Below are 113,850 nucleotides of genomic sequence, written 5' to 3' on the forward strand. Positions count from 1 at the left end.
CATCCGACGGCGGATCCTGCGCGAGTTGCGCGATGGCATCGACCGCGGCCTGCTTCATCGCTTCATTGATCGCGGTGGCGCCGACATCGAGGGCGCCGCGGAAGATGAAGGGGAAGCAGAGGACGTTGTTGACCTGGTTCGGGAAGTCCGAGCGCCCGGTGCAGATCATCGCGTCGGGCCGCGCGGCGCGCGCCTCCTCCGGCATGATCTCGGGGTTCGGATTGGCCAGCGCCATCACCAGCGGCTTGTCGGCCATCTGCTTGACCATGTCCTGCTTCAGGACGCCGCCGGCCGAGAGGCCCAAGAAGATGTCGGCGCCGCCGATCACGTCGGCGAGCGTGCGCTTGTCGGTCTTCTGGGCATAGACCGCCTTCCAAGGGTCCATCAGCGTGTTGCGGCCCTCATGGACCACGCCATCGATGTCGCAGACCCAGATATTCTTGCGCTGCGCCCCCATCGAGACCAGGAGGTTGAGGCAGGCGATCGCGGCAGCCCCCGCCCCCGAGGTCACGATCTTGACCTCCGAGAGCTTCTTGCCGGCGAGCGAGAGCGCGTTCTTGATCGCGGCGCCGACGATGATGGCGGTGCCATGCTGGTCGTCGTGAAAGACCGGGATCTTCATGCGCTCCTTCAGGCGCGCCTCGATCTCGAAACATTCGGGACCGCGAATGTCCTCCAGGTTGATGCCGCCGAACGTCGGCTCCAGCGCCGCCACCGTCTCCACCACCCGGTCGATGGTGTCGGCATTGATCTCGATGTCGAAGACATCGATGCCGGCAAATTTCTTGAACAGCACCGCCTTGCCTTCCATGACCGGCTTCGAGGCGAGCGGACCGATATTGCCTAAGCCCAGCACGGCCGTGCCGTTCGAGACCACCGCGACCAGATTGGCGCGTGCGGTCAGCGAGGCCGCTTCCGCCGGATTGCTGGCGATCTCGGTGCAGGCGGCGGCGACGCCCGGCGAATAGGCCAGCGCCAGGTCGCGCTGGTTCGCGAGCGGCTTGGTAGCCTGGATCTCCAGCTTGCCCGGGCGAGGCAGCCGATGGTACGCCAGTGCTGCGGAATGGAGATCTTCAGAATAGGACGACATAACGGCTCCAGCGTTTCCGGCCCCGGACTATTGCTGTCATGAACTTGGTTCAGGAGGGCGTTTTCCGGCAAATGGAAACGCATGTGAAGCACGCGAAACAGCGTTCGTGCAACATCCGAAACCATGCCGATCGACAGGCGGGGACGGCAATTTCTCAAGGCTACAGAGACACATCCCTACCCGATCCATTCCGCCAAGACTATGACCATGCTTTTGCCTAGACCGTAAGCGGGGCATCGAATGAAACGGATTTTTGCTGGACTTCTCGCCGTGGTTGCAGTTGCAATCGCAGGCTTTTTCGGTTTCGGCTGGTACGTCCAGCACCGCGCGACGGCCGAGGTCGACGCCGTGTTCGACCAGATTCGCGCGAGCGGCGGGAGGGCCACGCACGGCAAGGTCGCCTTCGACATCTGGAGCCGGACGCTGACGGTTGCCGATGTCGCCACCGAATCGGCCTCGCCATCGCCTGCCAACCTCAGGATCGGAAATCTGACGGCGACCGGTGTCACCCAGAGTGATCCGGCCCACTTTTCGGCCGCGACCATCGACGTGAGGGACATCGCGGTCGACGCACAACTGCCGGCTCCGTCGGGCGCGCATCTGACCTACAAGGCGCCCCAGCTGGTGGTGAAAGACTATTCCGGTCCGACGCGGCTGCAGCGGCCGCCATCCACGGCATCGCTGGTGGAGGTCTCCCGCGCGCTGGTCGAGCAGTTCATGACCGTGAGCGCCGCCTCGATCGCCGTGCCGCAGGTCACCGCTACGATGGCACCGAACCCCGCCGCACCGGGCGGCGGCGAATTCACGTATTCGGGCTTTGTGGTCGACGACATCAAGGCCGGCAAGATCGCACGCTACAAGCTCGACGAAGTGGTGTTCACGATGGACCTGCCGCCCGCGGCAGCGGCGCCGGGCAACAGCAAGGCCGGCAAGATGCACGGCCGCGTCGTCGACATCGTCCACAGCGACATCGATACGAGCGCATTGGCGGCGATCCTCGATCCAGACAAAGCCAAGGACGACCATATTTATCGTCTGTATCGGCAGGCGACGGCCGGCGCCTACGAGATCACCTCCGACCTCGGCGTCCGCATGCGGATGGACGGGATCAGCATGGACGATGTCGGCGTGCGGCCCTCGAAGCTGCAATTGCCGGCGCTTCTGGCCGCGATCCCCCAGCCCGGAATGCAGCCGACGCCGGAGCAGTCGCGCGAGCTGCTCGACAAGGTCGCCTCGCTCTACGAGGGCCTTCAATTCGGCAATCTCGAGCTGCGCGGGCTCGCGCTCGAGACCCCGGAGGGGCCGTTCAAGCTCGCCGGCCTGCGCGTCAGCCTCGCCGACGGCAAGGGCGACCTCGCACTGGAAGGCTTCGACGGGCGCTCTCCGCAAGGACCGATCAAGCTCGGCCGCTTTGCGCTCAAGGCGTTCGATATCGCCGGCTTGATGCGGCTCAGCGCGCAATTTGCCGACAAGCCGGTGCAGCCGCAACCCGGCGCGGCTTTGGCCGCGCTGAAGCTCATCCAAGGCGTCGAGCTTAAGGCGCTCGAAGCCCCGTTCAAGAGCACGAACAAGCCGGTCAAGATCGACAACGTCGCGCTGAACTGGGGCCAGTTCGTCGGACCGATCCCGACCCAGGCGCACCTCACGACCAAGATGGCCGGCCCCGTCGATCCGTCCAATGCGGCCATGCTGCCGCTGCTCGCGGCCGGCATCGATACGCTGGCACTGGATGCCGATCTCGGCGTCGGCTGGACCGAGGCCTCCAGCAGCGTGGCCCTCTCGCCCGTCAAGATCGAGCTTGCCAACCTGCTCGGCGCCTCCGCGAGCCTCTCGCTCGCGCATGTGCCCCGCGCGCTCTTCACGCCCGACCCGCAAGCGGCGACTGCAGTGGCCGCGCAGATCGAGGCCGGCGGCCTGGAGCTTTCCTTGCGCGACCTCGGCGCGATCGACCTCCTGGTGGCGCAATATGCGCGCACGCACACGATGACACGCGAGGATGCGAAGAAGGCGCTGGTCGACAGCCTGCATGACAGCGGGCAGCAATTTGCGGCCGGCAATCCCGATGTGGCGGCTGCGATCGAGGCGGTCAGCCGCTTCATCGAAACGCCGCGGCAGACGCTGACGCTCAAGCTGACACCGCGCGCCAAGGTGCCGGCACTGCAGCTGGTGCAGCTGCTCAAGATCGATCCCTCGATGGCGCTGGCGCAGTTCAAGATCGAGGCTTCGACCGGGCTGTGAGAGCGCGGCGGCGAGCTTGCGTCGACGGCCAACAGTGAGGTGCGGCATGACCGCCGGGCTGAACAATGCGCTCGCAATGACGCGCATCGAGAAGGACGGATATTTCCCCACCGTCATTCCGGGGCGCCCGGAGGGCGAGCCCGGACTCCATACTCACGATGGTGGTTACGGATTCCGGGCCCGCGCCGCTTCGCGGCAGGTCCTGGAATGACATCGCGTGAACGGTCTATCAGACATGACCTCGTATTCCCGCGGCTCATCATGCCCGGGTTATGCTTGAAACTCATTGTCCCTCTGAAAACGAGAGGGCGCAGGGAATGCCGGGTGAAGGCCTCACCCGCGGCCCGCCTGCAGAAGAAAAAGCAGGCGGCAGTCACCACAGGTGCAGCCGAATACCCGGCATTCCCTGCGCGGTGTTTGACGGATTATACGTGATCTCCCCAGGGACCGGCTTTCTTGCCCCTGTTTGCGACAACGCGTAAACGCGTTGCGCAGACGCCAGCACCGGGGCGCCAGGACCACACGACTTCACCGTCCGCAAAGCACCGTTCGTCCGCGTCCAAACGAGCGCTGCCGGTGCTTCGCGGCCACCGCCTCCCCGCCTCGCGTGTCGTGACGATCGCGCGCAACGCCCCTCCGTGATGAGGCGGGATGTCGTCAGACAACCACAATTTCTGGAAAAACGAAACAAGGAAATTTTTCGCGACAGGACTGGACACGCCGAGTCGCGTTGGAATCGCACGCGAACTTCGTGTTTTGGCGCACGCGATCTGGGATGAGCTTTGTCGCCGGCGCGCTCGCGAACCGCCAATGGAGCGTCCGCCCGTTCCTGAAGAGCGGAAGCCGGCGCCTTCGATTGTTTGGTCGCCTTTGGGGCCAGATGCGGACCTCGTAATGCCGGCCAAAGCCTAAGTCCGCTGCTACTCAGTGGTGCGGCATCATTGCTGACACCAGTCTCTCGCCCTTCTCCAGAGTTATGCCTTCACGCTGATCAACCGCGAACGGATGGTCAGTTGGCTCGATCATGATCGTCGGCCGCAGATTGTTATTTCTGAGATGGACGTTCGTCTTGAGGCCTGCCGTTGGAGGGTATTGCGAGACGTTGTTGCAAAGCCACCCGAACATGGGCGGTTCGCCCGTGACGTCAGCAGACCAAAGGTCCAGAACGCGTTTGAAGTTGCTCTCCGATAACGAAGCCCATACTCCCCAGATGAACTTCTCGTCGAGGCCGACGATAGGAATTTCGACGCAGCCTCGGATGAAGAAATCCTTGTTGCCGATTACACAGAGGTTCTCATCGAGCTTGTTTCCTGCTGAGCCTCTATGATCTTCAGGAACGGCCCGCCAAGGATCTGGCTCGGGAACGGCGAAATTGAGTGGCAACCCGCTTTGCTGCCGTCCGCAGCACCTGCAGGTCCAAGCGTACTGGAGCATGGAGATTGCTTCCTCGCGTTTCGTGGGGCCGTCGCAGGCTGGCCATATTATCGAGCTGCATCGGCCGGACCTCGCCAGCTATAGCGTGAACTGGCGGCGCCAACAATTTGTGACTGACATGGTCTCCAACAAAGCCCGCTTTGGCCCGATTCCGTTGAAAAAGGCAGCAGTAGTGGGCGGTACAGAAGTCGACGCCGAAGCAGGCGAGCCGACTTCGCCGACGCTATGCGGGGTTCGGGATCAGCTTCGCCAGTTTACGAAGGTTCTGAGCGGTGGCAGCGAGGGTGAACTCGTCACGTGCGCCGTTCGGTCCTCTTAGTCGCAGCCGATCCAGCTTGAGAATGCGTTTGAGATGCGCGAACAGCATCTCGATCTTCTTGCGGAGCCGGCGTGAAGTGCGGCCTTCCCATGAGCTTGCGATCTCGCGCGCCATGTCGCGAGCGCCCTCGTAGATCGAGCGCGGCACTTTCCGGGCCGGGGTGTTGGGGCAGCACCTGCTTTTCAGAGAGCATGCTTGACAATCGTACTTGCTGGCGCGGTAGAGGATCGTCTTGTCATCGTTCACCGGCGTTCCTGTGGTGGTGAGGGTTTTGCCACCGGGGCAGCGATAGATGTCCCTGGTATGGTCGTAGGTGAAGGCCTCACGCGAGAAGGTCCCGTCGGTGCGGGCCGACTTGTCGAAGACGGTGACGTGCGGCTCGATCCCGTGCTCGTAGACCAACCACCCGAGCATCTCAGCGGAGCCATAGGCGCTGTCGCCGAGAAGCCGGCTTGGATAAAGATCGAACCTTTCGAGTGAACGCTCAATCATGCGCTTGGCGGCCAACACCTCCGCTTGGCGGATCGCCGTGGTCGCCTCGACATCGACGATGATCGCGTTCTCGACGTCGACCTGATAGTTCGTCGAGTAGGCGAAGAAGGCTTGGCCGCCGTGCGCTCCCGTCCACCGCGCCGCCGGGTCGGAGGGCGACACAAACTTGGGCGTGACCTCCGTCGCGGCACCGAACGTGGCATCATCAAGAACGGCAAGATACTCGTCGATCGCTCGACCCGCGGCCTCCGGTGGAAGCCCCTTATCGCCTTCGATTCCCTTCTGCCGATTGGCATCCGCCTTGATCAGGCTCGCGTCAACTGCGAACCCTTCGCCGCCGACCAGGCGCTCCCGGATGCAGCGGCGCAAGACGGTCTCGAACACGCGACGGAAGAGATCGCTCTCACGAAAGCGGCCGTGCCTGTTCTTCGAGAACGTCGAGTGATCGGGGACAACTCCATCCAGACCCAGCCGGCAAAACCAGCGATATGCCAGATTGAGGCGGACTTCATCACAGAGGCGCCGTTCCGATCGGATGCCGAAGCAATAGCCGATTAGCAGCATCCTGATCATCAACTCCGGATCGATCGAGGGCCGCCCGATGTTGCTGTAGAAGGGTGCCAACTCTCGTCGCAGGTCCTCGAGGTCGACGAACCTATCGATCGACCGCAGGAGGTGGTCGGCTGGGATGTGCCTTTCTAGCGAGAACTCATAGAACAACGCAGCCTGTTCGACTTGCCGATGCCCCATCATGACCTTCAGTCCTGCCAATTAGACAGACTGAATCACCGATATCTCTGCGTCGCAACTGCCGACTTTTTCAACGGAATCGGCCATAAACGGACGTCGTTCATCTGCCCGCTGTCGCCTCGGTCTTGAGCGAAGCTGAAGGGCAGTGCCCATGCCGGAGATCGAGAGATTCATGCGGTTTCGCATGGCTGATTTGTCCGTCAATTCGGCTCAAAAGTTGTATCCGGCAATGTGCACCTGCTATAATTGAGGGCAGTTGCGGGAGGCACAATGGCGATGACGCGGAGCGTTGCGAAGGGGATCACTGTTCTGGCTGTCTGGCTCGCGCTCGTCGCGTCAATGCCGGCTGCTCGGGCACAAATCGAAAACGTTCTGAGACCGCCGGACGGATTGACGGTCGACGACGCCATCGCGCGGGAACTGCAGGACCATCGCGCTGTGGTGATCGTCGGTGCAATCCTCGGCACGCCGAAGATCGGTGGCGGTGTCACGCGTTGTGGCTTTCCCGTCGTCACTCTCAGCCAGAGTCTCGACAAGGGCGCGCCGACGAAGACGATCAGGATCATCGTGGCCGATGGCGCAATCGCCTCGCTTCCTCCAGGCGAGCACTTCCTGCGGGGCATCAGTTGCGGCAATACGAGTGAAGGGTATGGTGGCCCACACGCCAAATTCCAGGTTCGCGCGGGCGAGATCGTCGACGTCGGCGCGCTTCGGCTCGATCACGAAGGGGGCGGGCTGTTTTCGAATGTCGGACAGACGCACCGGTCCGTGGAGGACATCAGCCCGGAGGTCGTTGCTTTTCTGAAGGCGCGCGCGCCCCGGGCCATGACTCACCTGGTCAGGCGTCCCATGACCCTGTTGGGTGCGCCCGAATCGGTGGTCCATACCACCATTCGGCGGTGCAGTATCTTCGGATGCTCTTGACCAGTCACTCCGAAGCCCGGGTGTCGCCGACCTGGCGTGGGTGAACCGTCAGGTCGGCTCAGGGTCAAAAGCGGCATATCGGTCCCCGACCGCTTACTTCCGGTCGAGGCCCGGAAGCCGACATCGCGGGCGCAGGCCGGAAGGTTCGGGACGGGCCAGAAGCTGACAAGATTACTTAGGCGACCATTCACTTTTAGGGTGTAAATCCCATCACTGACGTGAAGAGGCTGTGGGTCACTTTTGACGAAGCCAAGGAACGCGTTTATCACCGGATGTGTGTTCATCGCGTCCATCGGCGCTCTTCTAGCTGCGTTTAACGGGTGGGAAATTGTCAGGCACTTTCCTCTGGCCGATTTCGCAGAACCCTTTCGCGAAAGAGCGAACCGATACAATCAGCAAGCTGCGAACTTCGTCGTGTTCTCTTCGTTTGTTTTGGGAATGGCACTCCACATTGTGTTTCTTCTTCTCGGTATTTTCCTGATCGGATTTGCGGCCTTCACAGCGAAGAAGCATCTGATCAGGCCGTCGTCGCCACGCCAAGGATAGTCCAGCAGCGCTGTCGGATTCGGGTTAAAAGCGGCCTAACGGTCCCCCGACCGCTTACTTCCGGTCAAGGCCCGGAAGCCGACATCGCGGGCGCAGACCGGAAGGTCCGGGACGGGCCAGAAGGCGACATGGCTTCATCGAAACTACCATGATAAAACGTGGCGTGGTTTTTAGTGGAGACGCCAATGCACTCGGACGAACCAGACCTTAAGCTCGGTGGGTTCTCGCTTTGGGTGTTTGGTCGTCAATTTCCCGAGGCCACCGACTATTGGGACGGAAACTGGCTGAATGTTCGAGCGCGGGTCGAAGCACCCGGTGCGGGGGTCGAAGCAAAGGGAGCATTCGTCAACATCCCAGAGTTAGCAGGCTTCGTTGAACAACTAGAAGCACTTCATGCGACTTTGGTCGGCGAAGCCGGGCTACGTTGTTTGGAGCCTAACTTGGAGATTGCGATTCGGTCCGGCTCTCGCGGCCACATGGCAGTAAAAATCATGTTGACACCCGACCACATGACCCAGTCGCACGAGTTCAATTTTGACCTTGATCAGAGTCATCTGGGTCAACTTCTTGACGGATGCAGAAGTGTTTTGTCGCGCTGGCCAGTCCGATCGAAAGCTTCTGCTTAGGGTCAATCGCGACGGTCTTGCCCGATCTTTATGAAGTCCGGTCTACCCCTCAGAGCCGACATGTAGGCCGCAGGCGGATTGCGTCGCAAAGGGCCAATAGGCAACATCACAGATTTGGCCTGCTATGAAAGAGGTCGCTCAATGAGGCCCCTACTGGGAGTGTTCCATGCCGTCTTGGCTGATAAGACTCGCAATCGGATGCGGGGCGATGATTTTATCTTTTATCGCGATGGTGCTGTTAGCTACCCTGGCGGTGTATCTTGCGTACGGCACGCTTGGGACGGATTACGACAGCTCCCCTCCGTCCAGCTTTCTCGTTGTGCTCGCTTCACCGCTGTTTTTGCTCGCCAGCATTATTTTGGGAGTTGTCGTCGGATATCGAATGAGGCTGCCCCAACACGACTCGCAGCCGACGGTCAAAACAGGCTCTCCCTAAATTCAACTGAACATTTGCGGACCACCGTTTGCTTGTCGCCCCGTGCCGATCGCATGTCTGCAACGGGTCAAAGACGGCCTATCGCTCCCCCGACCGCTTACTTTCGGTCGGGGCCTAGAAGCCGACATCGCGGGCGCAGACCGGAAGGTCCGGGACGGGCCATAACCGGTCATCGGCGATGAGCCAGGGCGCGCAGGCAAACAGTAGGCTAGCCCTGCAGTCCCGGCAGTTTTCCGGCGCTTCACATGAGATCTATACAAACGAAATGAACCACCGTAGGTAGAGGCTTGGTCGGTGATGGGGGCTAAAAATGAAAGTGCGTGCAGCAGCGATCCGCTTGATGGTCATTTCGACTACCTTGTCCCTAATCCTGTTCATGGTCGAGTTCGCAATCGGGGCCGAACCACCCCATGACTGTGGCAAACCATCGGATATCCACGACGGATGGCGCATCAGTTCGCCGGAGCAACAGGGGTTTGACGCTGCGCTGCTTTGCGCGATGGGAAAAGGGGTGATTGATGGCAAGCTCTCAAACGTCGACTCGATTGTTGTCGTTCGCCATGGCGTGCTCGTTTACGAACGTTACTTTGACTACCCGAACCATCCACCCTTCGACGCAACCACCAAGCATACCGGCAATTCGATGGCCAAGAGCGTGGTATCGCTCCTGGTCGGAATTGCAATGGATCGCGGCCTGATTAGGGATTTGGATGCTCCGATTTTTTCATATTTCCCCGAATATGCCAATCTTCGTACGCAGGAAAAGGATCGCATCACGCTACGTAACCTTCTGACAATGTCGGCCGGACTAAACGCGTCCGTCTCGCATCCGATCGTGCGCGACGATCTCGATCCCTATCGGTACGCGCTCGAACTGAACCTCGCGCGAGCCCCCGGCACTTCATTCGACTATAACAGCTCGGAAACAGAACTCATCGGAGCCGTCCTGCAAAAGGTTTCTGGAAAGACCGTTGATATTCTGGCACGCGAGAATATTTTTATGCCTCTCGGCATCAATGACATCGACTGGTATGGGCACCTCGGTAACAGCGTCCCGACGTCCAGCACAGGGCTTAGCCTGCGTCCCCGCGACTGGGCGAAAATCGGCCAGCTCGTTCTGAACCGCGGAGCTTGGGAGGGGAAGCAGATCGTTCCTGCGTCCTGGATTGCTCAATCGACGGCGGAGCAAATCAAGGCGCAAAAACGTTTGTCATATGGTTTTCAGTGGTGGCGAGGTCGATCGCAGATCGAGGGCCGCGTCGTTGAGTGGACGGCCGCGATGGGCGTCAATTCGCAAAAGATTGTCATCATCCCCGAGCTTGACATGATCGTTGTCTTCAACGCTTCTCTTGAGTCCGTCCAGATGATCGCGCCCGAAATTGAACTACTCGATAAATACGTTTTGCCAGCGATTTTGGAGCATTGAGGAGACCGCGTCGTAGAGCACCGCGATGTCTCCTTCGGGTCAAAATGCGAAACACTCGACCTGAGCAATTCCGGTCCGCTGACCTTCCCGGAGCAGACCTAAACGCAAGGGCTCGCCACTTCACCTATGGGCCCAGGCTGTGTGGTTTTCACACAGCCTGGGCCAAGAGGCGACATCACTGCCTCGGCCTGATACAAAAGGCTGCCGTCTCCTAATTTCCCTCCGTGAGCGCCTAAGATGAAAAAGCACGCCTATGTGACGGTAGACCGCGCCGCAAACGCGGCCTACATCTATATCACTGGACCAATCCCCGAGGGCGGAGTTGCTGAGACAATCGAGGGTACACCTGGCATCAATCTCGACTTTGATCGGGAGGGACGCCTTTTGGGGATCGAGTTACTTTCCCTCAAATACCTTCATCCTAATTTAGTGTCGGACGCGTCGTAATTGACTAGCGCCGCGCGGCAGGCAGCCGAACGTATGTCCGTTACGGGTCAACATGCGAAACACTCGACCTGAGCAATTCCGGTCCGCTGACCATCCGAGAGCAGACCTCAAGGCAAGGGCACGCCACTTCGAAATGGGCCACAAGGCGACATTGCCCGCCGAACGATACGAAATCGGGTTCATACTTAGAGGCAGACGCCTAGCGGTGCATTCCAACCATACAACGCGCCAATCACCGGGCTCCCGCGAGTGCGACAAGCCAGCATGAGCAAAAGCTGGTCCTGCGAACCTCAACAGCATCTCCCCGACCCATCGTGAGGAAGGACGCGCTGATGCCTCGTCGCCCTACTCCGGCGGCAGCCGCGAGAAGCGGAAATTGCAGTGGCTGGCGCCGCCGGCCAAGGTCTGTGTCCGTGCCAGGTGGATGCCTCGCGTGGCATAGGCGTCGAAATCAAGCCCGCAAATGTTCGGCAGGATGTCCTTGTCTCCGTGCCGAGCCGCGAATTTGCAGAAGCCACAGGCCTTGTAATTGATGCCGAATTCAAAGTTGTCGCCCGGTCCCGGCTCGACGAAATCGTAGACGAAATCTTCCGGGAACTGCTCCTGATGACTTTCTGTCGTGCTTTTTGTTGCCTGCTCGCGCAGCAAGGCCTGGTTCTCGGACGACATGAATTGATCCCCCGCGGCGAAACGTTCCGCTTCGGGCATGGTAAGCAATTGCGCCTTGTAGGTCTCGCGCTCGATTTCGCCGATCATGGGCGGCGGCACGCCGTGGCGGCGGAGCACGCGGCTGATGGCCATGAATCCCATCAGACGCATGAAGAAATCGCTCATGCGATTTTCCGCGCCGCCGACATAGGGCATCTGGGTGAGCACGATGTCGAATTCGTCCATCACCTCCTGCCAGATCCCATCAAGATCGGACAGATTCGCGCGCTCGCGCAGCATCGCTTCGGCAAGCTCGAGGCGATGGCGCATGGCCGCCTCCATTGCACCGCGATGTGCCTCGTAAAAGGGATGGATGATGTCAGCCATTGGGACACGTCCCTACATTCGCGACACGAAGCTCGGCAGCACGACTTCGGTCAGGACCGCGTTGATCACGCCGCGCTGCTCGCGGTTCGCTCGGCCATAGTTGCCGCAGTGGATCACCACGACGACATCGCGGCCGGGAACGACGTGCAGGCGTTGGCCGCCCCAGCCGATGCCGGCGATGAAGCGCGGCGGATCCGATGGCGCGCCGTCCGGACGCACGCCGACGTACCAGTGATAGCCGTATTTGAAGTCGCCATCGATCGTGACCGTTGCTGTCGCGACGCGCTTGACCCACTCCGCTGGGACGATCTGGCGGCCGTTCCACGCGCCGCCGGCGAGCATCATCTGTCCAACCTTCAGAAGATCGGGTGGCAACAGCCGTAAGCCCGAGGCCGCGATCGGATCACCATGCTGGTCGCGATGCCACTCGAACGCGCCGAATTGCAAGGGATCGAACAGCACGCGCTTGCAATAGGCAGGCAGCTCGTCGCCGGTGCCCTTCGCGATCAACCGGCCAAGCAGCGCGGTGGCACCACCGCAATAAATCCATCTCGCACCGGGCTCACTGACGATAGGACGTTCGAGGATGAATCGGAATCGATCAGGCGCGTCGTCCATGGCGTTCTCACTGTTGGCCGGACTGCCATACGGAATCGAGATTTCGTCCCATTCGAATCCGAGCGTCATGCTGAGCACGTTGTGGATGGTCAGGCGATCGCGGCCGGGCTGGCTGGCGAGGTCGGAATATTCCGGAAACTGTTCGTAGAGCTTGGCTTCCGGCGGCGGAACCTTGCCTTCCGCAAGCGCGATCCCATAAGCGAGCCCGACAATGCTCTTGGATACCGAGCGCAGGTCGTGCAGCACGTTGGGTGCAAACGCGACCTCACCGAGCGGCCGGCCGCGGGCCTCGTCATTGCCTTTCTCATAATGCTCAACGAGAAGCTTGCCGCCCTGGCTCACCAGCAATGCGTGCAGGCCGAACACGCGGCCGGCCTGCTCGGCCTCGCTGAGACGTTGCGCGATGTCGGCGGAGACGGATTGCGCATGCGCCGAACGCGCTGCGATGAGGCCCGCACCGAGTCCGACCAGGACGTGACGACGATCGAGACTGATCACGACGAGTCCTCCCATGAACAATCCGCGCCGGTCGTACGCGGCAAGCTCCACCGTATCCGCTTTCGGTCCGATGGTCGCGACAAATTGACGGCACGATCTCAGGTCGAGCTGCTGTCGTTATTCCTTCACATCCCATTGATCGGGAGCTGCGTCGGAGTAATGCCACGGGGATGCGTCGCCCTGCCTTATTATCTTATCCGCGCTACGATCTGCCGAGACTACGAACCAATTCCGAGCTAATTTGCAGATTGGCAGGAACCGCACCGGGGCGAATGGTTTACAGCACCGACGGATTCGGGCACCGGACGATACAGCACCGGACGATACTCATGGCGATCGACCTCCAAAACACCCGCCGCGTCACCTGCTGCATCGTCGGCGGCGGTCCGGCCGGAATGATGGCTGGCTTGCTCCTGGCGCGCGCCGGCGTCTCGACGCTGGTGCTGGAGAAACATGCCGATTTCCTGCGCGATTTTCGCGGCGACACCGTGCACCCCTCGACCCTGGAAATCCTCGACGAGCTCGGCCTCTACGACGAATTCCGGCAACGGCCGCATACCGAGGTGACGCGGCTGCGTGGCCGCTTTGGCGATATCGAGGCGACGTTCGCCGATTTCACCCATCTGCCGACCCGCGCGAAGTTCGTCGCGTTGATGCCGCAATGGGACTTCCTCGACTTCCTCGCCGCGCACGCGCGCCGCTATCCGAGCTTCGAGCTTTTGATGCAGGCCGAGGCGATTGCGTTGCGCCGCACCGATGGCAAGGTGATCGGGGTCGAGGCAAAGACCGCGGCGGGACCGCTGCAGGTGACGAGCGACCTCGTGCTGGGCTGCGATGGCCGCCATTCCATGGTGCGGCAGCAGACGAACTTGCCGGTCGAGGATCTCGGCGCGCCGATGGATGTGCTGTGGTTTCGGCTGTCGCGCAAGCCGACCGACCCGAACGATCTGGTCGGCAGCTTCGGTGCCGGGCACATCCTGGTTGGCATCAACCGCGGCGACTATTGGCAATGCGGCTTCGTCATCGCCAAGGGCACGCTGGAACAGATCAAGCGGCTCGGGCTCGACAGCATCCGCGACGCCATCGCCAGGCTGACGCCGTTCCTGGCGGACCGTACGCATGAGATCACGAGCTTCGATGATTTCCGGCTGCTGACTGTGGGCGTCGACCGGTTGACCAGCTGGCATCGTCCGGGCGTGCTGTGCATCGGCGACTCCGCGCACACGATGTCGCCGGTCGGCGGCGTCGGCATCAATCTCGCGATCCAGGATGCGGTAGCGGCCGCGAACCTGCTGGCGCGGCCGTTAAAGGAGGGCAAGGTCAGCGAGGCCGACCTCGCGGCGGTGCAGGCGCGGCGGCTGCGCCCGACGCAGCTGGTGCAATGGCTGCAGGTGCAGATCCAGAAGCGCGTCATCTCCGGCGTGCTCGGCAGCGCGAAGCCGCCCGAGCCGCCCTTGCCGCTGCGACTGATCGCGCGTTTCCCGGCGCTCGCGCGCGTCCCGGCGCGTCTCATCGGCTTGGGCTATCGGAGGGAGCGGGTCGAGCTGTGAACGCACAGCAACACCGTCGGCTGATCTCCTGCGAGACAACCCGGTCGGACTTGCGCGATCGCGAGTGGCAGGTGCGCGAGGACGGCCTCGCGCACTCAGCGGTGTGACCTCACGCCAGGTCGAATTGCAGCGTGCCGAGCTTCTCGATGCGGCTCGTGATCCGGTCGCCGGCCTTGAGCCAGACCTGCTTCTCCTTGGGCATGCCGACGATGACACCTTCGGGCGTGCCGGTGAAGATGATGTCACCCGGCTCCAGCGCGAACAGCCGCGAGGTGTAGGAAATCACTTTCTGCGGGTTGAAGATGAACTTCGAGGTGTGAGACGACTGCCGCGGCCGCTCCTCGTCATTGACGTAGGTTTCGATCGTCAGATTGTTCGGATCGACCTGATCGGCCGAGACGAAATAAGGTCCGATCGGCGCAAAGCCGTCCAGGGTCTTGCCGACCATCCACTGCCCGCCGGTCTCGAGCTGCAGGTCGCGCGCCGAGAAATCGTGCCCGATGGCGTAGCCCGCGACATAGTCGAGCGCCTCGGCCTCGGAGACGTTGCGCGCGGTCTTGCCGATCACGACCAGAAGCTCGGTCTCGTAGTCGAACTTGTAGGACACCTCGCGCGGCGGCAGCTTGATCGTGGTGCGGTGCGCGGCCAGCGTGTTGTTGTACTTGTTGAACAGGATCGGCTGCTTCGGCAGCTTCTCGCCGGCCTCCTCGGCATGTGCCTTGTAGTTCAGCCCCACGCAGACGATCTTGGCCGGATCGGTGAACAGGCGGCCGAACTTGATCGAGGACTCGTCCTTGACGAATTCCTTGCGATCCCGGGCGGCGGCAATCAGCTGATCAAGCTGCGCACTGCCGGAGACGAGCAGCGCGTCCAGCGTGGCCGGGGCGGCCATGTTGAGCGCTTTTCCCGCCGCCGCAACATCGAGGATGCCGTTCGGCAGCTTGACGCCGAGCGTTTCGCTGCCATCGGCCTGGACCATGGACAGCAGCGTCAGCCCGCGCGGCATCTGCTGCGGAGCTGCGGCCGGCGCGGCGGCCGTCGCAGCACCCGTGGTCCCGAGCGTCGCGGCGCCGACACCGGCGGCGGCTGTCTTGATGAAATCACGTCGCGTCGTCATGTTTCCTCCTTCTCGATTATGGCTCCTGAGATCAGCTCCCGGGCCGTTTTGGCGGTGCCGGCGAGCATACAACTCCCCGATGGCGGCGCCAGCGCGCTGATTGCATTGGCGTCGACGCGTTTTGCGGGCTCGCTCGCAGCAACGCTGCTCAATCCACGTTATTCCGCACAGCGGTCTGCGGAACCGTCAATAAGTGGTGAGTAGATGACGCCGGAGAAACCGGCTAAGACGGGGCCCGTTATCGGACGATCGCACATAAGAACAACGACCCGATATGACGCTCTCGGCACGGATCGGCCTCATCATTGCGGCTGCGCTCATCGTCCTCGGCGCGGCGGCGGGAGCGCTGGCGTGGCGCCCCTCCATCGCGGCGATCGAGCCACCGAACCCACAATCGTTTGACCCCGAGCTTGTCAGGCGCGGCCGCCAACTGGTCGCGCTCGGCAATTGCACCGACTGCCACACCGTGCGCGGCGGCCAGGAATTCGCCGGCGGCCTGCCGGTCGTCACCCCGTTCGGGACGGTGTTTTCCACCAACATCACCCCCGATCCTGAGACCGGCATCGGCCGCTGGTCGGAGCAGGCCTTCCAACGCGCGATGAAGTCGGGCGTCGACCGCGCGGGCCAGCATCTCTATCCGACCTTTCCCTATGATCATTTCACCCATGTCACCGACGCCGACGATCGCGCGCTCTACGCCTATCTGATGACACGCCGGCCGGTGAATGCACCGACGCCTGCCAACCATCTCACCTTTCCCTATGATCAGCGGCCGCTGATTGCCGGTTGGAAGCTGTTGTTCCTGCAGCGCGATGAGGTCACACCCGATCCGGCCAAGAGCACGGTCTGGAACCGCGGCGCTTATCTGGTGCAGGGCCTGGCGCATTGCGGCGCGTGCCATACCCCGCGCAATGCACTCGGCGCCGAGCGCACCACGGCGAGCTTCGCCGGCGGCCAGGCCGAGAACTGGGTCGCCTACGCGCTCAATGCAGCATCGCCGGCCCCGGTGCCGTGGACGGAGGATGCGCTGTTCGACTACTTACGCAACGGCTGGCAGAAGGATCACGGCGTCGCTCGCGGGCCGATGGCGCAGGTTGTCAATAATCTGGCGCTCGTCGATGACGACGATGTCCGGGCCATCGCGGCCTACACTGCCGATATTTTCGGACCACCTGCAGCCGGGCGCATTCAGGGCGCCGAGGCGGTGCGCGCGGAAGCCGCAAAGCCGCAATCAGGACCACCGCAGACATCGGCCTCGACATCAGCGCCGAAGGCGAGCGGTCCTGACAGCAATGAGGGCGCCGCGATCTATGCGGCGGCCTGCGCGAGCTGTCATGAGACCGGCCGCGCCCTGCCCTATGCCGGCGTCGACCTGCATCTCTCCACCGGCATCAGCGCGCCCGATCCGCGCAATGTCGCCAACACCATTCTCTATGGCCTGCCGGCGCGCAACGGCGAGCGCAGCCCGATCATGCCCGGCTTCGCGGCCAGCATGACCGACGTGCAAGTGACCGCGCTGCTGAACTATCTCCGGGCCACATTCAGCAAGCAGCCGCCCTGGAGCAATATCGCGCAGACCGTCGCGGACGCGCGGCAGGCGCAGGCTGCGTTCCTGCAGACCGCGGCGGAGCCGCCGAACATCGCCATCCATACCGCGCCGCGAGGCCAGCCATGATGAGTTTGAAGATCAACGGCCAGGACCATCAGGTCGATGCCGAGCCCGACACGCCGCTGCTCTACGTGCTGCGCGACGACATCAAATTGAACGCCGCGAAGTATGGCTGCGGCCTGGGGCAATGCGGCGCCTGCACGGTGATCGTCGACGGCAATGCCGTGTTCTCCTGCGTCACGCCGATCCTGCTGTTGAAGGACAAAGAGATCACGACCTTGGAAGGTCTGGGCACGATCGAGAAGCCGGCGCCGATCCAGCGCGCCTTCATGGCCGAGCAGTCGGCGCAGTGCGGCTACTGCATTCCCGGCATGATGATGCGAGCCCAGGCGCTGCTGCAGCGCAATCCCAACCCCACGGACCAGCAGATCCGTGCCGAGCTTGCGCCGCATCTGTGCCGCTGCGGCACCCATATGCGCATCCTGCGCGCGGTCCATCGCGCCGCCGAGATGATGACCAGGGCCGACGCCGGCGATCAGGGAGGCACGCTATGACGGCCACCTTCACCATGGATCGCAGGCAGGTGCTGCTAGGCGGCGGCGCCCTCATCGTCGGCTTCTCGCTGCGCGGAGCAGCGGCCCAGGAGGCCGCGAGCCCGGCGAAGCGCCCGGGCAGTCTCGCGACGACGCCCTATCTCGACTCCTGGATCAGGATCGACGCCGACGGCCGCATCACCGTGTTCACCGGCAAGGCCGAGCTCGGCCAGGGCATCAAGACCGCTTTGCAGCAGATCGCTGCCGAAGAGCTCGACGTGCCGTTCGAGGCCATCGAGCTCGTCACGGCCGATACCAAGCGCACCGCGAACGAGGGCTATACCTCCGGCAGCCATTCGATGCAGGACAGCGGCACCGCCATTCGTCACGCCGCAGCTCAAGCGCGCGAACTGTTGATCGCGCAGGCCGCGCAACGCCTCAACCAGCCGGCTGACGGCCTGCGGGCCGAGAACGGCGCAGTGATCGCGCCTGACGGCACGCGCCTCGGCTATGGCGAGCTGATTGCCGCGGACATTCTGCACGTCGAGGCCCAGCCGAGCTCGAAACTGAAGGACCCCGCAAGCTTCAAGGTGATGGGACGCCCGATCCCGCGGGTCGATATCCCTGCCAAGGTCACCGGTGGCGCGGCCTATGTGCAGGACATGCGGCTGCCCGGCATGCTGCACGCGCGGATCGTGCGACCGCCGAGCTATGGCGCGACGCTGACGGACGTGGACAGCGCCGCTATCGAGAAGATGCCGGGCGTCGTGAAGGTGATCCGTAACGGCAACTTCCTTGCCGTCGTGGCCGAGAAGGAATTCCAGGCGATCAAGGCGATGCTCGCCCTTGCCGCCTCCGCCAAATGGCAGGAGCACCCGCAGCTGCCGGCCGAACGGGGCGTACGCGAGCTGCTGATCAATCTGCCGGCGCGGGACATGACGATCCTCGACGTCAGCGATCCGTCGGTCTCGGGCCAGCGCTCGATCGAGGCGACCTACACGCGGCCCTACCAGGCCCATGGTTCGATCGGCCCGTCATGCGCGGTCGCACAGTTGATGGACGGCGCGATGACGGTCTGGAGCCATACACAAGGCGTCTATCCGGACCGCCAGGCCATTGCCGAGATGCTGCAGCTCGCGCCCGACAGCGTGCGCGTGATCCATGTCGAAGGCTCCGGCTGTTACGGCCACAATGGCGCTGATGATGCGGCCGCCGATGCCGCGCTGATCGCGAGCCTCATTCCTGGACGGCCGATCCGGGTGCAGTGGATGCGCGAGCAGGAGCATGCATGGGAGCCGTTCGGCCCGGCGATGCTGACGCAAGCGAAGGCGTCGCTTGATGCCGACGGCCGGATCGCGGATTGGCACTTCGAGGTCTGGAGCAATACCCATTCGATGCGTCCCGGCGGCGCCGGCTGCCTGCTCGCCGCCCAGCACAAGGCGGAGCCAGTCGCAGAACCTGCGCCGAAGCCGCTTCCCCTGCCGGAGGGCGGCGGCGACCGCAACGCGATCCCGATCTATGCATTCCCCAACGCGAAAGTGGTGCATCACTTCATCAGCCAGATGCCGCTGCGGATCTCCGCGATGCGCTCGCTCGGCGCCTATCACAACGTGTTTTCGATCGAGAGCTTCATGGATGAGCTCGCCGCGCTCGCCGGGAAAGATCCCGTCGAATTCCGGCTGGCACATCTGAAAGATCAGCGCGCACGGGACGTGGTGCAGAAGGCGGCTGAAGCTTTCGGCTGGACCAAGGATCAAGAGCCACCTAATGGCCGCGGCTACGGCTTTGCCTTCGCCCGCTACAAGAATCTCGCCGCCTACTGCGCGATCGCCTCCGAGGTCGAAGTGATCAGCGACACCGGCCGCGCGCGCCTGGTCCGCGCGGTTGCAGCGGTCGATGCCGGCCAGATCGTCAATCCCAACGGCTTGATCAACCAGATCGAAGGCGCGATCGTGCAATCGTCGAGCTGGACGCTTTATGAGAGCGTCACCTTCGACGACACCAGGATCACCAGCATCGACTGGCAGACCTACCCGATCCTGCGCTTCAGTGCTGTCCCCGACAGCATCGACGTCCACCTGATCGATCGTCCGGGCCAGCCGTTCCTCGGAAGCGGCGAAACCGCCCAGGGTCCCGCCGCCGCCTCAATCGCAAATGCCGTCACCAGTGCGATCGGCAAGCGGCTGCGGGATCTCCCGTTGACACGTCAGCGCATCAGGGCAGCGATCGAGGCGTGACGCCTTTATTCGTCGGGGCGCAGCCGATCGGAACGGGTAGCGGCAGACGCCGTTGCCCTTGCATGACCAAACAACTGGCTCCCGCTCCCAGCCAAGGCCTGACACCGGCTTTGGAGCGCAACATCAAGGCCCTTGTCGACCGGCGGAAGCGTGAAGAACGGGAGGCGACGCGCCAGCAAAAGCTTGCCGACGCCATCACGCGCTTCACGGGGTCGATGACATTCGTCTACGTGCACCTGGTCGTATTAGGCGTTTGGATCGTGGCGAACCTGCATCTGATTCCGGGCGTGCCGGCCTGGGATGAGAGCTTCGTGGTGCTCGCCATGGTCGCCTCGGTGGAGGCGATCTTCCTGTCGACTTTCGTGCTGATCTCACAGAACCGCATGGCGGCCGAGGCGGACAAGCGGGCCGACCTCGATCTGCAGATCAGCCTTCTCACCGAGCACGAGCTCACGCAAGTCGTGACGCTCCTGAACCAGATGGCATCCCGACTCGGGATCGAGCCCGATGCGCAGCCGGCGCTGCGCGAAGCCTCGCGCGATATCGCCCCAGAGCGGGTGCTCGACAAGATCGAGGAAGCTCAAGGCTGATGCCGGCATCATCGCAAGATGACGATGCAGCCGCTCGAATTGGTCAGCCGCAATTCCAGACCAGGCCGATCGGCGTGCGCGTCCAGCACGGGCCGAAGCTGCCGCCATTGTAGTGGCCGCGGTAGAAGCCGGGACGGCCGAAATAGTGCCACTCGCCATTGTAGAGGTAATAGCGCGGCGTGGGATCTATGTACCAATGCCGGCGCTTCGGCCCCTCGCGCAGCGCGTCCTTGTCGGCATAGAGCGGAAGGCTGTTGTTCGGCGGCTGGTGGTAGCCGGGCAAAAAGCCATAGCCATGCCAGCGTTGCGGTTTCTTATGTGCCGAGGCGGCGAAGGCGATGGCCGGCAGCAGGACAACAAGAAGAGCACTGAAGACAGTGATGAGGCGCGACATGCGCGCATCATAGCGGGCCTGCGGCCCGAAATCGATTCAAATCGAAGCGCACCTCAGTCTGAGAAACGAACAGTCACCAAATTGCAGGACACCGTTGCGCTCGCGCACCTCACCAGTCCCACGCGTCCGCCCCGAAACAAACGGAAACGTGGCACAAACAGGTCGATGCTCAGTAAGCGTGCCGATGCCGGCGATGGTGCGAGCGCGCCGGCAGCGGCGCTTCCACAAAATATGGATTGATCACGCACATCGCCGCGCGGCCCGAGGCCGAAGCCCGGCACTGCGGCAGCGACGTGTAGCTGCAGTCGATCCATTCACCGCCGCCGTCGTCGGACCCGTCATAGACCTTCATGCACACGGGGACACGAGGATCATAGGTCTGCGCCTCGGCCGGAAGGACCGAGATTGCGAGCACGAGGATGCTCCAGGCCAGGACACGCATCAGAACCTCCACCGCAGCACTCGTGAGCAATCCTCGACCTGTATCAACGCCTGAAGACAGCGAGAACGCAGAATTCACGTCCTCAGTAGGCGCGGCGATGCCTGCGGCCGGCCCATTCGGGCGGCGGCGTTGGCGGAAACCAAGGATTGACTATGCACATCGCCGGACGGCCCGAGGCCGTGGCCTGACACTGCGGCAACGACGTGTAGCTACAGTCGATCCATTCGCCGCCGCCGAGCGGCCCGGCATAAAGTTTCATGCACACGGGAAAGCGAGGGTCATAGGTCTGGGCTTTGGCCGGAATGGACAGGATGGTGGCGCACACGAGGATGCTCCAAGCCAGAACGCGCATCGGTATCTCCGTGGTAGCGGTCGTCAAAAGACAAACCGGCAAGATCGACTCGGCACTTTGCTTTGGATCAAGAAAAGTCATGGCCCGCTCAGCGTCCTTGCGTGACGAACGCCGGGCGATCGTTGAGCTGTATCAACACACGGCGAGAGCCGGAAGACCAAATTAGTCAGGTCACAATCCAACCCGGATTCCCGCCATGATCGAACCGAAGCTTGCATTGATGTTGGCGCTGATAGGAACTCTCCTGCTGTCGCCGTATGTTCCGGAGCATCCCCTTCGGATTTTGGCGGCTCGACTGCCTCGCCGAATCGGCCGCAACCGAGCCATTACTCGACGTCCACGGCCTGACCGCCCCTGAACCCCATCGCCAGCACGTAGCGCTCGGAGGAATCCTGCCGGCTCGCTGCCGGCTTGACGTGGCGGACGCTGGCGAAATCGCGCTTCAGCTGCGCCAGCAGCTCTGCATCGGCGCCGCTCTGGAAAGTTTTGGCGACGAAAGCCCCGCCGGGCTTGAGCACCTCGCCAGCGAAATGCGCCGCGAGCTCGACCAGGCCGACGATGCGGAGCTGATCGGTCTTGCGATGGCCGGTGGTGTTCGCCGCCATGTCCGACATGACCACATCGGCGCGGCCGCCGAGCATCGCCATGAGCTTGTCCGGCGCATCACTGGCGTGGAAATCGAGCTGGGTGAAGGTGACACCCGGAATCTCACCCATCTCCAAGAGGTCGATCGCGATCACACGGCCGCGGCCCGCATCGGCGCCGACGCGCTTCGCCGCGATCTGGCTCCAGCCGCCGGGGGCGGCACCGAGATCGACCACCGTCATGCCCGGCTTCAAGACGTGATATTTGTCGTCGATCTCGAGCAGCTTGTATGCCGCGCGCGAGCGGTAGCCGTCACGCTTGGCCTGCGCGACATAGGGATCGTTGAGCTGGCGCTCCAGCCAGAGCTTTGAGGACAGCTTGCGCTTGCCTCCGGTCCTGACCTGCACATGCAGCCGGCCAGTGGTGTCTTTTGCCATTTGAGTCTCTGCGGTCGTAGCCAGAGTGCCGTCGTTCGATGGGATCGGTCGATCCTCAAGGTACAACAGCAATTGCAAGGTCCACCCTCCCTGGAGGAGGAGGGTCGATCGTGAGCGAAGCGAGCAATCGGGGTGGGGTGAAGCCACAGCAACTCTGCCCGTGGCTCACCCCACCCCGTCTCACATTTCGCTTCGCTCAATGTGAGCCGACCCTCCCCCTCAAGGGGAGGGTAAAGACGCTACGCGGTCCTGAGCGCGCCGTCCTCGCGCATCATCTCGACCAGCATCCCCTCGCGCAGGCCGCGGTCGGCGACCCGCAGCCGCGGCAGCGGGAACGCCTGGCGGATCGAGTCCAGGATCGCACAGCCAGCGAGCACGAGGTCGGCGCGCTCGACGCTGATGCAATTGTTGTCGGCGCGCTCCCGATAGCTCATGGACAAGAGCCGCGCGATGGTGGCCGAGATCTCGGCATCGTTGATCCAGATACCGTCCACCCGCCTGCGATCATAACGCATCAGGTTGAGGTGAATCCCTGCGAGTGTCGTGACGGTCCCCGACGTGCCGAGCAGATGCATGCCGGCGAGGTCGCCGCCATGCTCGGCGGCAAAGGGTCCGACATGCCCCGACACCGTCTCGACCATCGCGGCATAGATCTCGGGCGTGACGTCGCGGCCGCCGAACCGTTCGGCCAGCGTGACCACCCCGAGCGGGATCGACATCCAGGCCTTGATCTGGGGTTCCGCATGGCGGTCCGCCGGGTCGCGCTCGATCCGCACCAATTCGCTGGAGCCGCCGCCGATATCGAACAGGATCGCGCCGTGCCCATGGGGGTCGAGCAGCGGCGCGCAGCCTTTCACCGCCAGCGCGGCCTCGGTTTCGCGGTCGATCACCTCGAGCCGGATGCCGGTCTCGGCCGCCACCCGGTCCCGAAAACCCTGGGCATTCGAAGCCGCCCGGCAGGCTTCGGTCGCGATCAGGCGCAGGCGCCTGGCCTTTCGGAACTGGATCTTGTCCCGGCAGATGCTGAGCGCGGCAATGGCGCGTTCCATTGCCGCCTCACTGATGCAGCCGGTGGTCGAGATGCCCTCGCCCAGCCGGACGATGCGCGAGAACGAGTCCACCACGCGAAAACTTTCGCCCGAGGGACAGGCGATCAGGAGCCGACAGTTGTTGGTTCCGAGATCGAGAGCCGCGTAGACGCTGCTGCCATTGGCGGCACACGGCGTCCCAGGGTCCAGACCCGGTTGCAGTCCAGGCTCGATGTTCCCGCGCGGTGCAAGGCTCTCTCGCAGCCGCGTGTCATTGATCATCCAAATTGTCTTTCCGCCGGCGCAAGCCGCCAGCATGGAATTTCGCTTTCCTGAAACATTAGCAGTGCATAGCGCCTGTGCAACAGTCCCGACGCGCCCGGAGAGCCCTTCCTTGAGGCATGACGAACCATTCCTAATCGGGCGTTGTCGGGCGCGGAGGGGCAGACTATCTGGGAACAGCACGCGATTTTCGCGACCATCCAGCCTTTTGGGTTCAATTCCATGCAAGATTTCACCTCCCCGGCCGCCCTCGAAAACGCAATGGCGCTGCAGAAATTCGGGGTCGGCCAGCCGGTGCGCCGCAAAGAGGATGACACGCTGGTCCGGGGCCAGGGCAAATATACCGACGATGTCAACCTACCCGGCCAGGCCTATGCCTGGATCGTCCGCTCCAGCCATGCCCACGGCCTGATCAAGGCGATCGACACCGCGGCTGCCAGGGCCATGCCCGGCGTGCTCGGGGTCTGGACCGGCGCCGACCTCGCGGCCGCCAATTACGGGCCCTTCACCTGCGGCCTGCCGCTGAAAAACCGTGACGGCACCCCGATCCTGCAGACCAACCGTCTGGCCTTGCCGACCGACAAGGTCCGCTTCGTCGGCGATCCCGTGGCCTTCGTCGTCGCCGAGACCATGAACCAGGCCCGCGATGCCGCCGAAGCCGTCGAGGTCGACATCGAGCCCCTGCCCGCGGTCACCAATGCCGAAGAAGCGACCAAGCCCGGCGCGCCCCAGCTCTACGACCACATCCCGAACAACGTGGCGCTGGACTATCATTATGGCGACACCGCCAAGATCGATGAGGCCTTTGCCAAGGCCGCCCATGTGACCCGGCTCGACATTCTCAACACCCGCATCGCGGTCGTGCCGATGGAGCCACGGGTTGCGCTAGCCTCCTTCGACAAGGGAAACGAGCGCTACACGCTCCAGGTGCCGACGCAGGGCGTTTCCGGCAACAAGGCGATGCTGGCGAAGATCCTGAACGTCGCGCCGGAGAAGGTGCGCATCCTGACCGGCAATGTCGGCGGCTCGTTCGGCATGAAGAATGTCGGCTACCCCGAATATGTCTGCATCCTGCATGCGGCCAAGGAGCTGGGACGCCCGGTGAAATGGCGCGACGAGCGCTCCGGCAGCTTCCTGTCCGACAGCCACGGCCGCGACCAGATCATCCATGGCGAGCTTGCGCTCGATGCCGAGGGCCATTTCCTGGCGGTGCGGCTGTCCGGCTACGGCAATCTCGGCGCCTACATCATGGGCGTCGCGCCGAGCCCGCTTTCGCTCAACACCGGCAAGAACCTGGCCAGCGTCTATCGCACGCCGCTGCTGTCGGTCGACATCAAGACCGTGCTCACCAACATCACCTTGATGGGCGCCTATCGCGGCGCCGGCCGGCCCGAGGCGAACTATTTCATGGAGCGGCTGATCGACAGCGCCGCCGACGAGATGGGCATCGACCGGCTGACCATGCGCAAGCGCAATTTCATCAAGCCGAACCAGATGCCGTTCCCGGCGGCCTCGGGCGTGACGTATGATTCCGGCGATTTCGCCGCGGTGTTCCAGAAGGCGTTGGAGCTGTCCGACTTCGACAATTACAACAAGCGCAAGCGCGAGAGCCGCAGGAACGGCAAGCTCCGCGGCGTCGCCGTCGGCTCCTACCTCGAGGTCACCGCACCGCCGTCAGGAGAACTCGGCAAGATCACCTTCGATGCCGATGGCGGCGTGACGCTCACCACCGGCACGCTGGATTATGGCCAGGGCCATGCCACGCCGTTCGCCCAGGTGCTGTCGGCCCAGCTCGGCGTGCCCTTCGAGAAGGTCCGGCTGGAGCAGAGCGACAGCGACCTCGTCCGCTTCGGCAACGGCACCGGCGGCTCGCGCTCGATCACCGCGACCGGCCAGGCGATCGTCGAGGCCTCGCAGCTCGTGATCACCAAGGGCAAACAGGCGGCGGCGCATCTGCTCGAGGCGTCCGAGGCCGACATCGAATTCGGCGATGGCCGCTTCACCATCGCCGGCACCGACCGCGCGATCGACATCATGGAGCTCGCGCAGCGGATGCGCGAGGGCAAGATGCCCGAGGGCGTGCCGGCCTCGCTCGATGTCGACCACGCCACCAACAGCACGGAATCGGCATTCCCGAACGGCTGTCATGTCGCCGAGGTCGAGGTCGATCCGGACACCGGCGTGGTGCAGGTGGTCGCCTATACCGGCGTCAACGACTTCGGCACCGTCGTCAATCCGATGATCGTCGCCGGCCAGCTTCACGGCGGCGTCGCGCAAGGCATCGGACAGGCGCTGATGGAGCATGTGCGTTACGACGAGAGCGGCCAGCCGATCACGGGCTCGCTGATGGACTATGCCCTGCCCCGCGCCTCCGACGTCCCGAGCATGACGGTGGGCGATCACCCGGTGCCGGCCAAGACCAATCCGCTGGGCACCAAGGGCTGCGGCGAAGCCGGCTGCGCCGGCTCGCTTTCGACCGTGGTCAACGCGGTGATCGACGCGCTCTCGGAGTATGGCGTCAAGCACCTCGACATGCCCTTGACGGCGGAGAAGGTGTGGCGCGCGATCCAGGACGGCAAGGCGAACAAGGCGGCGTAAGCGCGCCGTGGGACTAGCGCGGTTCTCGAATGAGCCGCGATGGTTCCTCGTCCTCAACTGTCATCATCCGCCACCGGGTCTCGCCTTCGGCGAGCCCGATGACAGGCTCCAGCGGATGATCCAGTATTCCAGAGGCGACTGTGCTTCAGCCGAGAGGCCGCAGCGTACTGGATGCCCCGCCTGCGCGGGGCATGACGCCCCGTTGTACGGCGGCCGCGCGCCTGTTTCGGAGCAGTCCGTCTTGCAAGCTAAGCCACCGTCTGCTCGCGCGGCTGGTAGATCGCGACGTGATGGCAATGCGCGAGCGGCGTTGACCCGTTCGCGACCACCAGCGCATCGAGCTCGACGAAGCGGTGGCCCTTTTTCTCGTAGTTGGCGACCACCTTCGCGCGCGCCGTGAGCTCATCCCCTTCGGAAAAGGCCGAGAGCAGCTGCATGCGGCTCCCGACATGAATCCATGGCCCCAGGATCACGTTGTCGACCAGGAGGCGGTTCATCACCCGCTGCAGCATGCCGGGGTGGCCGAGACGATGGTCGGCATAGATCGGAGCACGTTCGCTGATCTCAGCAAGGTAGGCCGCAGCGATCGGTCCGGGCCAGGCGCGGGGCGCCGTGCCGAGACGGCTTCCGACCGCGAACGACTCCGCGCTGATGGGCTTGCGCTCGGCGACCGCTCCGACATCTTCGTAATCGGTGAGCGCAATCGGCGGCGCCGCTGACGGCAGCGACGCCGATCCCGTGGCACAGAGCTCGCCGCGGCTCTCGACCTCGAGCGTCAGCCCGTCCTCGGCTTCGCTGGCCCTGATCTCGACCATCTCGCCGTCATAGACCGGTTTGACGAACCGCGCCTCGATCAGGCCGCGCTCCAGGAATGGCCGGCCCCATCGCGCGACCGGCAGATGCACCATATAGGCCATCACCTCGACGCCCGGGACCAATCCGCCGGTGAAGCCGAACCGCCGCGCCACCGTATCGTCGTGCATCTTGTTCTCGGATTGCTTGGCCGTGTTAGTGGCCTCGACGCGATAGGTCCTGAGCCGGCTCGCCATCGGCATTTCCCCTGCTTGTCGTGATCTTGCCGGCGATGGTAGCGGCCGGACCTGCGGCGGCCAAGACAGGCTTTGAACACAAGCTTTGAAGACACGCTTTGAAGCCGCTGCTTTGGCTCGCAATTTCAGCGGCAATGGGGTAACCAGCCGAGGCCCGCAACAACGGCCCGTAACACCTGGAAGACAGCCGAATTGAACCCGACCCGCATCTATGTCGACGCCGACGCCTGCCCCGTGAAGGACGAGATCTATCGGGTCGCCGTCCGGCATGGCGTGCCGGTCAGCGTGGTCGCCGGCAACTTCATCCGGGTGCCACAGGATCCCCTGATCGCGCGGGTCGCTGCGGGTTCCGGGATGGATGCCGCCGACGATTGGATCGCGGAACGGGCGGGCCGAGGCGACATTGTCATCACCTGGGACATTCCGCTGGCGAGCCGCTGTGTGAAGGCCGGGGCCGAGGTGATCGCGCCGAACGGCAAGCCGTTCACCGAGGACTCGATCGGCATGGCGCTGGCGGTGCGCAATTTGATGACCGATTTGCGGTCATCGGGCGAAGTGACCGGCGGCCCGAAATCCTACACGCCGCGCGACCGGTCGGCGTTCTTGTCGGCGCTCGATCAGACCATCCGCCGGCTGCAGCGGCAGCGCGCAGAGATCGCGCAGCAGCAGAGTTAGCAGACCATGGCGCCACCGCTGATCCAACTCAAAGACATCAAGCTCACCTTCGGCGGCACGCCGTTGCTGTCGGGCGTCGAGCTCTCGGTCTCGCCCGGCGAGCGCGTCTGCCTGATCGGCCGCAACGGCTCCGGCAAGTCGACCCTGCTGAAGATCGCCGCCGGCCTGGTCGAAGCCGACAGCGGCACCCGTTTTGTCCAACCGGGCGCCACGGTGCGCTATCTGCCGCAGGAGCCGGATTTCTCCGGCCATGCCACCACGCTCGCTTATGTCGAGGCAGGTCTCGGCCCCGGTGACGATCCCTACCAGGCGCGCTATCTGGTCGAGCAGCTCGGCCTGACCGGCGAGGAAGATCCGGCGCATCTGTCCGGCGGCGAGGCGCGGCGCGCGGCGATCGCCCGCGTGCTGGCGCCCTCGCCCGATATTCTTCTGCTGGACGAGCCGACCAACCATCTCGACCTGCCGACCATCGAATGGCTCGAGAACGAACTCGACGGCCGCCGCTGCGCGCTGGTCCTGATCAGCCACGACCGCCGCTTCCTCACCAATTTGTCGCGCGCGACCGCCTGGCTCGACCGCGGCCAGATCAAGCAGATCGACCGCGGCTTCGCCGCCTTCGAGGCCTGGCGCGACGAGGTGCTGGCCGAGGAGGAGCGCGAGCAGCACAAGCTCGACCGCAAAATCGTCAACGAGGAGCACTGGCTGCGCTACGGCGTCTCCGGCCGGCGCAAGCGCAACGTCAAGCGGCTCGCCAACCTGCACGCGCTGCGTCAGCAGCGCCGCGACTATCGCGGCACCGCGGGTGCCGCCAATCTCGCGGCCGCCGAGGCCGACAAATCCGGCAAGCTGGTGATCGAGGCCAAGGGCGTCAGCAAGACCTATGGCGAGCGCAAGATCGTCGACAATTTCTCCATCCGCATTCAGCGCGGCGATCGCGTCGGCATCATCGGCCCGAACGGCGCCGGCAAGACCACGCTGGTAACGCTGCTGACCGGCGGCGACGAGCCGGACGGCGGCAGCGTGCGGCTTGGTGTGAACCTCGAAATGGCCACCCTCGACCAGCATCGCGAAAGCCTCGATCCGAAATCGACGCTTGCGGAGGCGCTGACCGGCGGCCGCGGCGATCATGTCATGGTCGGCGGCAAGCCGAAGCATGTGGTCGGCTACATGAAGGATTTTCTGTTTGCCGACGAGCAGCGGGGCACGCCGCTGGAGGTGCTCTCCGGCGGCGAGCGCGGCCGGCTGATGCTGGCCCGCGCGCTGGCCAAACCGTCCAACCTGCTGGTGCTGGACGAGCCGACCAACGATCTCGACCTCGAGACGCTCGACGTGCTCGAGGACATGCTGGGCGACTACGACGGCACGGTAATCCTGATCAGCCATGACCGTGATTTCCTCGATCGCGTCGTCACGTCCGTGATCGTGCCGGAGGGCAACGGCCGATGGATCGAATATGCCGGCGGCTATAGCGACATGCTGGCGCAGCGCGGCGCCGATCTGAAGCGCGAGGCGCGGAAGACGCCGGCGACGGACGAGAAGAAGGAAGCCAAGCCCGCTACTGCGGCTGCGCCATCCGGCGCGCCGAAGCGCAAGCTGTCCTTCAACGAGAAGCACGCGCTGGAAACGTTGCCGAAGACGATCGCAAAGCTGCAGGCCGAGATCGCAAAGCAGCAGCAGATTCTGGCCGATCCTGAGCTTTACGCCAAGGACCGCAAGAGATTCGAGACCGCCTCCGTCGCGGTCGCCACCGCGCAGGCCGAGCTCACCGCCGCCGAAGACCGCTGGCTCGAGCTGGAGATGCTGCGCGAGGAGATCGAACAGGCTTGAGGCGTCGATATGAAGCTGCCAAAGATGCCGCTGCCGTGGCCGAGCAATCGGTGCCCCTTCTCCCCTTGTGGGAGAGGGTAGCGAGATCGAACGAAGTGAGATCGCGCCGGGTGAGGGGTCTGTTTCCGCGGATGCAGACCCCTCACCCGCCTTCGATGCTTCGCATCTCAGGCACCCTCTCCCACAAGGGGAGAGGGCGCGCCGTCAGCGCGGATAGATCCGCGCACCACAACTAACGGTACAAACAGATCGTTTTGAGGGATGCCCATGACCACCCCGCTCGCCGCCAAGATCGCCCGTGAATACGGCACGCCCTGCGCCGTCATCGACATGGACAAAGTCGAGCGCAACATTGCGCGCGTGCAGGCGCTGTGCGAGGCGAGCGGCGTCGCCAATCGGCCGCACATCAAGACCCACAAGAGCCCTGTCCTCGCCAAGCTGCAGATTGCAGCCGGCGCCAAGGGCATCACCTGCCAGAAGATCGGCGAGGCCGAGATCATGGCGGACGCCGGCATCGACAACATCCTGATCAGCTACAACCTGATCGGTGAGGAGAAGATGGGCCGGCTCGCTGCGCTCCAGGCCAAGGCCGACATGACGGTCGCCGCCGACAATCCGACCGTGATCGCCGGCCTGCCGCAGGCCGCGAAGCAATCGGGCCGCAGGCTCTCGGTCGTGGTCGAATGCGATACGGGGCGCAAGCGCGCCGGTGTCGAGACGCCGGCAGAAGCCATTGCGCTGGCCAAGCAGATCTCCGCGTCCGAAGGCCTGCGCTTCGCCGGCTTCATGCTGTATCCGACCGAGACCGGCTGGGAGGACGCGCAGAAGTTCTACGACGCGGCGCTGGCCGGTGTGCGTACTGAAGGACTCGATGCATCGATCGTTTCGACCGGCGGTTCGCCGAACCTGAAGAATCTCGGCAAGCTGAACGGCGCCACCGAGCATCGTCCCGGGACCTACATCTACAACGACCGGATGCAGGTCGCCGCCGGCGTGGCCAGCTGGGACGATTGCGCGCTTCACGTCTATTCGACCGTGGTCAGCCGCGCCGCGCCCGAGCGCGGCATCCTCGATGCCGGCTCCAAGACGCTGACCACCGACACCGGCGGGCTCGACGGGCACGGCCTGATCCTGGAGCATCCGGAAGCCAAGATCGCCCGCTTCGCCGAGGAGCACGGCTTCCTCGACCTGTCCCGCAGCAACACCCGGCCCAATGTCGGCGACGTCGTGCGCATCGTGCCCAACCATGTCTGCGTCGTCGTCAACATGATGGACGAAGTCGTCATGGTCCGCGGCGAGGAGATCCTGGGCACCCTGCCGGTCGCGGCGCGGGGCAGGTTGCGTTAGCGAGACACCGGGCCGCGGATCAAGGCCTGCAACTCCCGATCAAGCGCATCGCGGAACACCTTGATCGGCCGCGCCAGACGTCCGGCCGGCGGCCGATGAACGATCCATGCACGGACCGCAGGATTGAAGTCGGTCGTCTTCACGACCTTGAGCTTGCTCCGAAGCGGGCTCTGCCGCAGCGCGATCGGCGTCACCAAGCCTACACCGAGGCCACGCGCCACCAGCGACAGACGCAACTCGGAATCGAGCGCCTCGACCGCAACATTGAACGGAAGATGCTCGGCGTCGAAATGGCGCTTCAGCGCATTCCGAAATCCGCAGCCGTCCTGATTGATGACCCAGGGCATGCGCGAAAGCTCGGCGAGGCCGACCGTCTTCGGCAGTTTCATGTCGCGCGCCACCACGAACACGACCGGCTGAGATCCGAGATCTTCGCCGGTCAGATCGGCGGGCGGGGTCACGCCATCAGGCAGGCAGATCGCCGCGGCATCAAGCTCATTGCGACCGACGCGGTCGAGTTGATGAGGCGACCATCCGGCCACGACGCGCACGGCGAGTTCGGGAAATTCCACCCGCAATGCATCGAGCGGGCCGGTCAAGCCGCTCTCTGAGAGATAGGGCGTGATCCCGAGCCTGAATTCGCCCCGCACCACGCCATCCTTGGCCACGCCCGATTTGAGGTCTTCCAGCATCCGCAACACGCGGCGGCCCTGCTCATACGCTTCGTAGCCCGCCGCGGTCGGCTTCAACGGCTTGGACAACCGGTCCAGCAACTGCGCCCCGAGCATCTGCTCCAGATTCTGGATGCGCCGGGTCACGCCGGGCTGGGTCAGGTTCAGCCGCGCCGAGGCCGCGACGATCGATCCGGTTTCCACGACGGCGACGAAGGCCAGGAGGTCGTGCGTGTTCATAACAATCCCGCATATTCTTTATCACCTTATTTGAATTGTAGCATATTGTGCCGATCCCTTAAAGGACCTCGCCGTCCATTCCGCGAGGTTCACATGACCATCTCCGAAACCAGCAAGCTGTCCGCCACGAGGCCTCTGTCGGCCCGCGCCATGATCTGGCTCGGCGCCGTCACCACCGGTGTCGTGGTCACCAACCTGTTTGCGCCGCAAATCCTGGTCGGACTGATCAGCCGTTCGCTGGTGATGAGCGAGGGGCAAGCAGGCATGATCAGCACATTGACGCTGCTCGGCTATGCGATCGGGCTGCTTCTGCTCGTGCCGCTGGTCGATCTCGTGGAGAACAAGCGTTTGATCATGCGTACGCTGGCCTGTGCCGTCGCCGCCGCGCTGATCACCGCGCTGGCGCCGACTGCGCTCGCGTTGCTGGTCGCAACCTTCATTCTCGGCGCCTCCTGTGCGGCGATCCAGATGATGGTACCGTTGGTCGCCGCCATGGTGCCAGCGGCCCAGCGTGGCCAGGCGATCGGTGATGTCATGAGCGGATTGATGATCGGCATCCTTGTGTCCCGACCATTGGCAAGCCTGATTGCCGAGGCCTGGAACTGGCGCGCCTACTACCTGGTTTCGGCCAGCGCGATGACGGTGCTCGCGGCGGCGCTCGCCCGCACCCTGCCCTCGCTGCGGCCGGCGACGAGCGCAAGCTACGCGTCGCTGCTGCGCTCCTATCCAAAGCTGTTGTGGGAAGAGCCGATCCTGCGCGTGCGGGCATGGACCGCCGCGCTCGCCATGGCCGCCTTCACCGGGTTTTGGTCGGCTGTGGCACTCCGTCTGCCGCAGCCGCCGTTCAACCTCGATGCCAACGGCATCGCATTGTTCGCGTTGGTCGGCGTGGCCGGTGCCTCGGCAACGCCCCTGGCCGGCCGATGGGGAGATCGCGGCTGGGCCCGACCGATGCTCTTCGCGACGCACGTTCTGATGGCAGGCTCACTTGCCCTCTGTGCCTGGGCCGCGCAGCTTCAATCTCACGCGAATGCCCTCCTGCTCCTCGCGCTCGGGACCATTCTGCTCGAAATCGGCATCACCACCGATCAGACATTGGGCCGGCGCGCGATCAATCTGCTGCGTCCCGAAGCCCGCGGGCGCCTCAACGCGCTGTTTGTCGCAATCTTCTTTGTCGGCGGCGCAGTCGGCGCAGCCGCAGCTTCCGCCGCCTGGTCGTACGGCGGCTGGACCAGCGTGTGTGCGGTCTCCGGCCTGTTCGGCATACTTGGGCTAGCCACCGACCTCGCGACAAGGACCGGAACGTCCTGACTCCGAACGCTTAAGGAGCGGGCGCGCGCAGCCACTTCAGCACGCCCTTCCCCGCCGCCACCCCTGTCGCAAATGACGCCTGCAGCAGATAGCCACCGGTCGGCGCTTCCCAGTCCAGCATCTCACCGCAGGCGAACACGCCGGGCAGACGCTTGATCATGTAGGCGGCATCGAGCTCATCGAGGGCGATGCCACCGGCCGTCGAGATGGCGCGCGCGAGACCGGCCGTGCCGGTGAGCTTGAGCGGCAAGCCGTTGATCAGCGCGGCGAGTTGCTCCGGCGGCAGGGATGACGGAGAAAGGCCGGCGGCCTTGCCCGCCTCCTGCAGCAAACCGATCGCGACCGGCGAGAGCTGCAGCGCCTTGCGCAGGAAATTGGAGAAAGACTGCTTGCCTCGCGGCGCCTTGAGCCGCGCAACTAACTCCTGCGTTCCGAGGTCAGGTCGAAGAGCGATCAGCAATGTCGCCGCTCCCGCCGACGCGATAGCCTCGCGCAGCTCCGCAGAGAGCGCGTAGATCGCGCCGCCCTCGATGCCTTCGCGGGTGATGATGGCTTCACCACGCACCGTCCGGCCGCTGAAGCTCAACGCGATGCTCTTCAGCGGCTGCCCCTCGAAGCGTTCGCGGAAGATGTCCGACCAGCCCGCGCTAAAGCCGCAATTGGCAGGCCGGAGCGGCGCGATGGCAACATCTCTGGCGGCAAGGATGGACGTCCACGCCCCATCCGAGCCGAGCCGCGGCCAGCTCGCGCCGCCGAGCGCCAGCACAATGGCATCGGCTGCGACCGCACGCGAACCGGTCGGTGTTTCGAATTGCAGTCGGCCCAGCTCGTCCCAGCCAGTCCAGCGGTGCCGCAGCTCAAACCGCACGCCCTGCGCATCGAGGTGCCGCAGCCAGGCGCGCAGCAGGGGCGACGCCTTGAAGCTTTCAGGGAACACCCGGCCCGAGGAGCCGACGAACGTCTTTTCGCCAAGCGTCTCGCACCATGCGCGCAGGCGCTCCGAGGGAAACGCGCGGATCGCTGCTTCGAGGAATGGCGCCGCCTCGCGATAGCGTGACAGGAACGTCGTCAGCTCTTCGCTATGGGTGAGATTGAGCCCGCCGCGCCCAGCCATCAGGAATTTACGCGCCGGCGACGGCATCGCGTCATACACGGTGACGGCGGCACCACCTTCGGCGAGCACCTCGGCCGCCATCAGCCCGGCGGGGCCGGCGCCGATGATGGCGATGTGGTTTGGCATTGAGGACATCGCGCGAATTTAAGCCGCGCCGGTCGCGAAACAACAGGTCGTCATGCCCGGGCTTGACCCGGGCATCCACGCACCACCAAGCGTGCGGTGCCAAAGACGTGGATGGCCGGGTCAAGCCCGGCCATGACGAAGGAGTTCATGCCGGACACCGAGAACTACAACTTGATCCCCGCCCTTGCGGCAGCCTGGGCGACATATTTCTGTGTCTGCTCGAACGCGCCCTGCAGCGCCTTGGCGGTCGACATGTCGCTGATCTCGGCAAAATGCGCCGCGATCGCATCCGGCGTCCATTCCGACGGCGGCAGATTGATGCCTTCGGTTTCGAGGATCCTGATCACCGCGAACGAGCCGGCGCCTGCACCCATAATGGTCTTGGTCGGCGCGTCCTCGCTCAACAGATATTCCACCGCCGGCGTGATCGCCTCCGGCTTCATCAGCTGCAGCGCCTGCGGCGGCAGCAGCTCCTCGGTCATGCGGGTCGCGGCCGTCGGCGAGATCGTGTTGACGCGGATGTTGTTCTTGCGGCCCTCGTCCGCCAGCACGTTCATCAGGCCGACGATGCCGGCCTTGGCCGCACCGTAATTGGCCTGGCCGAAATTGCCGTAGAGGCCGGAGGATGAGGTCGTCACGACGATGCGGCCGTAATTGCGGTCACGCATGCCGGCCCACACCGCCTTGCAGCAGTGGAAGGTGCCGACCAGATGCACGTCGAGCACTTTGGCGAAATCGGCCAGCTCCATCTTGCCGAACGACTTGTCGCGCAGGATGCCGGCATTGGCGCACAGCAGATCGACGCTCCCCCACTCCTTCCTGGCGCGTTCGACCATCGCAGTGACCTGTTCGAAATTGGAGACGTCGGCGCCGTCGGCCATCGCGGTGCCGCCGGCCTTGCGGATCTCCTCGACGACCGTCTCAGCGGGCGTGAGCGAACCGCCGGAGCCATCGCGGGCACCGCCGAAATCATTGACCACGACCTTGGCGCCGCGGCTGGCAAGCCCCAGCGCATGCGCGCGGCCCAGGCCATTGCCCGCGCCGGTGACGATGGCGACACGTCCGTCAAATCTGATTGCCATAATGCATTTTCCTGTCGTTGTTAGCTCGTCAGGCCCGGACTTGCTCCGGGCATCCATCAATCAATTGGATCTTTGATGAGTGATGGATCGCCGGGTCAAGGCCGGCAATGACGAGGAGTTAGCTCAGGTAGATCAGCCCGATCCAGTCGGCGACCAAAGCGGGCTTGTCCTCGCCCTCGATCTCGACCGTGACATTGGTGCGCGACTGCAATTCCCTTGGCTTGCGCAGCGTTGCTTCGGCGAGCACGAAGCGCCCGCGCACGCGCTTGCCGGACTTCACCGGCGAGATGAAGCGCAGCTTGTCGAAGCCATAGTTGACGCCCATGGCAGTGCCCTCGATTGCGGGCATCACTTCATAGGACATGACGCTGAGCAGCGACATCGTCAGAAACCCGTGCGCGATGGTGGTACCGAACGGCGTCGCTTTTGCCTTCTCAGGATCGACATGGATGAACTGATGATCCTCGATCACGTCGGCATAAGTATCAATGCGTTTTTGATCGAGCACATGCCACGACGACACTCCGATCTCCTGCCCGACAAGGCCTTGATATGACTCGAGCGAAATCGGCGGCTTCTTCCAGATTTGATTCATTCGTCTCTGCTTCCTGTCACTCATGCCCCGCGGGCCGCGCCTTCAGCTCGGGGAAATCCTCTTCGCGGAATTCCATGCCGCGCAGATGATCGGTGCGATTGTCGTCGTGCTCGAGCTGGCGCAGCTGGACGCGACGAATTTTTCCTGAGATCGTCTTCGGCAGCTCCGTCACGAGCTCGATGCGGCGGATGCGCTTGAATGGCGCAAGCCGCGCCTGCAGATGCTCGAAGATCGACAGCGCGGTCGCGCGCGAGCGCTCGGCGCCTGATGTCAGCAGCACATAGGCCTTGGGGATCGCGAGCCGGATCGGATCCGGGCTCGGCACCACGGCGGCCTCCGCGACCGCGTCGTGCTCCAACAGGACGCTCTCCAGCTCGAACGGCGAGATGCGATAGTCGGAGGACTTGAACACATCGTCGGAGCGCCCGACGAAGGTGAGATAGCCGTCCTCGTCCTGAAACACCACGTCGCCGGTGCGATAACGCGAGCCGTCGGTGCCGGAGAGCTTGCCGTCCTCGGTCTGATAGCCCTGCATCAACCCGGCCGGTCGCTCCACGCCGAGCGTAAGCGTGATCTCGCCTTCCTTGGCGGGATTGCCGTCGATGTCGCAGACCTCGATACGATAGCCCGGCAACGGCCGGCCCATCGAGCCGATCTTCACGGCCTGCCCCGGCGAATTGCCGACGATCGCGGCAGTCTCGGTCTGGCCATAGCCGTCACGGATCGTGAGCCCCCAGGCCGCGCGCACCTGGTCGATCACTTCCGGATTGAGCGGCTCGCCGGCGCCGCAGGCCTCGCGCAACGACACCTTGAAGTCGGAGAGATGCTCCTGGATGAACAGCCGCCACACCGTCGGCGGCGCACACAGCGTGGTGACGCGGCAGCGGCCGACAGTGGCGAGCAGCCCCTTGGCATCAAAGCGCGGCTGATTGACGACGAAGATGGTGGCGCCGGCATTCCAGGGCGCGAAGAAGCAGCTCCAGGCATGCTTCGCCCAGCCCGGCGAGGATATGTTGAGATGGATGTCGCCGGGCTGCAGACCGAGCCAGTACATGGTCGAGAGATGCCCGACCGGATAGCTGCGATGGCTGTGCCGTACCAGCTTCGGCTTGGCCGTGGTGCCCGAGGTGAAATAGAGCAGCATCGGATCGTCCGCCTGCGTCGGACCGTCAGGCGCGAACTCTTCCGCTGCATCGGCCGCTTCCGCGAAAGACAGCCAGCCGTCCGGCGATGCGCCATCGCCGACCACGATGCGGGCGAGATTATCGGCGCCGAGCGCGGTGAATTTCGCGACCTGATCCTGTGCGGCCACCACCGCTTTGGCACGGCCGCGCTCGAGCCGGTCCTTGAGCTCATCCGTGGTCAACAGCGTGGTCGCGGGGATCACGATGACGCCAAGCTTCATCGCGGCCAACATGGTCTCCCACAGCGGCACCACATTGCCGAGCAGCAGCAGCAGATGATCGCCGCGCTTCAGCCCCTGCGCGCGCAGGAAATTGGCGACCTGGTTGGAGCGGCGCGACAGCGCGGCAAAGGAGAGCTTTGTCTGTCGGTCATGTGCGGCATCCACGATCCACAGCGCAATGCGATCGCGGCTCTCAGGATCGCGCGCCAGCTCGGCATCGAACCAGTCCAACGCCCAGTTGAACGGGACCGGGTCGGGCCAGCGGAATCCCTTCACCGCTGCATGGTAGTCGGCGCGGTGCGCGAGCAGGAAGGCGCGCGCGTCCTTGAATGTCGTCATCAGCTCTTTCCAGTCAGGCTTCGGACGTGCTGAATGATCCCCGAAAAGTCGACTCCACTATTCCCGGCGGCGTCGAACGCCTTGTAGATCTCCTGGGCGTGCAGGCCAAGCGGGGTCGCCGCGCCTGCGGCCTTCGCTGCGTCCTGCGACAGGGTCAGGTCTTTCAGCATCAGCGCGGTGGCAAAACCCGGCCTATAGTCGTTGTTGGCTGGCGAGGCCGGCACAGGACCGGGCACCGGACAATAGCTGGTGAGCGACCAGCATTGGCCGGATGAGGTCGACGCAACGTCGAACAGCGCCTGATGCGACAGGCCGAGCTTTTCGCCGAGCGCAAAGGCCTCGCTGACGGCAATCATGGAAATGCCCAGGATCATGTTGTTGCAGATCTTGGCCGCTTGGCCAGCGCCGGCACCGCCGCAATGGACGATCTTCTTGCCCATGTTTTCCAGGATCGGCTTGGCCTTGGCAAATGCGCCGTCCTCGCCGCCGCACATGAAGGTGAGCGTCCCGGCCTTGGCGCCGCCAGTGCCGCCGGACACCGGCGCATCGATCGAGGCGATGCCGTGCTTGGCGGCAAGCGCATGCGCTGTTCGGGCGCTCTCCACATCGATGGTGGAGGAATCGATGATCAACGCGCCCTTGGTCATGACCGGCACGACATCATTCCACACCGCCAACACATGCTTGCCGGCCGGGAGCATGGTGACCACGACCTCGGCGCCCCTCACGGCTGCAGCTGCACTGTCGGCGATCTCAGCGCCCGCGCTCTTGGCCTGCGCGCGCGAAGCCTCGACCAGATCGGACGCGACCACCTTGTGGCCTGCCTTCACCAGGTTGGCGGCCATCGGTCCGCCCATATTGCCGAGGCCGATGAATGCGATCGTTGCCATTGTTGTTTCCTCCCCTCGGATGTCGGTCTTATCTGCCTTGTGGGAATGTGAGCTCGTCGGCGCCAATCTCGGCCAGATACGGCGCCAGCATCTCCGGCGTCACGGCGTCGATCTCCGGTGGCGACCAGCGCGGGTTGCGGTCCTTGTCGATGATCGCGGCGCGCACGCCCTCGCGGAAATCGTCGCTGCGAAACACCTCCAGCGCCGCGCGATATTCCCGCACCAGGCAGTCCTGCAGCGAGCTTGCATTGCGTGCCAGACGCAGCAGCTTCAACGTCACCACCATGCCGCGCGGCGACTTTTCGCGCAGGGCCTTCAAGATGGACAGTGCGAGCTCCGAGCCGTCCTGTTCAAGCGCCGCCACGATGTCGTGCATGCTGTCGTGCCCGAACCAGCGGTCGATCCTGTCCTGCAGCGCCGCCACCGGGCCGGCGTTCTCGCCAATGGCAAAGCCCTCGATCAGCCGCTCCACCTCGCTCGATAAGGTGCCAGGTCGGAGCTTTGTCAGCACCTCGCGCAAGGCCGGCCATTTTTCTGATGGCACGACCGTATCGGCAAAGCGGGCATGGATTGCATCAGGGCCGTTCATGGTCTGGCCGGTCAGGCCGAAATAGGTGCCGAGTTCGCCGGGCGCGTGCGACAACAACCAGGTGCCCCCGACATCGGGGAAAAAGCCGAGGCCGACTTCGGGCATCGCCAGCTTGGTTTTTTCAGTCACGATGCGGTGGCGGCCGTGCGCCGAGAGGCCGACGCCGCCGCCCATCACCAGGCCATCCATGTAGGCGACATAAGGCTTCGGAAACGACGCGATACGCGCGTTCATGACGTATTCCTGGCGCCAGAACCGCTTGCCGAGATCGCCGCCCGACTTGGAGCTCTCGTAGAGCCCGCGGATATCGCCGCCTGCGCACAGCCCGCGGTCGCCGGCGCCTTCGAGAATGATCACGGCAACGGCCGGATCGGCCTCGAACTGGTCGAGCGCGGCATCGATGCCGAGCGACATCTCCAACGTCATGGCGTTGATCGCCTTCGGCCGGTTGAGCCGGATGACGCCCGCCGATCCCTCGCGGCGAACGATCAGGTCGCCTTCCGTCCCCGCCTCGCTCACCTGGTCCCCTCGATCAATTTGCGGGACACGATCAGCCGCATGATCTCGTTGGTCCCTTCCAGGATCTGATGCACGCGCAGATCACGCACGATCTTCTCGATGCCGTATTCGCTCAAATAGCCGTAGCCGCCGTGCAACTGCAGCGCCTGGTTGGCGACCTCGAAACCGACATCGGTGCCGAAGCGTTTGGCCATCGCGCACAGCATGGTGGCGTCCGCATCCTTGCGGTCGAGCGCGGCGGCGGCGCGCCAGACGAAGGTCCGGGCCGCCTCGAGCTCGATCGCCATGTCGGCAATGCGGAACTGCAGCGCCTGGAATTCATCGAGCCGCTTGCCGAACGCCTTGCGCTCCCGGGTGTAGGCCAGCGTCTTGTCGAGCGCATTTTGTGCACCACCAAGAGAACACGCGGCGATGTTGAGGCGACCGCCGTCGAGCCCGGCCATCGCGATCTTGAAGCCGATGCCTTCGTCGCCGAGCCGGTTGATGACAGGCACGCGCACATTCTCGAAGGTCACCGCGCGGGTCGGCTGTGCATTCCAGCCCATCTTGCGTTCATTGGCGCCGAACGAGACGCCCGGCGTATCAGCGTCGATCACGAGCGTCGAGATGCCGCCGGGTCCCTCGCCGCCCGTGCGCACCATCGCGACCAGGAGACCGGTGCTGCCCGCGCCCGAGATGAACTGCTTCTGCCCATTGAGGACGTAGTGGTCGCCGTCGCGTACCGCGCGGGTGCGAAGCGCTGCTGCATCCGAGCCGGCGCCCGGCTCGGTCAGACAATAGCTTGCGATCAGCTCCATGGTGCAGAGTCTTGGCAAGTAGGCTTGCCGCTGCGCCTCGGTGCCGAAGGTGTCGATCATCCACGACGCCATGTTGTGGATCGAGATGAACGCTGACACGGTCGGGCACCCCGTGGCCAGCGCCTCAAAGATCAGCGCGGCGTCGAGGCGGCCCAAGCCGGAGCCCCCGACATCGTCACGGATATAGATGCCGCCCATGCCGAGGTGTGCGGCTTCGCGCATCACCTCGATCGGGAAATGCTTCTCCTCGTCCCAGCGCAGCGCGTGCGGGGCGATCTTCTCCGCGGCAAAGCTTCGCGCCATCTCGCGAACTGCCACCTGATCCTCGTTGAGAGCGAATTGCATTCGTTCTCCGCGTCTCCCTGTTTTGTTGGCCTCAGTTTGTGTCACACGCTCGTCATTGCGAGGAGCGTCAGCGACGAAGCAATCCATGCCGTCTCTGCGGAAAGATTCTGGATTGCGTCGCTTCGCTCGCAATGACGAACAGGAGCCCTTAGGGGCTCCTGTTCTTGTCACTTCATGGTCGGAATCGAGAACTCCGCGCCTTCCTTGACGCCCGAGGGCCAGCGCGAGGTCACGGTCTTGGTCTTGGTGTAGAAGCGGATCGAATCCGGGCCGTGCTGGTTGAGATCACCGAAGCCGGAGCGCTTCCAGCCGCCAAAGGTGTAATAGGCGATCGGCACCGGGATCGGCACGTTGATGCCGACCATGCCGACATTCACCTTGGCCGCGAAATCGCGCGCGGCGTCGCCATCGCGGGTGAAGATCGCGACACCGTTGCCGTAGTCGTGCTCGGACGGCAGCGCCAGCGCCTCGGCGTAATCCTTGGCGCGCACCACCGAGAGCACGGGGCCGAAGATCTCCTCCTTGTAGATGCGCATGTCCTTGGTGACGTTGTCGAACAGACAGCCGCCCATGTAGAAGCCGTTCTCGTAACCCTGCATCTTGAAGCCGCGACCGTCGACCGCGAGCGTCGCGCCTTCCTTGATGCCGATATCGACATAGTTCTTGACGCGCTCGACCGCCTCTTTGGTCACCAGCGGGCCGTAATCGGCGGAGGGATCGATCGAGGTGCCGATCTTCAAGGACTCCACCCGCGGGATCAGCTTCTCCATCAGCCGGTCGGCGGTGGTCTTGCCGACCGGCACGGCCACGGAAACGGCCATGCAGCGCTCGCCGGCCGAGCCGTAGCCCGCGCCGATCAGCGCGTCGACCGCCTGGTCCATGTCGGCATCGGGCATCACGATGGCGTGGTTCTTGGCGCCGCCGAAGCACTGGCAGCGCTTGCCGTGGGCGGCAGCCCGCTCATAGATATATTGCGCGATCGGCGACGAGCCGACGAAGCCGACCGCCCTGATATCAGGATCTTCGAGGATCGCATCGACCGCCTCCTTGTCGCCATTGACGACATTGAGGACGCCCGGCGGCAGGCCGGCCTCGATCATCAACTCGGCAAGCATCATCGGCACCCCGGGATCGCGCTCGCTCGGCTTGAGGATGAAAGCATTGCCGCAGGCGATGGCAGGGGCGAACTTCCACATCGGAATCATCGCCGGGAAATTGAACGGCGTAATGCCGGCAACGACACCGAGCGGCTGGCGCATCGAATAGATGTCGATGCCGGGGCCGGCGCCCTCGGTATATTCACCCTTCATCAGGTGCGGAATGCCGCAGGCGAATTCCACCACCTCCAGGCCGCGCTGGATGTCGCCCTTGGCGTCGGGAACGGTCTTGCCATGCTCGCGCGCGAGCAGCTCGGCGAGCTTGTCGTAGTCGCGCTGGGCAAGCTCCAGGAATTTCATCATCACGCGGGCGCGCCGCTGCGGGTTGGTCGCGGCCCAGGCTGGCTGTGCGCCCTTGGCATTTTCCACCGCCGCGCGCACCTCAGCGCGGGAGGCCAGCGCCACCTTGGCCTGCACCTCGCCGGTCATCGGCTCGAAGACGTCCGCAGTGCGACCGGACCCGCCCTTGACCTCGCGGCCGCCAATGAAATGACCGATCGAACGCATGGGCTTTTCCTCCACAAAATGAGCCGTGCCGGTTGGGCCGGCATCTTGCAGTCTTTGGCAGTTTTGGGAAGGGCTTAGCCGCTGGCCGGCGCTGCGAAAATGCCGCCCCTGGGGTGCGGCGGACCAGCCGCGCCAATGAGCCGCGGCAAAGGCCGTGGCGGCAAGATGCGTCAGCGCTTTCGCGGGGCCGCGGTCTTGCCCGCCGGGCGCTTCCTCGCGGCGGGTTTGGTCGCGGCTTGGGTATCCTTGCCCCCGGTCCCGCTCGCCAGGGCCGCGTCGCGCCCGGCGCTCATGATCTCCTCGGAGAACTCGCCGCTGCCGGCGATGCGCGCCATCACCACCGTTCCGATCAGGGTCGCCAACATGCCCGAAGCCCGCTTGCGCGCCGTCTTGCGCGGCACGTCCGGAATCTGGTCGGCAAACAGCTCGACCATCTTGTCGAGCTTGGCCGCAAAGGCCTTGCGGGCCTTGGGACCTTCGCGGGCGATTTCAGCCCCGAGTGCCGGAACCGCACAGCCATGGCCGGCGTCATCGCGATGCTGGGGGCTCAGATAGCGGTCCACGATCGCCGCAACCCGCTTCTCCGGCGCGACCTCGGGCAAGTCCTTCTGCCAACGCGCCATCGAGCGGTCGAGCGCATAGTTGAAGGCTTCGATGACCAGCGACTCGCGCGAGTCGAAATGCGCATAGAACCCGCCATGGGTCAGGCCGGCCTCCTTCATCAGGTCAGCGACCCCGACGCCATGCGCCCCCTTCTCGCGCAACCGAACCGAAGCCTTGCGGACGATACGGTCGTGGGTCTCTGCCTTATGTTCCGGAGAATAGCGCATGGCCGTCCTATGAAATGTTCCCAATCATATAATAGCAGCTCCGCGGCGTGATAGCTGCACCTATTTGATGAATTTGTGTTTGATCTAGCTCAAGATCGTTGACAACCGCGCGATCAGTCGTCGAATTGCGATGTGCGGATTACCATTGGATTACGGGAACAGCCATGGACATGCTCAATGCCCATTGCGGCATCAGCCGCGACGACCGCGGCGTGGTCCGACTCACGATCTGCAAGGCGGGCGCCCTGAATATCCTGGGCTCCGCCGCGATCGACGCCGTCTGCGCCGGACTGGAGACGCTGGCGGCCGATTCAAGCATCCGCGTGCTCGTGCTTTGCGGCGAAAGCGAGAAGAGCCTGATTGGCGGCGCCGACATCAAGGAAATGGCCGGCCTCGATCAGACATCCGCAGAAACGTTCATCACCCGCCTTGCAGGATTATGCGAAGCGGTGCGCGTATTCCCCGCGCCCGTAGTTGCCCGGATACCCGGCTGGTGCCTCGGCGGCGGACTGGAAGTCGCAGCCGCGTGCGATCTCCGCGTTGCGTCGCACAACGCGAAGTTCAGCATGCCGGAGGTCCGGGTCGGCATTCCCTCGGTCATTCACGCCGCACTCCTGCCGCGGCTGATCGGCTGGGGCCGCGCCCGCCGGCTGCTGCTGACGGCGGAAACCATCGACGCGCCGACCGCGCTTGACTGGGGCCTGGTCGATGCCGTGGCCCCGGAAGGCGGGCTGGATGCCGCGGTCGAACAGACCGTGGAAGCGCTGCTCGCCTGCGGGCCCGCGGCACTGCGCGCCCAGAAGGCGCTGTTGCGGCAATGGGAGGAGCTGCCCCTGAAGGAGTCCGTCGCGGTGTCGATCGGCGCGTTCGGGCGCTCGTTCCTGACCGATGAGCCGAAGCGGCTGATGCAGGCCTTCATCGATCGGAAGCGGTAATCCGCAACTTTCTCCAAGACGGTCTCGCCCTTTTGTCGGAAGGATGGTCGCTGCGGACAGGCAGAGGTCGAGCGGCTCGTCAAGGCCCGCGCAAGCGGAGCATTCAGTCATCGCTGGTGTTTACTGGATCATCCGCTTTTCGCGGATGATGACGACAGCGGTCGCGGTATCCACCATCCATCTCGCGGCAAGTTTAGGCCCGCATGTCCATTGAAACCTTTTGCAGCGCATTATATGATGCGTGTAATATTATAGAAATCAAGGGAACATGCCATGGTCACCCTTCCTGATCCCGTCGTCATCGTCTCCGCCGCGCGCACGCCGCTCGGCCGCTTCATGGGCGAGTTGTCGTCGTTCAGCGCCAACAAGCTCGGCGCCCATGTCATCAAGGCGGCGCTGGAGCGCGCCACCCTCGCCCCCGACAAGGTCGACGAGGTATTCATGGGCAATGTGCTGCCGGCCGGCCAGGGTCAGGCGCCTGCCCGGCAGGCCGCGCGCGGCGCGGGCCTGCCCGATGCCACCGGCGCGACCACGGTCAACAAGGTCTGCGGCTCCGGCATGAAGGCGACCATGCTGGCGCACGACATCATCCAGGCCGGCTCGGCCGAGATCGTCGTCTCCGGCGGCATGGAGAGCATGACCAATGCGCCCTACCTGCTGGCGAAGGCGCGCGGCGGCTATCGCGCCGGCCATGACCGCATTCTCGACCACATGATGCTCGACGGGCTCGAGGACGCCTACGAGACCGGCCGCTCGATGGGCGATTTCGGCGAGGCGACGGCGGAGGCCTATCAGTTCACCCGTGCCGACCAGGATGCCTACGCGATCGAGACGTTGACGCGCGCCCGCCGCGCCGTCGAGGGCGGCGCCTTCAAGGCCGAGATCGCGCCGATCCGCGTGCAGGAGAAATCAGGCCCGCGGGACATTGCCAATGACGAACATCCGCTGAAGGTCGATCCGGCCAAGATTCCGGGCCTGAAACCCGCCTTCCGCGCCAACGGGACCATCACGCCCGCCGCCTCCTCCGCCAATGCCGACGGCGCGGCTGCCCTGGTGCTGACGACGCGCTCGCGCGCCGACCGCGACGGCCTGCCGGTGCTTGCGGAGATCAGGGGCCATGCCACCCACAGCCAGGAGCCGCAATGGTTCACCACCGCCCCGATCCCGGCGATCCGCAAACTGCTCGACAAGGTCGGCTGGAGCGTCGGCGATGTCGACCTGTTCGAGATCAACGAGGCCTTTGCCGTGGTCGCGATGGCCGCGCAGCGTGACCTCGGCATTCCGCGCGAGCGGCTGAACGTCAACGGCGGTGCCTGCGCGCTCGGCCATCCAATCGGCGCCACCGGCGCACGGCTGATCGTGACCCTGCTGCATGCGATGGAGGCGCAGAACCTGAAACGCGGCGTCGCTGCGCTGTGTATCGGCGGCGGCGAAGCCACCGCGATCGCGGTGGAGCGGATCGCCCGGTAAATCCTCTTGTCCCAAAATGAGGGAAGCTCGCCATTTCGGCCACGCGAACTTCCCGCCAAAATGGGCCGGCAAACCCTCACATCATTAATCCGAGGCGACATGATTTCGAACTGGCTCGCGGCCGCGCTGTCCCGCCGCAACATCCACTACGGCTGGGTGATGGTGGCCGTCACCTTCTTCGCCGCACTGGTCTCGGCCGGCACCGTGGGCGCGCCCGGCGTCTTCATCGTGCCGCTGCAGCAGGAGTTCGGCTGGAGCACGGCGGAGATCTCCTCCGCGCTGTCTATCCGCTTCATCCTGTTCGGGCTGATGGCGCCGTTCGCCGCCGCGCTGCTGAACCGCTACGGTTTGCGCAACGTGGCGCTCACCGCCCAACTGACCGTGGTGTCGGCGCTGCTCGCCTCGCTGGCCATGACCAAGGTCTGGCACCTCATCGCTCTGTGGGGCGTCGTGATCGGGATCGGCACCGGCATGACCGCGCTAGTGCTCGGGGCGACGATCGCAACGCGCTGGTTCGCGGCCCGGCGCGGGCTCGTGGTCGGCGTGATGACCGCGAGCGTCGCGACCGGGCAACTGGTCTTTCTGCCGCTGCTCGCGAGCCTCACCGACCACCTCGGTTGGCGGATGTCACTCGGGCTCGTCTGCGTCATGCTCTGCGTCTCCGCGACGGCGGTGATGCTGCTGATGCGGGACCGGCCGAGCGATGTCGGCCTGCGGCCGTTCGGCGACAAGAGCACTGAGCCGATCGCCGCGCCGCCACCGGTCACCACGCCGATTCTGGCCGCGGCACTCGGCACCTTGCGTGACGTGTCCCGCTCGACGGTGTTCTGGATCCTGTTTGCGACCTTCTTCATCTGCGGCGCCTCGACCAACGGCCTTGTCCAGGTGCATCTGATCCCGATGTGTCTCGACTTCGGCATTCCGCAGGTGCAGGCGGCGAGCCTGTTGGCCGCCATGGGCATCTTCGATTTCTTCGGCACCATCGTGTCGGGATGGCTGTCGGACCGCTACGACAATCGCTGGCTGCTGTTCTGGTATTACGGCCTGCGCGGTCTGTCGCTGGTGTTCCTACCCTTCAGCGACTTCTCGTTCTATGGCCTGTCGGTGTTTGCGATGTTCTACGGCCTCGACTGGATCGCGACGGTGCCGCCGACCGTCCGCCTGACGGCGCAACGGTTCGGCACCGAACGGGCGAATCTCGTGTTCGGCTGGATCTTCGCCGGACACCAGCTCGGCGCCGGCACCGCCGCTTTCGGCGCCGGCCTGTCGCGCACGCTGTTGCAAAGCTATCTGCCGGCCTTCTTCATCGCCGGCGCGCTCTGCATCATCGCTGCGCTCTTGGCGCTTGCGATCGCGCGGCAGGCCAAGCCGGTGCTTGCCGCCGCCTGAACGAGGAAGGCGAGCAGCGAATGGCGGAGACGACCCGCCATTCGCCGATCCCTCTTGGCAATTCGCCTTTACGGCCGCGTCGTCATCGCGGTCGGCGGGCCCGGGATTCGTAAAGGCTCGGCGAGGCGCGCGAACTCGCAGAGCAGCGCGCGGGTCTTGCGGGGATCGATGATCTCCTCGACCCAGAACTTTTCGGCCGTGCGGAACGGCGAGCGCAGCTTGTTGAGGCGTTCCTCGATCTCCTTCAGCTTCGCGGCCGGATCAGCCGCGGCGTCGATCTCGGCGCGATAGGCGGCCTCGATGCCGCCCTCGAGCGGCAGCGACCCCCAATAGGCCGACGGCCATGCATAGCGGATCGAGAAGCGATCGGCGGGCTGATGCACGACGCCGGCGACGCCGAAGGAGTTGCGCACGATCACCGTGCACCATGGCACCGTCGACTGATTGACGGCGGCCATCGCGCGCACGCCATGGCGGATGGTCGCCGCCTTCTCCGCCTCGAGCCCGATCATGAAGCCCGGGCAGTCCATCAGATAGACGACGGGCAAATGGAAGGTCTCGGCGAAATCGATCCAGCGGATCACCTTCTGACACGCATCCGCGGTCCACGACCCGCCATAATGGAACGGGTCGCTGGCGAGCACCATCACCGCGCGCCCCTCGAGTCGCGCCAGGCCAACGATGATCGGACGGCCGAAATTCTGCGCCACCTCGAAGAACGAGCCGTTGTCGACCACGGCCTCGATGATCGGTCGCATCTTGTAGACTTGGCGGCGGTTGCGCGGCACTGCGCTGATCAGCGTCTCCTCGGCGCGCTGCGGATCATCGTGGCACGACACGGTCGGCGGCAGCTCATGGACCGACGACGGCAGATAGGACAGGAAACGCCGCGCGCAGGCGAAGGCCTCCTGCTCGGTGTCGACGGCATGATCGACCGCGCCGGCCCGGGTCTGGATGTCGGCGCCGCCGAGCTCCTGCTTGCCGAGATCCTGGCCGAGGCGCTTCACCACCGGCGGGCCGGCCACGAACATCGCCGACGATCTGGTCATGATCGAATAGTGGCTGGCGGCGAGCCGCGCCGCTCCGAGCCCTGCGACGGATCCGAGCCCGAGCGCGACCACCGGCACGCAGGACAGGTTCTCCGTCGTCAGCCGGTACCAGCGATTGCCGCCGATGCCGCCCGGCAGGTTGGCCGCGCCCTTGGTCTCGATCGTCTTCACCGAGCCGCCGCCGCCCGAGCCCTCGATGATGCGGATGATCGGCAGGCGGAAGTCGTGCGCCATCTCTTCCGCCATGATCGGCTTGGCGGCGATCGAGGCGTCGGCAGAGCCGCCGCGCACGGTAAAATCGTCGCCGACCACGACGACGGTGCGGCCGTCGATGCGGCCGCGGCCGAACACGCAATTCGCGGGCGTCAGCTGTTTCAGCTCGCCCTGTTCGTCGTATTCGCCGAGGCCGGCGATGGCGCCGACCTCGTGAAAGCTCCCGGAGTCGATCAGCCCGTCGATGCGTTCGCGGACCGTGAGCCTGCCCTGGTCGCGCTGCCGCTGGACCTTGTCAGCCCCGCCCATCTCCCGCGCGAAGGCTTCGCGCCGGGCCAGTTCGTCGAGCTCGGGCTGCCAACTCATCCACTTCCTCCGTCATGGTGATCTTATTGTTGTTCTTATGATTGCTCTTGGCGGTCACCGGAAGCGGCTTTCTCTCCATGCGATTGTTGAACACGTCCGTCTCCGCACCCTGCAGCAGGGCGCCGATGGTGCGGCCGAGCTCGAGCATCGGGCGTGCGACCTCCTCGTGCAGCCGTGTCTCGTCATACATCGCGGCCAACAGCCCGATCGTCAGCACGACATAGGTCTGGTATTGCGGCGACCACAGAGGCAGCGCCAGCCCGTTGATGTGCGGGCTCCACAGGCCGCAGGCAACGACGTAGCCGCGCTCCTTCAAGAACTGCCTGTTGTGCTCGAGCCGCGGCCGCAACAGCTTTGCGGCTTCCGGCATCTCCCGCTCCATCTCGGCTAGCAGCGCATCGCCCATCTCGGGCTCGAGCGCGGCCACATAGGCGTGGCCGGCGGCGGTGCTCGCCATCGAGATCCGGCTGCCGGTCGTCTCTTGCAGGCCGACCGCGTTCTCGGAGCGACCGAATTCCAGATAAACCAGATGGAACTGGTCAGGGATCACGAAGCCGATCGTGCCGGGCAGTTGCTCGGCGAGATCCTGCAGCCGCTGTCGGATCAGATGGCGCAGCTGCAAGCCGCGCGTCATCGATGTGCTCATCGCGACCGCACTCGGACCGATGCGGTATTTCTGATCGCGCGGCAGATAGACCAGCTGCCCCATCCGCGTCAGCGTGTGCGTCAGCCGCGACACGGTCGAGCGCGGCAGGCCGCAACGGTTCGAAATTTCCAAATTGCCGAGCCGCGACTCGTGCCCCTCGAAACAGCGGAGCACGTCAAAGGCTCGCGAAACCACCTGAATAACATCACCCTCGCCGGCAAGGTCTCCGGGGAGCATCCCCACCCTGCTCAGCCGCTCCGAGCGTCGTCCCATGCGCTTCCTGCTCTATTCCATTTTGCGGAATAATATTCCGCTTGCAGAACAAGCTACATCAGGCACTTTGCAGCGACAACAACAAGCCGTGCACGAAAACAGATGAGTTTCAGCGTGTTGGCACAAGACGTTGGTCGTGAGGGAGCGGGATGCCGGAGATCAAGGTGGTCACTGATGTCGCGGGCCGCGTGTGCGCGGTGCCCGCGGAAATTGGTAGTAGAATTGGCAGTGGCGACGAAATCGTGATGGTCGAGGCCATGAAGATGGAGATCCCGGTGCCCTCGCCGGCCGCCGGCAAGCTGATATCGCTGCTGATCAAGATCGACGACGTCGTTGCCGAGGGCCAGGTGGTCGCGATCATCGCGACCTGACATCGGCCCCATCGGCATGCAGCGGCAAGATTTGACCACGTCTGCGGAAAGAGTGGGCTGGCTGATGGAGCACGCCTGCGACATAAACCGCCGGAGATGATTCCCGGCGAGCTAGATCATGACGACATCACGCCCCAGACCGCTCCGCAATCCCCAACACTGGGCCACTGCGTCGCTACCGCCGCTGCAGCGGTTTCTCTCGGCCTGCCATGCGGATTTCTGGCCCGACCACGACGGCGCGGTCGCCGACTACATCCCCGAGCTCAGCAAAGCCGATCCGTCGCATTTCGGCATCGGCCTCGCTACGCTCGACGGCCACATCTACGAAGTCGGCGACAGCCGCATTCCCTTCACCATCCAGTCGATGTCGAAGCCGTTCGTGTTCGCGCTGGCGCTCGATACGCTCGGCGCCGACAAGGTCGAACGCGTGATCGGTGTCGAGCCCTCAGGCGATCCCTTCAATTCGATCCGCCTCAACGCCGACAACCATCCCTTCAACCCGATGGTCAATGCCGGTGCGATCACCTGCACCGGCTTGATCCGTGAGGCCAAGGGCGACGGCGCGTTCGATTATATCCGCGAGGCACTCGGCCGCTTCGCCGGCCGGCCACTCGATGTCGATGACGCCGTGTTCGCCTCGGAAAGCGCGACCGGCGACCGCAACCGTGCCATCGCCTATCTGCTGCGCACCTCCAACGTCATCCGCGAAGACGTGGCTGCGGTGCTCGCGGTCTACTTCCGGCAATGCGCCGTGCTGGTGAGCGCACGCGACAGCGCGATCATGGCGGCCACGCTCGCCAATCGCGGCGTCAACCCGGTCACCGGCGAACAGGTGGTGAGCGCCTATGCGGTCTCGCGTACGCTGTCGGTGATGACCTCCTCGGGCATGTATGACTTCGCCGGGGAATGGATTTATCGCGTCGGCATTCCTGCCAAGAGCGGGGTCGGCGGCGGCATCCTTGCAAGCCTGCCGGCGCGGCTCGGGCTCGGCAGCTACTCGCCGCGGCTCGATCATCACGGCAACAGCGTGCGCGGCATCAAGGTCTGCGAGGCGCTGTCCTCGCATTATGGCCTGCACATGCTGAGCCGCAGCGACGATGCGCGGACCTCGATCATCGCCGACTACGATATCGGCGCGAGCCCGTCGCGGCGCAGCCGCCGCGCGCATGAGCGCAACATCCTCGTCCAACACCCCGACGCCGTGCGGGTGCTGGAGCTGGTCGGCACGCTCTCGCTGTCCAGCGTCGATTACGTCTCGCGCCGGCTGGCGGCCAACCAGAGACCGCAATTCGTGATCTTCGACCTGCGCCGGGTGACCGCGATGACGCCGGCGGGCTTGCGGCTGCTCGCCGAGCTGTTTCACGAGCTCGCCGACTTCCACGTCACCGTGGTGCTGTCCGGCATCCGCCGCAGCTCGGCGGAATGGCAGGACATCATCGAACGCACCGGCGACATCAACAATGTGCGCGACTTCTATCTGCTCGACACGGCCATCGAATGGGCGGAGGACCAGATCGTCTACCGCCATGGCGGGGCCATCGACTTCCTGGAGACCACCGAACTGTCCGAGCAGCCGCTACTGGCAGGGCTTTCCGAGACGGAGCTCAGCGAGCTTGCCGCGCTCGCGACCATCAAACACTATCAGCAGGGTGAACGCATCATCGCCGCCGGCGAGCCCGCAACGAGCCTGTTCTTCCTGCGCTCCGGTGCCGTCCACGTCACCCTGCCCGACGGCATCAGGCTTGCGACCCTGACGGCCGGCCAGGCCTTCGGCGAGATGGCGCTGCTGGAGCCGCAGCGCTCCGCCGACGTGCTCGCCGATTTTTCAGCCACGGCTTTCGAGATTCCGCTCGCTGATTTCAACCGCTTCCGCGACCAGCATCCCAAGGCCTGCGTTGCCATCATGCGCAACCTCGCCCAGCTTCTCGCTGACCGACTGATCGTCGCGAACGCCCGGCTGAATCTGCTGACACCGAATTAGGCGGCTATCGGCTTCTGCCATTCCATGACCACGAACCACGGCGCGCGACGGAAGCGTTCCTGATGCACGCGTTCGCCGGACACCGGCGCAGGCTCGGCGAAGAAGGCAAGACGAAGCCCGCTCTCGAGGAATGTCGACATATAGGCCGAGAGCGGACGGTGCCAGTTCTCGATCCGGATGCCCGACCACTCGAACCAGAACGGAAACTCCTCAAGATAGTGGTCCACCGGGAAATGCAGGTGGCGGCCGGCATCGTCCTTGACCCAACCCTGTGCTGCACCAGCCGAGGTGAAGCCGGTGAGGTTTGCGATCAGCACCGAACCGCCAGGCCGCACCACGCGCGCCATTTCGTGGATCGCGGCGCGGAAGTCCGGAATATCGATGAGCGTGATGTAGCTGATGACGAGATCGAAGCTTGCGGTTTCGAACTCCATCGCTTCCGCGCGGCCGGCGCGATAGTCGCCGGACGGATCGCGTTCGTGCGCGGTCTTCAAGAGCTGCACGGTGGGATCGATACCGGTCGCCGCGATCCCCATCGCGCTCAGCACCCGGCAAAATCGGCCTTCGCCGCAGCCGACATCGAGCGCGTTATGAAATCGCCCGGTCGCGATGCGCTCCCGCATGACGGGGTCGAGCACGTGCTCCCTTGCCCAATCGCCACGTTCGCCATTGGCGTCGATCCACGCCTGCGCGGATTCATCCCAGCCGTTACTCATAAGATCCTCCAATATGCCTTGCGCTCAAATGGTCGCTGCGTAGCTCAGCACTGCGCACACCAGCGTGCGTAATATTGCGTCTGACATGACATTGTCACGAAATCTCCGAGACACGCTTTCGAGGACAAATTACTTCAAGTTGCAATACACAGATCATCATCTATTCAAGTAGTCTCCTGATATTGCTGCCATTTGCGCGCGCTCGCCTAAACGTTACCGACAGTCCGACGCAGGACCAACATAACCGAGCCCAATTGGCGCCGCATTGCCAGACGATCTTTGGAACTGTCGATCGATGCCGAGTGGGGACTCGCAAAGCGAGATCGACGCAGGGGCGTTCCGAGTAAAATTCCAGCCAGCGTTCGCGCGTGTTTTTGCGCAGCGATGAGTCGTGTCCAGTGTCCAGGGAGGAAACGGCATGAAGGAAGCCACAAAGAGGGCGACGTCGGAGGCACTTGCGCACATGCTGGCGGTGACGGCGTTGCTCGTCATCGCCAGCGTCCTCTTCTACTGGCCATGAAGCTCTGTTTGGGGGTTCTGCGTATCAGTTTTTTCATCGCCGGAAAGATGAGGCGTGAGCCGTCGCGGCTCATTCGGGAGTAAGTACGAGTCCTGCGTTAGTAAGTATGCGTATGCGTAAAGAGTAAGTGTAAAGAGTAAGCGTAACGAGTAAGCGTAAAGCGTCTAACGGGTATCGCGCGCGCACGCTGCGATACGGGGCGGGACGAAGAGCTGCGTATGGCGTATCGTTCCGCCCCGGCACCCGGGGCGCAGATCACAGCTGGAATGCGACATCGGTGATGTCGCTGCTCACCGGCATCCAAATCCTCTGTCATTCCCTGGTTCATCGGACTCGGTTTCATCGTGGCGACAAAATGGCGAAGCTGTTTTGCGCTGCGGCGCGAATGACGCTGTGATGGCAGATCAACATCTCAATACGACTTCGGCAGGCCGAGCACCTTCTCGGCGATGAAGCTGAGAATCAGTTGCGGGCTGATCGGCGCGATCCGCGGGATCAGTGATTCGCGAAGATAGCGCTCGACGTGATATTCCTTGGCGTAACCAAAGCCGCCATGGGTCATCACCGCCTGCTCGCAGGCGTGGAACCCGGCCTCCGCCGCCAGATATTTCGCGCTGTTGGCCGCAGGACCGCAGGCCATTCCCCGGTCATATTGCCAGCCGGCCTGCAGGGTCATCAGCCATGCTGATTCGAGTTCCATCCAGTTCTTGGCAAGCGGATGCTGGATCGCCTGATTCATGCCGATCGGACGATTGAAGACATTACGCGACTTCGCGTAGGCGGCGGCGCGCGACAGCGCCAGATGGCCGAGCCCGACCGCTTCGGCGGCGATCAGGATGCGCTCCGGATTCATGCCGTGCAGGATGTAGTCGAAGCCGCGCCCCTCCTCGCCCAGTCGATCCTCGACCGGAATCTCAAAATCCTCGAAGAACAGCTCGTTCGAATCAACCGCCTTGCGGCCCATCTTTTCGATCTCGTGCACCGTGATGCGGCTGCGATCGAAGTCGGTATAGAACAGGCTTAAGCCATGGGTCGGGCGCTTGACCTCATCGAGCGGCGTGGTGCGCGCAAGCAGAAGGATCTTTTCTGAGACCTGCGCCGTCGAGATCCAGACCTTCTGGCCGTTGACGACATAGCGGTCGCCCTTGCGCACCGCACGTGTCTTCAGCTGCGTGGTGTTGAGCCCCGTATTCGGCTCGGTCACCGCGAAGCAGGCGCGCTCGCGGCCATCGACGATGCCGGGCAGCATGCGCGCGCACTGCTCCCTGGTGCCGAACACGACGACCGGATTGAGCCCGAAAACGTTCATATGGATCGCCGACGCGCCCGACATGCCGGCGCCGGACTCGGAGATGGTGCGCATCATGATCGCGGCGTCGAGGATGCCGAGCCCCGAGCCGCCATAGTCTTCGGGGATGCAGATGCCGAGCCAGCCGGCCTCGGCCATCGCTTTATGGAAGTCGGCCGGAAAGCCGCCCTCTTTGTCCCTTTCGAGCCAATAGGCATCGTCGAAGCGTGCGCAGATCCTGGCGATCGCGTCTCGGATCGCTTCCTGGTTCGCGGTCAGCGCGAAGTCCATCGTCTCACTCCTTTGCGGCTGGTGAAGCCGTCGTCACGCCGTCGCGGATCATCTCGGCGATCTCGTCAGATGAAAATCCGAGCTCGCGCAGGATGGCTTCGCCGTGCTCGTTCAGACGGGGCGCCGGCCGCGGCGGCTCAGCCTTGGTCTCCGACCATGTCGCGGATACCCGCATGCTGCGGATCGGCCCCTCGGTCGGATGCTCCACGACGGGAAAGAAATCGGTCGCGACCAGATGCTGGTCCTGCAGGACGCTTTCGAGGGTATGCATCGGCATGACAGGAATGTCGGCCTTCGCCAGAAGCTCGGTCCATTCGGCCGTCGTGCGGGTCAGAAAGATGCGCGCAAGCTCCGCATAGACCGCGTCGATATTGGCCGCGCGGCCGGCGAACGTCGTGAAGCGAGGATCGTCGCGCAGATCGGTGCGGCCGGATGCTACGAAGAAGGCCTCCCACTGCTTGTCGTTGTAGACGATCACGCAGATATGGCCGTCGGCGGTCTGGTACGGCCTGCGGTCGCGCGACAGATGCCGCGCATAGCCGCCTTTGTCGAGCGGCGGCTCGAAGGTGAGCCCGCCCATGTGGTCCCCCATCACGAAGCCGGTCATGGTCTCGAACATCGGGATGTCGAGCCGCTGACCGCGCCCGGTACGGTCGCGATGCACCAGGCTGGCGCAGATCGCGCCGACGGCCGTGAGCCCGACGATGCGGTCGACCAGCGCGTTCGGCACGTAGCGCGGCGTGCCATCGCCGCCGATCGCCATCAGATGCGCGAGCCCTGCCCCACCCTGGATCAGGTCGTCATAGGCGGGCTTGGCTGCATAGGGCCCGTCCTGGCCGAAGCCGAACACGCCGGCATAGATCAGCCGCGGATTGATCTTGGCGACGACATCATAGCCGAGGTTCAAGCGCGCCATCGCCTGCGGCCGGACATTGTAGACGAGAACGTCGGCATCCCTGAGCAGCCGCAGCACCGCCTCGCGTCCCGCGGGGTTCTTCAGATCAAGACAAATCGCCCGCTTGCTTCGGTTGGTATTGAGATAGACAGGCCCCATGCCGGGATGCCTGAAAGGCCCGACCTGGCGGGTGATGTCGCCTTCCGGCGGCTCCACCTTGACGACATCGGCGCCGTAATCGCCGAGCATCTGGGTGGCATAAGGCCCCATCAACACGGTGGTCATGTCGATGACCTTGATGCCCGCAAGCGGTCCCATGGTGACGTCGGCTCCCTGTGTTTGTTGCCTGCGAGCTAACGGCAGCGCGGCGGCGAGATCAAGCACGGCCGGCGTATGGGGGTATGCGTCTGTCGCCAGCAGCGAGGACATCATTCCGGCCACCGGACAAATCGGGCCTCCACGATGGCCTCCGGCATGCCAGCTGCGTCCATTTCGCAACCTGCGTTCTCGATCGAAGCAGCCTATGCTGACGCCGGCACCTCTATCGAGAGCAACCGATGCCCCCCGATCTCGTCCTGACCTTTCGCGCCTTCGCCTACAACAATGCCTGGGCCAATCACCGGCTGCTCAAAGCGTGCGAGAAGCTCGGCGGCGACGAATTCGCAGCCGAGCGCACCGGCTTCTTCCCGAGCCTGCAGCGCACGCTGAACCATATCTACATCATCGACCTATTCTACATCGATGCGCTCGAAGGCGGATGGCTGGGACCCGCGGCGTGGCAGAACGAACTGCCGTTTCCCCTGCTCGCGGACCTCAGACGCGCACAAGGAGCGATGGATCGGCGCCTGATCGCCTTCTGCGATGCGCTGACTCCCGAGAGGCTCAGTCACACGGTCCGGATCAACCGCGGCACGCGGGTGCAGACCGAACGCTGCGACCGAGTCTTGATGCATCTGTTCCAGCACGACATCCATCATCGCGGCCAGGCGCACGCGATGCTGTCAGGAACGGGCATCGCTCCGCCGCAACTCGACGAGTTCTTCGCCGCCGACGAAGCCCCGCTGCGGGCGGCGGAATTCGTCGAGCTGGGCTGGACCGAGGAGACAGTCTGGCGAGACTAACCGGCTCAATGCCGGCCTGCTGCGACGGCGCGAGCCCGGTGACGGCGCGCTTTCGCGACATTGCCGCAATCGCCCATCGAGCACCAGCGCCGGTTCTTCAGCCGGCTGTCATCGACGAACAGCCAGCCGCACCCGCGATCGTCCTCGCATTGCTTGATTAAGCATGAGGTGCGACCTTTACGGGCGAGGCTTGTCCGCTGGGTCTCGTTCAATGAACTCTCGCGGAACTCCGAATGAGTGGCCACTATAGTAAGCGACATCTGTGTCCTCGACAGTCGTACCGAATCCAAGCCAGTAGTAGCCATAAGCGTCAATTTCACTCACCTCACATGATTGGCCAACAAAGCTGCGCATTTCCGCTTGCTCGCTCGCGGGCAAGTCATGCACCAGCCAATCAGGCAAGCCAAGCAGCCTCACACGGTCCCCAACCTGAATGTCATTCGACACCTTAGCAGCCTCCCGAGTACCGCTCACCCTTTGGACCGGTGCATCTGCACGAGACATGAATTGCGGTGACGCTGCGACGTGGAAGCTCATGCCGGTTACGAAAAACCTGCCGAGGCTCGCGCCGTCACGGCTCGGAGGATACAGAAGACGGCCGTCTCGACCTACACCGGGACGGCCGCTGCGGAGATCGGAGCTTACGACTTCGCCGGCTCCAGGATCGAGACGTAGTTGGCGACGGCCGCGCCGCCCATGTTGAAGATGCCACCGAGCTGGGCGTTGGGCAGCTGCATGCCCTCGGGCGCCTGACCCAGGAGCTGCATGGCGGTCATCACATGCATCGAGACGCCGGTGGCGCCGATCGGGTGGCCTTTGGCTTTCAACCCGCCGGACGGATTGACCGGCAGCTTGCCGTCCTTCTGCGTCCAGCCCTCTTTGATGGCGCGGGCGCCCTGCCCTTTCGGCGTGAGGCCCATCGCCTCGTACTCAATCAGTTCGGCAACGGTGAAGCAGTCATGGGTCTCGACGAAGGAGAGATCAGAAAGCTGCACACCGGCCTTCTCCAGCGCGCGCTGCCACGCCACGGTGCAGCCTTCGAACTGCAGGATGTCGCGCTTCGACATCGGCAGGAAATCCTGGGCGTGCGCGGTGGCGCGGAAGTTCACCGCCTTGCGCATGCTCTTCGCCGTCTCCGCATCGGCCAGCACCAAAGCGGCGGCGCCGTCGGAGACCAGCGAGCAGTCGGTGCGTTTCAACGGACCGGCGACATAGGGGTTCTTCTCGCTCTCGGAGCGGCAGAAGTCGAAGCCGAAATCCTTGCGCAGCTGCGCATAGGGATTGGCGACGCCGTTCTTGTGGTTCTTGGCCGCGATCAGCGCCAGCGCGTCCGACTGGTCGCCATATTTCTGGAAATAGCCTTGCGCGATCTTGCCGAACACGCCGGCGAAGCCGCCGACCGTGTCGCCGTCTTCCGGCAGATAGGACGCCTTCAAGAGGTTCTTGCCGATCTCAGGCCCCGGCGTACGCGTCATCTGCTCGACGCCGACCACCAGCACGATCTTCGCCGCGCCGGCCTGGATGGCGCGGAGGCCCTGCTGCACGGCCGCCGAGCCGGTGGCGCAGGCATTCTCCACGCGGGTCGCCGGCTTGAAGCGCAGCGCCGGATCGGCCTGCAGCACCAGTGAGGCGGTGAAATCCTGCGGCGAGAAGCCCGCATTGAAATGGCCGAGCACGATCTCGTCGACGTCGCCAGCGGCGATGCCGGCGTCGGCGATCGCCTCGTTGGCGACCTTCACCACCAGGCTCTCCACCGTCTCGGCGTCGAACTTGCCGAACGGCGTATGGGCCCACCCCACGATGCTGGCTGTCATGATGTTCCTCCCAAGAACCAAATCGAGCGCAAATCAGGCGACGAAGTTTCCACCCAATTCGTCCTCGATGTGAATACGGATGATGTCATCGAAGCTATGCTCTTCCGTGGTGAAACCAAGCTCGCGGGCGCGCTTGGCCTCGAAATTGCGCGGCCAGCCATCGACGATGCCGATGATGAAGGGGTCGGGCACGCGCTTGATCCGGGCGGCGACCGTCTCGCCGGCCACGCGCTTGAGCGCAGCGATCTGCTCGCCGACGGTCGCGGACAGCCCGGGCATGGTGAGATTGCGGCGCGGGCCGATCTTCGCAGTATCCATGGTCGCGGCATGCAGCAGGAAGCCGACCGCCGAGCGCGGCGTCGCGTGCCAGTGGCGGACGTCCTCGGACACCGGCAGCACGGCCTCTTTCCCCGCGAGCGGCTCGCGCAGGATATTAGAGAAGAAGCCGGAGGCCGCCTTGTTCGGCAGCCCAGGACGGATGCAGATGGTCGGCAGGCGGATGCCAACGCCGTCGAAAAAGCCGCGACGGGTGTAGTCGGCCAACAGCAGCTCGCCGATCGCCTTCTGGGTGCCGTAGCTGAGCAGCGGCGTGTGGAAGAACTCGTCGCCGATCGCGTCGGGGAATGGCGCGCCGAACACCGCAATCGAGGAGGTGAAGACCAGCCGCGGCTTGTAGCCATCGCCGACCAGTCTAACAGCATCGAACAGCATCCGGGTGCCGTCGAGATTGATGCGGTAGCCCTTGTCGAAATCGAGCTCGGCTTCGCCCGAGACGATCGCGGCGAGATGGAAGATCACGTCGGGCCGACCGGCCACTAGCTTCTCGGCAAAACCGGGCACGGCGAAATCGCCCGCGACGGTGTCAACCGGGTAACCGGCCTTCTCGGGCTTGGTCGGTGCCACCACGTCCTGCAAGGTCAAGCGGCTGATCTCGGAATTGCCGAGCCTGCCGTCGCGCACCAAGCGCTCGACCAATTTGCGTCCGACCATGCCGGCCGCGCCCAGAACCAGGATATGCAAGGGGATACTCCTTTATTATCTATTCTTCTTGTCTTCTTGTGCGATCGACATCAGCGCTGCGGATGAATGCGCCCTCTCCCCTTGTGGGAGAGGGCTACACCGCTGCACGCGGCACACTTGGTTGGGTGAGGGGTTGGTGCCGCGAATTCCGTCTACGCGGAGAGAGACCCCTCACCCGGCAGCCTTTGGCTGCCACCCTCTCCCGCAAGGGGAGAGGGTGTACCACCCGTGCGGCACCATCTGCATTCACTTACGAGCCGCGCCTTTGCTACTCCTTCACCGCACCGGTCATCGCCGACACATAGTGCTCGACGAAGAAGGCGTACAGGATCACGAGCGGCAGCGAGCCGACCAGGGCGCCGGCCATCAGCGAGCCCCATTTGTAGACGTCGCCATCGACGAACTCGTTGACGATCGCAACCGGCACCGTCTTGTTCGGCGTCGATTGCAGGAAGGTCAGCGCGTAGATGAACTCGTTCCAGCACAGCGTGAACGAGAAGATGAAGGCCGAAATGAGTCCGGGGATCGCCAAGGGCACCACGATCTTGACCAGGATCTGCCAGCGGCTGGCGCCGTCGATCAGCGCGCATTCCTCGAGCTCGAACGGGATGGTCTTGAAGTAGCCCATCAACAGCCAGGTCGAGAATGGGATCAGCAGCGTCGGATAGACCAGGATCAGCGACAGTGGCGAGTCGAACAGGCCGTAGGCCTGGATGACCGAGGCCAGCGGAATGAATAGGATCGACGGCGGCACCAGATAGGCGAAGAAGATCAGGATGCCGACGGTATCGGCACCCTTGAAGCGCAGCCGCACGATCGCATAGGCCGCAAGCACCGATGCGATGATCGACAGCGTGGTGGCGCCGACCGCGACATACATCGTGTTCCACAGCCAGCGCGGATATTGCGTCTCGAACAGCAGCTTTTGGATGTGCTTGAAGGTCGGATGCACAACCCAGAACGGGTTGTAGGTGTTCATGTCGATCAGCTGCTCGTCCGGCTTGATCGAGGTCAGCCCCATCCAATAGAACGGGAACAAGAGCACGACCAGGATAACGAACAGCGGCAGATAAAGCGTGACCAGCCGTCGCGGCAGCGACTCCAGATAGCTCATACCTTCGCTGTCGTCGGAAGCGGCGAGCGCGGCCGCGTTCACGGTGGCCTGCGCAGCCGTCTTTGATTGCAGCATGGTGTCGGTCATTGGTCGGATCCTTGCTGCCATTTGCGCCGTTGCATGCCGAACCAGGAGATCGCGATCGCCGCAAGCAGGAACGGGATCATGGCGGTGGCGATCGCCGCGCCCTCGCCCAGCCGGCCCGAGATGATGCCGCGCTGATAGCTTAAGGTCGCCATCAGATGGGTCGCATTCACCGGTCCGCCGCGGGTCAAGGCCCAGATCAGCTGGAAGTCGGTGAAGGTGAACAGCACCGAGAACGTCATCACGACCGCGATGATCGGGGTCAGCAGCGGATAGGTGATGTAGCGGAAGCGCTGCCAGTTGGTGGCGCCGTCGAGCGTGGCGGCTTCATAGAGTGACGGCGATACGGTCTGCAGGCCCGCCAGCAGCGTGATCGCCACGAATGGCACGCCGCGCCAGATATTGGCGATGATCACGGAGGCGCGCGCCCAATTGGTATCGCCGAGGAAATCGATGTTGTGGTTGATGATGCCGAGCTTGATCAGCGACCACGAGATGATCGAGAACTGCGCGTCGTAGATCCACCAGAACGCGATCGCCGACAGCACCGTGGGTACGATGAAGGGGATCAGCACGATGGCGCGGATGATTGCCTTGAACGGCATGCGCCGGTTCAACAGCAGCGCGAGATAGAGCCCGATAGCGAATTTGATGGCGCTCGCGACGATGGTGTAGAGCAGCGTGTTGAATACCGCGAGCCAGAAGATGGCATCGTCCCAGAGCCATTCGTAATTCTCGAGGCCGACGAAGATGCCGGTACGGCCGATCTTCTCGTCGGTGAAGCTCATCCAGACGCCGAGCCCCAGCGGATAGGCCAGGAACAGGATCAGGAAGGCCGCCGCCGGCAGCATGAACCACAGCGCGATGAAGTTACGGTTGGTTTGCAGCCGCGACCACCAGGATGGCTCGCCTGAGGCCACCGCACCTGCGGGCAGCGAAGTCTGAACGGTACTCATTCCCAGAGCAGCTCCAACTTGAAACGTCGGGCGGGCAAAGCGAAGCGTGCCCACCGGCCTTCGGAAAAGACGGACGGTGGGCACGGCGCTTCGCGCCTTGCCCACCCTACGACCTCGAATGCGAACCGCCGGCGCACGAGCATGCGCGCCGGCGGCTAACCCTCACCGGAAGATGCGCTTGGCCGAACGTTCGGCCGTGGCCATCGCGGTCTTCACATCCTCGCGCCCGGTGCAGTAGTTCGCGAACATATCGACCACGACGAAATCGGCGATCGCGGCCGCCACGGCCTCGCCGAGCTTGCCGACGCCGGCCGGCGTCACCGCGGTCGCCGCCACCGAACGGTATGGCGTGGTCTTGGGATCGGCGGTCCAGATCGGATTGGCGTCGTAGGCCTTGAGGAAGTGCGACAGATAGCCCTGCGCCGCCTCGATCCACGGGTTGAACTGGTCCGGCTCCAGCATGAAGGCGGTGAATGCCTTGCAGGTCTGCGGATATTTGCTGAAGTTGTAGACCAGGATCGGGAAGCCGAGATGGAGCTCGCGGGTCTTGCCGTCGAGGCCCGCCGGCAGATGCGCGTGATTCATGTCCTCGGCGATCTGCGGGTTCTCCTTCTTCGCCGTGACATAGATCGAGATGCCGTTGACGGTGAGATAGAGCTGGCCGGCGAGGAAGGCCTTGTTGTTCGACGAGTCGTTCCAGGACGCCGTGCCCGGCACAAAATTGTCATAGAGGCCCTTGACGTATTCGAGCGCCTTCGCCGTCTCCGGCGAATTGATGACGACCTTGTTGTCCTTGTCGATCAGGTTGCCGCCATGGGCCCACAGCGCCCAGTGAACCCAGCCATTGGCGTCACCCGAAGCGTGACCGAGCGCCATGCCGGCCGGGGTGCCGTTCTTGTTCATGGCCTTCACCAGCTCGGAAAGGCCAGCAAGGTCCTTCGGGAATTCCTTGAAGCCCGCCTTCTCCATCGCCGCGACGCGGTAGTTGACGAGGCCGCCGGTCGCGGCCACCGGGATGCCGATCCACTTGCCGTCGAGCATGCCATAGGCCTTGCCCGAGTCGGTCCAGCCTCCGCATTTATTGCCGAGGTAATCCGCGACATCGGTCATGTCGACGCATTTGGCGGAGAACAGGAACGGCAGCGTGTAGAGGCCCCAGACCATGTCGAGCCCCTGCCCGGTATTGGCCGCGACCGAGGCCTTGGGCTGGACGTCGTCATAGGATTCGTTGGAGACGTTGATCGTGACGTTGTTGGCCTTCTGGAAGGCGTCAACGATCTTCATGAAGGCAACGTCTTCGGCCTCGACGAAGCGCTTCCAGCGCAGCAGGTTGATCTTGGCGCCAGGCTCCGGCTTCCAGGGCGACGTCTGCGCCCACGCCTTGGCATAGCCGAGCAGCTGTTCGCTGGACATGGTCGCGGCCGCGGCCAGCACGGTCGCGCCGCCCTTGAGCAGAGACCGCCGATCGGTCAGGAAATCAGCCATCTGAAGTTTTCTCCCATTGCAATATTCTGCTTGTTGTTGTGGTCGCGTCGAACGGCCGGCGGCTAAATCCTCCGGCCGTTATCCTTGTCGAACAGATGCGCCGCCGACGCCCGCGGACGCAGATGGATCTTTTCTCCCGGATTGACATCGTGACGGTCGCGGAACACGGCGATGATGTCCTGGCTGCCGATGCGGGCGACGATCTGGGTCTCCGATCCCGTCGGCTCGACCACCACGACCTCGGCCTCGATGCCGTCGCCGGCGAGTTCGAGATGCTCCGGCCGGACGCCATAGACCACCGGCCGGCCGTCGGAGGCCGCGGGCGCCGTGGCCAGCGGCAGCTTGGCGCCATTGTCCGTCTCGACATAGGCTTGGCCGTTGGCCTTCAAGTGACCGTTCAGGAAGTTCATGGCCGGCGAGCCGATGAAGCCGGCGACGAACTGGTTGTCCGGCTTGTCGTAGAGATCGAGCGGCGAGCCCATCTGCTCGACGATGCCGTCATGCATCACCACGATCTTGTCGGCCATGGTCATGGCCTCGATCTGGTCATGGGTGACGTAGACGGTCGTGGTCTTCAGCCGCTGGTGCAGCTCCTTGATCTCGGTGCGCATGGCCACGCGCAGCTTGGCATCGAGATTCGACAAAGGCTCGTCGAACAGGAACACCTGGGGGTCGCGCACGATGGCGCGGCCCATGGCGACGCGCTGGCGCTGGCCGCCCGAGAGCTGGCGCGGATAACGGTCGAGCAGCGGGGTGAGGGCCAGGATTTCCGCGGCCCGCGCCACGCCCTTTTTGATATCCTCGGGCCTGGCGCCGCGCAGCTTCAGGGAGAAGCCCATATTGTCGGCGACCGTCATATGCGGGTAGAGCGCGTAATTCTGGAACACCATCGCGATGTCGCGCTCTTTGGGCTGGACGTTGTTGACCACCCGTTCGCCGATCGAGATCGTGCCCGAGGTGATGTTTTCCAGCCCTGCGAGCATCCGCAACAAGGTCGACTTGCCGCAACCGGAGGGCCCGACCAGGACAACGAACTCGCCGTCATCGATCGGGATGGTCACGCCGTGCAGGACTTCGAACCCACCAAACGACTTCCTGACGTCGCGAATATGCACGGACGACATAGATCTGTTCCCTCCACGGACTTGCTATGCTTGCCACGGACGTTGCCGCAGCTTTGGTTTTGTTGCAAAGCGTCTTAGCAGAATTTTCGTACGGTGTCGTTGGATCAAAGTCGTAAGTTGCGACCTCTTGTCACTGACATTGCGTGCGGATTTTCGACATGCGACATTGGCCAACTTGTGAAGATGCACACGATCAGGGCATGTGTGCAGTGCGGGAGGAACCATGAACAAGCCGATGACCGGCGTACGGCGTCAACTGCGCTCCAGCGCGTGGTTCAACGATCCCACCAATCCGGGCATGACCGCACTCTATCTCGAGCGCTACCTGAATTACGGTCTGACCCGCGCCGAATTGCAGTCGGGCAAGCCGATCATCGGCATTGCCCAAACCGGCAACGACCTGTCGCCCTGCAATCGCCACCATCTCGAATTGGCACACCGCGTCCGCGAGGGCATCCGTGCCGCCGGCGGCATCGCGATGGAGTTTCCGACCCACCCGATCCAGGAGACCGGCAAACGGCCGACGGCGGCGCTTGACCGCAACCTCGCTTATCTCGGCCTGGTGGAGGTGCTGTTCGGCTATCCGCTCGACGGCGTGGTGCTCACCACGGGCTGCGACAAGACCACGCCGGCCTGCCTGATGGCGGCGGCGACGGTGAACATTCCCGCGATCGTGCTCTCGGGCGGCCCGATGCTCAACGGCTGGCACGAGGGCCAGCGCACCGGCTCCGGCACCGTGGTGTGGAAGTCGCGCGAGCGGCTCGCCGCCGGCGAGATCGATTATGAGGAGTTCATGGAGATCGTGGCCTCCTCGGCGCCGTCGATCGGCCATTGCAACACCATGGGCACCGCCTCGACCATGAACGCACTGGCGGAAGCGCTCGGCATGTCGCTGCCGGGCTGCGCGGCCATCCCCGCGCCCTATCGCGAGCGCGGCCAGATTGCCTATGAGACCGGCAAGCGCATCGTCGACATGGTGTGGGAGGATTTGAAGCCGTCCGACATCCTGACGCGCAAGGCGTTCGAGAACTGCATCGTGGTCAATTCGGCGATCGGCGGCTCGACCAATGCCCCGATCCATATCAACGCGCTGGCGCGCCATATCGGGGTCGAGCTCGACATCGACGACTGGCAGAAAGTCGGCCATGACGTGCCGCTGTTGGTCAACATGCAGCCGGCCGGCTTCTATCTCGGCGAGGAATTCCATCGCGCCGGCGGCGTACCCGCCGTCATTCACGAATTGATGCGGCACAACCGTATCCATGAGGACGCGATCACCGCGAATGGCCGCGCCATGGGCGACAATTGCCGCGAAGCGCCCAAGCCCGACGGCGAGGTGATCTGGAGCTACGACAAGCCGCTGGTGAAGGATGCCGGCTTCCTGGTGCTGCGCGGCAACCTGTTCGATTCCGCGATCATGAAGACCAGCGTGATCTCGACGGAATTCCGCGACCGCTATTTGAGCAACCCGAAGGATCCGAACGCCTTCGAGGGCCGCGCCATCGTCTTCGAGGGTCCTGAGGATTATCACCACCGGATCGAGGATCCCGCACTCGACATCGACGAGCACTGCGTGCTGTTCATCCGTGGCGCCGGCCCGATCGGCTATCCTGGCGGCGCCGAGGTGGTGAACATGCAGCCGCCGGCTGCGCTCATCAAGCGCGGCATCCTGTCCCTGCCCTGCATCGGCGACGGCCGGCAGTCCGGCACCTCGGGCTCGCCCTCGATCCTGAACGCGTCGCCGGAGGCCGCGGCAGACGGCGGTCTTGCGATTCTGAAGACCGGCGACCGGGTGCGCATCGATCTGAACAAGGGCTCGGCGAACATCCTGATCTCCGACGAGGAGGTCGCCAAGCGCCACGCCGAGCTGAAGGCCAAAGGCGGCTTCCAGCATCCGGCCAACCAGACACCGTGGCAGGAGCTCTATCGCAAGACCGTGGGCCAGCACGCCACCGGCGCCTGCATGGAATTCGCCACCCGCTATCACGACATCGCCGGTAAGGTCGGGGTGGCGCGCCACAACCATTAGCCGACCGGCGTCATTTCGGGGCGCGGGAAGCGCGAGCTATGATGCGCAATTGCGCATCTGAGAATCCATACTCCCCGATCGTGGTTATGGATTCCGGGCCTGCGTGCTTCGCACGCATCCCGGAATGACGACGAAAGAATTCGAGACAAGAAATTCGAGGAAGCTCCCCATGTCCGACCGCCTCAAGGGCAAGCGCGCCTTTGTCACCGCAGCCGCAGCCGGCATCGGCCGCGCCTGCGCCATCGCCTTTGCCCGCGAGGGCGCCACGGTGTTCGCGACCGATATCGACGAGAAGGGTCTCGCCACGCTGAAGAGCGAAGGCATCACCGAGACCGCTGTTCTCAATGTCCGCGACACGGCCGCCGTGAATGCGATGGCCGAGCGGGTCGGCAAGATCGAGATCCTGCTCAATGCCGCCGGCTTCGTGCATCACGGCACCATCCTCGATTGCTCCGACGAGGATTTCGATTTCTCCTTCGACTTGAACGTCAAGTCGATGCATCGCACCATCCGGGCCTTCCTGCCGAAAATGCTCGACCAGGGTGGGGGTGCGATCGTCAACATCGCCTCCGCCGCCGGCGTGTTCAAGGCGGCACCGAACCGCTACGTCTATGCCGCCACCAAGGCCGCAGTCGGAGCGCTGACCCGCTCGGTCGCCGCCGACTTCGTCGGCAAACAAATCCGCTGCAACTGCATCTGCCCCGGCACGGTCGAGACGCCGTCGATGCTGGGCCGGGCGGCGGCCGCCGGTGCAGGTGGCCTCGAGACCTTCATCTCACGGCAGCCGATGGGCCGGCTCGGCACCGCAGAGGAGATCGCGCATCTGGCAGTTTATCTCGCCAGCGACGAGAGCGCGTTCACGACCGGTGTCGCGCACTGCATCGACGGCGGCTGGACGCTGTAAATGACTCCTCGTCATTCCGGGGCAGCCGGCGCGACAAAATGGCAAAGCCATTTTGCGCGGAGGGCTGACCCCGGAATCCCGGCATGAGGAGCACGCAAGCCAGGCTCGAGATTCCGGGGTTCGCGCTTCGCGCGCCCCGGAATGACAACAAAATATCCCGGGGAAGAGACGCACATGAACCAGATCGACCTCACCAACCGCTGCGCCGTCGTCACCGGCGGCGCGCAAGGGTTCGGCCGCGCCGTCACCGAGCGCTTCGTCAAGTCCGGCGCCAAGGTCGCGATCTGGGATCACGACAGCGCGCTCGCAGACAAGACGGCGAAGGAAATTGGCTCCGCGGTCATCGCGCTCAAGGTCGATGTTACCGACTCCGCCGCTGTGGAAACGGTGCGCGATGAGACGCTGAAAGCCTTCGGCCGCATCGACATCCTCGTCAACAATGCCGGCATCGCCGGCGTCAACAGGACGGTGTGGGAGACCGATCTCGAGGAATGGCGCAAGGTGCTGCGAATCAATCTCGACGGCCCTTTCATCTGCTGCAAGGCGATCGTGCCCCAGATGCTCGCGCAGAAATACGGCCGCATCGTCAACATCGCCTCCATCGCCGGCAAGGAAGGCAATCCCAACGCCGCGCACTACTCGGCCTCGAAGGCCGGCCTGATCGCGCTGACCAAATCGCTCGGCAAGGAGCTGGCGCAGCATGACATCACGGTCAATGCCGTCACGCCGGCCGCCGCGAAAACCGCGATCTTCGACCAGCTGACCCCGACCCACATCGACTTCATGCTGTCGAAAATTCCGAAGGGTCGCTTCGTGCTGGTGGAAGAATTGGCCGCGATGGTTGCCTGGCTTGCGTCAGAGGACTGCTCGTTCTCGACCGGTGCCGTGTTCGACATCTCCGGCGGCCGCGCGACGTATTGATTGATTTTGACGTGAGCATCGCCGTTAGGGGCAACCTGTCATCGCCCGGCTTGACCGGGCGATCCAGTAATCGCCGGCAGCGGTTCTCGACCGAAGGGCCGCGGCAAGCTTCGCCGGCAAGTCCTCCAATGGCTTCGCAGCGACGTGTCGCACACCTAACCGTTCCTCAATGGAGCCGACATCATGATCCACGAAGGCGGTTGTTTCTGCGGCGCTGTGCGCTTCCGATGCGAAGGCGAGCCGCTCAATGTGCGCGCCTGTCACTGCCGCAATTGCCAGAAGGCAATGGGCGCGCCCTACTTCGCCCGCGCATTGTTCGAGCATCGCGCGCTGACTGTAGAAGGCAAGATCGCACGCTATCCGTCATCGGATGCGCTCGACCGGATCTTCTGCCCGACATGCGGAACGCGACTGTTCTCCTGGCGCAAGACACGGCCCGTGGTCGGCGTCGCGCTCGCCGCCTTCGACGACCGCAACGCCTTCGCGCCGACCGAGCATATCTGGGTGTCGGAGAAAATGGCGTGGGTCCAGCTCAACGACGGTTTGGCGCAATATCCAGAAAACCCAGTATAGTACCCGGGAACCGCGTATCCTAGGCTACGCGAGCATGCGTCTGGGAACACGCTCTTGAACATCTCTCTCTACGACATTTCGGTCTGGGTGCTGCCGCTGGTCATCGCCATCACCTTCCATGAGGCCGCGCATGGCTTCGTGGCGTGGCGGTTCGGGGACGAGACGGCGTTGCGACTGGGTCGCGTCAGCTTCAATCCGCTCAAGCATATCGATCCGTTCGGGACGCTGCTGCTGCCGGCCATGCTGCTGCTGTCGGGCTCGCCGTTCCTGTTCGGCTACGCCAAACCGGTGCCGGTCGACTTTCGCAATCTGAAACCTTTGCGGGCCGGCATGGTGATGGTGGCCCTGGCCGGTCCCGGCACCAACATCCTGCTGGCGGTCGCGGCCGCGCTGGCATTCCACGTGGTGCCGCTGGTCCCGCCAGAGGCTGCGCGCTGGGTGGCGCACAATCTGTACAATGCGGTGCTGATCAATATCCTCCTGGCTGTCTTCAACATCCTACCGATCCCGCCGCTCGACGGTGGCCGGGTCGCCGTCGGCCTGCTGCCCCGTCCATTGGCCGTGCCGCTGGCGCGCTTGGAACCGTTTGGCATGCTGATTCTGGTGGCGATTTTGATCCTTCTGCCCTTGGCTGGCGCCCAGTTCGGTCTAAATCTTGATGTTGTGTCAAGGCTGGTGCGCGCCACCACCGATTCTATCTTCCAGCTTCTTCTGCTATTGACCGGCAACGCCTAGTTCGAGGCGGGGATTGGGGAAACGAGACCCGAGGCATTCTTGGCTAAAGCTGCTGACATGATGATCGCGCGCCGTGCCGATACGCGGGCCCGGGCCGATTTCGCGACCTGGAAGATGATTGCCAAGCTCAACGGCGCGTCGGACCTGCCGCCGCAGGCGCAGGAGTTCCTCGCGAGCTACAAGACGAGGCTCGCCGACATGTCGGAGCACGAGGCCACGGAAGCCACCATCCGCGAAATGTACAAGGCCTATTATGCCGAGATGGGTGGCGGCGGCACCCCGCCGGAAGTGAAGGCCGCGCCGGCTCCGCAGCCGGTGACCGACAACGTCACCGCATTCCGCCGCCTGCCTCCGAAATCAAAGACCGCACAAAACGGGACCGCGACCAGACCGAAGCTTCCGGTCGCATTGATCTTCGCCTGCCTCGTCGTGGTCTATGTCGGGATCAGGCTCTATTGGCGCTAGGCGCCAAGGGGTATCGAGGCTACCTGCCGCACTTGTGCGGGCCTTACTCGGGGCGCACTCATTTGGGCGGTGTGAAGTTCACCGGAAGCGTGAACGGGAACTCATCGTCGGTCAGGCCGGCCGGCGGTTTTGGCACCGGATCAGACCGACGGACCATCGCAACCGCGGCCTCGTCATAGGCGGGATCGCCCGACGTCTCCTTGACGTCCACCGACACGACGTGGCCGAGCCTGTTCAGCACCAGCGCCAGCTTGACCTGAGCCTTCTTGTTCTTGCCCGGCGGAAACTTCTTGTGCAGCTCGAAATAGGCGCTGATCTTGCGGCCCCAGTTCGCCGTGAGCTTCTCCCGGTCCTTGCCGATGCCGACATTGGGCGCCTTCGCCTTGTCCGCCTCAGGCGTCTTCTCGTCGAACGAGCGTCGGGAACTGTCGATCGCGGCTTCCTGAGCATCCTGCGCCTGGGTCTGGACGGCGGCGACCTTCTGCTCCTCCTCGGTCGGCTTCTTCACCTCGCTGGTCGTAACCTGCTGGTCGGCTTCGTCCGTCGTGGTCGGCACCGCCTTGGGCAGATCCGTCTGGTCAGTCTCGGCCTTCTGTTCCGGCATGAACTGCGAGGGATCCTGCGCCTGCGAGTCCGGACCAACCGGCATATCGTCGCTTTCGACCTTCGGCGCGGCCATGTCGATGTCGATGACCTCGGCCCCGTTGGCGCCGAGGCCACCGATATCCTCGTCATCCTTGAGATGAGTCAGCGCCAGCGCCGCGCCGCCGAGATGCAGCATCAGCGCGCCGATCGCCGCGAAAGCCCACAGTCGCCGCGACGACCTGTTGCCGGTATCGAGATCGCTCATCGCCAGCGTCCCGCTGATCAAGGCTGCGCCGGCTGTGCCGCCGGAACCGAGCCGGGCGCCGCCGGTGCGCGCTCCAGGGCCACCAGCTTGACCTTGGTATAGCCGCCGGCGCGCAACAGCTCCAGCACCTGCATCAGCTCGCCGTATGGCACCACCTTGTCGGCGCGCAGGAAGATCGGCCGGTCCCGGCTGGCCTCCGGCGTCGTATCGAGCTCGTGGACGAGATCGACACGCTTGACCGCATTCTCGCCGATGGCCAGCGACAGATCCGGCTTGATCGAGACATAGATCGGCTTGTCCGGCTTCTTCTGCGGGGTCGCGGTGGACGTCGGCAGATCGATCGGAAGGTCGACGGTCGAAAGCGGCGCCGCCACCATGAAGATGATCAGCAGCACCAGCATGACGTCGATGAACGGCGTCACGTTGATGTCGTGGGTCTCGTCGAAATCGTCGTCGAGATCGCCTTCGGAAAGCGAGACAGCCATGGCCTACTCCGCTGCCCGCGAATGAATTGCAACGTGGCTGCGATCGAGATCGCGCGACAACAGCCGGCCGACCGTGCCCGAGGCGCGACTGACCTGCTCGAGATAGGCTTTGGTCACGCGCGAGAAGTGATTGTAGATGATGACCGCGGGGATCGCGGCGGCGAGGCCGATTGCCGTGGCGAGCAGCGCTTCCGCGATGCCCGGCGCCACCACCGCGAGATTGGTGGTCTGCGATTTCGAAATGCCGATGAAGCTGTTCATGATGCCCCAGACGGTGCCGAACAGGCCGACGAACGGCGAGATCGCGCCGACGGTGGCGAGCAGGCCCATGCCGACACGGACCCGGCGCGCCTCGGCGCGGGTGATCTCGGTAAAGCTCGAGGCCGCACGTTCCTTGATGCCAGCATCACTCGGCAGATCGCTCGACAGGCGCAGCTCCGCGATTGCGGCCTGGAGCAGCGACGAGAGCACGCTTCTCGAGCTGCCAACCGCAATCTGTGCCTCAGCCAGCGATCTTGCACTTGCGATCTTGCGCAGCAGACCGCCGAGCTTGCGCTGGAGCACGACAAACTCGATGCTCTTGGCGATCAGGATCGTCCAGCTTGCGACCGAGGCGAGCGCAAGCGCGATCATCACTGCCTTGACCACGATGTCGGCCTTCAGGAACATGCTCCAAGGCGACAATTCATCGAGGCCCACGGCGATCGATTTGCCGGACTTGGCGCTGCTCTCCGCACTCGGCTGAGCGGCCACTGCTGGTGATGCGTCGGTTGCCGGCGCCGCCGCGGTCGTCCCGGCTGCATTGAGTTGCGAGGCGTTCTCAGTCGCAGCTGCGTTGACCGCTGTTTGAGCCGATATCCCCTGAGAAGACCCCTGAGCTGAGGGCGTCCGGATCATCGGGGCTTGGCCAGGGGCTGTCTGCAAGGGCGGCGCTGTCACCTGCTGCGCGAAGGCGAGCGGTGGAGCGGCGACAAGCGCAAATGCGAGAGCGAAAGCGGCGCGAAAGCGAAACGATGTCATCATACTTCGGCCCAGTGGCGGATCAGGTTGTGATAGATGCCGGTCAATCTGACGGTTTCAGGATCGTCACGCCCCAGCCGCCCAGCAAGACCCTGGATCACATTATCGAGATCAAAGATCATACTGCGGACGTGAGCATCCCGTATCATGCTCTGCATCCAGAAAAAAGAGGCGACCCGTGCGCCGCGGGTCACCGGGGTCACCATGTGAAGGCTCGATGACGGATACAATATCGCATCGCCGGCGGGCAATTTCGCCTCGTGCGATCCGTAGGTGTCCTCGATCACAAGTTCGCCACCGTCGTACTCGTCCGGCTCGGCCAGGAACAAGGTCATCGACAGATCGGTGCGGATGCGCAGGCCCGTCAACGGATCGCCGCGCACGGCATTGTCGACATGGATGCCGAAATGGTGACCGCCCGAGGCCGCGTAGCGGTTGAACAGCGGCGGAAAGATCTGCAGCGGAATGGCGGCCGACAGGAAGCGCGGATTCTTCGTCAGCGCCGAGATGATCCGCTGCCCCAGCGCTCGCGCCACCTCACCATCCGGCGGCAATTGCTCATTGCGCTTGACCATGGCCGACTGCGCCCCGGCCGTCGAGCGACCGTCCTCCCATTCCGCCGCATCCATGATGCGACGGAATTCGGCGACGTCCGATTTGCTGAGAACTTCCGGGATGCAGACCAGCATGATGTCACTTCATGATCGCGTCAGTATCGCGCCGAGAGCACCAGATAGGCCGCGCGGCCCGGTGCCTCCAGAACGAACGGTGCCGAGCTCTGATAGAGCGCGTCGTAGTAGCGCTTGTCGAAGATGTTGTTGACGAACAGTTTCGCGGTCCAATGCTTGTCGATCTTGGCTTCAGCAAAGGCATCGAAGCGCCAGTAGCTCGGGATCGAGGTGCCCTGGTTGGCCGCGAGCAGTGTGCCGCCGTAGATCTTGGAACGATAGACGGCCTGGCCGCCGATCTCCCAGGTGTCGTCGAGCTGATACTTGGTCAACATGCTGAACGACTGATGCGCGACGTTGGCGAGCGGCCGGCCGACATTGGTCGTGTAGAGGATCGTATTGGCCGGCGGCGCCAGCGATTTCGTCACCTCCGACTGCATCAGCACGAGACCGCCGAACACGCTCCATTTGTCGGTGATCTTGCCGCCGACACCAAGATCGATGCCGCGGATGCGGTAGGCGGCGCCGGCCGTGATGCAGGACACGGTGCCCGTGGTCCCCGCCGGATACGGACAGGTCGCGGTCGCCGTGGCCGCAGTGACGTTCTGCGCCTCTCGCGCGTTTTCCTTCTCCGTCTGGAACAGCGCGCCGGTCACGAGCAGATGCCGGTTGAACAGCTCCCACTTGGTGCCGAGCTCGATCGCCTTGTTCTTCTCCGGTCCGAAGATCTGGTTCGAATTGCCGTTCAGGACCGCCGACAATCCGCCGTAGGCGGTGCTGGTGCCATCGAACTCGGCACCGACGGGATTCGACGAGGTCGCGTAGGCCACATAGACGCTGCCGTTGGGGGCCGGCTTCAAGGTGAGGCCGAGATTGAAGTTCGGCAGCCCGAACTCAGCGGCCTGGGAGCCCCACACGTTGGACACGCCGTTGACCGTACCAAAGCCGCTGGTCTTGATGTTGTAGGCGTCGTAGCGAACGCCGCCATTGAGGATCACCAGATCATGGTAGTTGGCGCTGTCCATGACATAGCCGCTGGTCGTGTCGATCGCGATCTTGGTGGGGAAACCGGACAGTGACGGCGTGGTCGTAAACGGCAGCGTCATGTATTGCGGGGCGAACACGTTCACGGCCGAGATCGAGCCGCTGCCGCTGAACGGGACGCCCGTTACCTCCGAGCTCAGCCCGGTATATTTGTCGATGCTGGAGATCTCGCGCGAGATCTCCACGCCGCCCAGCGCCGTGTGCTGGAAGCCGACGCCGTCGTCGAACTTGTAGGTGAACTCGCTCTGGTTGGCGACGACGTCGGTCTGCTGGAAGCGGCTCTGCGGATTGGCGCTCAAGGTCCACAGCAGCGGGTTCGAATTGGTGACAACAGGCGATTCCGGCAAGGTGCCGATATAGTTCTGGGTCGAGCGCCCCAGGCGCACCTTGTCGCTGAAGGTGAGATCCGGCGTGATCTTGACCTCGGTGTTGATGGTCGCGAAATCCTGCCCGGTCCTGTAGAAATCGCGGTTGAGCAGGCCGTAGAAATTGTTGCGGTTGACCCCGAAATCAGGGAACGGCCCGCCCGCGGTGCTCGCCGTGCTCGGCCGATAATACGGCACGCCGAAATCAGGAATTCCCGTCAGCTCGGTATGGATGTAGTTGGCGGTCACCTTCACCGGATCGATCGGCGTCCAGGTCGCGGCGACGAACGCGCCGTTGCGGTTGTCGGTGATGGCATCGCGGCCCGCGACATTGGCGTCCTGAAACAGGCCGCCCGCGCGCACGGCAAGCGTCGGATTGATGACCTGGTTGACATCCAGCACCACGCGCTTGGTGTGGTCGGTGCCGAAGGTCGTATCCATGTTGTAGAAGCTCTTCTCGGTCGTGGCCTGCTTGGTCACGATATTGATCGCGCCGCCTGTGGTGCCGCGGCCCGCAAAGGACGAGCCGGGCCCGCGCAGGATCTCGACCTGCTCGGTGAAGAAGTTCTCGCGCACGCTGACGCCGGGATCGCGCACGCCATCGATGAAGATGTCGTTGCGCGCATCGAAGCCGCGGATGAAGAAGCGGTCGCCGAACGCATTGCCGCCCTCGCCGGTTCCGAGCGTGACGCCGGCCGTGCTCAACACCGCCTGTTTCAGGTTGGTCGCGTTCTTGTCCTCCAGCACCTCCTTGCCCAGCACCGTGATCGACTTCGGCGTGTTGAGGATCGGCTCCGGAAACTTGCCGGACTGCTGCAGGTGGTCAACTTTGTAGGGCGCGGCGGCGTCAGCATAGGGATTGCGGTCGGCGCTCAGCTGACCGGCGTTGGGAAACGGCACCGGCGCCGCCTGTCCCTGGCCCCCCTGCTGCTGTCGCTGCGCCGCGCGCCGCAGGGCATTGCGGGCGCGGACCTGGTCGGCGGTCGGCTTGGAGGCAGACGGTTTGGTGCGCGCGACCGGCGCATCGACATTGACGGGCGGAAGATCCGACACTGGCTGCGCCTCGGCCCCCGAAACCGACGCCACTGCGATCAGGCCGGCAACGGCCGACATCTTGGCGCCGGAGGCACCATCGAATCTTGCATCGGAATTGCCCGTTGCAATCGCACGCAGCGATCGCGGTGTGATGACCTGTCCCATTGGTATTGACGCGCCCCGCTTCCATTTCACCTCGCCACTCGCGGATCACTCGCATGTGACGATGTGAGTTTGGTATCGGGCGCGTTTCAGGGGGTCAATTTGAGGAGGTCCAAGTTCAGCTTGAATAGTTCCAGATCAAAACGATTCTAAATCGGGCTAATTAGAACGACTCTAAGCCACGCAACGCGCGAGCTCTGGCTGGCCTACATGGCAACGCGCGTACACGCGTCGTGCACACGGTGAAACCGCTAGTCGCTGCTCAGCGGCTTCATCAGCGAGAACAGTTCGTCGACGGTCTGCTGCGCCACCTGGCGCACGCGATCGGAGTTGTCCACGCCTGCAATCCGCACGCCTTTCACCACCGCTTTGATCTCGTCGCGGAAGTCGGTGAGGAAGCGCAACGGATCCTTCTGCTCGTTGGCGACACGCGCAATCAGTCCGGTCACCAGGATCTGGCAGGCGATCATCTTCCCGTTCAGCTCGTCCATTCCGCGCTCCACACAGCTTGGGCTGATATGGACCGGGCCGCTGCGTGCTGACAACCGCAGCCCTGCGGGTTTGAAGTCGTTCTAAACTGACCCCGTCGGCAACCTGTCGCGCTAAAGTAGTACCGATGCGGCGACCCTACTTCGCGGCGGCATGATCCGTCGAATCGGACAGCGTCTTGATGCGCTCCTTGAGCTCGCGCAATGTGGTCAGGCTGGTCGCGACCGCCTCGTCGGGAATCGCGTCCAGCACGTCGGCGGCGATCGCGTCCCTGAGATCGTCGAGATCATCGACGAGCCTGCGTCCGGCGTCCGTCAGGTACAGCCGGTTGGCGCGGCGGTCCTTGGGGTCGTGCCGGCGCTCGAGCAGGCCTTGCTCAACCAGCCGGTCCAACAGCCGCACCAGCGAGATCGGCTGCAGTTCCAGCACTTCCGCGAGATCGACCTGCGAAAGTCCCTCTTGCGCGCGCAGCCGAAACAGCACAATCCATTGCGCGCGTGTGGTGCCGCGCGCTTTGGCACGATGATCAATATAGTTGCGCAGGATGCGCGAGCTTTCGACAAGCTGGGCGACCAGCTGCCGCCTGAGGTCCAACGCCACGTTCAAGGCCATGTCCCAAGGGTCTCCTCGAAGCTTTCGAATTGTTTAGGTTTCTTCAAGCAGCGGTGTGTTTACACATTAAGTGCACGCATACTATATCTGGCGTGCTGGGAACGCTTTTAAAGACCGGTTATTCTCTTCGCTTCAGCGTCCGAGCCGACATCGAAAAGCGCCGATGAAAGAGCCGATATGAAGACGTCACGCACGATCGGTTGGATCCTGGTTCTGGCGGCCCTCGGCGGCGGCTATTACGGCTGGCAGCGCTATCAGGGCGCCGAAGCGGCCAAGCGCGCCGAGGCGCAAAAGGCGGCGCGGCCGCCTGCCGTGCGTGTCTCCACCGCCCCGGTCGAGAAGACGGATTTCCCGGTCTATCTGACCGGTCTGGGCAACGTTCAGGGTTTCAACACCGTCCAGGTCCGCACCCGGGTCGATGGCCAGATCGACAAGATCGCCTTCACCGAGGGCCAGCTTGTCAATCAGGGTGACCTCCTGGTCGAGATCGATCCGCGGCCGTTCCAGGCGAGCCTCGATCAGGCCAAGGCTAAGAAGGCCCAGGACGAGGCCAATCTTGCCAACGCCAATCTCGACCTCCAGCGCTTCACCAAGCTCGGCGAATTCGCCACGCGCCAGCAGACCGACACCCAGCGTTCAACCGTCGCGCAGCTGACCGCGCAGATCGCCTCCGACGACGCTGCGATCGCCAACGCACAGACCCAGCTCGATTACACCCAGGTCAAGGCCCCGATTACCGGCATCGCCGGCCTGCGCCAGGTCGACATCGGCAACATCGTCAATGCCGCGACCCAGACCGGCATCGTCACGATCGCCCAGATCGAGCCGATCGCGGTGATTTTCACCGCTCCCGAGGAGCAGCTGCCCTACATCAATGAGGGGCAGAAGGCGGGTGCACTGAAGGTGATCGCGATGACCACCGACGGTAAAAAGGCGCTGGCCGAAGGCAAGCTCGCGGTGGTCAACAACCAGGTCGACACCACCAGCGGGACGATTCGGCTGAAGGCGGTGTTCGACAACAAGGACCACACATTGTGGCCCGGCCAGTCGGTCTCGACACGGCTCCTGGTGAAGACGCTCAAGGACGCGACCGTGGTTCCCGATGATGCGATCCAGCACTCGACCAACGGGCTCTATGCCTACGCCGTGAGCCAGGACAACAAGGCCGATCTGCGCAAGGTCAAGGTCGGCGTCTCGATCGACGGCCGCACGGTGGTCGAGCAGGGCCTCGCGCCGGGCGAGCAGGTGATCACGGGCGGTCAATTCAAGGTTCAGCCAGGTTCACTGGTCACCACCGCGGTGGCGAGTTCGGATCCGGCGCAAGCGAAGGTCCGGCAGGAATGAACGGCGGCGGCATTTCGGCACCTTTCATCCGCTATCCCATCGGCACCTCGCTGCTGATGGCAGGTATTCTGTTCGTGGGCCTCGTGGCCTACCCGCTGCTGCCGGTGGCGCCGCTGCCCCAGGTCGACTTCCCGACCATCCAGATCACCGCGACCTTGCCGGGCGGCAGCCCGGAGACAATGGCAACCTCGGTGGCCCAGCCGCTGGAACGCCAGTTCGCCCAGATTCCCGGCATCGCCCAGATGACCTCGACCAGCTATCTGGGGACCGCCTCCGTCACCATCCAGTTCGATCTCACCCGCAACATCGACGGCGCCGCCAACGACGTGCAGGGCGCGATCAACGCGGCCAGCGGCCAGTTGCCGAAGACGCTGCCTTCGCCGCCGACCTACCGCAAGGTCAACCCGGCGGATTCGCCGATCCTGTTGCTGTCGGCGACATCGGATACGCTGCCGCTCACCACGGTCTCGGATGCCGTCGACGCCCAGCTCGCGCAGCAGATCAGCCAGATCACCGGCGTCGCCCAGGTCATCATCGGCGGCCAGCAGAAACCGTCGGTCCGCGTCCAAGTCGATCCGGCCAAGCTCGTCGCCAAGGGCCTGTCGCTGGAGGACGTGCGCAGCCAGATCGCGATCACCACCGTCGACAGCCCGAAGGGCAATATCGACGGCGAGCGGCGTGCCTACACCATCTACGCCAACGACCAGCTCACCGAGTCGAAGGACTGGAACGACGTCATCATCGCCTATCGCAACGGCGGTCCGTTGCGGATCCGCGATATCGGCCGGGCGGTGACCGGCCCTGAGGACGCCAAGCAGGCGGCCTGGGCCAATGGCAAGCGCGGCGTGTTCCTGGTGGTCTTCAAGCAACCGGGCGCCAACGTCATCGAGACGGTCGACAAGATCAAGGCGACGCTGCCGCGCCTGGTCGCGGCGATCCCGCCGGCGATCAAGATCGAGCTGATCTCCGACCGCACCACCACCATCCGCGCCGCGGTCGAGGACGTGCAGTTCACCCTGCTCCTGACCATCTTCCTGGTGGTCATGGTCATCTTCGTGTTCCTGCGCAGCTTCTGGGCGACGGTGATCCCGACCATCACCGTGCCCTTGGCGCTGCTCGGCGCCTGCGCGCTGATGTGGGTGTTCGGCTACACGCTCGACAATCTCTCGCTGATGGCGCTCACCATCGCCGTCGGCTTCGTGGTCGACGACGCCATCGTGATGCTCGAGAACATCTCGCGCTATGTCGAGGAAGGCGAATCGCCGATGGCCGCCGCCTTCAAGGGCGCGAGCGAGATCGGCTTCACCATCGTCTCGATCTCGATCTCGCTGGTCGCGGTGCTGATCCCGCTGCTGCTGATGGGCGGCATCATCGGCCGCCTGTTCCGCGAATTCGCGGTCACGCTGACGATGACGATCTTCGTCTCGATGGTGGTGTCGCTGACGCTGACCCCGATGATGGCCTCACGCTTCCTGCGCGGCGGCCATCAGAGCCATGGCCGGTTCTATCAATGGAGCGAACGCGGCTTCGAGGCCATGCTGAAGGCCTATGAGAAGGGTCTCGACCTCGCCTTGCGCTGGCGCTTCGTGACGTTGCTCGTGTTCTTCGCCACGCTCGGCCTGTCGGTCTACCTGTTCATCCTGATCCCGAAGGGCTTCTTCCCGCAGCAGGACGTCGGCCTGATCACGGCGACCTCGGAAGCCTCGCAGGACATCTCCTTCCAGGCGATGCAGTCGCGCCAGCAGGCGCTGGCCGACATCGTGATGCAGGATCCCGCCGTCGCCAGCGTCGCGATGGCGATCGGCGGCTCCGGGCGCGCCGGCAACAACGGCAACATGTTCATCACGCTGAAGCCGCGCGACCAGCGTGACGCCTCGGCGCAGCAGGTCATCGGCCGCCTGCGGCCGAAGCTGGAACAGGTCCAGGGCGCCCGCCTCTATATGCAGGCGGCACAGGACATCCGCCTCGGCGGCCGCCCAACCCGCACCCAGTTCGAGTTCACCCTGCAGGACGCCAATCTCGGCGAGCTCAACGAATGGGCGCCGAAGATCCTCGACAAGATGAAGACGCTGCCGGAGCTGCGCGACGTCGCCACCGACCAGCAGACCGACGGCACCACCGTCCAGCTCAGCATCAACCGCGACACTGCCTCGCGCTACGGCATCACCCCGCAGCTGATCGACGACACGCTGTATGACGCCTTCGGCCAGCGGCAGGTGGCGCAGTATTTCACCCAGCTCAACTCCTACCATGTGATCCTGGAGATCCTCCCGGAGCTGCAGGCCCAGGTCGATACGCTGGACAAGATCTATTTGAAATCGCCGACCACCGGCGATCAGGTGCCGCTCTCGACCTTTGCCAAATGGACCACCGTGCCGGTGCGCCCGCTGTCGATCAGCCACCAGGGCCAGTTCCCGGCGATCACGATCAGCTTCAACCTCGCGCAGGGCGTGGCGCTCGGCCAGGCCACCCAGGCCGTGCAGCAGGCGATGGTCCAGCTCGGCGCGCCCGCGACCTTGAACTCGAGCTTCCAGGGCACGGCGCAGGCGTTCCAGCAGTCGCTCTCGACCGTGCCGCTATTGATCCTCGCGGCCTTGGTCGTGGTCTATCTGATCCTCGGCATCCTGTACGAAAGCTACATCCACCCGATCACGATTCTGTCGACCCTGCCCTCGGCCGGCGTCGGCGCGCTCCTGATCCTGATGGCGTTCGGCTATGATTTCAGCCTGATCGCGCTGATCGGCGTGATCCTCTTGATCGGCATCGTGAAGAAGAACGGCATCATGATGGTCGACTTCGCCATTGCCGCCGAGCGCGACCAGCACCTGACGCCCGAGCAGTCGATCCGCCAGGCCGCCCTGCTCCGCTTCCGCCCGATCATGATGACGACAATGGCAGCGTTGCTCGGCGGCGTGCCGTTGATGCTCGGCACCGGCACCGGCTCGGAGATCCGCCAGCCGCTCGGCTATTCGATGGTCGGCGGCCTGCTGGTCAGCCAGATGCTGACACTGTTCACGACGCCCGTGGTTTATCTCTACCTCGACAAGCTCAACAACGCCTTCTCCAGCTGGGGCCGCTCCAAGCTCGACGCCGAGGGCGAAGCCGACACGCACGGCCCGGTCAAGGAAGCCGCGGAGTAGCGCGGCGGCTGCGATGGCGAACGGGACGGCCGCGTCGCATGCGCAGGCCGACCCGGCTGGCCGCGTCCACGTCTGAGCCGCTCCAGCGGATACAGGCCGTCGGCACGCAGATCATTCCGTCATGCAGGTTGCACACACCACTGCGACCGTACCGCGTCCGGACCGCCAATCCGCCGGTCATCAGGGCATCACACACATCGGAAGGGTCTCTCAGGAAAGAGATATACGGCCTCTCGCCACTCGGGCGGTGCGCCCCCTCCCCCGCTTGCGGGGGAGGGTCGGGGTGGGGGCACTTCACAGACAGGATTATCGAGAGGCCGAAACGCGACCAAAGTCCCCGCCCCGGCGAATTTCCCCCCAATTCCATCCCCTTACGCGCTTGCCAAGTCCCGTCACATGCGGGTAGAAGAGCGCCGTGCCCGCGGCGGCTCTGACTCCCACCGCGCTTCGCGCACCACTGCCGGACAGTTCAACAAGCGCTTGAGATTGCTCGGCAATTCCGTTGGGGAATGGTGTAACGGTAGCACAACAGACTCTGACTCTGTTTGTCTTGGTTCGAATCCAGGTTCCCCAGCCAGTTTAGCGACAAGCTCCCCGTAATAGGCCTACGCTGGCCAACCAACCTGCCCAAAGGCCCTAACCCTTGCGGCGCCCGGCGGAGCGCAACCAATATCGTGAAGCTCGCCCGCAATCGGCGAGGGACACGAGGTTGGTTGGCCAAAGCGGCAAAAATGTTCGGGACCTGTCGAGCGACACATAAAGATAATCACCGCCAACAGGCGGCCCAGCGGTGGCGTCGAACGACCTGCAATATTGGATTCTTGAAAGCGCGATTGATTTCCTGGCCTGAGGATAACCGCCGACCACGCGGTCCTATCGCTCAGGATCGTCGGGGAGATGACGTTCTTTGGGCGATCAGTTCGTGAAGCGCATCTCTCACCTGGTCGACCACTTCGACCCAGTCGCGTCTTTCCCGCTGACGGAACAGACGCATGGTCGGGTACCAGGCGCTATCATCACGGTCGAGCAACCAGCGATAGTCCGGCGTGTACGACAGAAGCGTCCAGGTGGGACGGCCAAGCGCGCCGGCGAGATGAGCGACACTGGTATCGACCGTGATCACAAGATCCAGGCATGTGATCAGCGCGGCCGTATCCGCGAAATCGGTGAGTTGGCTCGTCAGGTCCAAGATCTCGCTCATCTCCTGCAGAACGGCCTTGTCTTCCGGCTTCGGCTCTTTCTGCAGACTGATGAACGCCGCGTCTCCGCCGAACAGACGGGAGAACGTTCGCAATGGGATCGAGCGATTGTGGTCGTCCAAATGATTTGGGTTGCCCGACCAGACCACACCGACGCGCAATTTTTCATGTGTACCAAGACGCTCTTCCCAGGCTTGGATCCGGTCCGGATCAGATGCCGGCAAATAAGACGCGGGTGCAGGAATTGTCGCTAACGTCGTTCGAAACGCGAATGGAAGGCTCATGATCGGGCAATGGAAGTCGACTGCCGCAACGTTGGCTGCCTCCGAGACCGAAATACACTGCGAAATCCCGGGCATGTTCGACAACAAGGGAATTAAGGGCTTTTGAACCGCGAGAATGATGCGGGCACCTAGCGCTACAACCATGGGCACATAGCGGACAAACTGGATCATATCGCCGAGTCCTTCGTCGGCTGCGATGACGATGGTCTTTTCCCTGATGCTATCTTGACCCTGCCACATCGGCGGCCGGAACCGAGGATAAGAGTTCGGCAAGTCCCAACGAACCTCTCGGCCAGACCAGCCCGCCTCGAAATTCCCCAACAAGAGGTTCAAATGAGCCGTCCCCAGATCAGCCAACGCGTCTCTCGGGTCAGTGTCCTTTAACCGTCTGTAGATCTCGAAAGCTTCATCAAACCTACGAAGCTTCGTCAAAACAGCGGCCTTGTCGTGCAGCGCATCTCTGGAGCCAGGTTGCAGAGCCAGTGCCCGCTCAAACCATTCCAGCGCTACTTCGTCTCTGCGCATTGTGCGCAAGACAATGCCCGTTTTGACGCAGATATCGGCGTTGCCTGGTTCGATCTCGTTGGCTCGCCGGCAGATCGAAAGAGCTTCCTCGAAGCGCTTCAGGCCATTCAGAAGTGCACCACGCATCAAGAGCGTCGGCACCTGGTTGGGCCGCAAAGTGTCGCTCAAATCGAGATAGGCGAGCGCCTCGTCGATCCGCCCCAATCGTTGAAGCGTGATGCCGCACTGATTTGCCGCATCCCAATGTCGGGCGTTGAGCTCCAATACACGCTTGAAGCTCGAGACCGCGTCAGCGAACTGCTGCAGGCCGACAAGGGCATTGCCCCGGAGCATCCATAGATCGGCGCTTTCGGGACCGAGCTCCATCGCCTTGTCGAAAACCTTGATCACCTCATCTGAGCGTCCTTGGAGCTGCAGGACCGTGCCAAGACTCAGGAAGTATTGAGGCTGGAGATCTTGCTGTATCGCGCGGGATATCCACTGCAGTGCAGTCTCATACTGCTGCGCCTGCAGCGCGAGGATACCCAGTAAATTAAGAGTTGGCGCGTGCGCTTCATCAACCGCAAGCGCCAGATGGCAGGACCGCTCGGCGTCCGCATGGCGGCCACTCGCCACCTCGCGCAAAGCTGACTGATAGAAGTTCTCAGCACCATCGGGCTTAACAGGTTTGGGCTTCACTTTGGTGTGCGAGGCCCGGCGCTCACGACGGTTCATTGTTACGATTTGTCCCAGCTACTAACTTGAAGTAACCGATTCTCACGCAGGTTGAAAGTCGACATTCTATCTCTGGGTGTGGCAATCCGCGTTCAGCTCAGACCAGACGTTTAATTGCTAGACCTTCAACTTACGCGAGAGATGCGTGAAATATGCCGCCGCCAACTCGATGTCTTCCGACGCAACGCGTTCGATTTCCGTCGCGTGACGCAATACGGGACTAGAGAAGGCGCGCCTGCTACAACTGTTCTAGTTATTTCAACGCCGCTTGCCCGTCGTGCCAATCTGTCGCACGCGTGCGGCCTTGCCATGTCGGGCAAATCACCGCGATTCTCTGCCGCGTCTCGTGCTCACAAGAGGGGCGGTTCGCGGTCGTCACGGACGTTGGGCGCGGGATGCGATGGATGCAGCAGGTTGCAGCACGCTTTTCAGCGGCGGACGAACAATCCTGGTGCGGACGTGAAGTCGCGTGGTCCGGCATCCCGGTGCTGATGCCAAGTTGGTGACGATGCTCGCGCATCGCATCGATGACGGGGGCAAGAGAGCCGGTCCCCGAGGAGAGCGCGTATAAGCGTTAAAACCGTCGCGCAGGGAAGGTCGGGATGCCTCGGCCAAACCTGTGGTTCCTGCCCCGTGCATTCTTGTTCGCACGGGGGCCATGGGTGCGGCCAGCACCCGGCCTTCCCTGCGCCCTCGATCTTCCAAGAGGGCGGCGCTATCAGCAAAGCTCGGACACCAGGTGTCGCGAGGCTGCGGTCGTGCACCCCATCAGCTGTTTGACATGTGAATCAGGACGCGCCCGCACCGCTCACTTCGGCCGGCTGACTTTACCGCCTACCCCGGCTTCGGCGCGCCGTCATCCCTTGGATCGTCCTTGGGCCGCTGGTCGTCGGTCCGCGCTGGTCCGGTGGCGTGATCGTCGGTGCTGCCGTGGGGTGCAAATTGTCGAGGATTACGACGGAAAAGAACTCAGGCCGCCCGCACCTGAGGCGGTGTCCGCCGGACGCCTACGGCTTCTTGCCGAAACGGTCCGAATATTCGGCCAGCACGAGAACGCCGCCGAGGCCAGCCGCCGACAGCAGCGCGTCGATCCGCACCGCCTGCCCCGACAGGCCGAGATCATCATGGGCGACGCCGGAGAGCCACCAGGCGGCGACACCGGCGGCCAGGACGAACAGAGCTAGGGGAAGGGTCTTGCGCATGGCCGCCACTATGCAGAGTTGCCGCATTTCCGCAACCCTTGACAGCGGCGCGGCAGCGCGCTGAAGCGCCGCTCGCACAAGTTCCTCTAGGACTCTCACCGAGGCTGCCGGGGACTGCCAGAAAGTCCCCCTCATGCGCCAACGTCCTTCCTCCCGCCTCCTGGTCATTGATCCCGGCAAGAGAGTGCTGCTGTTCAAGTTCGTCCATTTGGCCGGCGCGCTGATCGGACAGCAATTCTGGGCGACGCCGGGCGGCGGGCTTGATCCGGGCGAGAGCTATGAAGCGGCGGCCTGCCGGGAGATGTTCGAAGAGACGGGCATCCGCATCGATCATCCCGGCCCGCAGATCGCCCAGCGATCCACGGTGTTCACGCTCGTCGAGGACGAGACGGTGAGCGCCGACGAGCGCTTCTTTCTCATCAGGGTCGACCGCGCCGGCATCTCGCCGATGCACTGGACCGAGCTGGAGCGCGCCGCCATCGCCGAGCACCGCTGGTGGACGCAAGCCGAACTCGCTGCAACCGCCGACCAGATCTACCCGGAAGATCTCGCTGAGATGCTGAGGCGCGCGGAGATCTGGTGAGGCGCGCCGGTCCTCACAGCCTCCCGCCCGCCAGCGCCGGCGTGCGCGGCCGGCCGATGTCGTCGAGCGCCTTCGGCATCGGCGAGACCGGGAAGACCGCATTGATCTGGCCCGTGCCAGACGACGGAAAGAACGGCGTCAGCACCTCGACGCCGCGGTCGTAGTGGTTCCAGCCGAGCGCACCGAGCAGCATCGCGGTGTCGTGCATGAAGCCTTCGCCATGCCCCTTGCTGGCATATTCCGGCAGCATGTCGCAGAAATCGGCCCACTCGCCGTGCTCCCACATCTGGATCACCTCGTGGTCGAGGCGCTCCAGGAACGGGCTGAACATCTTGTCGCGATAGTCGTCCGCGGTGCCGTTCTGCGCGAAGCGATGGCTGAGCGAGCCCGAGGCGAAGAAGGCCACCGTGCCGTCGTAATGATCCTCGACGGCGCGGCGGAACGCCCAGCCGAGCTTGGCGCTTTCCCAAAGATAATGCGAGGTGCAGAGCGCCGACACCGACACCACCTTGAAGTGGCGGTCGGGGTTCATGTAGCGCATCGGCACCAGCGTGCCATACTCGAGCGCAAGCGAGGTCGCCGCATGCGCCATGGTGACGACCCCCTCCGCATTGGCCTCCTCTGCGAGGAGTTGGCCGAGCTCCGGGTTGCCGTCATAGGCGTAGGTCATGTTGGCGATGAAGTGCGGCAGCTCGTTCGAGGTGTAGAGGCCTTCAAAATGCGGTGCGCAATTGATGTGATAACCCGCGTTCACCAGCCAATGGGTGTCGAACACGACGATGGTATCGACGCCGGCCTCGCGGCAGCGCCGCCCGATCTCGATATGGCCGTCGATCGCGGATTGCCGCTTGCCTTTGGCCGGGCCGTCCAGCTCGCTGAGATACATCGAGGGCACATGGGTGATTTTCGCAGCCAGTGCGAGCTTGCCCATCGGTCAAATCCTCCCGTCCTGTTCATTCTCCGAGAGGAGGCAGCCTGTTCAGCCTCCCGCAGCGGTGTTTCGGACAGGATAGCGGCCCTCCCCGTCAGCGCAAGACGGTTCCCTGTGGTTACCAGCCCCGATAGTATCGTGGCCCCTGCCACGGATCCTGCTCATGCCACTGGTTCTGATATCGTCCTTGCCAGGCAAAGGCCGCGCGCGGGTTGATGCCGCAATCATCGTCGGTGCCCGAGGCCGCGGCCCGGCACTGCTGAAAATTGCGGAACTGGCAGTTGCCCGGATAGCCCCACCGGCGCCCCTGCAAACAGTACAGATAGTCGTGAGCAGAAGCCGCTTCCGGCAGCAGCGCCATCAGGGCCAATCCGCCGGCAACAAGTCCGCGAACGCACCACGTCGTCATCAGGAAAACTCCTCACTACGCTTGTGTCTCTTCGGCGCGCTTGTTGAGCGAGCTGTCGCGGCGCCGCCGCTGGCTCGGCGCCCAAGCAAACGCGCCTCAATAGGCGATAGGTGATAGCGACACGGCGCAGCAAAACTATGGTGCGATTTGGCTATTGCGCTACGGACGCAATAGCCGCACCTGGGCGAAGCCCAGATGCGGCCGGTCGGAGGACATGCTCAGGCGGCCTTGATGTCGATCTTCTTGGCGGCCTGGGCCGCTTCCGGCTTCTTCGGCAGCGTGACCTTCAAGACGCCCTGCTTGAACACCGCCTCGATCTTGTTGGTGTCGACCCCGTCCGGGATCTGGAAGGAGCGCTCGAAGGAGCCGAAATTGCGCTCGCGCAGGTAATAGTCCTTCTTCTTCTCCTCTTTCTCTTCCTGCTTCTCGCCCCTGATCGAAAGCACGCCATTGGCGACCTTGACGTCGACATTCTTCTCGTCGAGCCCCGGCAACTCGGCGGTCACCTCATAGGCGTTGTCATGCTCGGCGACATCCACGGCCGGAGCGACCGCAAACCTTGCGCGGGCCAGGTTAGGGAAATTCTCGAACAGCGACGGCGTGCGCCAGAAGCCGGTGTTGAAGTCCTCGAACACGCGATCGATCTCGCGACGCAAATTGTCGAACGGCCAGCGTCCTTGCATGGACGGGGCGGACGCCTTCTCGGCGGTGGCAGGCACTTTCGTAGGTTCAGCCATGGCATTCTCCCGGTTTCAAAAACGCGCGAGTGAGCCGCCGGCGCCGGAGATGTCCCGACGCTTTGCGCCGTAGGGCCGACCGGCATGCCGCTCCTTCGCGCCCGGGCAAAAGGTACCGGGCGCCGCGGCCGTTCCTATTGATCGCGATCAAACTTTGACCGGACTACCCCACCACGTGACGGACGGCCGCGCGGGTCAGAAAGCGCAGCTTTTCGTTGAGCGGGAAGCGGCCGAAATTGGTCTTGACGGTTCCGAGCGTAAACGCGGTCTTCTTGGAATAGTCGATCTTGACCACCACGATCACCGGCCGTCCGGTGCTCGCGATCTCCTTGGCCTGCGCGATCGCGCCCGCGATCGCCGCATTGTCGTTCATCGGCACGTGGGCCGCGCCGGTGGCGAGCGCCACGCCTTCGATGTTGAGCTTGCCGAGCTTCGTGCAGGGCTTGCGGCCATAGGGGATCGCTTGCGCCTGCGCGATCTGCGCCAGCTCACCGTCATTGAAGACGTAATAGATGATGCCGAGACCATTGCTCGCCGCGGTCAGGATTTCCATGCAGGTCATGGTGAAGGCGCCGTCGCCGACGATCGCCTGCACGCTGCGATCAGGACATGCCAGCTTGGCACCGATTGCGGCCGGCACGGCGTAGCCCATGCAGTTGAAATCGGTTGGCAGGATCACGCTCTTTGGCGCGTGGATCGGCATCAACTCGGCGGTGAGGAAGGTGTGGTTGCCATCATCGATGGCGAGGATGCCATTGTCAGGCGTCTGCCGGCGCAGCTCGTCGAAGAACCGTGCCGGGTTCACGAGTCCGGCCGTGTCGTGCCGGTACCAGGTCGCGCGATAGGCAGCCTTGTCGTTGGCGATCTGCTCGCGCAGGGCGCTGTTGGTCGCGCGGCGCGCGCCCTTCGCCTCGAGCGCCGCAAGCAGCTCCCGCAGCACGGTCGCGGCATCGCCGACCAGGCCGACCTTGGCCGGGAAATTGGCGCCAACCGCCCCCGGGTTGATGTCGACATGGATCAGATTGTCCGGAACCGTGACGCCATAGCTGCCGGTGGCGATCTCGGCAAAGCGGGTACCGATCCCGATCAGACAGTCGCACTCCTTGAACGCGTTTTGCGCCGCCGGCACCGCCGAAGCCCCGAAGCCGAACCCGACATGCAGCGGATGATTGCCCGGAAAGACCGACAACCCCTGCAGCGTGGTAGCAACCGGCGCCTGCAGCCATTCGGCCAGCTTGATAAGCTCGGCGGTGGCATTGCGCGCACCCCAGCCGGCGAAGATGCAGGGCCGCTTGGCCGTCGAGAGCAGCTCGGCCGCTTGGGCAATTTGCGTCGCTGCTTGCGGCGCGAGTGGCGGAGCCGGCTTGAACTGCGGCAGCTCGGGTACTTCATCCGTCAGCAACAGGATATTGACCGCCAACTCGACGAACACCGGCCCTGGTTCGCCTGAGGTTGCGATCCGGTAGGCCTCGAACAAGGTCGGCACCACGTCCTCGTGGCGCGTCACATGGAATGTCGCCTTGGTGAGGCCCCCCATGAATTTATGCGTGTCCATCTGGTGCAGCTGATAACGATGGCCGCTGTCGGTGCGCGGCCCGCCGGTGATCACCAGCATCGGAACGCCGTCGAGAAAGGCCTCACCGATGCCGCTGGCGGCATGGGTCAGGCCGGCGGCCGGAACCACCGTCAGCACGCCGATGGAATCGGACAGGCGGCTCACCGCGTCCGCCATGAAGGACGCGCCGCCCTCATGGGTCACCAGGACCTGCGTGATGCGGTTGGAGTTGTTCAGGGCATCGTAGAGCTCGGTCGTGTGCACGCCGGGAATGCCAAAGGTGAAACGCGCCCCGATCTGCTCCAGCGCATAGGCCGTGAGCCAGGCTCCCGTTCTCTTCATGTCGTTTCCTCACCCGTTCAAGAATTCTGTCTTGCCGTTGATCGATGCCGCCGCGAGCCGCCCCGACAGAATGCAGCCGCCGAGGAAAGTGCCCTCGAGCGCGCGCAGGCCATGCATGCCGCCGCCACCGAAGCCCGCGGCCTCCCCGACCGCATAGAGTCCAGCGATGGGCCGGCCTGCCGCGTCGAGCACCCTGCTCTGCAGATCAGTCACGATGCCGCCGAGACTCTTGCGGCTGATGATGAATTCGCGCACCGCAATCAGCGGCATCGCGCGCTTGTCCTCGATCGGCTGGAATTTGCAGAGTCGGATGCGGTCGCCGCGGTAGAGCCGCAGGCTCGCAATGCGGCGAAGCTGCTCGTCGTTCATCAGGCTGGCGCCCCGCGCAATCGTCGCATCGTAGGATCTGACCGCATCCGTCACCGCCGCGAGCGACACCGCCCGGTCGCCCTGCAGCGCATTCATCTTTTCGACCAGTTCGGGCAGGCTCCATGCGGTGACAAAATCCGGGCAACCCCCGGTCAGCTCATCGACCAGCCAGCGATTGCCGCGCAGGATGTCGCGCAAGAAGCCGAGCCGGTTCTTCTCGCGGATCGACGGATTGAACTCGGCGCCGGAGACCGCGAGCTCCTTCAGCGCGATGGTGCGGTTCATGAGCTGCCACGAATACGGCCGTGCCTCGCGGCAGATGTCGGTGACCAGCCGCCGCGTATCGAAGCCCGACACCAGAGGCTGCGGACCGATCCGCTGGCCCTGCCAGTTCAGCCACAGTGCCGAGCGCGGCGGGACCAGCGACAGCCCATGGTTCGGCTTGCGCGGCCGCGGATGATGGACCCCCGCGGCATAATTCCACATCCGGTCGAGATGCGTGACGACACCGCCAGCCGCCATGCTCGCATCATGCAGCCGGCCGTCTGCGAAGCGGTGCGAACCGTTGAGCAGGATTTCAGGCGGGCGGCCCCAGTCGCGATGCCAGTTCTGCCGGACACGACCGAGGTCACCGTTGATGCCACCTGCTGCGACGACAACCTGCTCGGCACGGACCGCAAAGGGCGTGCCGTTCTTTTCGTCGACGCCTTCGGCGCCGACCACGCGGCCGGCCTCAATGGTCAGCCGCTCGACGCGCCGGTTGAAACGCAGGGTCAGGCGGCTGGCCTTGACATGATTGCGCAGGGCGCCGATCAGCGCTTCGGCAATGCCCTTCCCCGTCCCCCAAGCAATGTGAAACCGGGGGACAGAATTTCCGGGTTGGAATTCGCCGCGCTCAACCCAGTTCACCACGGGAAGAAAGCTGACGCCGAAACCGCGCACCCAGCGATAGACGTCACGCGTGGTGCGGTTCACATAGGCCTGCGCCCAGGCCCGCGGCCATTGGTCGTCCGGATCGAACTCCGCGAAGCTTTGCCAGTCGCGCCACGCCAGCTCTGTGCTGTCGCGGATACCTTGCCGGCGCTGCACGGGGGAATCGACGAAGAACATGCCGCCAAAGCTTTCGCGGGCGAGCCCTCCGAACACAGCCTCTCCGTCTCGATCGACGAGCAACACCGAGCACCCGCCATCGAGCAGATCGAGCGCCGTGGCAATGCCCGCAATGCCGCCGCCGATGATCAGGATATCGCTGCGCTCTGCGTCCATTAGGCTCGCCGCTTCCACAGACTGAAGATGGATTGAACTGAACCTTGCCGGCCGGAGCAAATCAACCGCGACCTGGCGATGCACCTCAAGGCTTGCGCGTCCGATCGCGCCATCCGAAAGCGCTGTCGAAATGGTAAACCGCCCGTAAATGCACACAGCGCCTATGCGGATTCCGCGCGGCAGCGGAAACGGCTTAGTTTCTAATAACTTACGGTTCCCTTCAGGGACCTCCGCGGTAGCGCCGCAGAGCGCCGCGGCCGCAAATGCGCGCCTCAACAAATTCCTCGGCGTAAAACGCTTAACACATTTTCCAGCCACAGCCGCCAAGGTGACGGTCCGACCCCACTGACCACCACAGGTTCTATGACCGTGACATCCTTCGGGCAGGTGATTTCGGTGCGAGGCTCTCAGGCCCGCGTCGGCATCCTGGCGGCCAAGCAGCTGAGCGTCTCCGAGATCCGCGCCACGGTCGGACGCTTCATCAGTATCCGTGCCCCGCACGCCACAATCGTGGCCCTCATCACCGAGGTGTCCAGCGAAGCGGTCGCGGACTCGCAAACCTACGTCGCCACCGCATCGGTTGACCTCCTGGGCGAGATCCTGGGCCCCGCCGAACGTCCCAAATTCCAACGCGGCGTCACGCATTATCCGACCATCGGCGATGCCGTGGAGATGATCACCAGCCAGGAGCTGCGCACCATCTACACGCCGACCGGCGGCGACCAGATCGACATCGGTGCACTGCAGCAGGATCCATCGGTACGCGCCTACGTCAATGTCGAGGAAATGCTGTCCAAGCACTTCGCCGTGCTCGGTTCGACCGGTGTTGGTAAATCGACCGGCGTGTCGCTGCTCCTGAACGAGATCCTGAAAGCGCGTCCCAATCTGCGCATCTTCCTGCTCGACGTGCACAACGAATATGGCCGCTGCTTCGGCGACCGCGCGCTGGTGCTCAACCCGCGCAATCTCAAGCTGCCGTTCTGGCTGTTCAATTTCGAGGAGATCGTCGACGTCCTGTTCGGCGGCCGTCCCGGCGTGCCCGAGGAGCTCGATATCCTGGCGGAGGTCATCCCGCTCGCCAAGGGCGTCTACACCCAGTACCAGAGCACGGATCGGATCGGATTGAAACGCGCCGATCCGAAAATGGTCGGCTACACCGTCGATACGCCCGTGCCCTATCGGCTGGTCGATCTGATCAATCAGATCGATGAGCGCATGGGCAAGCTCGAGAACCGCTCCTCGCGCATCATCTACCACAAGCTGATCTCGCGCATCGAAACCGTGCGCAACGATCCGCGCTACGCCTTCATGTTCGACAACGCCAATGTCGGCGGCGACACCATGGCGGAGGTGATCAGCCATCTGTTCCGCCTGCCGGCCAACGGCCGGCCGATGACCGTGATGCAGCTCGCCGGCTTCCCCGCGGAGGTCGTCGACTCCGTGGTATCGGTGTTGTGCCGCATGGCGTTCGACTTCGGCCTGTGGAGCGACGGCGTCTCGCCGCTGCTCTTCATCTGCGAAGAGGCGCATCGATATGCCGCCGCCGACCGTTCGATCGGCTTCGGGCCGACCCGCAAGGCGGTGTCACGCATCGCCAAGGAAGGCCGCAAATACGGCGTCTATCTCGGCCTCGTCACCCAGCGTCCCGCCGAGCTCGATGCCACCATCATCTCCCAGTGCAACACGCTGTTCACGATGCGCCTCGCCAACGAGCGCGACCAGTCGCTGTTGCGTTCGGCGGTCTCGGACGCCGCCGCGAACCTGTTGTCGTTCGTGCCGTCGCTTGGCACCCGCGAGGTGCTGGCGTTCGGCGAAGGCGTCGCGCTGCCGACCCGGTTGCGCTTCAAGGAAGTGCCGCCGCATCAGATGCCGCGCAGCGAAGCGACCATCGCCACCGTTCCGTCGATCAACGCCGGCCACGACATGCACTTCGTCAGCGCGGTTCTCGAGCGCTGGCGCGGTGCCACCTCGAGCCGCGACGCCCAGGGCGATTCCGTCAGTTCTGACCGGGGTGCGGGATTATCGATGCCGCTCGATGCGCCCCTGCTGCAGCCGTCGATGGGGCTCGACCCGGATCGCTTCTCGCTATTGAAAAAGCCGCTGCGCTGAGCCGGTCGCAGGCGTCAAGGTCAAGCTGACGCCAGGGCCGAATGTTTCGCAGCCTTGGCGTCTCCTGTGTGTCGGGACGACAGAAGGCGCGCCGCCAACGAGGCGCCGCAGCCTGTGATCACCGCAATCGCCAAGGCCCACATCGTATGCAACCCCCGCCCGATCAGCGCGCCGCTGACCAGCGGTGCCGCGATGTTGGCGATCGACATCAGCGACTGGTTCAATCCCATGATCATGCCCTGGCGCTCGATCGCTGCACTGCGTGACAGTTCCGCAGTCAGCGTGCTGCGCACGATCATGCTGCCGGCGATAATCAGGGTGAGGCACAAGGCAAGAAGACCGAGCGTGCTCGCGAAGGCCAGCCCAACACATCCCGCCGCCATGCCGCCGAACGCCAGGATGATGATGGTCCGGTCGGATGCGAACATATTGACCCTTGTGATCAGGACGCCCTGGACGATCATATTGATCAAGCCGGCATAGGCGAACACACAGCCAAGCTCGCGTGCGCCGAAGGGATGACCATCCCAGCGGAAACGCGCCGACAGGAACAGGCCGATCTGCGAAATGAACATCGCATTCGCCAGGAAGAACACCAGCAACAATCCGAGCAGCCGCCACGCATAGCGCAAGCCGAGCATGGTCCGCGTGGTCCGCCGCTCCGGAAGCCGCGGCACGCAGATGGTCTCCGAGGTCGGTTGATCGGCCGGGAGCAGCAGCCACGTCGCAGCGATGCTGAGCATCGACAGCATCGCCGCGGCCCAGACTGGCGCGGCATGTCCAAATGGGACCAGCAACCCGGACACCGCAGGTCCGATCAACAGGCCCGTCCCGATTGCACCGCTCGTCATGCCGAGGGCCTGTTTACGGGCGGAAGGAGAACTGTGCTCGGCGGCATAAGCGTGAGCCACCGAGATGTTTCCGGAGGTCAGTCCGTCGATGATGCGAGCCAGGAACACCAGCGTCAGATCGTTGGCGAGCGCCAGCAGCACGAGGCCAGCAAAGGTTCCAAGCTGGCTGGCGAGGAGCACATTCCGGCGGCCATAGCGGTCGGACAGCATGCCGACGATCGGTCCGGCCACCAGTTGGCAGACTGCATAGACCGAGACGAGCGCGCCGACCATGAAGGGCGTGGCGCCGAGCGCCTGCGCGTAAAACGGCAATAGCGGCAGGATGATGCCGAGCGCGGTGGCGTCCACCACCACGACAATGACGGTCGGAACCAGCGCCATCGCGCCGGCGCGCATCGCACCGGAGCCGTCCCGCTCTGCCCTGACCGTCGCACCAGGATCCATTCGCTGCCGTCCTTGGACATCATTATTGTTCGCTCATATAAGTTGCATCCTAAAGGTTTGTATCATATCTATTTTGCATGGCTCCTTCGCACACCACCATTCAGGCGGAACTCGGCCTTCTCATCGCGCGGATCGCGCGGCTGTGGCGGCGTGAGGCTGACCAGGCGCTGGCCGATCACGGCCTGTCGCAAGCCACATCGCATCCGCTGCGCGTGCTGTCGCGCCGCGGCGAATGCGCCCGGCAAGGCGTGCTCGCCGAGGAGATCGGAATCGAGGGCCCGTCTCTCGTGCGCCTGATCGACCTGCTGCAGGCCGAAGGCCTGGTGGAGCGCCGCGAGGATCCGACCGACCGACGGGCCAAGACGTTGCATTTGACCGGCAAGGGCGAAGCCAAGGCGGAGGAGATCAACCGGGTGCTACGGCGCGTCCGCGCCCAGCTCCTGAAAGACATCTCGCCCGAGGACCTCGCCGTCACCTACGACGTTCTGCAACGCATCGAGCAGCGCGCCATGCACTTGCGCGAGGCTGCTGCGCCTTCGGATGCGAGCTAGCCATGAGCCAAACCCGGATCTCTCCGGTTCGCGGCGCGGACCTCATTTTCGCTTTGAAGACATTTGGCGCGGCGACGCTCGCTCTGGTGATCGCGCTGTGGATCGACCTGCCGCGGCCCTATTGGGCCATGGCCACCGTCTACATCACCTCGCAACCGCTCGCCGGCGCCACCAGCTCCAAGGCGCTGTATCGCGTGCTGGGAACCATCACCGGCGCGGCGGCCTCGGTGGCGCTCATCCCCAATCTCGTCAACGCGCCGGAACTGCTCTGCCTTGCAGTTGCGCTCTGGACCGGCCTCTGCCTCTATCTGTCTCTGCTCGACCGCACGCCGCGCAGCTATTTGTTCATGCTCGCCGGCTACACGCTGGCGCTGATTGGCTTCCCGGCCGTGACCGATCCTGCCAGCATCTTCGAAACCGCGGTCGCACGCACCGAGGAGATCACGCTCGGCATCATCTGCGCGACCCTGGTCTCCACCCTGGTGCTGCCGCGAAGCGTGGCGCCGGTGGTCGGTGCCAAGGTGGAAGGCTGGCTGGCGCAAGCCAGGCGCCTGAGCCGTGACGTGCTGCTCGGCGGCGGCGCTGGCACCGAAGATCAAGTGAACCGTCTGCACCTCGCCGTTGAAGCGCTCGAAATCGATACGCTGGCCACTCACCTCGCATTCGACCGGCTCGCCGACCACAATGCGGTGCGCGGGCTGCGCGCGCTCCGGCTGCATATGCTGCTGCTGTTGCCGCTGCTCGGTTCGATCCGCGACCGGCTCGCCGCGCTGGGCGATCGCATCCGCCCCGAACTCGCCGAACTGCTGCAACGGCTGGCACGATGGGTGATGGCCGAGAGCGAGGATCGGGAGCCTATCAACGCTCTTCATTCCGCAATCAGTGCGTTGCGGCCGGCCCTGGATGCGAACACATCCTGGGATCAGATCATGACCGCAAGCCTGTTGATCAGGCTGCGCGAACTGGTCGACATCTCCGAGGATTGCCGCGCGCTGAACACCGCGATCGCAGCTGACGGCGACAGCACGCAAGTCCCCCTCACCTTCCGCACTGAGGAAGGCATCGCGCCGGCGCGGCATCGCGATCATGCGCTGGCGCTATGGTCGGCAGCCGGCGTCGTCGTCGCGATCCTGGTCAGTTGCGCGTTCTGGATCGGCACCGGCTGGGTCGACGGCGCCTCCGCGCCGATGATGGCAGCTGTCGCCTGCTCGTTTTTCGCGACCCAGGACGATCCCGCTCCGAGCATCCGCAATTTCGCGATCTGGTCGCTGGTCGCGATCGTCATCGACGCGGTCTATCTGTTTGCGATCATCCCGGCGATCTCCGACATCGAAATGCTCATCGCCGCGCTGGCTCCCTCCTTCATCCTGTTCGGCGTCCTGATCGCGCGCCCGAGCACGACGCCGATCGGCATGGCGCTCGCTGCCAATGGCGCGACCCTGCTGGCGCTGCAATCGACCTACAATGCCGATTTCGAAAGCTATGCCAATTCGGCGCTGGCCTTCATGATCGGCATGGTGGCGGCCATCGTGCTGACACGTCTGGTCCGATCAGCCCGCGCCGAGTGGATTGCGCAACGCCTGCTGCAGACGAATTGGACGAACCTGGCCGAGACCGCGGAGCGGCGCGGCCACAATGATCGTGCCGCCTTCGTCGGCCTCATGCTGGATCGGCTCGGTCTCTTGGCGCAGCGCTTTGCCGCCATTCCCGAAGCCGATCGCTCCGAACTCGCCGGCTTGAGCCAGCTGCGTGTCGGCCTCAACATCATCGACATCAGGCGTGCCCGGCATGGCCTGGCGACGCCGACCTTGAGCGCCATCGATGCGATGCTGGACCGGCTGGCGGCGGCGTGCCGCAACCGGGCCGCCGCGCCGATGCCGCCTGATCTCCTGGCCCGCATCGACAATGCCATGACTAGAGCCCTCGACGAGCCGCCTGCACGGCCCAAGGAGGATGCGCTGATCGGGCTTGTCGGCATCCGCGCCGCGCTGTTCCCGGAGGCGCCGCCCTATGATGCACATGCAGCCCATCTGCGGAGCCTGGTCGCATGAGATACGACATCGACATCGCGGGCGTCCTGATGCCGGCGCTGCTGCTCTGGCTGCTGATTGCCTATGCGGCCTCCAGCCTCCTGCACGCCGGTCTCCGCCGCATCGGATTTTATCGGCTGGTGTGGCATCCCGCGCTGTTCGATTTCGCCGTCTTCATCTGCCTTCTGGGAGGCGTTGTTTATCTGTCTTCGGAGTATCTGTCGTGAGAAGCACATTCGGCCTGCTCGGACGCATCGCTGTCACTGCGGTCGCGGTCGCCGCGGCCATTCTGGTCGGGACCTATCTTTGGGGCTACTACATGAAGGCGCCATGGACGCGAGACGGCCGCGTGCGCGCTGATGTCGTCCAGATCGCGCCCGATGTGTCCGGCTTCGTGACCGATGTCCTTGTCCATGACAATCAGCCCGTGCATCGCGGCGACGTCATCTTCCGCATCGACCAGGCGCGCTTCACCTTGGCGCTCCAACAAGCCGACGCGGCCGTCGCCGGGCGACTCGCGAGCCTGAACGAGGCGAATGCGGATTTGAAGCGCTATCGCTCCCTCACAACCGAGGCGGTCTCGCAGCAGAAGCAGGAACAGGTGCTGGCAACGCAGCAGCAGGCGCAGGCCGCCTATGATCAGGCGCTCGCCGACCAGGCAGTGGCCAAGCTCAATCTCGAGCGCAGCGAGGTGCATGCCCCCGTCAATGGCACCATCACTAACATGGATCTCCGGCCCGGCACCTATGTCAGCGCCGGCAAGGGCGTGATGGCGCTGGTCGACACCGACACGCTGCACGTCGAGGGCTATTTCGAAGAGACCAAGCTGCCGCGCATCCGCGTCGGTGCGCCGGTCAAGATCTGGCTGATGGGCGCGCATCAGGAGCTGACCGGGCACGTGCAGAGCATCGCCGCCGGCATCGAGGATCGCGATCGCGCCGAGGGCGCAAGCCTGCTCGCCAACGTCAATCCGACGTTCAACTGGGTTCGCCTCGCCCAGCGCGTTCCCGTGCGGGTCGCGCTCGATCACGTTCCTGATGGCGCCGAGCTCGTCGCGGGCCGCTCGGCGACCGTGGAGGTCGTGAACTAGCCGGCTGCAGCTTGCGGCCTCTTGCCGATGCACTATGGTCTGACGGTCAGACACGCCAGCCGGACCACGCCCATGACACAGCCCGCCATCAGCCGCTTTCCTGTCCCTGCCATCGATGCGCTGCCGGAGGACATCCGCGCGCGCCTGCTGGCCGTGCAGGAGAAGTCGGGCTTCGTGCCCAACGTGTTCCTGGTTCTAGCGCACCGGCCGGACGAATTCCGCGCCTTCTTCGCCTATCACGACGCGCTGATGGAGAAAGACGGCGGGCTGACCAAGGCCGAGCGCGAGATGATCGTGGTGGCGACATCGGCCGCCAACCAGTGCCAATATTGCGTGATCGCCCATGGCGCGATCCTGCGCATCCGTGCCAAGAACCCACTGATCGCTGATCAGGTCGCGATCAATTATCGCAAGGCCGACATCACGCCGCGGCAGAAGGCGATGCTGGATTTCGCGATGAAAGTGGCCCTGGAAGCCAACACCGTCGGTGATCCCGACTTCGCGGCGCTGGCAAGCCACGGCTTCAGCGAAGGCGACATCTGGGACATCGCGGCGATCGCCGCCTTCTTCGCGCTGTCGAACCGCATGGCCAACGTCACGGCCATGCGCCCGAATGACGAGTTCTATCTGATGGGACGCCTGCCGAAGCAGGCGTAGCTCCCGAACTCAGCCGTCCGCATGCGGACCGCACCAGCCGGGCAGATAGACGGCGTCATTCCCCTTAGCGAACTCGAGCGCTCGTTCCATCGCCACCGAGAAATGGTCGTCCGCGGTTTTGCGCGAGATCTTCCGCCGCAAAAAATCCGCCCACAGGAATTCGCTGAACGGCGTGGTGTCCTTGGCGAAGCCGCCGGCGCGGCGCAACTCGCCGGCCAAGCTGCGGAACGGATCATCCTTGAGGTCGGCGACCGTTTTCGGCAAATCCTTGAAATGCCGACGCTCACCCTTGGCGTCGTAGGGATAGACCCACCGCTTGTTGTCCATCACGCCCCAGAAGGCATCACGGTCGACCATGGTGAGGTCGCCAATAATGGTGACCAGCACGTCCTTGACGCCTTCGTCGTGCAGCGCCCGCGCCAGATGGTGATGATCTACCACATAGTAGCGCTCATCGGGCCCGAACACGACCGGGATCATGTGCTGACCAAGCAGCTCGGCCCGCTTCTTGTCCGATTTGCGCTCGCGCCAGCGCTTGCGTTTCTCCTTCACCTCGCGCATCCCAACCGTCATCTGAGTCGGGCGCAGCGCCAGGATCGGCACCGGATGCAGGATCGGCTCGCGGGTGTTCGCCATGCTTGAATCTCCGGTAATTGAGTATCAATTTTGTGCACCGATTCATGCAATTATGCCACGGTGATACGGGCGCTCAAGCGTCATACACGAGCCGGGGTCGGATCAAGCGGACTTACGAATTGAAACAAGTTGCAGGCGAACACAACGACTGGATGGCGAAGGGGCGCGTCGTTCGCCTGGGCGGGCGCGAGATCATCACCGAGGGATTGAATCTCAATTTCTGGGACGACATCAGCCACCGCTGCATGACCGCATCCTGGCCCGCTTTCATCAGCGGAGCTGCGCTGGTGTTTCTCGCTTTCAACGCCTTCTTCGCCGCGTTCTATTGGCTTGGCCATCAGCCGATCTCGAACGTGCCCGGCGGCGCCTATATCGATTATTTCTACTTCAGCATCGAGACGCTCTCGACGGCCGGCTATGGCGACATGCATCCGCAGACGCATTACGGCCACTTCATCGCAACGATCGAGCTGTTCACCGGCATCTTCTCGATGTCGGTGATGACCGGGCTCATCTTCGCCCGGTTCTCCCGGCCACAGGCGCGGCTGCTGTTTGCAAATCAGCTGGTGATCTCCAACCATGAAGGCGCGCCGACGCTGATGGTTCGCCTCGCCAATGAACGGCAGAACCTGATCGGCAACGCCAGCGCCAGGCTGTGGCTGTTCAAGAACGTCGTCACGGCCGAGGGCATGCCGTTCCGCCGCTTCGTCGAGCTGCCGCTGTTGCGCAGCGAGAGCCCGGCCCTGGCATTGAGCTGGACACTCCATCACGTCATCGACGAGACCAGCCCATTGCACGGCATGACCATGGCCGATTTCGAAGCCGTCAATCTGTCGCTGTCCGTGGTGGTGACGGGCTATGATGTTGTTGCGGCGCAAGCGGTGCATGCGCGCAAGTCCTACGATCATCCGGACATCCGCTTTGGCCATCGATATGCCGATATTCTGGATGCCACGAATCCAGACGGACGCGTTCGGGTCGATTACGGCCGGTTCCACGAAACGGTCGAAATCTGATGATCGAGGAACACATCCGAAGGTCGAAGTGGTGCGATCATGCACGCCTGCCCTGCTAAAGTTTTTTGCTGAGACGCGGCGGCCGCGTGCTAGAAGTGAGCATCGGAGTCGAAGGCCATGAAGACCCAGCGCCCTATTGCAGCCGAGGACGAGCATCGCGTGGTGCCCTTCCGGCCGCGTAGCGCGCCCATCCGCCGGGCGGTCGAGGGCGGTGGTCCGCCAGTGCCGCTGCCGAGACGAGAGCCCCCGCACCCGGATCCGCTGGATCTGTCGCGTTACGAGCGGCCCCGCCAAGAAACCGATGATTTCCGCCACAGGATTCTTGCCAATATCGCGGCCTTCGCCTTCACGGTGGCGCTGACGGCGATCGGCATCTGGCTTGCGATGAGCATTGCAGACCTGCGGAAGACCCAGGATTGCGTTCTGACCGGCCGGCGTGATTGCGCCCGCATTCTCACGGAGCCTTACACGCCCTGATGGTGCCGTGATCGCAGGCGAAATCGGCCGAACCCGACATCCCAAGGCGGGCGCGTGCCGCCTACCCTACCTCCATTGAACTCACGGCGGCGCTCCGATATACGGGCACTCGACTCCCGGGCGACGGGGGTTCTCGGGCTCGTACCAGGACACGCCGCCAAGCGGTGTCCAGCCGTCGCGCCGCATCGGATTTGTCTCCAATATATCAAAGGCTTAGTGATGTCCTCAACATTCGATCAGGTCGCCACGATCATCGCTGAAACCTGCGACATCCCGCGCGACACGATCACGCCGGACAGTCATGCCATCGACGATCTGGGCATCGACAGTCTCGATTTCCTCGACATCGCCTTTGCGATCGACAAGGCCTTTGGCATCAAGCTGCCGCTGGAAAAATGGACGCAGGAAGTCAACGACGGTAAGGCCAGCACCGAACAGTATTTCGTGCTGAAGAACCTTTGCGCGCGTATTGACGAACTGGTCGCAGCAAAGGGCGCCTGATCGCCCGCCATGCAGATCGAATATTTCAAACTCATCGACCGCATCGTCGACCTCAAGGTCGGCGAGAAGACCATCGTTGTCGAGGCGCAGGTTCCGACCGAGAACACCATCTTCGAGGGGCATTTTCCTGGCTATCCGATCATGCCCGGTGTGCTCCTGATTGAATCGATGGCGCAGACCTCCGGCTGGCTGCTGCTCGCGCTGATGAATTTCGAACGCATGCCGTTCCTGGCTGCGGTCAAGGAAGCCAAGATGCGCGGCTTCGTCACGCCCGGCGAGGTGCTGAGCGTCGAGGCCAACGTGCTGCACGAAGGCTCCGGCTACGCCATCACCGAGGCTCGGGTGAAGGTCGCGGGCAAGCTTCGCTCCAACGCGACCCTCACCTTCAGCCACATTCCCTTCCCCAATCCCGAGCTGCGCGGACACATGGATGCCGAAGCCAAGCGCATCGGCTTTCCGCAACAGGCCCTTTCCCATGACTGAGACGACATCTGCGACGCCGGAACCAGTCGAAGTCTGGATCACCGGCATTGGGCTTGCGACATCGCTCGGCGAAGGGCTGGATGCGAACTGGGAGGCGCTCAACGCCGGCCGCATCAATGTCGACGAGAAGGGCTTTGCGCCCTACGTGATCCACCCCTGGGCGCCGGTGAATCTGGAGACGCAGATCCCCAAGAAGGAACAGCGTCAGATGGAGGCCTGGCAGCGCATCGGCACCTACGCCGCCGGTCTTGCGCTCGACTCGGCCGGGCTCAAAGGCAACAAGGAGATCCTGTCGCGCATGGACATGATCGTCGCCGCCGGCGGCGGCGAGCGCGACATCTCCGTCGATACCGCGATCCTCAACGCCGAGGCTCAGGGCAACTGCACGCCGGGCTTCCTCAACGATCGGCTGATGAGCGACCTGCGTCCGACCCTGTTCCTGGCGCAATTGTCGAACCTGCTCGCCGGCAATATCGCCATCTCGCACGGAGTCTGCGGCACCTCGCGCACCTTCATGGGCGAAGAGGTCTCGAGCGTCGACGCCGCGCGCATCGCGCTGGCGCGGATCGCCGGCGGTCAGAGCGAGATCGCGCTGGTCGGCGGATCGCATAATGGCGAGCGCAAGGACCTGCTCGTCCTCTACGAGTTCGGCGACTACAATCTGAAGCACAAGTTCTCCCCGGTCTGGGCGCGCCAGGAGCATCCCGGCTTTGCGCTCGGCTCCGCCGGCGCCTTCCTGGTGATCGAATCAAAAGCGCATGCGCTGGCGCGCGGCGCCAAGCCGCTGGCCCGCTTGACGCGCGTTGTCGCCGATCGCGCCCAGCGCAAGCAGCCGGGCGCGGTGGCTGCAACGCTCGAAACCTTGTGGTCGGCGGTCGGCGTGCATGAGGGCGGTGGCGCCATCATCACCGGCGCGACCGGCGCCGAGCCTGTCACGTCGGAGGAGCGCGCCTTCCTTGAAGGGCACCGGGATTTCGCGGTGCGATCGAGCGGCACGCGCTTCGGCCACACGATGGAGACGCAGTTTGCGCTCGGGCTCGCGCTCGCGGCGCTCTCGATCTCACGCGGCGCACTGTTTCCGCCGGGCGATTCGACCGGCGTCGAGGTTGAAACCAAGCAGGCGCCGACCCAGATTGTGGTGGTTGGGGCCGGCCATTACCGCGGCGAAGGCATGGCCTTGGTCGAAGCGGTCAACTAACCGACGCAACGCGACGGGATTTGACGACGGGGGACATCATGACTGCGACACGCGACAAGTTTGGACGCCCCATCGTCGTCGTCACCGGCATGGGAGTGGTGACGTCGCTCGGCGCCGGCAAGACCGACAATTGGGCCAAGCTCGTCGCCGGCGAATCCGGCATCCGCACCATCACGCGTTTTCCGATCGACGGCCTCAAGACGACCATGGCCGGGACGGTGGATTTCGTCCCCGTCACGCCCTTCACCTCGACCGGGCTTGCCGAGCGGCTGGCCCACCTCGCCGTCGAGGAAGCGATCACGCAATCCGGCGTCGGCCGTAAGGGTGATTTTCCGGGCCCGCTGTTCCTGGCCGTCGCGCCGGTCGAGATCGAGTGGCCGCAGCGCCTCGAGCTCGCGCACGCGGTCGGCGGCACCGAATTCAGCTATGACGACCTGCTCGGCGTCTGCGGCGGCGGCAAATTCCTGCCCTATCATCACCGCTTCCAATTCGGCTCGGTCGCCGATTATCTCACCGAGACCTTCGGCACCAAGGGCTCGCCGATCTCGCTTTCGACGGCCTGCGCGTCCGGCGCCACCGCGATCCAGCTCGGCGTCGAGGCGATCCGTCGCGGCGAGACCGATGTCGCGCTGTGCACCGCGACCGAAGGCTCGGTCAATCCGGAAGGCCTGGTGCGCTTCTCGCTGCTCTCGGCGCTGTCGACCCAGAACGAGCCGCCGCAGGCTGCCTCGAAACCGTTCTCGAAGAATCGCGACGGCTTCGTGATGGCCGAAGGCGCCGGCGCGCTGGTGCTGGAGAGCTATGATGCTGCGGTCGCCCGCGGCGCCAATATCCTGGGCGTCATCGCCGGCTGCGGCGAGCTCACCGACTCGTTCCATCGCACCCGCTCCTCGCCCGACGGCAAGCCGATCATCGGCTGCATTCGCAAGGCGCTGGCTGATGCCGGGATGGCGCCGGAGCAGATCGACCACATCAATGCGCACGGCACCGCGACGCCCGAGAACGACAAGATGGAATATGTCGGAGTCTCCGCCGTGTTCGGCGAGCACACCGGCAAGATTCCGGTCTCCTCGAACAAGTCGATGGTCGGCCACACCATCTCGGCCGCTGGCGCGGTCGAGGCGATCTTCTCGCTGTTGACGCTCGAACATCAACGGATTCCGCCGACCATCAACTACGAAGTCCCGGATCCGGCGATCCTGTTCGACGTGGTCGGCAACAAGGCCCGCGATGCGCGCGTCACCGCCGTGATGTCGAACTCGTTCGGCTTCGGCGGCCAGAACGCCTCGCTGATCCTGACCCGCGAACCAGCCTGATCGGCGTTCACCCGTCACGATGACCGCTCTGATCGCCCGGACCAAGGCCCGATTCCGCGAGGCCTCGAAATCGCTGGGCGCCTCCGCGGTCGGTGCGCTCACCGTCGGGATGTTGCGCACCACGCGCTATTTCGATCCGATCAAGACCGCCGATCTGTTTGCGCGGATTGCGCAACTGATCGGTCCGCGCCTGCGCGAGCATCGGATCGGCCGCGCCAATCTCGTCGCGGCCTTCCCGGAGAAATCGCCGGACGAGATCGACGCGATTCTCGCCGGGGTCTGGGACAATCTCGGCCGCGTCGGCGCCGAATTCGCCCATCTCGACAAGATCTGGGACTATAGCGAAGCGCACCCAGAGACGAGCCGGATCGAGCTGTCGCCGCGCACATACGAGCTGTTTCACCAGCTGAGGCTCGACGGCAAGCCGGGGCTGATCTTCGCGAGCCACCTCGCCAATTGGGAGATGCCGGCGCTGGCGGCCGTCGCCCATGGGCTCGACGCCGCGATCCTCTATCGCAAGCCGAACATCGCTTCCGCCGACCGCATCATCCAGGAAATGCGGCAGGTGAAGATGGGCACCCTGATCCCGGCCGGCCGCGACGCGCCGCTGCGACTCGGGGAGGCGCTCAGGAACGGCCAGCACGTCGCGATGCTGGTCGACCAGTATATGGGGAATGGCGTCGAGGTCACCTTCTTCGGCCGCAAGACCCGCGCCAATCCGACGCTGGCTCGGCTGCTCCGCCAGGTCGAATGCCCGGTGCACGGCGTGCGCATCATCCGCCTGCCCGACCACCGCTTCCGCGCCGAGCTCTCGGAGGAAGTGAAGCCGGTACGCGATGCCAACGGCCAGATCGAGATCCAGGGCACCATGCAGGCGGTCACCTCGGTGATCGAGGGCTGGATCCGCGAATATCCGGAGCAATGGCTCTGGCTGCATCGCCGCTGGCGGTAAGCCAAGCGGGAATATTCCTTCGCAAGGAAGATGCGCGGCAGCATCCAATGCTCCGCAAGCGTCGCGTCACGCAAGAAATCAGTTACGCCGTGTGCCAACCCTCGCTACCGTAGCGCCACGTCACCGCAAGTCGACGCCAAGCCGTCATTGCCGACGTTCGGGCAAACAGCACCCCGGCACGCGTTCGGGGATCAGGAGGAGGACACGCACGGATGTTTTCGCACGTCATGATCGGCACCAACGACCTGGACAAGGCCAAGACGTTCTATGACACGCTGCTCGGCACGCTCGGCGTGAGGCCAGCCAGGCTCGACGGCCATCGCATTTTCTACATCACGCGCAGCGGCGTCTTCGCCGTATCCAAACCCATCAATGGCGAGCCGGCAACGGCGGCCAATGGCGGCACGATCGGCTTTGCCTGCGATTCCCAGGAACAGGTCGATGCCTGGCACACGACCGGCGTCGCCGCCGGCGGCACCACCTGCGAAGAGCCGCCCGGCGTGCGCGAGGGCTCCACGGGCAAGCTCTATCTGGCCTATTTGCGCGATCTCGACGGCAACAAGCTCTGCGCCATGCACCGGATCGCCGGTTAGCCTGGACCGTCATTGCGAGGAGCGTCAGCGACGAAGCAATCCAGCTTCCTGTGACTCTGGATTGCTTCGCTCGCAACAACGAAAGGAAATCACCGCCCCGTCTTCACCCGGGTCCAGAGCCGGTTGATGATGCGCTGGGTCGCCGGATCGCGCGCGGTGATGTCGAACAGTTTCGAAAGTGTCGCCTCGTCCGGATAGATGTTCTTGTCGCTCAGAATCTTCGGATCGATCAGCTTCTGGCTCGCCAGATTGCCATTTGCGTAGGATAGAAAATCCGAATTCTTGGCGGCGACCTCGGGTCGGTAGAGATAGTTGATCAGCTCATAGGCTTCCGCAACATGCTGCGCATCGGCGGGGATCGCGAGATTGTCGAAGAACAGCTGCGCGCCCTCTTTCGGGATCGTGTAGCCGATCTCGATGCCGTTCTTGGCCTCGGCCGCACGGCTGCGCGCCTGCATGACATCGCCCGAATAACCAACCACAAGACAGATCTCGCCGGTCGCAAGCGCGCTCAGATATTCCGATGAGTGAAACTTGCGAATGTAGGGCGCAATCTTGCTAATGAGATCGGCCGCCTTCTCGAGGTCCGCCTGATTGGTCGAGTTGGGATTGAGCTTCAGATAATTGAGTGCCGCCGGGAAGACATCGTCGGCGGCATCCACCATGTGAATGCCGCAATCCTTGAACTTGGCGAGATTTTCCGGCTTGAAGACAATATCCCAGCTGTCGATGCGGGCGCCGGGACCGAGGACTTTCTCCACCGCCTTGACGTTGTAGCCGATCCCGGTCGTGCCCCACATGTAGTTGGCGGCGTATTGGTTGCCGGGGTCGTAGGTCGAAAGATGCTGCGTCACGACCGGCCAAGCATTGATGAGGTTCGGCAGCTTCGCCTTGTCGAGCGGCTGAAAGATCTTCGCTTTGATCTGACGCTGCAGGAAATAGGCGGTCGGGACCACGACATCGTAGCCGGATTTGCCCGCGAGCAGCCGGGTCTCGAGCGTCTCATTGGCATCGAACGTGTCATAGACCACCTTGATGCCGGTCTCCTTGGTGAAGTCGTCGAGGACTCCCGGCGCCATGTAGTTCGACCAGTTGTAGAAATTGACAACCCGCTCCGCGGCGGTCGCCGGCAGCAACACCATCAGCAGCGCGGCGGCAATGAGGAGATCGAGAAAGCCCTGCTTGCGGCCGCGTCGCATATCGATCAATCCCTAGCGCCGGTGGATCGCGTCGGAGAGGCGTTCAAGCGCGGTGTCGATGGTCGCGTCCTTCTTGGCAAAGCAGAAGCGCACCACCGAGGTCACCGGATTTTGCTCATAGAAAGCGGAGACCGGGATCGCGGCGACCTTGTAGTCCTTGACGATACGCCAGCAGAACGCCTCGTCGGTCTCGTTCAGCCCGAGCGGCGACAGGTCGACGGTGAGGAAATAGGTGCCCTGCGCCTTCAGGACGGGAAAGCCCAGGCGCTCCAGTCCGGCGGCCAGCCGGTCGCGGCTCCGCGCGAGCTCTGCACGCATGGAGAGGAAATAGTCGTCAGACTTGCCGAGCCCGTAGGCCACCGCGACCTGCAGATTGGGCGCTGTCGTAAAGGTCAGGAACTGATGCACCTTGGCGGCGACGCGCAGAAGTGGCGGCGCGGCGCAGACGAAACCGACTTTCCATCCGGTCAGCGAGAAGATCTTGCCGGCCGAGCCGACCTTGATGGTGCGGTCGCGCATGCCGGGAATGGTGATCAGCGGGGTATGCTCACGGCCGTCGAACACCACGTGCTCCCAGACCTCGTCGCAGATCGCAACCGCGTCGAACTCCTGGCAGAACCGCGCCAGCAATTCGAGATCCTCGCGCGGATAGACGACGGCAGCCGGATTGAGCGGATCGTTGAACAGCACCGCCTTGGTCTTCGGCGTGAAAGCCGAGCGCAGCATCTCCTCCGACAGCCGCCAATGCGGCGGCTCCAGCCGCACCAGCTTCGGAATGCCGCCGGCCTGGCGGATGATCGGCAGATAGGAATCATAGACCGGCTGAAAGCAGATCACCTCGTCGCCGGGCTCGACCACGGCCAGGATCGCCGACGTCAGCGCTTCCGTGCCGCCCGAGGTGACCATCACCTCGCTCATCGGGTCGAGGTCGAGCTTGTGCCAGCGCGCATAATGCGCGGCGATCGCCTGCCGCAGTTCCGGCAGCCCCATCATCGAGGGATACTGGTTGTAGCCGTTCAAGACGGCGTCGGCTGCAGCGCGGCGGATATCTTCAGGCCCGGGATCGTCCGGGAAGCCCTGACCAAGATTGATCGCGTTGTTGTCGCGCGCGGCCTGCGACATCGCCTCGAAAATGGTGACGGGAAGGTCCGCGAAGACCTTGTTCATCGAGGTCATAGTCGCGCTTAACCGCCGGTCTTGGTGGGCAGGCCGGCGGCCTTCCAGCCGAGCATGCCGCCTGCCAGATGCTTGTCGTAGGGCAGGCCGGCCGACTGTGCGGCGAGCGAAGCCGTCACCGAGCGCTTGCCGGAGCGGCAGGCGAACACGACCTGTTTTCCGGCCGGGTCGGGAATGGCTTTCGGATCGAAGGTCGACAGGGAGACGACAATTCCATCCGGATAGGCTTCCGCAGCAACTTCATTCGGCTCACGCACGTCGACCAGAAGATAATGGCCTTCCGCGATCCCCTTCGCCACCTCCTGCGGCGTCAAATCATGCACCACTGCCACGCCTGTCCTCCAACCCTTCGCGGGGGCGATGCCAGCCCCCTGCTCTCTGCAACCTCACTCCAGACGAGGTGAAAATCAAGCGTCGTGGCGACAGGCCTGACACGCGCCTCGCCCGAACCTGCCGCTTAGACCGTCACCTGGGTGCCGACCTCGACGACGCGCCCGCTCGGGATCTGGAAATAGTCGGTCGCATCGTTGGCGGTGCGGCTTAACGCGATGAACAGATGATCCTGCCAGCGCGGCATGCCGGAATGCGCCGCCGGTTTGAGGGCTCGGCGGGACAGGAAGAACGACGTCGACATGATGTCGAATTGCCAGCCGAGCTTGCGGGCGATCGCCAGCGCTCGCGGCACGTTCGGCGATTCCATGAAGCCGAAGCGCAAAGTCACCTTGGTGAAGGTCGGGCTGACCTGCTCGAGCCGCACGCGCTCGGACGGGTCGATGCGCGGCGTCGTCGCAGTCTCGATGGTCAGGATCACGTTCTTCTCGTGCAGCACCTTGTAGTGCTTCAGACTGTGCATCAGCGCGGTCGGCGCGCTCAGCGGATCGCTGGTCAGGAAGACCGCGGTGCCAGGGACGCGCTGCGGCGGGCGCTTTTCCAGCATGGCCACGAGGTCGGCGAGCGGGAATTCCAGCTTGCGAGATTTCTCGAACAAGAGCCGGCTGCCGCGCCGCCACGTGTACATCAGCGTCATCACGAAGCCGCCGAGCGCCAGCGGCACCCAGCCGCCCTCGAATACCTTGAGCAGGTTGGCGGCCAGGAAGGTCAGGTCGAGGAACAGGAAGGGGACGATCAGCGCCGCCGCCGCAATCGGCGCCCACTTCCAGACCTTCCACACCACGACAAAACCCATCATCGCAGTCACCACCATCGTGCCGGTGACGGAGATGCCGTAAGCCGAGGCCAGTGCGCTGGACGATTTGAACATCAGCACCAGCAGCACCACCGAACCCAGCAGCAGCTTGTTGATGCGGGGAATGTAGATCTGACCGGAATGCGCTTCCGAGGTGTGGCGGATCTCGAAGCGCGGCAACAGCCCAAGCTGGATCGCCTGACGCGTCAGCGAATAGGCCCCGGTGATCACCGCCTGGCTTGCGATCACGGTCGCGACCGTTGCAAGTCCAACCATCGGGATCAGCGCCCAGTCCGGAAACATCAGGAAGAATGGGTTCTCGACCGCCTTGGGATCGCCGATCACCAAGGCGCCCTGCCCCAGATAGTTCAGCGCCAGCGACGGCAGCACGATGAACAGCCAGGCGGTCTGGATCGGCTTTTTGCCGAAATGGCCGAGATCGGCATACAGGGCTTCAGCGCCGGTCACCGCCAGGAAGACGGCGCCCAGCGTGACAAAGCCGATCAGGCCGTGATGGAGCATGAACGACACGGCGAGATACGGATTGATCGCCCACAGCACCTCCGGCTGGCGCAGGATCGGCGGGACAGCCGCGATCCCGATCACCAGGAACCAGATCAGCATGACAGGCCCGAAAAAGGCCGCGACCTTCGCGGTGCCGCGCGCCTGCACCGCGAACAGCAGCACCAGGATCAGAAGCGTGACGGGCACGACGTAAGGGTCGAGCGACGAGGTGACCAGCTTGATACCTTCGACCGCCGACAACACCGACAAAGCGGGCGTGATCACCGCGTCGCCGTAGAACAAGGCGCCGCTGATGATGCCGAGCAGGACGATGACGCCGGCGCCCTTGGTGACGCCGCGCTGCGCCAGCGCCATCAGGGCGAGCGTGCCGCCCTCCCCGTGGTTATCCGCACGCAGCAGAATGACCACATATTTGAGCGTCACAACCACGATGAGCGCCCACAGGATCAGCGAAATCACGCCAAGCACCGCGTGCGGTGCCGCTTCTCCGCCGCTGCTCGCGGCCATCACCGCCTCGCGCAGAGCGTAGAGAGGGCTGGTGCCGATATCGCCATAGACGACGCCGATGCTGCCGAGCGTGAGCGCGGCGTAACTGGCCGTCGAATGGGCGCTGCCATGCCCATTGGTCGCCGGCGTCTCCGCGGGCGTGGCTGCGACGTTACTGGTCATGAGAACTGGGGCCTCAAAATGCTTCACGGCACCATTTGCAATGCGCGGGGCTTATAGCCCTGCGCCTGCTGCATAGCCTAGCCCTAAATTTGGCCAGGGCCATGCAAAAACGCATAAACTTTCGATCTATGGTGCCGATTTCCCTGCTGCGCGCCTTCCAACCTGCCGTCAGCGGCTCGCCAACCGACGCGCGACGGACTTTTCCGTCGCGGTTGCTCGGCCAGTAACTAGGACAGCCTGGTCAAGGCTTCAAGTCCGGCGGCAGCGGGGGGTCCTCGCGCATAAGGGTGATGGTGACCCGGCGGTTGGCCGCCAGCGAGGGATCGTCCGGGAACAGGGGCTGGGTGTCGGCCTTGCCGGACACCGCGTAGATGTGGCTGGCCGGGAATCCTTCCCGCTCCAGGATCTGGCGAACCGCGTTGGCGCGGTCGGCCGACAGATCGAACGCACCATAATCGCTGCGGTCAGGCACGAACCCGGCCGCGGTGTGGCCGGTGATCTGGACGCGCAACGGTGTCGCCTTCAGCGGAGCGGCGAGCTTCTCGATCAGGCGGCGGGTGCGTTCATAGGGAACTTTGGAGCCATCGGCGAACATCGAGCGGCCGTCCTGGTCGACGATCTCCAGGTTCAATCCCTGCTTGGTCTCCTCGAACATGATGTGCTTGGAGATTTCCGTCATCTCCGGCATGTCCTGCAGCGCCTGACGCAAGGATGCCGCGGCAAGCGCGAACTGGCGGTCGACCTTGAGCTTCGCGCCGTTGGTGAAACTGCGCTCTTCCTGCTCGGGGCTCGGTTCACGCGAGGTTTCCTCGGGCGAAATGTGCGCGGCGTTCTTCAGGCGCGGACGGGTCGGCAGGCCGTCGGATTCCACGATGCCGGAGTAGCGCGATTCGGTCTGCACGCCGAAGGCGTCGCGCATGGAGCCTGCGACGATCTTCAGCTTGGCGTTGTCCATGGTGGAAAAGGCGACCAGCATCACGAAGAAGCTGACCAGAAGCCCCATCAGGTCGGCGAAGGTCACGAACCAGCCGTGACCGCCGCCATGTGCATCGCCGCGCTTTTTCTTCGCCATCCTTCAAGCCCCCGGGGATTGCAGCGCCTGCGGCCGACTTAGGCCGGCACCGGCTCGCCTTCCGCATGACGATGCTTCTCCGGCAGGTAGGCCAGCAGCATTTCCCGCACCAGTGCCGGGCTCTTGGAATCCCGGATCATCAGGATGCCGTCGATGATCAGGGTGCGGTTGGTCTCCTCGTCGAGCAGCTTGCCGTGCAGCTTGTCGGCGATCGGCAGACAGAACAGGTTCGCCACCAGCGCCCCGTAAAGGGTGGCGAGCAGCGCGGTGGCCATGAAGGGACCGAGCTTGGACGGGTCGGTCATGTTGGCGAACATCTGCACCATGCCGATCAGGGTGCCGACCATGCCGAAGGCCGGCGCGCAGTCGCCGACCGCGCGATAGATCTTGCTGCCTTCGTCCAGATGCATCAGGAAATTGTCGCGATCGCGCTCGAGATTGTCGCGGATGAATTCGAGATCGTAACCGTCGGCGACGTAACGGATGCCCTTGGCCAGGAACGGCTCGTCGGTCTCCACCTTTTCCAGCCCGACCGGGCCCTGCTTGCGGGCGATCTCGGCGATGCGGGCCAGCTCGTCCACCAGCTCGCGCGCAGAGAGCCGGCTCATGGTGAAAGCGTATTTGATGCCGAGCGGAACGCCATGGACGATTGCGTTGAGGGGGAAGCGGATCATGGTGGCCGAGAACGAGCCGCCGAAGATGATGATGACGGCGTGCTCGCTGACGAACATCCCAAGATCGCCGCCGAGCAGCATCATCGTCGCGATGACGATCATGCCCGCCACGAGCCCCGCGCCCGTCATAATATCCATGAGCTTACTCCACCCGCGTACGCGCACCATGCTGGACGCGGTCGTGCGGAACCGCGTGAGCGAAACCCTACGTATGCGCCATTAAGGACGGGTTACCGATTTTGGTAGGCATAACAAACGGTAAATACGGAAGCGCCGACCGCAGCATTGCCCCTCAGGCGGCTGCGCTGCTCAGCAGCCG

General features: G+C 63.9%; 103 protein-coding genes and 1 tRNA gene (2 of these 104 only partly in view). 47 read left to right on the plus strand and 57 right to left on the minus strand.

Going from position 1 to position 113,850, the window contains the following annotated elements:
* A protein-coding gene (locus ACQR1W_RS03965; RefSeq protein ID WP_434849573.1) for an NADP-dependent malic enzyme crosses the window boundary here: on the minus strand, window positions 1-1,090 show its beginning. Its footprint begins 1,220 nt before the window's first position; only the first 1,090 of its 2,310 coding nucleotides appear in the window; it begins with the start codon at window positions 1,088-1,090; its stop codon lies beyond the left edge, outside the window.
* 240 nt (window positions 1,091-1,330) lie between these two features.
* On the opposite strand from ACQR1W_RS03965, the gene ACQR1W_RS03970 reads away from it, so the two are divergent.
* Window positions 1,331-3,328, plus strand: coding sequence for a hypothetical protein (locus ACQR1W_RS03970; protein WP_434849574.1), 1,998 nt, complete (start codon window positions 1,331-1,333; stop codon window positions 3,326-3,328).
* Between the two features lie 46 nt (window positions 3,329-3,374).
* Complete coding sequence (locus tag ACQR1W_RS03975) at window positions 3,375-3,539, plus strand: hypothetical protein (protein ID WP_434849575.1); 165 nt, start codon at window positions 3,375-3,377, stop codon at window positions 3,537-3,539.
* A gap of 713 nt (window positions 3,540-4,252) precedes the next feature.
* Here ACQR1W_RS03975 and ACQR1W_RS03980 read toward each other — a convergent pair.
* Together ACQR1W_RS03980 and ACQR1W_RS03985 are read right to left on the minus strand one after the other, a co-directional pair.
* A complete protein-coding gene (locus ACQR1W_RS03980; RefSeq protein WP_434849576.1) occupies window positions 4,253-4,762 on the minus strand; it encodes a DUF2199 domain-containing protein in 510 nt (169 codons plus the stop codon).
* A 223-nt stretch (window positions 4,763-4,985) separates the two neighbouring features.
* Complete coding sequence (locus tag ACQR1W_RS03985) at window positions 4,986-6,326, minus strand: transposase (RefSeq protein WP_434849724.1); 1,341 nt, start codon at window positions 6,324-6,326, stop codon at window positions 4,986-4,988.
* A 267-nt stretch (window positions 6,327-6,593) separates the two neighbouring features.
* On the opposite strand from ACQR1W_RS03985, the gene ACQR1W_RS03990 reads away from it, so the two are divergent.
* The 5 genes from ACQR1W_RS03990 to ACQR1W_RS04010 all read left to right on the plus strand — a co-directional run bounded on the left by ACQR1W_RS03990 (window position 6,594) and on the right by ACQR1W_RS04010 (window position 10,728).
* Complete coding sequence (locus ACQR1W_RS03990) at window positions 6,594-7,247, plus strand: hypothetical protein (protein ID WP_316229024.1); 654 nt, start codon at window positions 6,594-6,596, stop codon at window positions 7,245-7,247.
* Between the two features lie 731 nt (window positions 7,248-7,978).
* Window positions 7,979-8,419 carry a WapI family immunity protein gene (locus ACQR1W_RS03995; RefSeq protein ID WP_434849577.1) on the plus strand — a complete coding sequence of 147 codons (441 nt, stop codon included), beginning with the start codon at window positions 7,979-7,981 and terminating at the stop codon, window positions 8,417-8,419.
* 166 nt (window positions 8,420-8,585) lie between these two features.
* Window positions 8,586-8,855: a hypothetical protein gene (locus ACQR1W_RS04000; RefSeq protein ID WP_434849578.1), complete on the plus strand. Its 270-nt coding sequence runs from the start codon at window positions 8,586-8,588 to the stop codon at window positions 8,853-8,855.
* Between the two features lie 310 nt (window positions 8,856-9,165).
* Window positions 9,166-10,281 (plus strand): serine hydrolase domain-containing protein, encoded by a 1,116-nt coding sequence (locus tag ACQR1W_RS04005; protein WP_434849579.1) that lies wholly within the window; start codon window positions 9,166-9,168, stop codon window positions 10,279-10,281.
* Between the two features lie 237 nt (window positions 10,282-10,518).
* On the plus strand, window positions 10,519-10,728 hold the full coding sequence (locus tag ACQR1W_RS04010; protein ID WP_434849580.1) for a DUF2283 domain-containing protein: 210 nt from the start codon (window positions 10,519-10,521) through the stop codon (window positions 10,726-10,728).
* 345 nt (window positions 10,729-11,073) lie between these two features.
* Here ACQR1W_RS04010 and ACQR1W_RS04015 read toward each other — a convergent pair whose 3' ends face one another.
* Together ACQR1W_RS04015 and ACQR1W_RS04020 are read right to left on the minus strand one after the other, a co-directional pair.
* Window positions 11,074-11,763 (minus strand): L-2-amino-thiazoline-4-carboxylic acid hydrolase, encoded by a 690-nt coding sequence (locus ACQR1W_RS04015; RefSeq protein WP_434849581.1) that lies wholly within the window; start codon window positions 11,761-11,763, stop codon window positions 11,074-11,076.
* 12 nt (window positions 11,764-11,775) lie between these two features.
* On the minus strand, window positions 11,776-12,894 hold the full coding sequence (locus ACQR1W_RS04020; RefSeq protein ID WP_434849582.1) for a serine hydrolase domain-containing protein: 1,119 nt from the start codon (window positions 12,892-12,894) through the stop codon (window positions 11,776-11,778).
* A gap of 314 nt (window positions 12,895-13,208) precedes the next feature.
* Between ACQR1W_RS04020 and ACQR1W_RS04025 the strand changes: the two genes are divergently transcribed.
* Window positions 13,209-14,429 carry an FAD-dependent oxidoreductase gene (locus ACQR1W_RS04025; protein ID WP_434849725.1) on the plus strand — a complete coding sequence of 407 codons (1,221 nt, stop codon included), beginning with the start codon at window positions 13,209-13,211 and terminating at the stop codon, window positions 14,427-14,429.
* A 109-nt stretch (window positions 14,430-14,538) separates the two neighbouring features.
* On the opposite strand, the gene ACQR1W_RS04030 is transcribed toward ACQR1W_RS04025, so the two are convergent.
* On the minus strand, window positions 14,539-15,546 hold the full coding sequence (locus ACQR1W_RS04030; RefSeq protein ID WP_434849583.1) for a fumarylacetoacetate hydrolase family protein: 1,008 nt from the start codon (window positions 15,544-15,546) through the stop codon (window positions 14,539-14,541).
* A gap of 274 nt (window positions 15,547-15,820) precedes the next feature.
* Between ACQR1W_RS04030 and ACQR1W_RS04035 the strand changes: the two genes are divergently transcribed.
* The 4 genes from ACQR1W_RS04035 (at window position 15,821) to ACQR1W_RS04050 (ending at window position 20,515) form a co-directional block, all read left to right on the plus strand.
* Window positions 15,821-17,221 (plus strand): c-type cytochrome, encoded by a 1,401-nt coding sequence (locus ACQR1W_RS04035; RefSeq protein WP_434849584.1) that lies wholly within the window; start codon window positions 15,821-15,823, stop codon window positions 17,219-17,221.
* Window positions 17,218-17,709: a (2Fe-2S)-binding protein gene (locus tag ACQR1W_RS04040; RefSeq protein WP_035982252.1), complete on the plus strand. Its 492-nt coding sequence runs from the start codon at window positions 17,218-17,220 to the stop codon at window positions 17,707-17,709. Before ACQR1W_RS04035 ends, ACQR1W_RS04040 begins: the two co-directional genes overlap by 4 nt.
* Complete coding sequence (locus ACQR1W_RS04045) at window positions 17,706-19,925, plus strand: molybdopterin cofactor-binding domain-containing protein (protein ID WP_434849585.1); 2,220 nt, start codon at window positions 17,706-17,708, stop codon at window positions 19,923-19,925. The genes ACQR1W_RS04040 and ACQR1W_RS04045 overlap by 4 nt, the downstream gene beginning before the upstream one ends.
* Window positions 19,926-19,987: 62 nt before the next feature.
* Complete coding sequence (locus tag ACQR1W_RS04050) at window positions 19,988-20,515, plus strand: DUF1003 domain-containing protein (RefSeq protein ID WP_434849586.1); 528 nt, start codon at window positions 19,988-19,990, stop codon at window positions 20,513-20,515.
* Between the two features lie 43 nt (window positions 20,516-20,558).
* Here the strand turns inward: ACQR1W_RS04050 and ACQR1W_RS04055 are convergent, their stop codons facing one another.
* The 5 genes from ACQR1W_RS04055 to ACQR1W_RS04075 all read right to left on the minus strand — a co-directional run bounded on the left by ACQR1W_RS04055 (window position 20,559) and on the right by ACQR1W_RS04075 (window position 24,035).
* On the minus strand, window positions 20,559-20,909 hold the full coding sequence (locus ACQR1W_RS04055; RefSeq protein WP_434849587.1) for a hypothetical protein: 351 nt from the start codon (window positions 20,907-20,909) through the stop codon (window positions 20,559-20,561).
* A 169-nt stretch (window positions 20,910-21,078) separates the two neighbouring features.
* Entirely contained in the window at window positions 21,079-21,351 is a 273-nt protein-coding gene (locus ACQR1W_RS04060) for a DUF3551 domain-containing protein (RefSeq protein WP_434849588.1), read from the minus strand.
* An 82-nt stretch (window positions 21,352-21,433) separates the two neighbouring features.
* A complete protein-coding gene (locus ACQR1W_RS04065) occupies window positions 21,434-21,784 on the minus strand; it encodes a DUF3551 domain-containing protein (RefSeq protein ID WP_434849589.1) in 351 nt (116 codons plus the stop codon).
* A gap of 245 nt (window positions 21,785-22,029) precedes the next feature.
* Window positions 22,030-22,725, minus strand: a complete 696-nt coding sequence (locus ACQR1W_RS04070) for an RlmE family RNA methyltransferase (protein WP_434849590.1) — start codon at window positions 22,723-22,725, stop codon at window positions 22,030-22,032.
* A 239-nt stretch (window positions 22,726-22,964) separates the two neighbouring features.
* Entirely contained in the window at window positions 22,965-24,035 is a 1,071-nt protein-coding gene (locus ACQR1W_RS04075) for a Ppx/GppA phosphatase family protein (protein ID WP_434849591.1), read from the minus strand.
* 222 nt (window positions 24,036-24,257) lie between these two features.
* Here ACQR1W_RS04075 and ACQR1W_RS04080 point away from each other — a divergent pair, with 222 nt between their 5' ends.
* The gene (locus ACQR1W_RS04080; RefSeq protein WP_434849592.1) at window positions 24,258-26,633 is read left to right on the plus strand and encodes a xanthine dehydrogenase family protein molybdopterin-binding subunit; all 2,376 of its coding nucleotides are present in this window, start codon (window positions 24,258-24,260) and stop codon (window positions 26,631-26,633) included.
* Between the two features lie 248 nt (window positions 26,634-26,881).
* Here the strand turns inward: ACQR1W_RS04080 and ACQR1W_RS04085 are convergent, their stop codons facing one another.
* A complete protein-coding gene (locus ACQR1W_RS04085; RefSeq protein ID WP_434849593.1) occupies window positions 26,882-27,682 on the minus strand; it encodes a hypothetical protein in 801 nt (266 codons plus the stop codon).
* Between the two features lie 192 nt (window positions 27,683-27,874).
* Here ACQR1W_RS04085 and ACQR1W_RS04090 point away from each other — a divergent pair, with 192 nt between their 5' ends.
* The 3 genes from ACQR1W_RS04090 (at window position 27,875) to ACQR1W_RS04100 (ending at window position 31,531) form a co-directional block, all read left to right on the plus strand.
* Complete coding sequence (locus ACQR1W_RS04090; RefSeq protein WP_434849594.1) at window positions 27,875-28,357, plus strand: YaiI/YqxD family protein; 483 nt, start codon at window positions 27,875-27,877, stop codon at window positions 28,355-28,357.
* 6 nt (window positions 28,358-28,363) lie between these two features.
* The gene (locus ACQR1W_RS04095; protein ID WP_434849595.1) at window positions 28,364-30,184 is read left to right on the plus strand and encodes an ABC-F family ATP-binding cassette domain-containing protein; all 1,821 of its coding nucleotides are present in this window, start codon (window positions 28,364-28,366) and stop codon (window positions 30,182-30,184) included.
* 267 nt (window positions 30,185-30,451) lie between these two features.
* On the plus strand, window positions 30,452-31,531 hold the full coding sequence (locus ACQR1W_RS04100; RefSeq protein WP_434849596.1) for a D-TA family PLP-dependent enzyme: 1,080 nt from the start codon (window positions 30,452-30,454) through the stop codon (window positions 31,529-31,531).
* Here ACQR1W_RS04100 and ACQR1W_RS04105 read toward each other — a convergent pair.
* A complete protein-coding gene (locus tag ACQR1W_RS04105) occupies window positions 31,528-32,442 on the minus strand; it encodes a LysR family transcriptional regulator (RefSeq protein ID WP_434849597.1) in 915 nt (304 codons plus the stop codon). The genes ACQR1W_RS04100 and ACQR1W_RS04105 overlap by 4 nt on opposite strands.
* Window positions 32,443-32,535: 93 nt before the next feature.
* Between ACQR1W_RS04105 and ACQR1W_RS04110 the strand changes: the two genes are divergently transcribed.
* Window positions 32,536-33,753 (plus strand): MFS transporter, encoded by a 1,218-nt coding sequence (locus tag ACQR1W_RS04110; protein ID WP_434849598.1) that lies wholly within the window; start codon window positions 32,536-32,538, stop codon window positions 33,751-33,753.
* Window positions 33,754-33,763: 10 nt separating this feature from the next.
* Here ACQR1W_RS04110 and ACQR1W_RS04115 read toward each other — a convergent pair whose 3' ends face one another.
* The 9 genes from ACQR1W_RS04115 to ACQR1W_RS04155 all read right to left on the minus strand — a co-directional run bounded on the left by ACQR1W_RS04115 (window position 33,764) and on the right by ACQR1W_RS04155 (window position 44,048).
* On the minus strand, window positions 33,764-34,993 hold the full coding sequence (locus ACQR1W_RS04115; protein WP_434849599.1) for an NAD(P)/FAD-dependent oxidoreductase: 1,230 nt from the start codon (window positions 34,991-34,993) through the stop codon (window positions 33,764-33,766).
* 164 nt (window positions 34,994-35,157) lie between these two features.
* Complete coding sequence (locus ACQR1W_RS04120; RefSeq protein WP_434849600.1) at window positions 35,158-36,075, minus strand: SDR family NAD(P)-dependent oxidoreductase; 918 nt, start codon at window positions 36,073-36,075, stop codon at window positions 35,158-35,160.
* Between the two features lie 118 nt (window positions 36,076-36,193).
* Entirely contained in the window at window positions 36,194-36,670 is a 477-nt protein-coding gene (locus tag ACQR1W_RS04125; protein WP_434849601.1) for a MaoC family dehydratase, read from the minus strand.
* A 16-nt stretch (window positions 36,671-36,686) separates the two neighbouring features.
* A complete protein-coding gene (locus ACQR1W_RS04130; protein WP_434849602.1) occupies window positions 36,687-38,414 on the minus strand; it encodes an AMP-binding protein in 1,728 nt (575 codons plus the stop codon).
* Complete coding sequence (mmsB, locus tag ACQR1W_RS04135) at window positions 38,414-39,304, minus strand: 3-hydroxyisobutyrate dehydrogenase (RefSeq protein WP_434849603.1); 891 nt, start codon at window positions 39,302-39,304, stop codon at window positions 38,414-38,416. Before mmsB ends, ACQR1W_RS04130 begins: the two co-directional genes overlap by 1 nt.
* Window positions 39,305-39,332: 28 nt before the next feature.
* Window positions 39,333-40,412: an enoyl-CoA hydratase/isomerase family protein gene (locus ACQR1W_RS04140; protein ID WP_434849604.1), complete on the minus strand. Its 1,080-nt coding sequence runs from the start codon at window positions 40,410-40,412 to the stop codon at window positions 39,333-39,335.
* Window positions 40,409-41,554: an isobutyryl-CoA dehydrogenase gene (locus tag ACQR1W_RS04145; RefSeq protein ID WP_434849605.1), complete on the minus strand. Its 1,146-nt coding sequence runs from the start codon at window positions 41,552-41,554 to the stop codon at window positions 40,409-40,411. Before ACQR1W_RS04145 ends, ACQR1W_RS04140 begins: the two co-directional genes overlap by 4 nt.
* A gap of 167 nt (window positions 41,555-41,721) precedes the next feature.
* On the minus strand, window positions 41,722-43,218 hold the full coding sequence (locus ACQR1W_RS04150; protein ID WP_434849606.1) for a CoA-acylating methylmalonate-semialdehyde dehydrogenase: 1,497 nt from the start codon (window positions 43,216-43,218) through the stop codon (window positions 41,722-41,724).
* A 170-nt stretch (window positions 43,219-43,388) separates the two neighbouring features.
* Window positions 43,389-44,048, minus strand: a complete 660-nt coding sequence (locus tag ACQR1W_RS04155) for a TetR/AcrR family transcriptional regulator (protein ID WP_008969166.1) — start codon at window positions 44,046-44,048, stop codon at window positions 43,389-43,391.
* 164 nt (window positions 44,049-44,212) lie between these two features.
* Between ACQR1W_RS04155 and ACQR1W_RS04160 the strand changes: the two genes are divergently transcribed.
* From ACQR1W_RS04160 to ACQR1W_RS04170, 3 genes are all read left to right on the plus strand, one after another.
* Window positions 44,213-44,983, plus strand: a complete 771-nt coding sequence (locus ACQR1W_RS04160) for an enoyl-CoA hydratase (RefSeq protein ID WP_434849607.1) — start codon at window positions 44,213-44,215, stop codon at window positions 44,981-44,983.
* A 273-nt stretch (window positions 44,984-45,256) separates the two neighbouring features.
* Window positions 45,257-46,453 carry a thiolase family protein gene (locus ACQR1W_RS04165; RefSeq protein WP_434849608.1) on the plus strand — a complete coding sequence of 399 codons (1,197 nt, stop codon included), beginning with the start codon at window positions 45,257-45,259 and terminating at the stop codon, window positions 46,451-46,453.
* 99 nt (window positions 46,454-46,552) lie between these two features.
* Window positions 46,553-47,842, plus strand: coding sequence for an MFS transporter (locus ACQR1W_RS04170; RefSeq protein WP_434849609.1), 1,290 nt, complete (start codon window positions 46,553-46,555; stop codon window positions 47,840-47,842).
* Between the two features lie 68 nt (window positions 47,843-47,910).
* Here ACQR1W_RS04170 and ACQR1W_RS04175 read toward each other — a convergent pair whose 3' ends face one another.
* The gene (locus tag ACQR1W_RS04175) at window positions 47,911-49,470 is read right to left on the minus strand and encodes an acyl-CoA carboxylase subunit beta (protein WP_434849610.1); all 1,560 of its coding nucleotides are present in this window, start codon (window positions 49,468-49,470) and stop codon (window positions 47,911-47,913) included.
* Window positions 49,400-50,389 (minus strand): IclR family transcriptional regulator, encoded by a 990-nt coding sequence (locus ACQR1W_RS04180; protein WP_434849611.1) that lies wholly within the window; start codon window positions 50,387-50,389, stop codon window positions 49,400-49,402. Before ACQR1W_RS04180 ends, ACQR1W_RS04175 begins: the two co-directional genes overlap by 71 nt.
* Before the next feature lie 149 nt (window positions 50,390-50,538).
* Between ACQR1W_RS04180 and ACQR1W_RS04185 the strand changes: the two genes are divergently transcribed.
* On the plus strand, window positions 50,539-50,760 hold the full coding sequence (locus ACQR1W_RS04185; protein WP_434849612.1) for an acetyl-CoA carboxylase biotin carboxyl carrier protein subunit: 222 nt from the start codon (window positions 50,539-50,541) through the stop codon (window positions 50,758-50,760).
* Window positions 50,761-50,878: 118 nt separating this feature from the next.
* Window positions 50,879-52,741 carry a glutaminase A gene (glsA, locus tag ACQR1W_RS04190; RefSeq protein WP_434849613.1) on the plus strand — a complete coding sequence of 621 codons (1,863 nt, stop codon included), beginning with the start codon at window positions 50,879-50,881 and terminating at the stop codon, window positions 52,739-52,741.
* Here glsA and ACQR1W_RS04195 read toward each other — a convergent pair.
* The 3 genes from ACQR1W_RS04195 to ACQR1W_RS04205 all read right to left on the minus strand — a co-directional run bounded on the left by ACQR1W_RS04195 (window position 52,738) and on the right by ACQR1W_RS04205 (window position 56,769).
* Complete coding sequence (locus tag ACQR1W_RS04195) at window positions 52,738-53,457, minus strand: class I SAM-dependent methyltransferase (protein WP_434849614.1); 720 nt, start codon at window positions 53,455-53,457, stop codon at window positions 52,738-52,740. The genes glsA and ACQR1W_RS04195 overlap by 4 nt on opposite strands.
* Window positions 53,458-54,389: 932 nt before the next feature.
* Complete coding sequence (locus ACQR1W_RS04200) at window positions 54,390-55,556, minus strand: acyl-CoA dehydrogenase family protein (RefSeq protein WP_434849615.1); 1,167 nt, start codon at window positions 55,554-55,556, stop codon at window positions 54,390-54,392.
* A gap of 4 nt (window positions 55,557-55,560) precedes the next feature.
* Entirely contained in the window at window positions 55,561-56,769 is a 1,209-nt protein-coding gene (locus ACQR1W_RS04205; RefSeq protein WP_434849616.1) for a CaiB/BaiF CoA transferase family protein, read from the minus strand.
* A gap of 239 nt (window positions 56,770-57,008) precedes the next feature.
* On the opposite strand from ACQR1W_RS04205, the gene ACQR1W_RS04210 reads away from it, so the two are divergent.
* Complete coding sequence (locus ACQR1W_RS04210; RefSeq protein ID WP_434849617.1) at window positions 57,009-57,572, plus strand: DinB family protein; 564 nt, start codon at window positions 57,009-57,011, stop codon at window positions 57,570-57,572.
* A gap of 5 nt (window positions 57,573-57,577) precedes the next feature.
* Here the strand turns inward: ACQR1W_RS04210 and ACQR1W_RS04215 are convergent, their stop codons facing one another.
* From ACQR1W_RS04215 to ACQR1W_RS04245, 7 genes are all read right to left on the minus strand, one after another.
* Entirely contained in the window at window positions 57,578-57,877 is a 300-nt protein-coding gene (locus ACQR1W_RS04215; RefSeq protein WP_434849726.1) for a CGNR zinc finger domain-containing protein, read from the minus strand.
* A 336-nt stretch (window positions 57,878-58,213) separates the two neighbouring features.
* A complete protein-coding gene (locus tag ACQR1W_RS04220; RefSeq protein WP_434849618.1) occupies window positions 58,214-59,386 on the minus strand; it encodes an acetyl-CoA acetyltransferase in 1,173 nt (390 codons plus the stop codon).
* A 33-nt stretch (window positions 59,387-59,419) separates the two neighbouring features.
* Window positions 59,420-60,406: a D-erythronate dehydrogenase gene (gene denD / locus ACQR1W_RS04225; protein ID WP_434849619.1), complete on the minus strand. Its 987-nt coding sequence runs from the start codon at window positions 60,404-60,406 to the stop codon at window positions 59,420-59,422.
* Between the two features lie 268 nt (window positions 60,407-60,674).
* Complete coding sequence (locus ACQR1W_RS04230) at window positions 60,675-61,607, minus strand: carbohydrate ABC transporter permease (RefSeq protein WP_434849620.1); 933 nt, start codon at window positions 61,605-61,607, stop codon at window positions 60,675-60,677.
* On the minus strand, window positions 61,604-62,560 hold the full coding sequence (locus ACQR1W_RS04235; protein WP_008969183.1) for a carbohydrate ABC transporter permease: 957 nt from the start codon (window positions 62,558-62,560) through the stop codon (window positions 61,604-61,606). Before ACQR1W_RS04235 ends, ACQR1W_RS04230 begins: the two co-directional genes overlap by 4 nt.
* 162 nt (window positions 62,561-62,722) lie before the next feature.
* The gene (locus tag ACQR1W_RS04240; protein WP_434849621.1) at window positions 62,723-64,045 is read right to left on the minus strand and encodes an ABC transporter substrate-binding protein; all 1,323 of its coding nucleotides are present in this window, start codon (window positions 64,043-64,045) and stop codon (window positions 62,723-62,725) included.
* A 62-nt stretch (window positions 64,046-64,107) separates the two neighbouring features.
* Window positions 64,108-65,169: an ABC transporter ATP-binding protein gene (locus tag ACQR1W_RS04245; RefSeq protein WP_008969185.1), complete on the minus strand. Its 1,062-nt coding sequence runs from the start codon at window positions 65,167-65,169 to the stop codon at window positions 64,108-64,110.
* Between the two features lie 223 nt (window positions 65,170-65,392).
* On the opposite strand from ACQR1W_RS04245, the gene ACQR1W_RS04250 reads away from it, so the two are divergent.
* The 6 genes from ACQR1W_RS04250 (at window position 65,393) to ACQR1W_RS04275 (ending at window position 70,796) form a co-directional block, all read left to right on the plus strand.
* Window positions 65,393-67,198, plus strand: a complete 1,806-nt coding sequence (locus ACQR1W_RS04250) for an IlvD/Edd family dehydratase (protein ID WP_434849622.1) — start codon at window positions 65,393-65,395, stop codon at window positions 67,196-67,198.
* 169 nt (window positions 67,199-67,367) lie between these two features.
* Window positions 67,368-68,102, plus strand: a complete 735-nt coding sequence (locus tag ACQR1W_RS04255; protein ID WP_434849623.1) for an SDR family oxidoreductase — start codon at window positions 67,368-67,370, stop codon at window positions 68,100-68,102.
* A 174-nt stretch (window positions 68,103-68,276) separates the two neighbouring features.
* On the plus strand, window positions 68,277-69,023 hold the full coding sequence (locus tag ACQR1W_RS04260) for an SDR family NAD(P)-dependent oxidoreductase (protein ID WP_434849624.1): 747 nt from the start codon (window positions 68,277-68,279) through the stop codon (window positions 69,021-69,023).
* A 183-nt stretch (window positions 69,024-69,206) separates the two neighbouring features.
* A complete protein-coding gene (locus ACQR1W_RS04265) occupies window positions 69,207-69,596 on the plus strand; it encodes a GFA family protein (RefSeq protein WP_434849625.1) in 390 nt (129 codons plus the stop codon).
* Between the two features lie 54 nt (window positions 69,597-69,650).
* Window positions 69,651-70,331, plus strand: a complete 681-nt coding sequence (locus tag ACQR1W_RS04270) for a site-2 protease family protein (protein ID WP_434849626.1) — start codon at window positions 69,651-69,653, stop codon at window positions 70,329-70,331.
* Window positions 70,332-70,388: 57 nt separating this feature from the next.
* Entirely contained in the window at window positions 70,389-70,796 is a 408-nt protein-coding gene (locus ACQR1W_RS04275; RefSeq protein WP_008969193.1) for a hypothetical protein, read from the plus strand.
* A 58-nt stretch (window positions 70,797-70,854) separates the two neighbouring features.
* On the opposite strand, the gene ACQR1W_RS04280 is transcribed toward ACQR1W_RS04275, so the two are convergent.
* From ACQR1W_RS04280 to ACQR1W_RS04310, 7 genes are all read right to left on the minus strand, one after another.
* Complete coding sequence (locus tag ACQR1W_RS04280; protein WP_434849627.1) at window positions 70,855-71,646, minus strand: TonB family protein; 792 nt, start codon at window positions 71,644-71,646, stop codon at window positions 70,855-70,857.
* 17 nt (window positions 71,647-71,663) lie between these two features.
* A complete protein-coding gene (exbD, locus tag ACQR1W_RS04285) occupies window positions 71,664-72,131 on the minus strand; it encodes a TonB system transport protein ExbD (RefSeq protein WP_008969195.1) in 468 nt (155 codons plus the stop codon).
* Between the two features lie 3 nt (window positions 72,132-72,134).
* Window positions 72,135-73,154, minus strand: coding sequence for a tonB-system energizer ExbB (gene exbB, locus ACQR1W_RS04290; RefSeq protein WP_434849628.1), 1,020 nt, complete (start codon window positions 73,152-73,154; stop codon window positions 72,135-72,137).
* Window positions 73,151-73,840, minus strand: a complete 690-nt coding sequence (locus tag ACQR1W_RS04295; protein ID WP_434849629.1) for a Fe2+-dependent dioxygenase — start codon at window positions 73,838-73,840, stop codon at window positions 73,151-73,153. The genes exbB and ACQR1W_RS04295 overlap by 4 nt, the downstream gene beginning before the upstream one ends.
* A 20-nt stretch (window positions 73,841-73,860) precedes the next feature.
* Complete coding sequence (locus ACQR1W_RS04300; RefSeq protein ID WP_434849630.1) at window positions 73,861-76,428, minus strand: TonB-dependent receptor; 2,568 nt, start codon at window positions 76,426-76,428, stop codon at window positions 73,861-73,863.
* A 248-nt stretch (window positions 76,429-76,676) separates the two neighbouring features.
* Window positions 76,677-76,916 carry a hypothetical protein gene (locus tag ACQR1W_RS04305; protein ID WP_008969200.1) on the minus strand — a complete coding sequence of 80 codons (240 nt, stop codon included), beginning with the start codon at window positions 76,914-76,916 and terminating at the stop codon, window positions 76,677-76,679.
* Between the two features lie 136 nt (window positions 76,917-77,052).
* Window positions 77,053-77,514 carry a MarR family winged helix-turn-helix transcriptional regulator gene (locus ACQR1W_RS04310; protein ID WP_434849727.1) on the minus strand — a complete coding sequence of 154 codons (462 nt, stop codon included), beginning with the start codon at window positions 77,512-77,514 and terminating at the stop codon, window positions 77,053-77,055.
* Window positions 77,515-77,703: 189 nt separating this feature from the next.
* On the opposite strand from ACQR1W_RS04310, the gene ACQR1W_RS04315 reads away from it, so the two are divergent.
* The 3 genes from ACQR1W_RS04315 (at window position 77,704) to ACQR1W_RS04325 (ending at window position 82,587) form a co-directional block, all read left to right on the plus strand.
* Window positions 77,704-78,870: an efflux RND transporter periplasmic adaptor subunit gene (locus tag ACQR1W_RS04315; RefSeq protein ID WP_008969203.1), complete on the plus strand. Its 1,167-nt coding sequence runs from the start codon at window positions 77,704-77,706 to the stop codon at window positions 78,868-78,870.
* Complete coding sequence (locus ACQR1W_RS04320; RefSeq protein ID WP_434849631.1) at window positions 78,867-82,010, plus strand: multidrug efflux RND transporter permease subunit; 3,144 nt, start codon at window positions 78,867-78,869, stop codon at window positions 82,008-82,010. Before ACQR1W_RS04315 ends, ACQR1W_RS04320 begins: the two co-directional genes overlap by 4 nt.
* 503 nt (window positions 82,011-82,513) lie before the next feature.
* A tRNA-Gln gene (locus ACQR1W_RS04325) sits at window positions 82,514-82,587 on the plus strand.
* A 303-nt stretch (window positions 82,588-82,890) separates the two neighbouring features.
* Here the strand turns inward: ACQR1W_RS04325 and ACQR1W_RS04330 are convergent.
* Together ACQR1W_RS04330 and ACQR1W_RS04335 are read right to left on the minus strand one after the other, a co-directional pair.
* On the minus strand, window positions 82,891-84,732 hold the full coding sequence (locus ACQR1W_RS04330) for a tetratricopeptide repeat protein (RefSeq protein ID WP_434849632.1): 1,842 nt from the start codon (window positions 84,730-84,732) through the stop codon (window positions 82,891-82,893).
* A 1,007-nt stretch (window positions 84,733-85,739) separates the two neighbouring features.
* Window positions 85,740-85,934 carry a hypothetical protein gene (locus ACQR1W_RS04335; protein ID WP_008973675.1) on the minus strand — a complete coding sequence of 65 codons (195 nt, stop codon included), beginning with the start codon at window positions 85,932-85,934 and terminating at the stop codon, window positions 85,740-85,742.
* Between the two features lie 133 nt (window positions 85,935-86,067).
* On the opposite strand from ACQR1W_RS04335, the gene ACQR1W_RS04340 reads away from it, so the two are divergent.
* Window positions 86,068-86,517, plus strand: a complete 450-nt coding sequence (locus ACQR1W_RS04340) for an NUDIX hydrolase (protein ID WP_434849633.1) — start codon at window positions 86,068-86,070, stop codon at window positions 86,515-86,517.
* Window positions 86,518-86,530: 13 nt separating this feature from the next.
* On the opposite strand, the gene hpaD is transcribed toward ACQR1W_RS04340, so the two are convergent.
* From hpaD to ACQR1W_RS04365, 5 genes are all read right to left on the minus strand, one after another.
* On the minus strand, window positions 86,531-87,448 hold the full coding sequence (gene hpaD, locus ACQR1W_RS04345; protein ID WP_434849634.1) for a 3,4-dihydroxyphenylacetate 2,3-dioxygenase: 918 nt from the start codon (window positions 87,446-87,448) through the stop codon (window positions 86,531-86,533).
* Window positions 87,449-87,566: 118 nt separating this feature from the next.
* Window positions 87,567-87,857 carry a DUF3551 domain-containing protein gene (locus ACQR1W_RS04350; protein WP_434849635.1) on the minus strand — a complete coding sequence of 97 codons (291 nt, stop codon included), beginning with the start codon at window positions 87,855-87,857 and terminating at the stop codon, window positions 87,567-87,569.
* A gap of 218 nt (window positions 87,858-88,075) precedes the next feature.
* On the minus strand, window positions 88,076-88,594 hold the full coding sequence (locus tag ACQR1W_RS04355; protein WP_434849636.1) for an Hsp20/alpha crystallin family protein: 519 nt from the start codon (window positions 88,592-88,594) through the stop codon (window positions 88,076-88,078).
* A gap of 163 nt (window positions 88,595-88,757) precedes the next feature.
* Window positions 88,758-90,491 carry a thiamine pyrophosphate-binding protein gene (locus ACQR1W_RS04360; RefSeq protein ID WP_434849637.1) on the minus strand — a complete coding sequence of 578 codons (1,734 nt, stop codon included), beginning with the start codon at window positions 90,489-90,491 and terminating at the stop codon, window positions 88,758-88,760.
* Window positions 90,492-90,500: 9 nt separating this feature from the next.
* Entirely contained in the window at window positions 90,501-92,402 is a 1,902-nt protein-coding gene (locus tag ACQR1W_RS04365) for an FAD-binding dehydrogenase (RefSeq protein WP_434849638.1), read from the minus strand.
* Window positions 92,403-92,489: 87 nt separating this feature from the next.
* On the opposite strand from ACQR1W_RS04365, the gene ACQR1W_RS04370 reads away from it, so the two are divergent.
* Window positions 92,490-94,235: an ATP-binding protein gene (locus ACQR1W_RS04370; RefSeq protein ID WP_434849639.1), complete on the plus strand. Its 1,746-nt coding sequence runs from the start codon at window positions 92,490-92,492 to the stop codon at window positions 94,233-94,235.
* 20 nt (window positions 94,236-94,255) lie between these two features.
* Here ACQR1W_RS04370 and ACQR1W_RS04375 read toward each other — a convergent pair whose 3' ends face one another.
* On the minus strand, window positions 94,256-95,530 hold the full coding sequence (locus ACQR1W_RS04375) for an MFS transporter (RefSeq protein ID WP_434849640.1): 1,275 nt from the start codon (window positions 95,528-95,530) through the stop codon (window positions 94,256-94,258).
* A 77-nt stretch (window positions 95,531-95,607) separates the two neighbouring features.
* Here ACQR1W_RS04375 and ACQR1W_RS04380 point away from each other — a divergent pair, with 77 nt between their 5' ends.
* The 5 genes from ACQR1W_RS04380 (at window position 95,608) to ACQR1W_RS04400 (ending at window position 99,858) form a co-directional block, all read left to right on the plus strand.
* Window positions 95,608-96,081 (plus strand): MarR family winged helix-turn-helix transcriptional regulator, encoded by a 474-nt coding sequence (locus tag ACQR1W_RS04380; protein WP_434849641.1) that lies wholly within the window; start codon window positions 95,608-95,610, stop codon window positions 96,079-96,081.
* A gap of 2 nt (window positions 96,082-96,083) precedes the next feature.
* Window positions 96,084-98,132, plus strand: a complete 2,049-nt coding sequence (locus tag ACQR1W_RS04385; RefSeq protein WP_434849642.1) for an FUSC family protein — start codon at window positions 96,084-96,086, stop codon at window positions 98,130-98,132.
* On the plus strand, window positions 98,129-98,338 hold the full coding sequence (locus tag ACQR1W_RS04390) for a DUF1656 domain-containing protein (protein WP_434849643.1): 210 nt from the start codon (window positions 98,129-98,131) through the stop codon (window positions 98,336-98,338). The genes ACQR1W_RS04385 and ACQR1W_RS04390 overlap by 4 nt, the downstream gene beginning before the upstream one ends.
* Window positions 98,335-99,201, plus strand: coding sequence for an efflux RND transporter periplasmic adaptor subunit (locus tag ACQR1W_RS04395; RefSeq protein ID WP_434849644.1), 867 nt, complete (start codon window positions 98,335-98,337; stop codon window positions 99,199-99,201). Before ACQR1W_RS04390 ends, ACQR1W_RS04395 begins: the two co-directional genes overlap by 4 nt.
* A 72-nt stretch (window positions 99,202-99,273) precedes the next feature.
* Window positions 99,274-99,858, plus strand: coding sequence for a peroxidase-related enzyme (locus ACQR1W_RS04400; protein ID WP_434849645.1), 585 nt, complete (start codon window positions 99,274-99,276; stop codon window positions 99,856-99,858).
* Between the two features lie 9 nt (window positions 99,859-99,867).
* On the opposite strand, the gene ACQR1W_RS04405 is transcribed toward ACQR1W_RS04400, so the two are convergent.
* Complete coding sequence (locus ACQR1W_RS04405) at window positions 99,868-100,494, minus strand: ParB-like protein (protein WP_434849646.1); 627 nt, start codon at window positions 100,492-100,494, stop codon at window positions 99,868-99,870.
* A 119-nt stretch (window positions 100,495-100,613) separates the two neighbouring features.
* On the opposite strand from ACQR1W_RS04405, the gene ACQR1W_RS04410 reads away from it, so the two are divergent.
* The 8 genes from ACQR1W_RS04410 to ACQR1W_RS04445 all read left to right on the plus strand — a co-directional run bounded on the left by ACQR1W_RS04410 (window position 100,614) and on the right by ACQR1W_RS04445 (window position 107,030).
* Entirely contained in the window at window positions 100,614-101,510 is an 897-nt protein-coding gene (locus ACQR1W_RS04410) for an ion channel (protein ID WP_434849647.1), read from the plus strand.
* Between the two features lie 117 nt (window positions 101,511-101,627).
* On the plus strand, window positions 101,628-101,987 hold the full coding sequence (locus ACQR1W_RS04415) for a hypothetical protein (RefSeq protein ID WP_434849648.1): 360 nt from the start codon (window positions 101,628-101,630) through the stop codon (window positions 101,985-101,987).
* 219 nt (window positions 101,988-102,206) lie between these two features.
* Window positions 102,207-102,488, plus strand: coding sequence for an acyl carrier protein (locus ACQR1W_RS04420; protein ID WP_006609130.1), 282 nt, complete (start codon window positions 102,207-102,209; stop codon window positions 102,486-102,488).
* Between the two features lie 9 nt (window positions 102,489-102,497).
* Window positions 102,498-102,971, plus strand: a complete 474-nt coding sequence (locus ACQR1W_RS04425; protein WP_008973692.1) for a 3-hydroxyacyl-ACP dehydratase FabZ family protein — start codon at window positions 102,498-102,500, stop codon at window positions 102,969-102,971.
* Window positions 102,964-104,169, plus strand: coding sequence for a beta-ketoacyl-ACP synthase (locus ACQR1W_RS04430; RefSeq protein ID WP_434849649.1), 1,206 nt, complete (start codon window positions 102,964-102,966; stop codon window positions 104,167-104,169). The genes ACQR1W_RS04425 and ACQR1W_RS04430 overlap by 8 nt, the downstream gene beginning before the upstream one ends.
* A gap of 38 nt (window positions 104,170-104,207) precedes the next feature.
* Window positions 104,208-105,485: a beta-ketoacyl-ACP synthase gene (locus tag ACQR1W_RS04435; protein WP_008973694.1), complete on the plus strand. Its 1,278-nt coding sequence runs from the start codon at window positions 104,208-104,210 to the stop codon at window positions 105,483-105,485.
* Between the two features lie 19 nt (window positions 105,486-105,504).
* Window positions 105,505-106,437: a lipid A biosynthesis lauroyl acyltransferase gene (locus ACQR1W_RS04440; protein ID WP_434849650.1), complete on the plus strand. Its 933-nt coding sequence runs from the start codon at window positions 105,505-105,507 to the stop codon at window positions 106,435-106,437.
* 212 nt (window positions 106,438-106,649) lie between these two features.
* Window positions 106,650-107,030: a VOC family protein gene (locus ACQR1W_RS04445; protein WP_434849651.1), complete on the plus strand. Its 381-nt coding sequence runs from the start codon at window positions 106,650-106,652 to the stop codon at window positions 107,028-107,030.
* A gap of 89 nt (window positions 107,031-107,119) precedes the next feature.
* On the opposite strand, the gene ACQR1W_RS04450 is transcribed toward ACQR1W_RS04445, so the two are convergent.
* From ACQR1W_RS04450 to ACQR1W_RS04480, 7 genes are all read right to left on the minus strand, one after another.
* Window positions 107,120-108,172: a polyamine ABC transporter substrate-binding protein gene (locus tag ACQR1W_RS04450; RefSeq protein ID WP_434849728.1), complete on the minus strand. Its 1,053-nt coding sequence runs from the start codon at window positions 108,170-108,172 to the stop codon at window positions 107,120-107,122.
* A 69-nt stretch (window positions 108,173-108,241) separates the two neighbouring features.
* On the minus strand, window positions 108,242-109,405 hold the full coding sequence (locus tag ACQR1W_RS04455; protein ID WP_434849652.1) for an aminotransferase: 1,164 nt from the start codon (window positions 109,403-109,405) through the stop codon (window positions 108,242-108,244).
* 8 nt (window positions 109,406-109,413) lie between these two features.
* Window positions 109,414-109,737, minus strand: coding sequence for a rhodanese-like domain-containing protein (locus ACQR1W_RS04460; protein ID WP_008968697.1), 324 nt, complete (start codon window positions 109,735-109,737; stop codon window positions 109,414-109,416).
* A gap of 125 nt (window positions 109,738-109,862) precedes the next feature.
* Window positions 109,863-111,785, minus strand: a complete 1,923-nt coding sequence (locus ACQR1W_RS04465; RefSeq protein WP_008968696.1) for a potassium transporter Kup — start codon at window positions 111,783-111,785, stop codon at window positions 109,863-109,865.
* A 241-nt stretch (window positions 111,786-112,026) separates the two neighbouring features.
* The gene (locus tag ACQR1W_RS04470; RefSeq protein WP_434849653.1) at window positions 112,027-112,857 is read right to left on the minus strand and encodes a flagellar motor protein MotB; all 831 of its coding nucleotides are present in this window, start codon (window positions 112,855-112,857) and stop codon (window positions 112,027-112,029) included.
* Window positions 112,858-112,895: 38 nt separating this feature from the next.
* Window positions 112,896-113,669, minus strand: coding sequence for a motility protein A (locus ACQR1W_RS04475; RefSeq protein ID WP_008968693.1), 774 nt, complete (start codon window positions 113,667-113,669; stop codon window positions 112,896-112,898).
* A gap of 154 nt (window positions 113,670-113,823) precedes the next feature.
* Window positions 113,824-113,850: the 3' portion of an Hpt domain-containing protein gene (locus tag ACQR1W_RS04480; protein ID WP_008968692.1), read on the minus strand. 330 nt of this gene lie beyond the right edge of the window; the window shows 27 of its 357 coding nt (coding positions 331-357); its start codon lies beyond the right edge, outside the window — the gene reads right to left on this strand; its stop codon occupies window positions 113,824-113,826.

Origin of the sequence: Bradyrhizobium sp. HKCCYLS1011, assembly GCF_051167795.1 — a bacterium.
Lineage (GTDB): Bacteria > Pseudomonadota > Alphaproteobacteria > Rhizobiales > Xanthobacteraceae > Bradyrhizobium.

Coding starts and splice junctions, on each gene's coding strand:
- ACQR1W_RS04265 (WP_434849625.1), top strand. CDS start 69,207: ATGATCCACGAAGGCGGTTGTTTCTGCGGCGCTGTGCGCTTCCGATGC.
- ACQR1W_RS04360 (WP_434849637.1), bottom strand. CDS start 90,491: ATGAAGAGAACGGGAGCCTGGCTCACGGCCTATGCGCTGGAGCAGATC.
- ACQR1W_RS04020 (WP_434849582.1), bottom strand. CDS start 12,894: ATGGGAGGACTCGTCGTGATCAGTCTCGATCGTCGTCACGTCCTGGTC.
- ACQR1W_RS04000 (WP_434849578.1), top strand. CDS start 8,586: ATGCCGTCTTGGCTGATAAGACTCGCAATCGGATGCGGGGCGATGATT.
- ACQR1W_RS04340 (WP_434849633.1), top strand. CDS start 86,068: ATGCGCCAACGTCCTTCCTCCCGCCTCCTGGTCATTGATCCCGGCAAG.
- ACQR1W_RS03970 (WP_434849574.1), top strand. CDS start 1,331: ATGAAACGGATTTTTGCTGGACTTCTCGCCGTGGTTGCAGTTGCAATC.
- ACQR1W_RS04215 (WP_434849726.1), bottom strand. CDS start 57,877: ATGGCTACTACTGGCTTGGATTCGGTACGACTGTCGAGGACACAGATG.
- ACQR1W_RS04230 (WP_434849620.1), bottom strand. CDS start 61,607: ATGACCGACACCATGCTGCAATCAAAGACGGCTGCGCAGGCCACCGTG.
- ACQR1W_RS04025 (WP_434849725.1), top strand. CDS start 13,209: ATGGCGATCGACCTCCAAAACACCCGCCGCGTCACCTGCTGCATCGTC.
- ACQR1W_RS04250 (WP_434849622.1), top strand. CDS start 65,393: ATGAACAAGCCGATGACCGGCGTACGGCGTCAACTGCGCTCCAGCGCG.
- ACQR1W_RS04005 (WP_434849579.1), top strand. CDS start 9,166: ATGAAAGTGCGTGCAGCAGCGATCCGCTTGATGGTCATTTCGACTACC.
- glsA (WP_434849613.1), top strand. CDS start 50,879: ATGACGACATCACGCCCCAGACCGCTCCGCAATCCCCAACACTGGGCC.
- ACQR1W_RS04045 (WP_434849585.1), top strand. CDS start 17,706: ATGACGGCCACCTTCACCATGGATCGCAGGCAGGTGCTGCTAGGCGGC.
- ACQR1W_RS04210 (WP_434849617.1), top strand. CDS start 57,009: ATGCCCCCCGATCTCGTCCTGACCTTTCGCGCCTTCGCCTACAACAAT.
- ACQR1W_RS04095 (WP_434849595.1), top strand. CDS start 28,364: ATGGCGCCACCGCTGATCCAACTCAAAGACATCAAGCTCACCTTCGGC.
- ACQR1W_RS04035 (WP_434849584.1), top strand. CDS start 15,821: ATGACGCTCTCGGCACGGATCGGCCTCATCATTGCGGCTGCGCTCATC.
- ACQR1W_RS04415 (WP_434849648.1), top strand. CDS start 101,628: ATGAAGACCCAGCGCCCTATTGCAGCCGAGGACGAGCATCGCGTGGTG.
- ACQR1W_RS04320 (WP_434849631.1), top strand. CDS start 78,867: ATGAACGGCGGCGGCATTTCGGCACCTTTCATCCGCTATCCCATCGGC.
- ACQR1W_RS04450 (WP_434849728.1), bottom strand. CDS start 108,172: ATGGTGTTGCTGCCGGCGACCGCCGCGGAGCGGGTTGTCAATTTCTAC.
- ACQR1W_RS03975 (WP_434849575.1), top strand. CDS start 3,375: ATGACCGCCGGGCTGAACAATGCGCTCGCAATGACGCGCATCGAGAAG.
- ACQR1W_RS04330 (WP_434849632.1), bottom strand. CDS start 84,732: ATGAACCGTCGTGAGCGCCGGGCCTCGCACACCAAAGTGAAGCCCAAA.
- ACQR1W_RS04380 (WP_434849641.1), top strand. CDS start 95,608: ATGGCTCCTTCGCACACCACCATTCAGGCGGAACTCGGCCTTCTCATC.
- ACQR1W_RS04110 (WP_434849598.1), top strand. CDS start 32,536: ATGACCATCTCCGAAACCAGCAAGCTGTCCGCCACGAGGCCTCTGTCG.
- ACQR1W_RS04375 (WP_434849640.1), bottom strand. CDS start 95,530: ATGGATCCTGGTGCGACGGTCAGGGCAGAGCGGGACGGCTCCGGTGCG.
- ACQR1W_RS04390 (WP_434849643.1), top strand. CDS start 98,129: ATGAGATACGACATCGACATCGCGGGCGTCCTGATGCCGGCGCTGCTG.
- ACQR1W_RS04040 (WP_035982252.1), top strand. CDS start 17,218: ATGATGAGTTTGAAGATCAACGGCCAGGACCATCAGGTCGATGCCGAG.
- ACQR1W_RS04335 (WP_008973675.1), bottom strand. CDS start 85,934: ATGCGCAAGACCCTTCCCCTAGCTCTGTTCGTCCTGGCCGCCGGTGTC.
- ACQR1W_RS04370 (WP_434849639.1), top strand. CDS start 92,490: ATGACCGTGACATCCTTCGGGCAGGTGATTTCGGTGCGAGGCTCTCAG.
- ACQR1W_RS04115 (WP_434849599.1), bottom strand. CDS start 34,993: ATGCCAAACCACATCGCCATCATCGGCGCCGGCCCCGCCGGGCTGATG.
- ACQR1W_RS04170 (WP_434849609.1), top strand. CDS start 46,553: ATGATTTCGAACTGGCTCGCGGCCGCGCTGTCCCGCCGCAACATCCAC.
- ACQR1W_RS04010 (WP_434849580.1), top strand. CDS start 10,519: ATGAAAAAGCACGCCTATGTGACGGTAGACCGCGCCGCAAACGCGGCC.
- ACQR1W_RS04405 (WP_434849646.1), bottom strand. CDS start 100,494: ATGGCGAACACCCGCGAGCCGATCCTGCATCCGGTGCCGATCCTGGCG.
- ACQR1W_RS04145 (WP_434849605.1), bottom strand. CDS start 41,554: ATGCAATTCGCTCTCAACGAGGATCAGGTGGCAGTTCGCGAGATGGCG.
- ACQR1W_RS04050 (WP_434849586.1), top strand. CDS start 19,988: ATGACCAAACAACTGGCTCCCGCTCCCAGCCAAGGCCTGACACCGGCT.
- ACQR1W_RS04060 (WP_434849588.1), bottom strand. CDS start 21,351: ATGCGTGTCCTGGCCTGGAGCATCCTCGTGCTCGCAATCTCGGTCCTT.
- ACQR1W_RS04130 (WP_434849602.1), bottom strand. CDS start 38,414: ATGACGACATTCAAGGACGCGCGCGCCTTCCTGCTCGCGCACCGCGCC.
- ACQR1W_RS04470 (WP_434849653.1), bottom strand. CDS start 112,857: ATGGCGAAGAAAAAGCGCGGCGATGCACATGGCGGCGGTCACGGCTGG.
- ACQR1W_RS04355 (WP_434849636.1), bottom strand. CDS start 88,594: ATGGCTGAACCTACGAAAGTGCCTGCCACCGCCGAGAAGGCGTCCGCC.
- ACQR1W_RS04085 (WP_434849593.1), bottom strand. CDS start 27,682: ATGGCGAGCCGGCTCAGGACCTATCGCGTCGAGGCCACTAACACGGCC.
- ACQR1W_RS04440 (WP_434849650.1), top strand. CDS start 105,505: ATGACCGCTCTGATCGCCCGGACCAAGGCCCGATTCCGCGAGGCCTCG.
- ACQR1W_RS04420 (WP_006609130.1), top strand. CDS start 102,207: ATGTCCTCAACATTCGATCAGGTCGCCACGATCATCGCTGAAACCTGC.
- ACQR1W_RS04205 (WP_434849616.1), bottom strand. CDS start 56,769: ATGGGACCGCTTGCGGGCATCAAGGTCATCGACATGACCACCGTGTTG.
- ACQR1W_RS04155 (WP_008969166.1), bottom strand. CDS start 44,048: ATGCGCTATTCTCCGGAACATAAGGCAGAGACCCACGACCGTATCGTC.
- ACQR1W_RS03990 (WP_316229024.1), top strand. CDS start 6,594: ATGGCGATGACGCGGAGCGTTGCGAAGGGGATCACTGTTCTGGCTGTC.
- ACQR1W_RS04100 (WP_434849596.1), top strand. CDS start 30,452: ATGACCACCCCGCTCGCCGCCAAGATCGCCCGTGAATACGGCACGCCC.
- hpaD (WP_434849634.1), bottom strand. CDS start 87,448: ATGGGCAAGCTCGCACTGGCTGCGAAAATCACCCATGTGCCCTCGATG.
- ACQR1W_RS04185 (WP_434849612.1), top strand. CDS start 50,539: ATGCCGGAGATCAAGGTGGTCACTGATGTCGCGGGCCGCGTGTGCGCG.
- ACQR1W_RS04220 (WP_434849618.1), bottom strand. CDS start 59,386: ATGACAGCCAGCATCGTGGGGTGGGCCCATACGCCGTTCGGCAAGTTC.
- ACQR1W_RS04165 (WP_434849608.1), top strand. CDS start 45,257: ATGGTCACCCTTCCTGATCCCGTCGTCATCGTCTCCGCCGCGCGCACG.
- ACQR1W_RS04465 (WP_008968696.1), bottom strand. CDS start 111,785: ATGACCAGTAACGTCGCAGCCACGCCCGCGGAGACGCCGGCGACCAAT.
- ACQR1W_RS04180 (WP_434849611.1), bottom strand. CDS start 50,389: ATGGGACGACGCTCGGAGCGGCTGAGCAGGGTGGGGATGCTCCCCGGA.
- ACQR1W_RS04445 (WP_434849651.1), top strand. CDS start 106,650: ATGTTTTCGCACGTCATGATCGGCACCAACGACCTGGACAAGGCCAAG.
- ACQR1W_RS04300 (WP_434849630.1), bottom strand. CDS start 76,428: ATGGGACAGGTCATCACACCGCGATCGCTGCGTGCGATTGCAACGGGC.
- ACQR1W_RS03995 (WP_434849577.1), top strand. CDS start 7,979: ATGCACTCGGACGAACCAGACCTTAAGCTCGGTGGGTTCTCGCTTTGG.
- ACQR1W_RS04255 (WP_434849623.1), top strand. CDS start 67,368: ATGTCCGACCGCCTCAAGGGCAAGCGCGCCTTTGTCACCGCAGCCGCA.
- ACQR1W_RS04280 (WP_434849627.1), bottom strand. CDS start 71,646: ATGAGCGATCTCGATACCGGCAACAGGTCGTCGCGGCGACTGTGGGCT.
- ACQR1W_RS04275 (WP_008969193.1), top strand. CDS start 70,389: ATGATGATCGCGCGCCGTGCCGATACGCGGGCCCGGGCCGATTTCGCG.
- ACQR1W_RS04075 (WP_434849591.1), bottom strand. CDS start 24,035: ATGATCAATGACACGCGGCTGCGAGAGAGCCTTGCACCGCGCGGGAAC.
- ACQR1W_RS04315 (WP_008969203.1), top strand. CDS start 77,704: ATGAAGACGTCACGCACGATCGGTTGGATCCTGGTTCTGGCGGCCCTC.
- ACQR1W_RS04070 (WP_434849590.1), bottom strand. CDS start 22,725: ATGGCAAAAGACACCACTGGCCGGCTGCATGTGCAGGTCAGGACCGGA.
- ACQR1W_RS04425 (WP_008973692.1), top strand. CDS start 102,498: ATGCAGATCGAATATTTCAAACTCATCGACCGCATCGTCGACCTCAAG.
- ACQR1W_RS04235 (WP_008969183.1), bottom strand. CDS start 62,560: ATGAGTACCGTTCAGACTTCGCTGCCCGCAGGTGCGGTGGCCTCAGGC.
- exbD (WP_008969195.1), bottom strand. CDS start 72,131: ATGGCTGTCTCGCTTTCCGAAGGCGATCTCGACGACGATTTCGACGAG.
- ACQR1W_RS04305 (WP_008969200.1), bottom strand. CDS start 76,916: ATGGACGAGCTGAACGGGAAGATGATCGCCTGCCAGATCCTGGTGACC.
- ACQR1W_RS04295 (WP_434849629.1), bottom strand. CDS start 73,840: ATGCTGGTCTGCATCCCGGAAGTTCTCAGCAAATCGGACGTCGCCGAA.
- ACQR1W_RS04350 (WP_434849635.1), bottom strand. CDS start 87,857: ATGACGACGTGGTGCGTTCGCGGACTTGTTGCCGGCGGATTGGCCCTG.
- ACQR1W_RS04150 (WP_434849606.1), bottom strand. CDS start 43,218: ATGCGTTCGATCGGTCATTTCATTGGCGGCCGCGAGGTCAAGGGCGGG.
- ACQR1W_RS04030 (WP_434849583.1), bottom strand. CDS start 15,546: ATGACGACGCGACGTGATTTCATCAAGACAGCCGCCGCCGGTGTCGGC.
- ACQR1W_RS04015 (WP_434849581.1), bottom strand. CDS start 11,763: ATGGCTGACATCATCCATCCCTTTTACGAGGCACATCGCGGTGCAATG.
- ACQR1W_RS04435 (WP_008973694.1), top strand. CDS start 104,208: ATGACTGCGACACGCGACAAGTTTGGACGCCCCATCGTCGTCGTCACC.
- ACQR1W_RS04125 (WP_434849601.1), bottom strand. CDS start 36,670: ATGAATCAAATCTGGAAGAAGCCGCCGATTTCGCTCGAGTCATATCAA.
- ACQR1W_RS04080 (WP_434849592.1), top strand. CDS start 24,258: ATGCAAGATTTCACCTCCCCGGCCGCCCTCGAAAACGCAATGGCGCTG.
- ACQR1W_RS04160 (WP_434849607.1), top strand. CDS start 44,213: ATGGACATGCTCAATGCCCATTGCGGCATCAGCCGCGACGACCGCGGC.
- ACQR1W_RS03985 (WP_434849724.1), bottom strand. CDS start 6,326: ATGATGGGGCATCGGCAAGTCGAACAGGCTGCGTTGTTCTATGAGTTC.
- ACQR1W_RS04400 (WP_434849645.1), top strand. CDS start 99,274: ATGACACAGCCCGCCATCAGCCGCTTTCCTGTCCCTGCCATCGATGCG.
- ACQR1W_RS04175 (WP_434849610.1), bottom strand. CDS start 49,470: ATGAGTTGGCAGCCCGAGCTCGACGAACTGGCCCGGCGCGAAGCCTTC.
- ACQR1W_RS03980 (WP_434849576.1), bottom strand. CDS start 4,762: ATGCTCCAGTACGCTTGGACCTGCAGGTGCTGCGGACGGCAGCAAAGC.
- ACQR1W_RS04475 (WP_008968693.1), bottom strand. CDS start 113,669: ATGGATATTATGACGGGCGCGGGGCTCGTGGCGGGCATGATCGTCATC.
- mmsB (WP_434849603.1), bottom strand. CDS start 39,304: ATGGCAACGATCGCATTCATCGGCCTCGGCAATATGGGCGGACCGATG.
- ACQR1W_RS04195 (WP_434849614.1), bottom strand. CDS start 53,457: ATGAGTAACGGCTGGGATGAATCCGCGCAGGCGTGGATCGACGCCAAT.
- ACQR1W_RS04245 (WP_008969185.1), bottom strand. CDS start 65,169: ATGTCGTCCGTGCATATTCGCGACGTCAGGAAGTCGTTTGGTGGGTTC.
- ACQR1W_RS04430 (WP_434849649.1), top strand. CDS start 102,964: ATGACTGAGACGACATCTGCGACGCCGGAACCAGTCGAAGTCTGGATC.
- ACQR1W_RS04455 (WP_434849652.1), bottom strand. CDS start 109,405: ATGACCTCGATGAACAAGGTCTTCGCGGACCTTCCCGTCACCATTTTC.
- ACQR1W_RS04120 (WP_434849600.1), bottom strand. CDS start 36,075: ATGGCAATCAGATTTGACGGACGTGTCGCCATCGTCACCGGCGCGGGC.
- ACQR1W_RS04105 (WP_434849597.1), bottom strand. CDS start 32,442: ATGAACACGCACGACCTCCTGGCCTTCGTCGCCGTCGTGGAAACCGGA.
- ACQR1W_RS04260 (WP_434849624.1), top strand. CDS start 68,277: ATGAACCAGATCGACCTCACCAACCGCTGCGCCGTCGTCACCGGCGGC.
- ACQR1W_RS04200 (WP_434849615.1), bottom strand. CDS start 55,556: ATGGACTTCGCGCTGACCGCGAACCAGGAAGCGATCCGAGACGCGATC.
- ACQR1W_RS04065 (WP_434849589.1), bottom strand. CDS start 21,784: ATGACTTTTCTTGATCCAAAGCAAAGTGCCGAGTCGATCTTGCCGGTT.
- ACQR1W_RS04240 (WP_434849621.1), bottom strand. CDS start 64,045: ATGGCTGATTTCCTGACCGATCGGCGGTCTCTGCTCAAGGGCGGCGCG.
- ACQR1W_RS04385 (WP_434849642.1), top strand. CDS start 96,084: ATGAGCCAAACCCGGATCTCTCCGGTTCGCGGCGCGGACCTCATTTTC.
- exbB (WP_434849628.1), bottom strand. CDS start 73,154: ATGATGACATCGTTTCGCTTTCGCGCCGCTTTCGCTCTCGCATTTGCG.
- ACQR1W_RS04055 (WP_434849587.1), bottom strand. CDS start 20,909: ATGTCGCGCCTCATCACTGTCTTCAGTGCTCTTCTTGTTGTCCTGCTG.